At 63.8% G+C, this 103,572-nt stretch carries 99 protein-coding genes (1 of these 99 running past the window's edge); 48 read left to right on the forward strand and 51 right to left on the reverse strand.

The genetic code is table 11. The features are described from left to right. The 5 genes from ACQ4WR_RS22830 to ACQ4WR_RS22850 form a co-directional block, all read right to left on the reverse strand. Positions 1-958 carry the 5' portion of a GMC family oxidoreductase gene (locus ACQ4WR_RS22830; protein WP_102293293.1) on the reverse strand. The gene continues 689 nt to the left of window position 1, outside the view, so only the first 958 of its 1,647 coding nucleotides appear in the window; the start codon lies at positions 956-958; its stop codon lies beyond the left edge, outside the window. A gap of 10 nt (positions 959-968) precedes the next feature. Next, complete coding sequence (locus tag ACQ4WR_RS22835; protein ID WP_436490084.1) at positions 969-1,487, reverse strand: hypothetical protein; 519 nt, start codon at positions 1,485-1,487, stop codon at positions 969-971. 92 nt (positions 1,488-1,579) lie between these two features. After that, the gene (locus ACQ4WR_RS22840; RefSeq protein ID WP_436490085.1) at positions 1,580-2,785 is read right to left on the reverse strand and encodes an MFS transporter; all 1,206 of its coding nucleotides are present in this window, start codon (positions 2,783-2,785) and stop codon (positions 1,580-1,582) included. A gap of 91 nt (positions 2,786-2,876) precedes the next feature. After that, complete coding sequence (locus tag ACQ4WR_RS22845) at positions 2,877-3,779, reverse strand: LysR substrate-binding domain-containing protein (protein ID WP_102296739.1); 903 nt, start codon at positions 3,777-3,779, stop codon at positions 2,877-2,879. Then, positions 3,776-4,549 carry an RNA methyltransferase gene (locus tag ACQ4WR_RS22850; protein WP_436490086.1) on the reverse strand — a complete coding sequence of 258 codons (774 nt, stop codon included), beginning with the start codon at positions 4,547-4,549 and terminating at the stop codon, positions 3,776-3,778. The genes ACQ4WR_RS22845 and ACQ4WR_RS22850 overlap by 4 nt, the downstream gene beginning before the upstream one ends. Before the next feature lie 195 nt (positions 4,550-4,744). Between ACQ4WR_RS22850 and ACQ4WR_RS22855 the strand changes: the two genes are divergently transcribed. Continuing rightward, entirely contained in the window at positions 4,745-5,527 is a 783-nt protein-coding gene (locus ACQ4WR_RS22855; protein ID WP_100876268.1) for an inositol monophosphatase family protein, read from the forward strand. A gap of 53 nt (positions 5,528-5,580) precedes the next feature. Here ACQ4WR_RS22855 and ACQ4WR_RS22860 read toward each other — a convergent pair whose 3' ends face one another. From ACQ4WR_RS22860 to ACQ4WR_RS22875, 4 genes are all read right to left on the reverse strand, one after another. Next, positions 5,581-5,739: a XapX domain-containing protein gene (locus ACQ4WR_RS22860; protein WP_436490087.1), complete on the reverse strand. Its 159-nt coding sequence runs from the start codon at positions 5,737-5,739 to the stop codon at positions 5,581-5,583. Then, the gene (locus ACQ4WR_RS22865; protein ID WP_102296730.1) at positions 5,736-5,933 is read right to left on the reverse strand and encodes a DUF1427 family protein; all 198 of its coding nucleotides are present in this window, start codon (positions 5,931-5,933) and stop codon (positions 5,736-5,738) included. The genes ACQ4WR_RS22860 and ACQ4WR_RS22865 overlap by 4 nt, the downstream gene beginning before the upstream one ends. Positions 5,934-5,947: 14 nt before the next feature. After that, complete coding sequence (locus tag ACQ4WR_RS22870; RefSeq protein WP_436490088.1) at positions 5,948-7,798, reverse strand: amidohydrolase; 1,851 nt, start codon at positions 7,796-7,798, stop codon at positions 5,948-5,950. Between the two features lie 67 nt (positions 7,799-7,865). Next, positions 7,866-8,519: a hydrolase gene (locus ACQ4WR_RS22875; RefSeq protein ID WP_102296726.1), complete on the reverse strand. Its 654-nt coding sequence runs from the start codon at positions 8,517-8,519 to the stop codon at positions 7,866-7,868. A gap of 229 nt (positions 8,520-8,748) precedes the next feature. On the opposite strand from ACQ4WR_RS22875, the gene ACQ4WR_RS22880 reads away from it, so the two are divergent. Together ACQ4WR_RS22880 and ACQ4WR_RS22885 are read left to right on the forward strand one after the other, a co-directional pair. Continuing rightward, positions 8,749-9,009 carry a hypothetical protein gene (locus tag ACQ4WR_RS22880; protein ID WP_436490089.1) on the forward strand — a complete coding sequence of 87 codons (261 nt, stop codon included), beginning with the start codon at positions 8,749-8,751 and terminating at the stop codon, positions 9,007-9,009. Between the two features lie 71 nt (positions 9,010-9,080). Further along, on the forward strand, positions 9,081-10,211 hold the full coding sequence (locus ACQ4WR_RS22885; protein ID WP_436490090.1) for a hypothetical protein: 1,131 nt from the start codon (positions 9,081-9,083) through the stop codon (positions 10,209-10,211). Positions 10,212-10,223: 12 nt separating this feature from the next. Here the strand turns inward: ACQ4WR_RS22885 and ACQ4WR_RS22890 are convergent, their stop codons facing one another. From ACQ4WR_RS22890 to ACQ4WR_RS22905, 4 genes are all read right to left on the reverse strand, one after another. After that, positions 10,224-12,356, reverse strand: coding sequence for a TonB-dependent receptor plug domain-containing protein (locus ACQ4WR_RS22890; RefSeq protein ID WP_436490091.1), 2,133 nt, complete (start codon positions 12,354-12,356; stop codon positions 10,224-10,226). 170 nt (positions 12,357-12,526) lie between these two features. Further along, entirely contained in the window at positions 12,527-14,083 is a 1,557-nt protein-coding gene (locus ACQ4WR_RS22895) for a M56 family metallopeptidase (RefSeq protein WP_436490092.1), read from the reverse strand. A 3-nt stretch (positions 14,084-14,086) separates the two neighbouring features. Further along, on the reverse strand, positions 14,087-14,464 hold the full coding sequence (locus tag ACQ4WR_RS22900; protein ID WP_102299619.1) for a BlaI/MecI/CopY family transcriptional regulator: 378 nt from the start codon (positions 14,462-14,464) through the stop codon (positions 14,087-14,089). Between the two features lie 84 nt (positions 14,465-14,548). Next, positions 14,549-16,291, reverse strand: coding sequence for a methyl-accepting chemotaxis protein (locus ACQ4WR_RS22905; RefSeq protein WP_436490093.1), 1,743 nt, complete (start codon positions 16,289-16,291; stop codon positions 14,549-14,551). Positions 16,292-16,581: 290 nt separating this feature from the next. On the opposite strand from ACQ4WR_RS22905, the gene ACQ4WR_RS22910 reads away from it, so the two are divergent. The 6 genes from ACQ4WR_RS22910 (at position 16,582) to ACQ4WR_RS22935 (ending at position 21,345) form a co-directional block, all read left to right on the forward strand. After that, entirely contained in the window at positions 16,582-17,952 is a 1,371-nt protein-coding gene (locus tag ACQ4WR_RS22910) for a DEAD/DEAH box helicase (protein ID WP_436490095.1), read from the forward strand. Positions 17,953-18,195: 243 nt separating this feature from the next. After that, on the forward strand, positions 18,196-18,972 hold the full coding sequence (otnI, locus tag ACQ4WR_RS22915) for a 2-oxo-tetronate isomerase (protein WP_102299081.1): 777 nt from the start codon (positions 18,196-18,198) through the stop codon (positions 18,970-18,972). 132 nt (positions 18,973-19,104) lie between these two features. After that, positions 19,105-19,905: a hypothetical protein gene (locus ACQ4WR_RS22920; protein WP_436490097.1), complete on the forward strand. Its 801-nt coding sequence runs from the start codon at positions 19,105-19,107 to the stop codon at positions 19,903-19,905. Then, entirely contained in the window at positions 19,890-20,351 is a 462-nt protein-coding gene (locus tag ACQ4WR_RS22925; protein WP_146012555.1) for a hypothetical protein, read from the forward strand. The genes ACQ4WR_RS22920 and ACQ4WR_RS22925 overlap by 16 nt, the downstream gene beginning before the upstream one ends. An 80-nt stretch (positions 20,352-20,431) precedes the next feature. Further along, positions 20,432-20,851, forward strand: coding sequence for a VOC family protein (locus ACQ4WR_RS22930; protein ID WP_436490098.1), 420 nt, complete (start codon positions 20,432-20,434; stop codon positions 20,849-20,851). Between the two features lie 110 nt (positions 20,852-20,961). Beyond that, positions 20,962-21,345 (forward strand): TraR/DksA family transcriptional regulator, encoded by a 384-nt coding sequence (locus ACQ4WR_RS22935; RefSeq protein ID WP_102299086.1) that lies wholly within the window; start codon positions 20,962-20,964, stop codon positions 21,343-21,345. Positions 21,346-21,560: 215 nt separating this feature from the next. On the opposite strand, the gene phbB is transcribed toward ACQ4WR_RS22935, so the two are convergent. After that, positions 21,561-22,307, reverse strand: a complete 747-nt coding sequence (gene phbB, locus ACQ4WR_RS22940) for an acetoacetyl-CoA reductase (RefSeq protein ID WP_436490100.1) — start codon at positions 22,305-22,307, stop codon at positions 21,561-21,563. 166 nt (positions 22,308-22,473) lie between these two features. Here phbB and ACQ4WR_RS22945 point away from each other — a divergent pair, with 166 nt between their 5' ends. Further along, complete coding sequence (locus ACQ4WR_RS22945) at positions 22,474-23,340, forward strand: universal stress protein (protein WP_102299090.1); 867 nt, start codon at positions 22,474-22,476, stop codon at positions 23,338-23,340. Between the two features lie 21 nt (positions 23,341-23,361). On the opposite strand, the gene ACQ4WR_RS22950 is transcribed toward ACQ4WR_RS22945, so the two are convergent. From ACQ4WR_RS22950 to ACQ4WR_RS22965, 4 genes are all read right to left on the reverse strand, one after another. After that, entirely contained in the window at positions 23,362-23,721 is a 360-nt protein-coding gene (locus tag ACQ4WR_RS22950; RefSeq protein ID WP_102299091.1) for a hypothetical protein, read from the reverse strand. A gap of 196 nt (positions 23,722-23,917) precedes the next feature. Next, entirely contained in the window at positions 23,918-24,496 is a 579-nt protein-coding gene (locus ACQ4WR_RS22955) for a hypothetical protein (RefSeq protein ID WP_436490103.1), read from the reverse strand. 188 nt (positions 24,497-24,684) lie between these two features. After that, positions 24,685-25,557 (reverse strand): M90 family metallopeptidase, encoded by an 873-nt coding sequence (locus tag ACQ4WR_RS22960; protein WP_436490105.1) that lies wholly within the window; start codon positions 25,555-25,557, stop codon positions 24,685-24,687. 334 nt (positions 25,558-25,891) lie between these two features. Next, a complete protein-coding gene (locus ACQ4WR_RS22965; protein WP_010396453.1) occupies positions 25,892-26,392 on the reverse strand; it encodes a winged helix-turn-helix domain-containing protein in 501 nt (166 codons plus the stop codon). A gap of 491 nt (positions 26,393-26,883) precedes the next feature. On the opposite strand from ACQ4WR_RS22965, the gene ACQ4WR_RS22970 reads away from it, so the two are divergent. The 9 genes from ACQ4WR_RS22970 to ACQ4WR_RS23010 all read left to right on the forward strand — a co-directional run bounded on the left by ACQ4WR_RS22970 (position 26,884) and on the right by ACQ4WR_RS23010 (position 35,277). Next, a complete protein-coding gene (locus ACQ4WR_RS22970) occupies positions 26,884-27,129 on the forward strand; it encodes a hypothetical protein (protein ID WP_102292598.1) in 246 nt (81 codons plus the stop codon). A 410-nt stretch (positions 27,130-27,539) separates the two neighbouring features. Beyond that, a complete protein-coding gene (locus ACQ4WR_RS22975; protein WP_102292599.1) occupies positions 27,540-28,541 on the forward strand; it encodes an ABC transporter substrate-binding protein in 1,002 nt (333 codons plus the stop codon). A gap of 27 nt (positions 28,542-28,568) precedes the next feature. After that, complete coding sequence (locus tag ACQ4WR_RS22980) at positions 28,569-29,378, forward strand: ABC transporter permease (protein WP_436490107.1); 810 nt, start codon at positions 28,569-28,571, stop codon at positions 29,376-29,378. 11 nt (positions 29,379-29,389) lie between these two features. Next, positions 29,390-30,181: an ABC transporter ATP-binding protein gene (locus ACQ4WR_RS22985; protein WP_436490109.1), complete on the forward strand. Its 792-nt coding sequence runs from the start codon at positions 29,390-29,392 to the stop codon at positions 30,179-30,181. A gap of 276 nt (positions 30,182-30,457) precedes the next feature. Continuing rightward, on the forward strand, positions 30,458-32,305 hold the full coding sequence (locus ACQ4WR_RS22990) for a sensor histidine kinase (RefSeq protein ID WP_436490110.1): 1,848 nt from the start codon (positions 30,458-30,460) through the stop codon (positions 32,303-32,305). A gap of 19 nt (positions 32,306-32,324) precedes the next feature. Further along, positions 32,325-33,671: a sigma-54-dependent transcriptional regulator gene (locus ACQ4WR_RS22995; RefSeq protein ID WP_102292602.1), complete on the forward strand. Its 1,347-nt coding sequence runs from the start codon at positions 32,325-32,327 to the stop codon at positions 33,669-33,671. Between the two features lie 114 nt (positions 33,672-33,785). After that, on the forward strand, positions 33,786-34,283 hold the full coding sequence (locus ACQ4WR_RS23000; RefSeq protein WP_436490113.1) for a hypothetical protein: 498 nt from the start codon (positions 33,786-33,788) through the stop codon (positions 34,281-34,283). A 22-nt stretch (positions 34,284-34,305) separates the two neighbouring features. Then, positions 34,306-34,818: a hypothetical protein gene (locus tag ACQ4WR_RS23005; RefSeq protein WP_436490115.1), complete on the forward strand. Its 513-nt coding sequence runs from the start codon at positions 34,306-34,308 to the stop codon at positions 34,816-34,818. A gap of 114 nt (positions 34,819-34,932) precedes the next feature. Beyond that, the gene (locus tag ACQ4WR_RS23010; protein ID WP_436490117.1) at positions 34,933-35,277 is read left to right on the forward strand and encodes a hypothetical protein; all 345 of its coding nucleotides are present in this window, start codon (positions 34,933-34,935) and stop codon (positions 35,275-35,277) included. 21 nt (positions 35,278-35,298) lie between these two features. On the opposite strand, the gene ACQ4WR_RS23015 is transcribed toward ACQ4WR_RS23010, so the two are convergent. Then, a complete protein-coding gene (locus ACQ4WR_RS23015; RefSeq protein WP_436490119.1) occupies positions 35,299-35,829 on the reverse strand; it encodes a hypothetical protein in 531 nt (176 codons plus the stop codon). A 186-nt stretch (positions 35,830-36,015) separates the two neighbouring features. On the opposite strand from ACQ4WR_RS23015, the gene ACQ4WR_RS23020 reads away from it, so the two are divergent. The 4 genes from ACQ4WR_RS23020 (at position 36,016) to ACQ4WR_RS23035 (ending at position 41,149) form a co-directional block, all read left to right on the forward strand. Next, on the forward strand, positions 36,016-36,696 hold the full coding sequence (locus tag ACQ4WR_RS23020; protein WP_146012230.1) for a hypothetical protein: 681 nt from the start codon (positions 36,016-36,018) through the stop codon (positions 36,694-36,696). A gap of 52 nt (positions 36,697-36,748) precedes the next feature. Next, positions 36,749-36,982: a hypothetical protein gene (locus ACQ4WR_RS23025; RefSeq protein WP_102292608.1), complete on the forward strand. Its 234-nt coding sequence runs from the start codon at positions 36,749-36,751 to the stop codon at positions 36,980-36,982. A 118-nt stretch (positions 36,983-37,100) separates the two neighbouring features. After that, on the forward strand, positions 37,101-39,419 hold the full coding sequence (locus tag ACQ4WR_RS23030) for a T6SS effector phospholipase Tle3 domain-containing protein (RefSeq protein WP_436490122.1): 2,319 nt from the start codon (positions 37,101-37,103) through the stop codon (positions 39,417-39,419). Positions 39,420-39,526: 107 nt separating this feature from the next. Further along, entirely contained in the window at positions 39,527-41,149 is a 1,623-nt protein-coding gene (locus ACQ4WR_RS23035; RefSeq protein WP_436490124.1) for a type VI lipase adapter Tla3 domain-containing protein, read from the forward strand. Here ACQ4WR_RS23035 and pbpC read toward each other — a convergent pair whose 3' ends face one another. After that, positions 41,150-43,246 carry a penicillin-binding protein 1C gene (pbpC, locus tag ACQ4WR_RS23040; RefSeq protein WP_436490185.1) on the reverse strand — a complete coding sequence of 699 codons (2,097 nt, stop codon included), beginning with the start codon at positions 43,244-43,246 and terminating at the stop codon, positions 41,150-41,152. 17 nt (positions 43,247-43,263) lie between these two features. Continuing rightward, on the reverse strand, positions 43,264-48,945 hold the full coding sequence (locus tag ACQ4WR_RS23045; protein ID WP_436490125.1) for an alpha-2-macroglobulin family protein: 5,682 nt from the start codon (positions 48,943-48,945) through the stop codon (positions 43,264-43,266). Positions 48,946-49,524: 579 nt separating this feature from the next. On the opposite strand from ACQ4WR_RS23045, the gene ACQ4WR_RS23050 reads away from it, so the two are divergent. Beyond that, complete coding sequence (locus ACQ4WR_RS23050) at positions 49,525-50,550, forward strand: OmpA family protein (protein ID WP_102292612.1); 1,026 nt, start codon at positions 49,525-49,527, stop codon at positions 50,548-50,550. 77 nt (positions 50,551-50,627) lie between these two features. Further along, on the forward strand, positions 50,628-51,575 hold the full coding sequence (locus ACQ4WR_RS23055) for a YihY/virulence factor BrkB family protein (RefSeq protein ID WP_102292613.1): 948 nt from the start codon (positions 50,628-50,630) through the stop codon (positions 51,573-51,575). 60 nt (positions 51,576-51,635) lie between these two features. Here ACQ4WR_RS23055 and ACQ4WR_RS23060 read toward each other — a convergent pair whose 3' ends face one another. The 3 genes from ACQ4WR_RS23060 to ACQ4WR_RS23070 all read right to left on the reverse strand — a co-directional run bounded on the left by ACQ4WR_RS23060 (position 51,636) and on the right by ACQ4WR_RS23070 (position 53,851). Then, the gene (locus ACQ4WR_RS23060) at positions 51,636-52,829 is read right to left on the reverse strand and encodes an AI-2E family transporter (RefSeq protein ID WP_374755215.1); all 1,194 of its coding nucleotides are present in this window, start codon (positions 52,827-52,829) and stop codon (positions 51,636-51,638) included. A 72-nt stretch (positions 52,830-52,901) separates the two neighbouring features. Beyond that, the gene (locus ACQ4WR_RS23065) at positions 52,902-53,213 is read right to left on the reverse strand and encodes a BON domain-containing protein (RefSeq protein ID WP_046682432.1); all 312 of its coding nucleotides are present in this window, start codon (positions 53,211-53,213) and stop codon (positions 52,902-52,904) included. Positions 53,214-53,296: 83 nt separating this feature from the next. Further along, positions 53,297-53,851, reverse strand: a complete 555-nt coding sequence (locus ACQ4WR_RS23070; protein ID WP_102292615.1) for a hypothetical protein — start codon at positions 53,849-53,851, stop codon at positions 53,297-53,299. A gap of 255 nt (positions 53,852-54,106) precedes the next feature. Here ACQ4WR_RS23070 and ACQ4WR_RS23075 point away from each other — a divergent pair, with 255 nt between their 5' ends. From ACQ4WR_RS23075 to ACQ4WR_RS23085, 3 genes are all read left to right on the forward strand, one after another. Then, positions 54,107-54,550, forward strand: a complete 444-nt coding sequence (locus ACQ4WR_RS23075; RefSeq protein ID WP_102292616.1) for an outer membrane lipoprotein — start codon at positions 54,107-54,109, stop codon at positions 54,548-54,550. A gap of 92 nt (positions 54,551-54,642) precedes the next feature. Further along, on the forward strand, positions 54,643-54,795 hold the full coding sequence (locus ACQ4WR_RS23080) for a DUF3309 family protein (RefSeq protein ID WP_092800820.1): 153 nt from the start codon (positions 54,643-54,645) through the stop codon (positions 54,793-54,795). 49 nt (positions 54,796-54,844) lie between these two features. Further along, positions 54,845-55,153: a hypothetical protein gene (locus ACQ4WR_RS23085; RefSeq protein WP_436490129.1), complete on the forward strand. Its 309-nt coding sequence runs from the start codon at positions 54,845-54,847 to the stop codon at positions 55,151-55,153. A 33-nt stretch (positions 55,154-55,186) separates the two neighbouring features. Here ACQ4WR_RS23085 and ACQ4WR_RS23090 read toward each other — a convergent pair whose 3' ends face one another. The 8 genes from ACQ4WR_RS23090 to ACQ4WR_RS23125 form a co-directional block, all read right to left on the reverse strand. Continuing rightward, complete coding sequence (locus tag ACQ4WR_RS23090) at positions 55,187-56,341, reverse strand: patatin-like phospholipase family protein (RefSeq protein WP_102292618.1); 1,155 nt, start codon at positions 56,339-56,341, stop codon at positions 55,187-55,189. A 91-nt stretch (positions 56,342-56,432) separates the two neighbouring features. Further along, positions 56,433-57,401, reverse strand: a complete 969-nt coding sequence (locus ACQ4WR_RS23095; protein ID WP_436490131.1) for an IS1595 family transposase — start codon at positions 57,399-57,401, stop codon at positions 56,433-56,435. Between the two features lie 133 nt (positions 57,402-57,534). Beyond that, positions 57,535-57,873: a hypothetical protein gene (locus ACQ4WR_RS23100; protein ID WP_102292620.1), complete on the reverse strand. Its 339-nt coding sequence runs from the start codon at positions 57,871-57,873 to the stop codon at positions 57,535-57,537. A gap of 54 nt (positions 57,874-57,927) precedes the next feature. Next, positions 57,928-58,314, reverse strand: coding sequence for a phage holin family protein (locus ACQ4WR_RS23105; protein ID WP_102292621.1), 387 nt, complete (start codon positions 58,312-58,314; stop codon positions 57,928-57,930). A gap of 17 nt (positions 58,315-58,331) precedes the next feature. After that, positions 58,332-58,634 (reverse strand): ElaB/YgaM/YqjD family protein, encoded by a 303-nt coding sequence (locus tag ACQ4WR_RS23110; RefSeq protein WP_035826246.1) that lies wholly within the window; start codon positions 58,632-58,634, stop codon positions 58,332-58,334. Between the two features lie 58 nt (positions 58,635-58,692). After that, on the reverse strand, positions 58,693-59,229 hold the full coding sequence (locus ACQ4WR_RS23115; RefSeq protein WP_102292622.1) for a ferritin-like domain-containing protein: 537 nt from the start codon (positions 59,227-59,229) through the stop codon (positions 58,693-58,695). 144 nt (positions 59,230-59,373) lie between these two features. Continuing rightward, positions 59,374-60,273, reverse strand: a complete 900-nt coding sequence (locus ACQ4WR_RS23120) for an OmpA family protein (RefSeq protein ID WP_436490134.1) — start codon at positions 60,271-60,273, stop codon at positions 59,374-59,376. A 26-nt stretch (positions 60,274-60,299) separates the two neighbouring features. Beyond that, positions 60,300-60,704, reverse strand: a complete 405-nt coding sequence (locus tag ACQ4WR_RS23125) for a DUF4398 domain-containing protein (RefSeq protein WP_102292624.1) — start codon at positions 60,702-60,704, stop codon at positions 60,300-60,302. A 251-nt stretch (positions 60,705-60,955) separates the two neighbouring features. On the opposite strand from ACQ4WR_RS23125, the gene ACQ4WR_RS23130 reads away from it, so the two are divergent. Both ACQ4WR_RS23130 and ACQ4WR_RS23135 read left to right on the forward strand, forming a co-directional pair. Beyond that, positions 60,956-63,004 carry an AsmA family protein gene (locus ACQ4WR_RS23130; protein ID WP_436490136.1) on the forward strand — a complete coding sequence of 683 codons (2,049 nt, stop codon included), beginning with the start codon at positions 60,956-60,958 and terminating at the stop codon, positions 63,002-63,004. Between the two features lie 175 nt (positions 63,005-63,179). After that, entirely contained in the window at positions 63,180-63,398 is a 219-nt protein-coding gene (locus ACQ4WR_RS23135) for a YMGG-like glycine zipper-containing protein (protein WP_102292626.1), read from the forward strand. A gap of 116 nt (positions 63,399-63,514) precedes the next feature. On the opposite strand, the gene ACQ4WR_RS23140 is transcribed toward ACQ4WR_RS23135, so the two are convergent. Continuing rightward, a complete protein-coding gene (locus ACQ4WR_RS23140) occupies positions 63,515-64,267 on the reverse strand; it encodes a Crp/Fnr family transcriptional regulator (protein ID WP_436490187.1) in 753 nt (250 codons plus the stop codon). Between the two features lie 239 nt (positions 64,268-64,506). Here ACQ4WR_RS23140 and ACQ4WR_RS23145 point away from each other — a divergent pair, with 239 nt between their 5' ends. From ACQ4WR_RS23145 to ACQ4WR_RS23160, 4 genes are all read left to right on the forward strand, one after another. After that, complete coding sequence (locus tag ACQ4WR_RS23145; protein ID WP_436490139.1) at positions 64,507-65,178, forward strand: outer membrane lipoprotein; 672 nt, start codon at positions 64,507-64,509, stop codon at positions 65,176-65,178. Positions 65,179-65,340: 162 nt separating this feature from the next. After that, entirely contained in the window at positions 65,341-65,613 is a 273-nt protein-coding gene (locus tag ACQ4WR_RS23150; protein WP_436490141.1) for a hypothetical protein, read from the forward strand. Between the two features lie 174 nt (positions 65,614-65,787). Then, positions 65,788-65,934, forward strand: a complete 147-nt coding sequence (locus ACQ4WR_RS23155; RefSeq protein WP_010396376.1) for a lmo0937 family membrane protein — start codon at positions 65,788-65,790, stop codon at positions 65,932-65,934. A 211-nt stretch (positions 65,935-66,145) separates the two neighbouring features. After that, positions 66,146-66,784, forward strand: coding sequence for a YiaD family glycine zipper/OmpA-like lipoprotein (locus tag ACQ4WR_RS23160; RefSeq protein ID WP_436490189.1), 639 nt, complete (start codon positions 66,146-66,148; stop codon positions 66,782-66,784). Between the two features lie 215 nt (positions 66,785-66,999). Here the strand turns inward: ACQ4WR_RS23160 and ACQ4WR_RS23165 are convergent, their stop codons facing one another. Beyond that, entirely contained in the window at positions 67,000-69,846 is a 2,847-nt protein-coding gene (locus ACQ4WR_RS23165; protein ID WP_436490143.1) for a M16 family metallopeptidase, read from the reverse strand. Between the two features lie 292 nt (positions 69,847-70,138). Between ACQ4WR_RS23165 and ACQ4WR_RS23170 the strand changes: the two genes are divergently transcribed. From ACQ4WR_RS23170 to ACQ4WR_RS23180, 3 genes are all read left to right on the forward strand, one after another. Then, on the forward strand, positions 70,139-70,414 hold the full coding sequence (locus ACQ4WR_RS23170) for a hypothetical protein (protein WP_436490144.1): 276 nt from the start codon (positions 70,139-70,141) through the stop codon (positions 70,412-70,414). Between the two features lie 82 nt (positions 70,415-70,496). Further along, the gene (locus tag ACQ4WR_RS23175) at positions 70,497-72,044 is read left to right on the forward strand and encodes a TerC family protein (RefSeq protein WP_102299695.1); all 1,548 of its coding nucleotides are present in this window, start codon (positions 70,497-70,499) and stop codon (positions 72,042-72,044) included. A gap of 68 nt (positions 72,045-72,112) precedes the next feature. Continuing rightward, positions 72,113-72,691 carry a DUF3617 domain-containing protein gene (locus ACQ4WR_RS23180; protein WP_436490146.1) on the forward strand — a complete coding sequence of 193 codons (579 nt, stop codon included), beginning with the start codon at positions 72,113-72,115 and terminating at the stop codon, positions 72,689-72,691. Between the two features lie 61 nt (positions 72,692-72,752). Here the strand turns inward: ACQ4WR_RS23180 and ACQ4WR_RS23185 are convergent, their stop codons facing one another. Further along, positions 72,753-73,862, reverse strand: coding sequence for a porin (locus ACQ4WR_RS23185; protein WP_436490148.1), 1,110 nt, complete (start codon positions 73,860-73,862; stop codon positions 72,753-72,755). Between the two features lie 321 nt (positions 73,863-74,183). On the opposite strand from ACQ4WR_RS23185, the gene ACQ4WR_RS23190 reads away from it, so the two are divergent. After that, positions 74,184-76,295, forward strand: a complete 2,112-nt coding sequence (locus ACQ4WR_RS23190; protein WP_102299690.1) for a site-specific recombinase — start codon at positions 74,184-74,186, stop codon at positions 76,293-76,295. After that, complete coding sequence (gene cls, locus ACQ4WR_RS23195) at positions 76,292-77,683, forward strand: cardiolipin synthase (protein WP_436490150.1); 1,392 nt, start codon at positions 76,292-76,294, stop codon at positions 77,681-77,683. Before ACQ4WR_RS23190 ends, cls begins: the two co-directional genes overlap by 4 nt. 491 nt (positions 77,684-78,174) lie before the next feature. On the opposite strand, the gene ACQ4WR_RS23200 is transcribed toward cls, so the two are convergent. From ACQ4WR_RS23200 to ACQ4WR_RS23210, 3 genes are read right to left on the reverse strand one after another with little or no spacing between them, the layout of a single operon-like run. Further along, the gene (locus ACQ4WR_RS23200) at positions 78,175-78,993 is read right to left on the reverse strand and encodes a metallophosphoesterase family protein (RefSeq protein ID WP_102294262.1); all 819 of its coding nucleotides are present in this window, start codon (positions 78,991-78,993) and stop codon (positions 78,175-78,177) included. An 8-nt stretch (positions 78,994-79,001) separates the two neighbouring features. Continuing rightward, positions 79,002-79,904, reverse strand: a complete 903-nt coding sequence (locus ACQ4WR_RS23205) for a diacylglycerol/lipid kinase family protein (protein ID WP_102294272.1) — start codon at positions 79,902-79,904, stop codon at positions 79,002-79,004. An 11-nt stretch (positions 79,905-79,915) separates the two neighbouring features. Further along, complete coding sequence (locus ACQ4WR_RS23210; RefSeq protein ID WP_308410584.1) at positions 79,916-80,668, reverse strand: phosphatase PAP2 family protein; 753 nt, start codon at positions 80,666-80,668, stop codon at positions 79,916-79,918. Between the two features lie 146 nt (positions 80,669-80,814). Here ACQ4WR_RS23210 and ACQ4WR_RS23215 point away from each other — a divergent pair, with 146 nt between their 5' ends. Next, positions 80,815-81,039, forward strand: coding sequence for a hypothetical protein (locus ACQ4WR_RS23215; protein WP_010396348.1), 225 nt, complete (start codon positions 80,815-80,817; stop codon positions 81,037-81,039). 225 nt (positions 81,040-81,264) lie between these two features. On the opposite strand, the gene ACQ4WR_RS23220 is transcribed toward ACQ4WR_RS23215, so the two are convergent. The 4 genes from ACQ4WR_RS23220 to ACQ4WR_RS23235 form a co-directional block, all read right to left on the reverse strand. Beyond that, positions 81,265-82,386 (reverse strand): AI-2E family transporter, encoded by a 1,122-nt coding sequence (locus ACQ4WR_RS23220; protein WP_102294261.1) that lies wholly within the window; start codon positions 82,384-82,386, stop codon positions 81,265-81,267. Between the two features lie 95 nt (positions 82,387-82,481). Beyond that, entirely contained in the window at positions 82,482-83,681 is a 1,200-nt protein-coding gene (locus tag ACQ4WR_RS23225; RefSeq protein ID WP_436490152.1) for a DUF1501 domain-containing protein, read from the reverse strand. A gap of 20 nt (positions 83,682-83,701) precedes the next feature. Continuing rightward, on the reverse strand, positions 83,702-85,237 hold the full coding sequence (locus ACQ4WR_RS23230) for a DUF1800 domain-containing protein (RefSeq protein WP_436490154.1): 1,536 nt from the start codon (positions 85,235-85,237) through the stop codon (positions 83,702-83,704). 96 nt (positions 85,238-85,333) lie between these two features. Beyond that, positions 85,334-86,236, reverse strand: coding sequence for a LysR family transcriptional regulator (locus ACQ4WR_RS23235; RefSeq protein ID WP_436490156.1), 903 nt, complete (start codon positions 86,234-86,236; stop codon positions 85,334-85,336). A gap of 179 nt (positions 86,237-86,415) precedes the next feature. Here ACQ4WR_RS23235 and ACQ4WR_RS23240 point away from each other — a divergent pair, with 179 nt between their 5' ends. Next, positions 86,416-87,429: a zinc-binding alcohol dehydrogenase family protein gene (locus tag ACQ4WR_RS23240; RefSeq protein ID WP_436490158.1), complete on the forward strand. Its 1,014-nt coding sequence runs from the start codon at positions 86,416-86,418 to the stop codon at positions 87,427-87,429. Between the two features lie 90 nt (positions 87,430-87,519). Here ACQ4WR_RS23240 and ACQ4WR_RS23245 read toward each other — a convergent pair whose 3' ends face one another. After that, positions 87,520-88,797 (reverse strand): glycerate kinase type-2 family protein, encoded by a 1,278-nt coding sequence (locus ACQ4WR_RS23245; RefSeq protein ID WP_436490160.1) that lies wholly within the window; start codon positions 88,795-88,797, stop codon positions 87,520-87,522. An 88-nt stretch (positions 88,798-88,885) separates the two neighbouring features. Between ACQ4WR_RS23245 and ACQ4WR_RS23250 the strand changes: the two genes are divergently transcribed. Then, a complete protein-coding gene (locus tag ACQ4WR_RS23250; RefSeq protein ID WP_102294255.1) occupies positions 88,886-89,239 on the forward strand; it encodes a YnfA family protein in 354 nt (117 codons plus the stop codon). Positions 89,240-89,264: 25 nt separating this feature from the next. Here ACQ4WR_RS23250 and ACQ4WR_RS23255 read toward each other — a convergent pair whose 3' ends face one another. Both ACQ4WR_RS23255 and ACQ4WR_RS23260 read right to left on the reverse strand, forming a co-directional pair. Further along, positions 89,265-89,666, reverse strand: coding sequence for a tellurite resistance TerB family protein (locus ACQ4WR_RS23255; protein ID WP_436490161.1), 402 nt, complete (start codon positions 89,664-89,666; stop codon positions 89,265-89,267). 64 nt (positions 89,667-89,730) lie between these two features. Then, entirely contained in the window at positions 89,731-90,693 is a 963-nt protein-coding gene (locus ACQ4WR_RS23260; protein ID WP_102294253.1) for a TerC family protein, read from the reverse strand. 160 nt (positions 90,694-90,853) lie between these two features. On the opposite strand from ACQ4WR_RS23260, the gene nhaR reads away from it, so the two are divergent. Next, on the forward strand, positions 90,854-91,753 hold the full coding sequence (gene nhaR, locus ACQ4WR_RS23265; RefSeq protein ID WP_102294252.1) for a transcriptional activator NhaR: 900 nt from the start codon (positions 90,854-90,856) through the stop codon (positions 91,751-91,753). 306 nt (positions 91,754-92,059) lie between these two features. After that, a complete protein-coding gene (locus tag ACQ4WR_RS23270) occupies positions 92,060-93,394 on the forward strand; it encodes a chloride channel protein (RefSeq protein WP_436490162.1) in 1,335 nt (444 codons plus the stop codon). On the opposite strand, the gene ACQ4WR_RS23275 is transcribed toward ACQ4WR_RS23270, so the two are convergent. The 5 genes from ACQ4WR_RS23275 to ACQ4WR_RS23295 form a co-directional block, all read right to left on the reverse strand. Continuing rightward, on the reverse strand, positions 93,384-93,887 hold the full coding sequence (locus ACQ4WR_RS23275; protein WP_436490163.1) for a MarR family winged helix-turn-helix transcriptional regulator: 504 nt from the start codon (positions 93,885-93,887) through the stop codon (positions 93,384-93,386). The genes ACQ4WR_RS23270 and ACQ4WR_RS23275 overlap by 11 nt on opposite strands. An 87-nt stretch (positions 93,888-93,974) precedes the next feature. After that, positions 93,975-95,072, reverse strand: coding sequence for a toxin-antitoxin system YwqK family antitoxin (locus ACQ4WR_RS23280; protein ID WP_436490164.1), 1,098 nt, complete (start codon positions 95,070-95,072; stop codon positions 93,975-93,977). 44 nt (positions 95,073-95,116) lie between these two features. Next, positions 95,117-96,247, reverse strand: a complete 1,131-nt coding sequence (locus ACQ4WR_RS23285; protein WP_436490166.1) for a toxin-antitoxin system YwqK family antitoxin — start codon at positions 96,245-96,247, stop codon at positions 95,117-95,119. Positions 96,248-96,397: 150 nt separating this feature from the next. Beyond that, on the reverse strand, positions 96,398-98,233 hold the full coding sequence (msbA, locus tag ACQ4WR_RS23290; RefSeq protein ID WP_436490167.1) for a lipid A export permease/ATP-binding protein MsbA: 1,836 nt from the start codon (positions 98,231-98,233) through the stop codon (positions 96,398-96,400). 113 nt (positions 98,234-98,346) lie between these two features. Continuing rightward, entirely contained in the window at positions 98,347-98,727 is a 381-nt protein-coding gene (locus ACQ4WR_RS23295) for a hypothetical protein (protein ID WP_436490169.1), read from the reverse strand. A 222-nt stretch (positions 98,728-98,949) separates the two neighbouring features. On the opposite strand from ACQ4WR_RS23295, the gene ACQ4WR_RS23300 reads away from it, so the two are divergent. After that, positions 98,950-100,443, forward strand: coding sequence for a metal-dependent hydrolase family protein (locus tag ACQ4WR_RS23300; protein ID WP_436490170.1), 1,494 nt, complete (start codon positions 98,950-98,952; stop codon positions 100,441-100,443). Between the two features lie 46 nt (positions 100,444-100,489). Next, the gene (locus tag ACQ4WR_RS23305; RefSeq protein WP_102294243.1) at positions 100,490-101,470 is read left to right on the forward strand and encodes a ribonuclease Z; all 981 of its coding nucleotides are present in this window, start codon (positions 100,490-100,492) and stop codon (positions 101,468-101,470) included. On the opposite strand, the gene ACQ4WR_RS23310 is transcribed toward ACQ4WR_RS23305, so the two are convergent. Then, the gene (locus ACQ4WR_RS23310; RefSeq protein ID WP_102294242.1) at positions 101,457-102,113 is read right to left on the reverse strand and encodes a tetratricopeptide repeat protein; all 657 of its coding nucleotides are present in this window, start codon (positions 102,111-102,113) and stop codon (positions 101,457-101,459) included. The two genes, ACQ4WR_RS23305 and ACQ4WR_RS23310, sit on opposite strands and share 14 nt — an antisense overlap. A gap of 163 nt (positions 102,114-102,276) precedes the next feature. On the opposite strand from ACQ4WR_RS23310, the gene ACQ4WR_RS23315 reads away from it, so the two are divergent. Together ACQ4WR_RS23315 and ACQ4WR_RS23320 are read left to right on the forward strand one after the other, a co-directional pair. Continuing rightward, complete coding sequence (locus ACQ4WR_RS23315; protein ID WP_146012358.1) at positions 102,277-102,948, forward strand: XAC2610-related protein; 672 nt, start codon at positions 102,277-102,279, stop codon at positions 102,946-102,948. A gap of 13 nt (positions 102,949-102,961) precedes the next feature. Next, complete coding sequence (locus ACQ4WR_RS23320; protein WP_436490172.1) at positions 102,962-103,459, forward strand: GNAT family N-acetyltransferase; 498 nt, start codon at positions 102,962-102,964, stop codon at positions 103,457-103,459. Positions 103,460-103,572 lie beyond the last annotated feature (113 nt).

Here is a 103,572-nt window from a genome sequence, read left to right on the forward strand (position 1 = left end):
TCTGCGGCGCGCCCGCGTAGGCGTCGACGCGCTGCGCGAACAGGCCGGCCGAGACCAGCGTCGGATGCAAGAAGGTGCGCTGCCCGAGCAAGCCGTGCGGATCGGGCGCTTTCGAGCGCAGCAGCAGCGCCGGCGAGTTGATGGCGCCGCCGGCCAGCACAAAATGTTTGGCGCGCAGCGTCAGGCGCACGCCCGTCGACACCTGCCCGAGCGCGTCCAGCGCCGTGATCTGCAGGCTGTCGATGCGCTCGCCCTTGAAGACAAAGCGCTCGGCGCGCGCATGCGTGAGCAAGCCCGCGCCCAGCGCCAGCGCCGCCGGAATCGTCGTCACCAGCATCGACTGCTTGGCGTTGGTCGGGCAGCCCATGCCGCAATAGCCAAGGTTCCAGCAGCCGTTCACATTGCGCCGGATGGCGGCCGTGGGGATGCCCAGCGCGCTGGCGCCACGGCGCAGCAAATCATTGTTTTCATTCGGCGGCGCGGCCCAGTCGCTCACGTGCAGGCGCCGCTCCATCATGGCGAACCATGGCGCCATGGCCTCCACCGAGTAGCCGGCCAGGCCAAAATGCTTGCGCCAGTAGTCCAGGGTGCCGGGCGGCGTGCGGAAACTCGAGGTCCAGTTGACGGTGGTCGAGCCGCCCACGGTGCGCCCCTGCAAGATGTTGATGGCCTTGTCGCGCGTCTTGCGCGCCGCCGATTCCTGGTACAGGGCGGGATAGGCGTCGGCCTCGCGCATCTTGAAGTCTTGCGAGGACTTCAAGCCGCCCTCCTCGACGATCAGCACTTTCAAGCCGGCCAGCGCGAGGATTTCCGCCGTCACGCCGCCACCGGCGCCGCTGCCGATGATGACGACATCCGCCTCGAAAGTGCGGTCTGCGCCCAGGCTGCCGGCGTCGGTGACGTTCCAGCCTGCGGCCAGGCCGGCGGCAATCGGGTCGGGTATGGGAGAGGTGCTCATGGTGGCCTTGTCAGCTCAGTTCGGGCAGCGGTCCCGGATAGCCGATGGCGGCCCAGTGGGCGGCATCGCCATACCAGGCGCCGAGGATCAGATCATGCAGGGCCAGGTAGGCCGTCTGCAGCGTTGCAAGGCGGTGCGTGCGCCACGACTGCAGGAAGGCGGCCACCTGGGCCGGGTCGGCCCCGGACCAGCCGCCCTGGACACCGGCGACGAAGCGCCGCGCGGGCGCCAGCGCCAGCAAGCCAAACAGATCCTGCACCTCCTGCTGCGCCGCCAGCGGCAAGCCGCGGATGGCCGTGTCGACGCCGACAATGGCGCCGTCGAGCGCCGCGCCGCGCGCCGTGGCTTCTTGCGGCAGGGCGCTGCCCAGCATGGCCGGCACGATGGCCGCCAGTGCCGCGCGCGCTTCGCCATCGAGCACGAAGCGGCCCGGCGGCGCCGGTCCGCGCACCAGACGATAGGCGGCACCGCCGGCGGCCAGCGCACAGGCGCCCAGCACGCCCAGTTTCAGGAACGATCTGCGTCGCATCAGCAAGTCTCCATCGCCATGTCTCCCCTTGTTTTGTCCTGCCTTTTGCCGGCCAGTGTACGCCAAAGGCAGGGGCGCCCCGCGCGCAAAAACTAGAGCGGCGCATCTAGTTTGCGCGACTGGCACCACAGCAGCAGCATGGCCAGCAGCGCCGCCAGCGCCCCGCCGATGGCGATGCTGGGCAGGCCGAAGCTGACGATCAGGGCCGCGCCCAGGGCGCCGCCGGCTGCCGTACCCGCGTTGAAGGCGGCGATGTTCAAGCCCGCCGCCACCGCGTCGCTGCCCGGACAATGCCGCTGCGCCAGGCGCAGCAGCCGCATGGTGGACAAGGTGACGAGGGCGAAGAACAGCAAGCCCAAAGTGCCGCACAGGGCCAGCAGGGCCAGGGGCTGGCCGCGCAGCAGATAAAAACCCGCCAGATTGAGGGCCAGCGCGGCCAGGGCCAGCAAGGTGTCGCGCTGCGCCGTGCAACGGTCGGCGCACCAGCCGCCCAGCAGGTTGCCGCCGATGGCGCACGCGCCAAAGCACAGCATGGCCGCGCCCAGCCCGTCCGCATCAAGCCCGCCCAGTTGCAGCAGGAAGGGCGAGATATACGTGAAAAAGCTGAAGGTGGCCACGCTAACCAGCGCCGCCACGCCGGCCGCCTGCAGCAAGGCGGGCTGCAGGATGGCGCGCAGGCTGGCCAGCGCGGACAGGGACGCGGCCGGCTTGCGCGCGACGGGCATGGCCCACAGCAGGCCGGCGCCGCCGCACAGGGCCAGCGCGCCGATGGCGGCAAACACCCAGCGCCAGGACGACAATGCCCCCAGCCAGGTTCCCAGCGGCACGCCGCCGGCCAGGGCCAGGGTCAGGCCCAGCCAGACGATGGACAGCGCCCTGCCCGCGCGCGAAGGATCAACCAGGCTGGTGGCCGCATGCGACGCGACCGCCATGAACACCCCATGCGCGAGGCCGACGGCAAAGCGCACAAAAAGCAGCGCGCCCAGCGCCGGCGCTGCCGCCATGGCCACGCTGCCGGCCGCCAGCACGAGCATGGTGGCCACCAGCAGCTGGCGTTCGGAGCGGCGCGACAGCACGGCCGTCAGGATGGGCGCGCCGATGGCCGCCCCCAGCGCATACGCGGCAATGGCGCCGCCGGCCGCCGCCACGCTGGCGTGCAGGTCGCGCGCCATGCCCGACAGCAGGCCGGCGGCGATGAATTCGGACAGGCCGAAGGCAAAGCTGCACAGCGACAGCAGGTAGATGGACGGTGGCAGCGCGGCAGCCGAGACAGCAGCGCGTGAATAAACAGTGGACATGGCGCTTCCAGTAGAGTCAAAACGCCATGCTGGCCGCTGGCCCGCCATCTGTAAAATATCTTATTTATCTTGAAATGAGACGCTCAAAGTCTCAATGAGCGGAACAGTGCCGCAACTGCGCCAGCAGACGCTCGCGCACGGGAGAGTCGCGCCGCGGGTCCCAGGCCATGTACAGGTCGAGCTGGCGCAGCGGCTCGGGCGCATCGCCGTGCAGCGGCAGCATGACCACGCCCGCTGGCGCGCTGCCGGCCAGGCTGGCGGGCAGCAGCGCCACGCCAAAGCCGGCCGCCACCAGTCCCAGCACCGTTTGCAGCCGGCGCGCCTGCTGCGCCACCCTGGGCACGAAGCCCGCATGCAGGCACAGGCTGGCCAGCTGGTCGTGGAAGCCCTGGCCCAGCTCGCGTGGCGAAGCGACGAAATCGTCCTGCGCCAGGTGCGCCAGATCCACGCTCGCCTGGTGCGCGCAGGGGTGGCCCGGCGGCAGCGCAAGCATGATGTCTTCGCCGCACAGGCGCTCGAAGCGCAAGCCCGGCGTGCTGCGCCCCGGCGCGCGCAGCAGGGCGATATCGGTCTCGCCCCGCTCCAGCCACTCGACCTGCTGCTGCGTCGACGCTTCGCGCAGGGTGAACTGCACGGCGGGCGAGGCGGCGCGGAATGCGCGCAAGGCGTCCAGCACGTGGGCATACGGCGTGATGTGGATAAAGCTCAGGCGCAAATGGCCTGCTATGCCCTGCGCCACACGGCGCGTGGCCGCCACGCCCTCTTCCAGCGCGGCCAGCACCTGGCGCGCCGTGGCGAGAAAAGCCGTACCGGCTGGCGTCAGGCTGACCTTGCGGTTGGTGCGCTCGAATACGGGATAACCGAGCATCTCCTCCAGCCGCAGAATGGCCTGCGACAGGGGCGGCTGCGCCATGTGCAGCCGTTCGGCGGCGCGGCGGAAATTGAGTTCCTCGGCGACGGCGATGAACTGGCGCAGCAGCCGTGTTTCTATCATGGGCTTTTTTTCGCCGCAGCCAGGATGTGCCGGGAAATGCCGCGCAGGATGTTGACTTCTTCCGTTTCCAGTCCCGTGCGCGAAAACAGGCGTTTCAGGCGCGGCATGAGTTTTTTCGGATTGTCGGCATCGAGGAAATCGATGGCCACCAGCGCCTGCTGCAAATGCTCGTACATGCCGTCGATCTGCGCCAGGCTGGCCGCGTCGCCATGAAAACCAATGGGGCTGGCAGCCGGCGCCTCATCGGCCATTTCCAGGGCCGACATCCTGCATTCATAGGCGACCACCTGCGCCGCCTGCGACAGGTTCAGCGAGGAATAGTCAGGATTGGCGGGAATGTTGATCAGCACATTGCACTGCTCGACGATCTCGTTGGGCAGGCCGAAACGCTCGTTGCCGAAGATGACGGCCGCGTGCAAGTCCGTGCCGGCGGCCAGCTGGCCGGCGATGGCGCGCGGGCTGGTAACGGGCGGCGAGAATTCACGCAAACGGGCCGAGACGGCCGCCGCATAGTTGCAGCCTTCCAGCGCCTCGGCGATGGAGCCGACGATGCGCGCGCCGGCCAGGATATCCTGCGCGCCGCTGGCAAAGGCCACCGCTTCCGCATCCGTCAAGGCATCGGGAAAACGCGGGTTGACCAGCACCAGATCGGAAAAACCCATCGTTTTCATGGCCCGCGCAACGGCGCCAATGTTGCCAGAGCGACTAGTTTCGACAAGAATAAATCGCAGGCGTTTGAAAAGAGACGTGTTGATTTCGGGCAGATTCATTTAAAATAGCGCTATTGCGCGGTATCGATACAGGAAATTTCGGGAAACGGAGTCACACAACGCTGACTCCAGGCCGGGATTTTAACCACTTCGGCACCGCTCCGCTCTTTAATTCATTCTTGCACTCTATCGTACCGGCGCCGCAAGGCGACCTTGGGCGGTCGCGTGCTTTTAACGGAAGCTCACATGCACCCAATGCTCAACACGGCGATCAAAGCCGCCCGCCGCGGCGCCGCCGTCATCAATCGCGCCTCTTTTGACCTCGACCGCGTCGTCGTCACGGAAAAACAACATAACGATTTCGTCACCGACGTCGACCAGGCGGCCGAACAAGCCATCATCGAGGTGCTGTCCAAAGCCTACCCGGACCACGCGTTCCTGGCCGAGGAATCGGGCGCTTCCGCCAACTCGCACGACGAGAATGAATATCAGTGGATCATCGACCCGATCGATGGCACCACCAACTTTATCCACGGTTTCCCGCAATACTGCATCTCGATCGCGCTCGCGCATCGCGGCGTCGTCACGCAAGCCGTCATCTACGACCCGGTCCGCAACGACCTGTTTACGGCCACCAAGGGCGCCGGCGCCTACCTGAACGAAAAGCGCATCCGCGTCACCAAGCTGGACCGCATCTCGAACGCCCTGCTGGGCACCGGCTACGTGGCCGGCAGCGCCCGCGCGCTGGACGAATACCTCAAGATGTACGCGATCATGGGCGAACGCAGCCAGGGCGTACGCCGCGCCGGCTCGGCCGCGCTGGACCTGGCCTACGTCGCTTGCGGCCGCCTGGACGGCTTCTACGAAAAAGGCCTGAAGCCTTGGGACATCGCCGCAGGCGCGCTGATGATCACGGAATCGGGCGGCATCGTCGGTGAATTTTCCGGCGAATCGGAGTACCTGTACAAGGGCGACGTCATCGCCGCCAGCCCGAAGATCTTTGGCCAGATGATTACCCTGCTGACGCCATTTGCATAAGGTTGCACACGCGGCATCCATGAAAAAACCGGCCTTGGCCGGTTTTTTTACATTCAGGGGCTGACCTGCCCCGCCAGCACGAATCCCAGTGTCATGGCCACCACCATCGCCGCGCCCGTGGGCGTGGGTGGCGTGGGCGACGGCAGGTCGAACCAGCGGCACACGACGCCCACCAGCACGCCCAATACCGATCCGGCCAGCATGACGTTCATGGCGCCTCCCGCTTTTCCGCCTGCTCGCGGCGCTGCAGGTACAGGCCCGTGAGCCAGTAGCCGCAGCTGGTCAAAAACACCAGCAGCGCGGCGCCCAGCACGGGCGGCGCCGGCACGGGAATGCGCGCCAGCTGGCACACGAAGCCCACCACAAAGGCCAGCAGCAAACCCAGAATGACTTTCTTGCAGCGCATGGCTCACTCCTTGTCTAGAAAGCGAAGCAGCTGCAACCGAGCGTGCCCCAGAAGCCGGAAAAATCGGAAATCGGCACGGCCGACTTGCGTGCCCGGTCATGCGCATGCGCATGCACGCCGCAGGCGCCCGCGCACTGGTGCGGCATGGCGGCCTGCGCCTGCTTCGCCACGGGCCGGTAATGGCCGGGCACCGTGCGCACGGGCGACCACTCGGGCAGCACGGGAATCGGCGGCGGCGCCAGGGTCGAAAATTGCCCCTGGCCGTAGACGATTTTCCCGCCCACCATGGTCAGCACGGATTCGATGGACTTGATCGCCTCTTCCGGCACGGCGAAATAATCGGCCGACAGGACACTCAAATCGGCCAGCATGCCCGCGCGGATGCGCCCCTTCTTGCCTTGCTCGCTGGAGAACCAGGCGCTGCCCGCCGTCCACAGCTCCAGCGCCGTATCGCGCGACAATCTGCCCGCCGCATCCGTCAGGGCCAGGCCGCCCACGGTGCGCCCCGATACCAGCCAGTACAGCGCCGTCCACGGGTTGTAGCTGGCGACCCGCGTGGCATCCGTGCCGCCGCCCACCGGCACGCCGGCGTCCAGCATGCGCTGCACGGGCGGCGTCGCTTTCGCCGCTTCGGCGCCATAGCGTTCGACGAAATACTCGCCCTGGAAGGCCATGCGGTGCTGGATGGCCAGGCCGCCGCCCAGCGCCTTGACCCGGTCGATATTGCTCGGGCTGATGGTTTCCGCGTGGTCGAACAGCCAGTGCAGGCCGGCGAACGGCGTGTCGCGGTTGACCTTTTCAAACACGTCGAGCATGCGGCTGATCGATTCGTCGTAGGTGGCGTGCAGGCGGAAGGGCCAGCGCTGCTCGACCAGGTGGCGCACGACCTTTTCGAGCTCCTCCTCCATGCCGGCCGCCAGCTCGGGGCGCGGTTCGAGGAAATCCTCGAAGTCGGCGGCGGAAAAGACCAGCATTTCGCCGGCGCCGTTATGCCGGTAAAAATCCGTGCCGTCACCGGGCTTGATCATGCCGGTCCACTTCTGGAAGTCCTGCAGCTCCGCGCCCTTGTTTTGCGTGAACAGGTTGTAGGCGATGCGGATGGTCAGCTGCTCTTTCTGCGCCAGCTCGTCGACGACGGCATAGTCCTCGGGATAATTCTGGAAGCCGCCGCCCGCGTCGATGGCGCTGGTGACGCCAAGGCGGTTCAATTCGCGCATGAACTGGCGCGTGGAGTTCACTTGCAGCTCGCGCGGCAGGCTCGGGCCTTTCGCCAGCGTGGCATACAGGATCATGGCGTTCGGACGGGCGATCAGCAGGCCGGTCGGATTGCCGGCCGCATCGCGCACGATCTCGCCGCCTGGCGGGTTCGGCGTGTTCTTGTCGTAGCCGACGGCGCGCAGGGCGGCGCGGTTGAGCAGCGCGCGGTCGTACAGGTGCAGGATGAAGACGGGCGTGTCGGGCGCGGCCGCGTTGATTTCATCGAGCGTGGGCATGCGTTTTTCGGCGAACTGGAATTCCGTCCAGCCGCCGACCACGCGCACCCATTGCGGGTTCGGCGTGCGCAGCGCCTGTTCTTTCAGCATGCGCAAGGCGTCGGCCAGCGAAGGCACGCCCTCCCAGCGCAGTTCCAGGTTGTAGTTCAAGCCGCCGCGTATCAGGTGCAGATGCGAGTCGTTCAGGCCGGGAATTACCGTGCGGCCACCGAGCTCGATCACCTGCGTGGCCGGGCCGCGATGACGCATCACGTCTTCAAGGTCGCCGACGGCGAGAAATTTGCCATCGGCGATGGCGACGGCGGACGCCAGGGGCTGCGTCTTGTCGACCGTGTGGAAACGGCCATTGAGTAAAATCGTGTCTGCGTGCATGGGAACTCCCGGATCAGGTGAAAACACGGCCCCGCCGGCGGGTGGCGGAGCCGGAGTCAGTGAAAAATCAATGGCCTTCGCTGGCGTTGAACATGGACTTGGCGTAGATCAGGCCCAGGCCATAACCGCCGCCGTGCGCCACGGCCGTCGCCACCGTTTCATTGTAGGTCTCGCCGCGGGCCCAGTCGCGCTGCAGTTCCAGCAGGTATTGCACTGACGTCAGCGGCTGCGCGCCCGCCTGTATCATGCGCTGCATGGCCATCGCATGGGCTTCGTCGGATACGTCGCCGCTGGCGTCGGCGATCACATACACTTCAAAACCCTGCTCCAGCGCCGACAAGGCGGGGCCGACGATGCACACGGATGTCCACAGGCCGGCCAGCACGATCTTGCCCTTGCCGTAGCCATTCACCTTGTCGGCGATGCGCGCATCTTCCCAGGTATTCATGCTGGTGCGGTCGATCGGCGCCTGTTCCGGGAAGACGGACTGGATTTCATCGAAGATCGGGCCGGAAAACGATTTCGCGGCCACCGTCGTCAGGATGGCCGGCACCTTGAATTCCGCAGCCGCCTTGGCCACCAGGGCCGCGTTGTTGCGCAGCAGCGCCAGGTCGATCGAGCGGGTGGCAAACGCCATCTGCGACTGGTGGTCGATCATGATCAGTGTATGGTCGTTCGGGGTCAGCAGTTTTTGGGCGGCTTGGGCGGTGGCGATAGGCATGATGTTTTCCTTAGTGAAAATAATTGAATATAAAAAGTGCGTTCTCTGTACGGCTGCTTTGCTCCTGCCCTTGCCTCACATCGTGTGTGCCGGGCCAGTGCTATGCAGTATGCACGCAGCAAATCGAAAACAAAAACGGAAAGAATGCCAAGCTATATTCGATTTTTTCGATGATATAAAATACGCGTAACAAGTGCCGCGGCAGCGCCCCGCACATCAAGGAGAAAGCATGGGATTTGAATTCAGGATCATGGCCAGCCTGGCGCAGGGACAGCGCCAGCACATCGCGCAGCTGATCGCGGCCCTGCCGCAGGCGCCACGCGCGCCCGGCGCCATGCCCGACACGGATGTGCTGCTGACGGACACCGGCCTGTATGTGTGCCAGTACCTGCGCCCGGAGCCGTGGCATGGCCTGGAAGCCGTGCGCGACTACTTCAAGGCCGCAACCATCGCTCACAGCGTGCATGACGCCGAGGACGAGGCAATGTAACGCACGTGTTACTGGCAAGACGCGAGAATTCTTCGTAAGCTTCAGCTCGAATCGTATCCGGGGAGGTAAGCATGGAATTGACCGTGTCGGGCTTCGACCTGTTCATCGCAGAGACCGCCGCGCTGTCGCTGATCGGCGATGTCGAGGTGGGCGGCAATATGTCTTCCGCCTTTCAGAAGCGCCACAAGATCCGTGAAGCCGACGTGCTCAGCAGGCTGACCGAGTGCGCCGCCACGCCCGCCGGCAGCTATGCGCGCCTTCTGGGCATAGCCTATTTACTGAGCAATGCCAGCGCCGCGTATGCCGAAGTGGGCGCGTTGATGCAGAGCGAGACTTTGAAGACGTGCATGGTCACGCACCATTTCGGCGGCGGCACCCGCACCCTGGAAAAAGCCTGTGTTTCCGAACCGATGAATCTGTGGTTCGGCTGGGCGCTGGAAAATACGCGCAACAATACCGTCACGTTCGATCCGCACGTCGTCGGCCACCTGAAAAGCAAGGCCGGCTTGCTGAAAACGTCGCTGCCGTCGAATATGCTGCGCGATGGCGCGCCCATGGCACAGACACCGGGCCAGCAGACGCTCACATCGATGGGCGCCAGCAACATCTTGCTGCAAGGCGCGCAGCACATTGAGCACGAACCGTCGACGCGGCCACGCAGCCTGACACCGACCAGCGCCGGCCTGCAAAAAATGTTGAAGCACAATGATAATTACTTGCAAGGAATTAAGAACAACACGCCTGTGATGCGCATGTACAACCATCGCATGGCGGGCGACGAAAACCTGCTCAACAACTTGAAGCTGGCCTGCCAGCACATCGACACGCACTATCAGTTTCCGCTCAATTACGAGGCGCTGCTGCGCGACCTCGAACGCAATATGCAGTCGCTGCGCAGCTCCCTGTACTATATGTACAAGCTGGTGGAAGACATGAACAGGCGCGGCAAGCAGCATTACCAGACGCTGCGCGAGCAGCTGAAACTGCGCACCCAGGACGGCATGCCCAACATGGTACAGAGCATGCTCAGCGCCATCAATGCGGCCAGCAATGGCTGGGACACGAACCGCGCAGTCCTGCTGCAAACGCTGGTCGACGCCATCAACAGCATCGATGGCCAGTCGCCCGTGCCCGTGCTGCGGCGCCTCGCCCCCGACAATGGCTTCATGATCAATCCTGATTTCTACATGCTGCTCAGGTAGCAGACGGCGCGGCTACAACGGCCCTTCCAGCATCAGGCGCAGCGTGCGGTACGTGCCCGTATCGACCGTGCGCAGCGTGCTGCCCGCAGCATCCGCATACAGGCTGCGCGTGCGGTAGTCCTGCCGCAGCAGGTTGGCGCCGGACACGCGCAGGCGCAGCTTGTCGCTGAACTTCCACAGCGCATACATATCCAGTTCGCGCCTGGCGCCCTGCCAGGCCAGCAGCTGGCTGGACTCGCGCGAGCGCCCGCCTGCCTGATAGTTCAGGTCGGCGCCCACGCTCAGGGGCAGGCTGGACAGCTGGTAATCGGCCCCCAGGCTGGCGCTCCACGGCAGCTGGCTGTCGAGACGGTTATCGGGGCCGGCGACGGCATCGACGCGCGACCAGTTGCGCGCCACGTTGGCGCGCAGATCCAGCGCGGGGGCGTCCGCCAGCAGCGCCTTCAAGGGCAGCTTGGCTTCCAGCGTGATGCCGCGCACCTGCGCCTTGCCATTATTGACGGGCGTGGCCACCCAGCGCCCGCCCTGCTGGTACAGCCGGTCCAGCATCACGTCGCTGATCTTGCGCACGGTGGCGCTGGCGCCCAGCATGGCGCCCTCGCCCAGGTAATACTCATAGGCGGCGTCCAGGCCCCAAGCCAGTTCCGGACGCAGCGCCGGGTTGCCCTGGTTATCGGGATTCGTGGGGCTGTTGCCGTTATCGACCGTGTACGGGCGCGGGATCAGCTCGAAAATCTGCGGCGCCTTGTAGGTGCGCGTGAGGGCCAGGCGCACCTGGCTCTTGCCGCGCATTTTCCACAGGCTTTGCAGCACGGGACTCCACACCTGCGCGCCCACGTCGAGCGGCTGGCCATCGCCCGTGGCGCTGGCCGTGCGCCAGGCTTCCCAGCGCAGCCCCAGATACAGCGACCAGCGCGGGGAAATGTCCCATTCATCCTGTGCGAACAGGGCCAGGCGGCGCACCGTGGCGGCATAGTCTTCGTCCGCGAGGATGGGCGGCCCGCCCGGCGCCAGTTCGCGTTCGCGGCGAAACTCCGTGCGCCGCCGGTGACCCGCATCCCAGCCCGCGGCCAGCGTGTGATGCTGGCCCAGCGCGCGGCGGTAGGTGCCGCTGGCCTGCACGCCCACTTCGTCCACGCCCGAATCGACCTGCCGCGTCGAGCCCTGCCCCGGCGCCGCGCCCCTGCCAAGGAACAGGTAATCATTGTCGCGGTGGTTGACGCTGGCGCCCAGCTTCACATCCAGGCTGGCGCCTTGCGCGAGCTTGCGCAGCCAGTGCAGGTCGCTGCGCACGGTGCCGCTGTCCTGGTCGAAATTCGCCTGGTTGTCGGGATACGCCGTAGTGCCGCCCAGGTAAGCCGTTTCCAGCGCATGGCGGCGGCTGGCCAGGCGCCGCACGCTGAGCAGGCTTTGCCAGGCCAGGCTGCCCTCGCCCTCCAGCGCCCATTGCAAGCGCGGCGCCAGCTCGATGCCGTCGCTCGTCACGCGTTCCGTGAGCGGCGCATGGCGCAGCAGCGTGGGCCTGCCGCCCGCATCGACTGCGCGGTTCCACTCATCGAGCAGCGCCTGGCGCCCCGTGTGGCTGAGGGTGCCGGCCAGCGCATATGCCAGGCGCCCATCCCTGTCCGACCACTGCACGGTGGCGCTGCCGGCCGGCATGCCATGGCTGCCGGACGCGCCCAGCTTGAACGTGCGCTCGCGCCGCCCGCCCGATTTTTTCAGCACGATATTGATGGAACCGGCAATCGCCTGCGCGGAAAACTCCGCCGTGGCGGCACGCATGATGTCCACGCGCTCGACCAGTTCCGGGTCCAGCGAATCGAGCGAGAAACCCGGTGGCACGGGCACGCCATCGAGCATGATCAAGGTATAGCCCTGGCCCAGGCCGCGCATCTGGATTTGCCCGCCAGCGGCGCCGGGTGCGCCGCCGATGGAAATGCCGGGCTGGCGCTTCAGGGCGTCGGACAGGCTGCGGTCGCCCTGGCGTATGAGTTCGTCGTGGCCGACGGAGAGGGTCGACACCGTATCGTTGCGGCGCTGCTCCAGCTTGCCCGCATTGACCGTCACGGAAGGGAGAACGTCATCAGCACGCACGTGGGCCGGCCATGGCAGCGCAAGGCTGCACAGCAACAAGGTATAGCGCATGGAAAATCCTGAGAGGTTGGTGGTGGCGTCGGCTTGCGCGCTCGCGCGCTGACCCGACCTGCGGGCAGCCAATGCAACGATACTTCAGTAAAACCCGGGAGCATCATGCCGGGGCCGGATCCTCGGGATCCGACCCCGCTTGCTGTTCCTGGGTGAAAAATTCGTCGGCGTCAGCGGCCGAACTGCTCCTTGCGCATGCGCAGGGCGCGCGCGCTGGCGTTGGCGTCCAGGCCGGCCAGCCGGGTTTGCGGATCTTGCAGCTGGCCATGCTGGCGCACCTGGAAGTGCAGGTGCGGCCCCGTGGCGCGGCCCGTGTCGCCGACCGTGCCGATATGCTGGCCGGCCACGACGATGGCGCCATCGGCCAGCGCCACGCTGTCGAGGTGGGCGTACACCGATTGCAGGCCGCCGCCATGGGCAATGTGCACGGCCTTGCCCAGCCACGCGTCCTGCGTCACCGTGGCGATGCCATCTGCCACCGCCTGCACGGGCGTGCCGCGCCGCGCCGCCAGGTCCAGCCCGCGCAAGCCCCGCTGCGTGATGGGACGCACGACGCCAAAGAAGCCCGTGACGCGCATGCTGGCCAGCGGATTGCGCCAGGGTTCCGGTGCCGGCGCCACGGCCGGAACCTGGCCCGGGTTGGCAACGGACGCCGCAGCAGACCAGGCCTGCGCAGGCTGCCATGCCAGTGCCGGCTGCAGCGCCACGCTGGCCGCACCCAGGGTGCACAGGGCCAGGCCCATGCCCAGCCGGGCGCGCCAGTGCATGCTGCCGGCACCGCTGTTACGCATGCGGGCCACGCGCTCGAGCATGCTGTTTGGCTGGCCGCCAAACGCCAGGCCGGCAGGAAAGCGTGTCTGCAAGCCCAGCTGGCGCACCAGCGCGGCCGCATAGTCGCGCCGCTGCTGCTGGGGACGGCCAGCCAGCACGTGGCTGTCGCAGCCCAGTTCCTGCGCCCAGGCCAGCTTGCCAGCCAGCCAGCCGGCCGCCGGGTTGAACCACAGCAGCAGCTGTACGCCGCTGGCCAGCATCTGCAGCACGGGATCGCGGCGGCGCGCATGCGTCAGCTCGTGTTCGATGACCAGTTGCTGCTGCCCGGGCGTGAAGTGGCGCAGATGTGCAGGCAGCAGCAAACGGGGCCGCCACACGCCGACCAGCATGGCCGATATCGGCGCGTCGATTTCCAGCACGGCGATGCGCTGGGCTTGCAACTGGCACAGCTGCGCCGGGGCAAACGCGCCATGCGCGGCCAGGTCCGCCGTCGCCAGCGGCCGCGCCGCCTGCAGCAAGGCGCGCAAGGTGTGGCGGCCGCGCCAGCGGCGCCACGCCAGCATGGCCAGGCCCAGCAGATATATGCCCAGCCAGACGGTGGCCAGCATGCCCAGCCAGGCCGTGGCCGATGGCGCTTCCACCGGCGGCGCAGGCATCAGCTCAGGGATGGCTGCAGTGAGGGACGCGGACGCGGCCAGCGGCAATATTGCGTCGGCTGCGGCCGGCACAGCGGCGGCCAGGCTGATCTCGGGCACCACACTGATCTGCTGGCCGTGCGGCAAGAGCGGCAGCAGGAACACGGCAGCCAGCACCAGCGAGGACGCCAGCCACGCGCTGCGCTGGGCCGCCAGCGCGGGCCAGCGGCGTTGCGCCAGCGGCAGCAAACAGCGCAGCAACAAGCCGGCAAGCAGACAGGCCACTGTTGCCTGCAACACGGTCAGGGCGAACAGGGTCATCGCTTATTCCTTCGCGTCGGCGGGCCAGTCGTGCAGCAGCTGCTCCAGCGCCGCCAGTTCCTGCTGGTCAACCAGCTTGCTGCCCGTAAACATAGTGACCGGCAAGGGACTGTCGATTTCCATCACGCGGCGGCCAAAGTCGTGGGCGAACGCGGCCAAGGTCGCCACCTTGTCCACATGGGCTTCATACACGAGCACGCCGTGTACGCTGCGCTGTAGCAGCATGCCCTTGTCCAGCATGCGCTCGACGGTCTTGCGCGTGGAGGAAAACGACCAGCCCAGCTCTTCCTCCACGCGGGCATGCAGCTCGCGCGCGGACAGCGGCTGCTCCTTCCACAAGGCTTTCAACAAGCTCAATTCGGTGACGGACGGCGTGCTCATGGCGACTCCTTTAGTGACTATTGACACAATTATGCGACAACAGTCACATACATGCAAGCCGTATTTGCGACAGCTGTCGCAGGCCTAGAACTCTTCCCATTCATCCTCGCCCGCGCGCTGTTTTCCGGCCGGCGCTGCTGGCGGCACGTGGCGCGCCACCGCCTTGACGGGCAAGCGGGCCGGAGCGCGTGCCGCCGCGACGCGAGCGGCAGCGCGCACCGGGGGCCGGGGCGCCGGCACTGGCGCGGACACCGGCGCGGGATTGGCCGCGGCCTGCGCCGTCTTGAACACGGCCACGGCGTCGGCCAGGCGCGCCGCCTGCTCCTGCATGGCTTCCGCCGCAGCGGCAGCCTGTTCCACCAGGGACGCGTTCTGCTGCGTCACCTGGTCCATCTGGCTGATGGCCTGGTTGACTTGCTCGATGCCGGCCCGCTGTTCGTCGCTGGCGGCCGAGATATGCCCGACGATGCTGCTGACCTTGTGCACGCTGTCGACGATCTCGTGCATCGTGTGTCCCGCCTCGTCGACCAGGCGCGCGCCGCTTTCCACTTGCGCCACGGAATCGTTGATGAGGGCCTTGATTTCCTTCGCCGCGCCGGCGGAGCGTTGCGCCAGGTTGCGCACCTCGGTGGCGACGACGGCAAAGCCGCGCCCCTGCTCGCCCGCCCTGGCCGCTTCGACGGCCGCGTTGAGGGCCAGGATATTCGTCTGGAAGGCAATGCCGTCGATGACGCCGATGATGTCGACGATCTTGCGCGAGGAATCGTTGATCGAGCCCATGGTCGCCACCACCTGCGCCACCACCGCGCCGCCCTTGCCCGCCACCGTCGATGCGCTTGCCGCCAGGCCATTGGCTTCGTGGGCATTCTGCGCATTCTGCTGGACCGTGCCCGTCAGTTCTTCCATCGACGAGGCCGTCTCTTCCAGCGAACTGGCCTGCTGTTCCGTGCGTGCCGACAAGTCCAGGTTGCCCGAGGCGATCTGGCGCGACGCCGTGGCAATGGTTTGCGTGCCGCCGCGCACTTCGCTGACGATGCGCAGCAGGCTGGCCGTCATCTCCTGCAAGGCCTGCATCAGTTCGCCCGTTTCATCGCGCGAGCGCACGTCCACGCGCACTGTCAGGTCGCCCTGCGCCACTTGCCTGGCCACCTCGATGGCCGAGCGCAGGGGCCGGCTGATATTTCTTGCCAGCCACATGGCCACCAGCGCGGCCAGCACGAGTGTCACCAGGCCGCCACCGAGCAAGACCCAGCGCGTCTGCGCTTGCAGGCTGGCCACGGCCTGCGAACGCTGCGCCAGCAAGTCCGACTCCGCCTGCCCGACGTCCTTGAGCAGCGCGCGCATGGCGTCCATGCCAGCCTTGCCGCGCCCCTGCTTTTCCAGCGCCAGCACCGGCTCGATGGCGGCCGTGCCCTGGGCCACGGCGCGGCGCAGGGCGATCACGGGATCGAGCGCGCCCGCCAGCCAGGCTTTCTGGGCAGCATCGAGTTTCGCCAGGCGCTCCTGCTGCGCCGGATTGTCGCTGGTCAGGGCGCGCGCCTTGTCCAGGTGCTGGCGAAACGCCGCCTTGCCCGCCGCATATGGTTCCAGCGAAGAGTCGGCACCCGTGATCACGTAGCCGCGCTGGCCCGTTTCGATATTGATCAGACTTTCCAGGATGGCGTCATTTTCAGCGAGCACCTGATAGGTGTGCGTATTGATGGCGCTGGCGTCGGCCAGTTTTGAGAAATTCAAGGTGGCAACTGTGACCAGGACGGCCAGCAGCAGGACAATGGCGCCGAAGCCGCCGTACAGGCGGGTGGCGATGCGAAGGTCGGCAATGCGCATGGTATTCCTCCAGGAACAAGAACCCCGGCAGCGCGGCGGTCCCCCGCGCAAGGGGTGCAGGCAGAAATTCTACCCAAAATTGCCGGCAAACAGCGCGCCTTTGCCGCCTTTTTCTTTACTTGTGACATTGCAAACTTGAAACAAAGCAGGCGCTTTTTTGCCAGGCTGTTATACTTCGCGTGTGCGGCACATATGACCAGTCCCCTTGCCGCTGTCTTTCGACCCCTAATCTGATTGCCTGCGACTGGCGCCCCACGATGGCGACAGGCCGATCTCACAATAAAGTTACCATGTCCTTTTCCTCCCTCGGATTGTCCGACGCTATCGTACGTGCCGTTACCGAACACGGCTACACCGTGCCGACCCCGATCCAGTCGCAGGCGATTCCCGCCGTGCTCGCTGGCGGCGACTTGCTGGCCGGCGCACAAACCGGTACCGGCAAGACGGCCGGCTTTACCCTGCCTGTGCTGCACCGCCTGTCGACCGACGCCAACGGCGCTGCCATCACCAGCAACACCTCGACGCGCCCGATCCGCGCCCTGATCCTGGCACCGACGCGCGAACTCGCCGCGCAGGTCGAGGAAAGCGTGCGCGCCTACAGCAAGTACACGAAACTGAACTCCGCCGTGATCTTCGGCGGCGTCGGCATCAACCCGCAAATCAAGCAATTGAAGCATGGCGTCGACATCCTCGTCGCCACGCCAGGCCGCTTGCTGGACCACATGGGCCAGGGCACGGTTGATTTGTCGAAAGTGGAAATCCTGATCCTCGACGAAGCCGACCGCATGCTGGACATGGGCTTCATCCGCGACATCAAGAAAGTGCTGGCCGTGCTGCCGCCGAAACGCCAGAACCTGCTGTTCTCGGCAACGTTCTCGGAAGAGATCAAGGCCCTGGCCGACGGCTTGCTGAACAAGCCTGCCATGATCGAAGTGGCGCGCCGCAATTCGACCGTGGAAGTGATCAAGCAAAAGATCCATCCGGTCGACCGCGACAAGAAGCACCCGATGCTGTCCTACCTGATCAAGTCGAACAACTGGACGCAAGTGCTGGTATTTACCCGCACCAAGCATGGCGCGAATAAACTGGTCGAGCAGCTGGGCGCGGACGGCATTGGCGCGCTGGCCATCCACGGCAACAAGAGCCAGTCGGCGCGCACGCGCGCGCTGTCCGAGTTCAAGGATGGCACCTTGCAAGTGCTGGTCGCCACCGACATCGCCGCGCGCGGTATCGATATCGACCAGTTGCCGCACGTCGTCAACTACGACTTGCCGAACATTCCGGAAGACTATGTGCACCGTATCGGCCGCACGGGCCGTGCCGGCGCCAAGGGCGAAGCCGTGTCGCTGGTCTGCGTGGATGAGCACGAAATGTTGAAAGACATCGAAAAGCTGATCAAGCAAACCCTGCCGCGCGAAGTCATCGAAGGCTTCGAGCCGGACCTGAACGCCCGCGCCCAGCCTGTGCAATTGCGCAGCGGCACCGGTGGTCACCGCAACAACAGCCGCGCGCCAGCCGGCGCCGTGGTGCGCGTGAAAACCGGTGGCGGCGGTGCCAAGCCACGCAGCGCCGGCCCATCGGGCGGCGGTGGCGGCGGCAACCGTTCGGGCAATGCGCCGCGCTCGGCGGCCAACCACCGCTCCGGCGGCCGCGGCCGCTAAAACGCGGCCTGAAAGCTGCTGCGCGGGGCGCTATTGCGTTTGCGTTGCTCGCCGTACCTGAGTACGGCTGCGCTACTCAACGCAATATCACTCCCGCTCGCGACGCTTTCAGGCGGCGTTTGTCTTGATCCAACAGACGACAAAAACCGTTCCAGGACTGGCTCCTGGGACGGTTTTTTCATGCACGCCACCATTTGCCGATTTGGGCTAGGATAGTGTCACCATCCCTTTCGCGCCCAGACCATGCCGAACTTCGCCGCCAACCTCAGCCTGCTGTTTACCGAACTGCCCTTCCTTGACCGTTTTGCCGCCGCGCGCAAGGCGGGGTTCGAGGCTGTTGAATTCCTGTTTCCGTATGCGCTCGAAGCACGCCAGATCGCCGCGCAGCTGGACCAGCATCAATTGCAGCTGGCTCTGTTCAACCTGCCGCCGGGCGACTGGGAGCGGGGTGAACGGGGCATCGCCTGCGATCCGCGGCGGGGCGAGGAATTTCGCACTGGCGTGGCGCTGGCGCTCGAGTATGCGCTGGCGCTGGGGGCCACGCAGCTGCACTGCATGGCGGGCATCGTGCCGGCCGGCATGAGTTTGGAGCGGGCGCGGCAAAGCCTGATCGGCAACCTGCAATTCGCGGCCGACGCCTGCCGCCCACATGGCATCAACGTGCTGATCGAGCCGATCAACCATTACGACATGCCCGGCTACTTCCTCAACCATAGCGAGCAGGCGGCCGATATCATCGCCGACTGCCAGCGCGGCAATATCTTCCTGCAATACGACATTTATCACATGCAGCGCATGGAAGGCGAACTGAGCAACACCATCCGCGCCCTGCTGCCCCTGATCCGCCACATCCAGATCGCCGACACGCCGGGCCGCCACGAGCCGGGCACCGGTGAAATCAATTACCGCCATATCTTCAGGCTGCTCGATCAGGTCGGCTACACGGGCTGGGTCGGCTGCGAATACCGTCCTGCCGGCGATACCGCCGCCGGCCTGGGCTGGCGCGAACAGCTGGCCTGAGCCCCAGCGGGCGCGGCTGCCATGCCTGCCGCGCTCCGCTAATTGCGCGGCGCTTGCGCCCGCACAAGGCGCACGGGGCCGGGCGCAACCACAATACCTTTCCATACAGAACACATCGTATCGCGAGGTGACGTGTCTTCCCTGCCTGCCCGCTATTGCGCCATCGTGCTCCTGCCTGTCTTGCTGCTGTGCGGCTGCGCCAGTTCGCGCACGGACCTGGCGCAAGTGCGCGCGTTGGCCGCCGGCGCCGATGCCTTGAATACCTTCGGCGAACTGTCGCAGCGCCATGTCGACAGCTACCAGCGCGCCCGCCCCTATCTGTCAGCCGCCGAAGACGCGCGCGAGCAGCTGCTCGACGCCCAGCGCCGCGCCGCGCAAGCCGACGTGGCGCGCCTGGCGCAAGCCGTGCGCCTGTACCTGCAGGCGCTGGGCCGGCTGGCACAGGCCGATGCGTATGACATCGCACCCGAGCTGGCCAGCGCCGGCGCCGCCATCCGCGCCTGGCCCGGCAGTGGCATCGACGACCGCCATGTCAGCGCCTACAGCATATTGCTGCAGCAACTGTCGCGCCTGGGCGGCGTGGCCAGCCAGCAGGCGCGCCTGTCCCAGGTGCTGCACGACGGCGATGCGCCGTTGCAAGACTTGCTGGCCGCTCTGGACAGCGTGCTGGCGCTGTACGACAAGAGCGCCGACAACGAACGCGACGTGGTGCTGGGCCTGCTGGAAGTGGAGATCGCGTATGCGGACACGCCGCAACAGCGCCTGCTGGCCGTGCTGGCGAAAAGCCTGCAGCAAAGCAAGAGCGAGGAATACCGGCTGGCCGGCCTGCGCCATACCCTGGCGCGCCGGCACCTGGCGGCGCTGGGACGCGACCATGCGCGCCTGGCCACGGCAGCCTTCACCACCACGGAGGCAGGATGGATGGATCGATAAGCAGCGAACGCCGCGAGGCGGCACTCAGCAACGCCATGCGCGTGGAGCAGCTGGCCGACAGCCTGTCGCAGGCGGCCATCACCCTGCACGGCGCCGTCATGCGCGCCATCCGGCGGCGCGCCAGCCAGGGCGAAAACGGCATCAGCCACAGCCAGGCGCAAGCCGTGTTTGCGCTGGAAGTGGCCTTGCGCCAGCAAGCCAACCAGCTGTATGCGGATGCCGCCGGCCACACGGTGGCGGGCCTGGACACGGCGCAGCGCCAGCTCAGCGGCCTGCTCGACACGGTGCGCCTGAGCATTGCCCGCAACGACGATGTGCGGCACTGGATCAGCCTGGCGACGAGTTTATTGCACCTGGGCAGCGCCGTGCTGGCCGGCCACCCGGAACGCATCCTCAGCACCCTGGGCAAGGTGCGCGAGCGGCTGCAAGAGATGGCGCCAGACTGATTGAAATCAGCCATCGGGCGCCTATACTGGGACGTCCCCGCATGGCAATCGTGCCGGCGGAGCCACCAGAGGAGACCAACATGCGTATCGAACCGTATTTGCAATTCAATGGAAACTGCGCACAGGCATTGGAATACTACCGCCAGCACCTGCATGGCACCGACCTGTGCCTGATGCCGTTTCGCGGCACGCCGGGTCAGGAACAGGTCAAGGAAGACTGGTACGACAAAATCATGCACGGCTCCGTGCAACTGGGCCCCACCATGCTGATGGGCTCGGACGGCGGCTGTTCCGAAGATGGCGCGACGGGCATGCGCGGCAGCTCGGTATGCCTGACCCTGGATACGCCGGAAGAGGCCGAACAAGCGTTCGACGCGCTGGCGCGTGACGGCGCCATCCAGATGCCGCTGCAAGAGACCTTCTGGGCCAAACGCTTCGGCATGCTGAAAGACCAGTTCGGCGTAGCCTGGATGGTCAACTGCCTGAAAGAACCAGCATAGAACTGCCCTGGCCTGCCTGCGCCGCATCAAACGCGGCGCGGGTAGTAACGCAAGCGGAGCGGGCAATCTTGGACTACCATACTGGAAGAGATTCCCGCCAGGTGAAGGCCATGAACGGATTGCCGAATGGATTGCCACAAGACCAGCTACAGCGCCTGCAAGGCGTGCTGGAACAACGCAAACTTGCTCTACTGGAACAGATCGAGAACGAAACAGCGGAAGCCGGCGCGCGCGCCTCGCTGCTCAATGAAATCGAAGCCTCGCCCGCCGACAACGCCAGCGTGCGTACCCTGAACGCGCTCGTCAGCGAAGCGGCCGAACACAACCTGGCGCAGCTGGCCATCACCAAGCATGCGCTGGCCAAGTTTGCCGACGGCAGCTACGGCCTGTGCGACAACTGCGGCGAAGCCATCGGCCTGTCGCGCCTGAACGCCCGCCCCGAAGCGCGCCTGTGCATCGATTGCCAGACGCGCCTGGAAAAAACGCAGCGCTAGGTTTCTCGCCTTAAACAACAAACACAACAAACACAACAAACACAACAAAGACAACAAAGGGCAAGGCATCGCTGCCCTGCCCCTTGCGACTGCCTGTACCAGCTGTATTGCCGTACTGCCATCCGTCCCCCGCCTGCATCGTGCGTGCCGGCTGGGTGGCCGGGTCTCCTCCACTGCCATTGCCCTGCTGCCAGCGGCCTGCGCCGCCAGCGTGTTCAACTCATGTGCTGGCCGCCATTGATGGCGATGTTCGCGCCCGTCACGAATGCCGCCTCGTCCGACGCCAGGTAGGCCACCAGCGCCGCCACCTCGTCCGGTTCGCCCAGGCGGCCCAGGGGGATTTGCGGCAGGATCTTGGTTTCCATGATGTCGGCCGGCACGGCCGTCACCATCTGCGTGCGCAAATAGCCGGGCGAGACGGTATTGACGGTAATGCCGTGGCGCGCCACTTCCAGCGCCAGCGCCTTGCTGAAACCATGCACGCCCGCCTTGGCGGCCGCATAGTTGCACTGGCCAAAGGCGCCCTTCTGGCCATTCACGGACGAGATATTGATGATGCGGCCCCATTTTTTTTCCAGCATGGGTTCGAGCACCTGCTTGCTCATGTTGAACAGGCTGTCGAGATTGGTACGCATGACTTCGGACCAGTGCGGCAATTCCATCTTGCGCATGCTCTGGTCGCGCGTGATGCCAGCGTTGTTGACCAGCACGTCGACCCTGCCGAACTGTGACAGCACGCGGCCGACCGCCTCGCTGCATCCGGCATAGTCCGTCACATCGACGGGCATGGCGTGGAAATAATAGCCTTGGCCATGCTGCTCGTCGAGCCAGTTCTCCACCCGCGTATTGCCCGGCGTATGCGCCGCCACGACCTGCAAGCCCGCCGCATGCAGCCGGCGGCACAAGGCCGTGCCCAGGCCGCCCATGCCGCCCGTGACCAATGCTACTCGTTGTTCGCTCATTGCTGACTCCCCGCTTGTTATGGTTATTCTGCGTGGAATCAAGTGTAGGAGCAGTTTTTAGCGCCAGCCTTGCGCCAGATCAACTGTCCAGCCTGGGGCAGCCGTGCGCGGCGGACAGCGCGGACTGTGCCAGAATAAGACTCACTCCACAGCGAGAGGCACCGCCATGACTTATAAAACCGTGCTGCTGCACGTCGACGACAGCGCCAGCCGCGGCGCCCGCATTGATGCGGCCGCCAGCATTGCCCAGGCCTGCGGCGGCCATCTGACGGGCGTGGCCCTGACGGGCGTGTCGCGCCTGCTGTACCAGAACCAGCCCGACATTGATGCCGATCCGAACCTGGCACTGCATTTGAATTTCCTGCGCGAACGGGCCGCGCGTGCGCTCGACGGCTTTGAACAGCAGGTGCGCGCGGCGGGCGTGGCATCGTTCGAGCAGCGCGTGGTGGACGACGAGGCGGCGGGTGGCATGAGCTTGCTTGCCCGTTATGCGGACCTGGTGGTCATCAGCCAATACAATGCCAAGGATAAATCGCCGTCCGTGATGCGCGACTTCCCCGCTTACGTGCTGCTGCATTCGGGCCGGCCCGTGCTGATCGTGCCGTATGCGCCGCCGTTGCCCCTGCTGGCGCCGCCGGCCGCCGCGCGCAATGTGCTCATTTCCTGGAATGCCAGCAAGGAAGCGAGCCGCGCCGTCAGCGCCGCCCTGCCCCTGCTGCAGCGTGCCGAACATGTCCACGTGGCCATCTTCGATGCCCAGGTGCATGCTGCAGAACATGGCGAACAGCCGGGCGCGGAATTGCTGCAATACCTGGCGCGCCACGGCGTGCAGGCAAAAGTGCATTTGCTCGATGGGGGCGGCGTGCGGCGCGGCGATATCGGCGAAGCGCTGCTGTCGCAGGCGGCCGACCTGTCGGCCGATTTGCTGGTGATGGGAGCGTATGGCCATTCGCGCCTGCGCGAAACCATCCTGGGCGGCGTCACGCGTACGGTACTGCAAAGCATGACGATCCCCGTGCTGATGGCGCACTAAATCGTTTCACGAAAGAGTCCGCTAGCCGCCCTGCCAGGGCTGGCTGCGGATTTTTGCAACCTGGCGCTGCGCCAGCCACTGCCACAATTGCAGCGCGGCATCCTGCGGCAGGGCCGACATGCGGCGCGGACTGGCCAGCGCGATCTCGCAGTCGCGGTCCGACCACTCTTCGAAAGTGACTTCGCCTCCGCTAGCGACTTCAACCTGATACATCAAGCCATCATCGTAGCCAAAGCGCAGCAAGACGGCGGCCGGGCTGCCATCGGGCGCGATAGCGGCGCCCCGGTAGACCTCGGCCAGCGCATCGGCCAGCTGTGTCGGCGAGGGCGCACAGATATCGCGTCCGTCGGCCCGTGTCAGAATGAACCATGCCTGTGTCATGACGCGCCCTCCTATCCATACTCGTTAGCATGCGAGGCAAGTAATACGGGCAGTCACCTGGGTCCATGGTCACGTCGGGCGCACGGGAACTATCCCTGTCGGCATTGTTTAGCAAGAACCACCAATACTAACAAGAATAATACCTAATTTTCGTGCAGCGCGGCATTTATGCATATTGCGGCGGCCGGCACGCGCATCAGGCCACCAGCACGGGGATGCTGAGCGGGTCGAAGTCGTGCCAGTCGCCATTCGCGATCGTGCCTTCGGCCTCTTCGATATGCTCGGCGCCAAGCCGGTGCAAGGCCTCGAGCGCCCGCTCGCGCTCGTGGGCAGCCCCCAGCGCCACGGCGATCAGCATGCCCGGATGGCGGGGCTGGCGGCGATTTTCGCCCTGCGTGTCGCCATCGCCATCCGGGCTTTCTTCCGGCTCGCCGGCGCCCTTCATTTTATTGAAGCTGTAGAGCGAACCCACGTGGGCGCCCACCAGCGCGCCGACCACCGGCCCCAGCGGCCCCGTCGCCACGGTGGTGGCCGCGCCGATGCCGGCACCGACGGCGGCGCCCACGGCCACGCCTTCCGCCACCCCTTCGGGCGTTTCCTTGGCGCCCGGTGACATGTCGCGGTCGCCGCCCAGCGCATGCAAGTCATGCTGGCCCGGCTGGTTGACGAAAAAAGCGCTGATGCGGCTGTCGGGAAAACCCGCCTGGTTCAGCGCGGCGCGCGCGGCGTCAATTTGGTCCTGCAACTGAAAATGGCCTGCGATGATGCGTGACATGATCTGCCCTCCTGGTCGGCTGCTGGCGCACCGCGCGCCACCCGCATAGCGTGCGCTTGCTGCTGGCGAAATACCGTTCGCTTGCGCACACAGCTCACACATCCTCAGGCCGCCACGCCATACGGGCTGCGGCATCGGCCAGGAATTGCCGTATCCGCGCTGCGTAAATCAGGTCAGCGATCTGCGCGCTACCAGTGCGGCGCGTAATTGGGAAATGGCGACGCCATGTGCTCGGGTTCCACGGGCGGCGCCATCCAGTCGCGCGGGTCGACCTTGTAGTACTGCAGGAATTGCGCGTACAGCTCCGCATGGTGCTCGGCCATCTGGTAGGGCTTTTCAAAGAAGGTTTCCGTCGCCACGGCAAAGAATTCGGCGGGATTCGTGGCGCCGTAATGGTCCATCACGCTTTGCTGCTGGACCATGGCGTCGTGGCGCAGATTATCGAAATCGCGCGACAGCACCGTGGCCCAGCTGCGATAGCTGGACACGTTCGGCAAGTACGGCGCGCCATTCGCGGCGCCCGATTCGCTGTCGAGCTGGTGGGCGAATTCATGCAGCACCACGTTGTGGCCATCGGTCCAGTCGGCCGCACCGCGCTGCACGTGGTCCCAGGCCAGCACGACGCGGCCATCGCCCCACGATTCACCCAGCAAACCATTCGCCGATGGCGTCACCACGCCGCCCGGCCCCACTTCATTGCGCGTGACAATGAATTCCGTGGGATACACGAGGATGGTGTCGAGCTCGGGATACACCTGCGTCTGGCGGTTCAGCAGCAGCAGACAAGCCTGGCCGGCGATGGTATAGCGCATCTCGTCCGTGATTTCCAGGCCGCCGCAGCCGACGAATTTCTTCTGGTACAAAAACTGCACCACCAGACGGCGCAGCTGCTCCTGCAGCGAGGCAGGCATGCGGCGGTAGACGGGAATATTTGTTTCCAGCACCGCCAGGCCTTCCGGTGGCAAGGGTTGGTCCAGCGCCCGCTTCAAGCGCCAGCGGGGAAACCATAATGAAAAGACGATGGCGGCCGTGACAAGGGCAATCCATAGCAGCGGGTTCATGCGGCAACCCGTTTCAGGCAGCGCGATGGCGGGAACGATAGCAGGGCGGCGTAGGCAGACAAGGACAAGCTCCTTCAGGTGAACCCGCGCAGTACGGGCAGCAGTCCAGCCCACATGGGGATGCTTGCAGTGTTTTCAATCAGACACCGTGAATCACCGGCCCCAACGCCAAAAGCCGGGTTGCAACCCGGCTTTTCTTACAACATCACACGACTTGGCAAAACCGTCGCGGGCGGCATTGCTTTGCGACCAGGAAGCGCAACCGTATCTCAGAACGGAGTCGCCGAACCGGTCAGCATCGCAGGCGGCAGGCCACGCGAGGTTTGCGCAGGTATTACTCTGCCGCTTTCTGTTGCGGGGCACCAAACAAGGCGGCCACCAGCGGATCGCGCGTCACGGGACCGCGGTTGACGCGGATGGCGTAATGCGTGTCATCGGCCAGGATGTGGAAGTGGCGGCCGCTGCCTGCCATGCTTTGCTCGCGCAGGCCGGGACGGTCCTTGCGCGGTGGCGCGCCTTCGCGTTTTGGCTGGACGATGGCGGCCAGGAAGGCACGCACGCGCTCAGGGTCTGGGGTCAGCTGGTACACTGCCTTGCCAAGGTAGGTGGCGGTGCCTTCGATATAGCGTGCCAGTTCGATCACGCCAGCTTCGCGCAGGTCGCGGATGTATTTGCGGGCACCGGATGGCGAAAACTTGAGGAACCAGGCGATTTCATCGGCCAGCATCTCGTGCAGCGACAGTTCGCCGATCAGCTTTTGCATGTTTTCGATACGGCGCAAGGTAGCGGATGTCGAACGCACGCGCTCGATCGGTGCCATGGAAATGGGATTCATGCGCTCCGGGGGGATCGGGGCCGCACGTTCCACCATTTGCGAGCCTTTTTCGGGGCTACGAAGTTCCTGGTGCGCTGCCTTTAATTCGCTCTTCACGTGAGACTGAGTCATTGCATGCATTTGAATACTCCTTTTAAACGATTGCCGGTAGCCCGGATTGTTAAGTTCTTGGCAATTTTTATGCCAGAAAGCCACAAATCCTAGACGTCTGACCATAGAATGCCCGTCTCGCCTGTCTTGGTCTGTGCGTTAACGAACATTAGAAGCAAGAAAGTGAAAAATATTTCCATGTGGAATTATTTTCTCTTTCTCCCTACTTTCATCGCGCTCGACTTTTCATCCGCTGTCACTTACTTTCACCGCGTTTCACCGCGCTAGGTGAAATAGCGAACAGAAGCGTCAGCACTCTTGCAATAAATTCAAGGCTCCCGCGCGGCACGCGATACCTCGCTTGCCACGCCCGCCGCGACAACCATTGCAAAGGAACCATCATGAAGATCATGAAACTCCCCGCCCTGCTGGCCGCCACCCTGCTCGTCACCCTGTCCGCCTGCAAAAAGCCTGCCGACGCGCCCTTGCCCGAGACCGCGCCCACACCCAGCTCCGCGCCCCAGGTAATGCCGCCACCCGTGACCCCGGCCACGCCGGAAGCGGGCCCGGGCAACGTCACACCGCCAGCGCCGCTCACCGATCCTGCGACGGCCCCCGCACTGCCGCCCGCCACGCCGGCCAAATAAGCGCGACAAAACACATCAGACAGGCGCCCGCGCGGCGCCGCCCCGACTCCACGGGGGAGTTACGCGTTGCCAGCTGGTTTTGCAACGCGTTTTTTTACGATTGGAGTGGGCCAGGCGATTTAGGTTCACCCTCCCCGCCATCCATCCCGCCTGCCGCAAGCCCGCCAGTGCCTGCCGCGTAACCGCCGGCAATGCGGCAAACCGCACGCCGTTTCCCTCTCTCGTGCGGAAAAGCGGAATCACGTAGTTTCCTCATTTCAATAGATTCAAATTAAACCTTTATAAACAATCACTTGCAATAACCGTCAAAATGCGCTCCACTGGCACGGAAGATGCTTTTATATTTTCATAACCGCCACAGAGCGGCGGCAGCACCCCATATAAAACCATCTACCTTTTGGAGACACAGCATGGCTCGCACTTTCCGCATCTCGTCCTTCCTGAATACCAAAGCACTGGCCGTGGCCGTCGCCCTGGCCGCGCAATTCCCGCTGGCCGTCCACGCGGCCGACACCGTGCGCCTGGGCAACCTGAAATTCGCCCATTACGGCGCCGTCGCCTACATGAAGGAAATCGCGCCCAAATACGATTTGAAAATTGAAGAGCGCATCTTCGCCAAGGGCCTCGACATCGTGCCGGCCATGATCGCCGGTGAAATCGATGTGTCCGCCAGCGCGCTGGAAGCGGCCATCACGGGCCGCGCCACCGGCTTGCCCGTCTACCTGGTGGGCGGCTTCGCCAAGGGCGGCGTGCAGATCGTCGGGCGTCCCGACCTGAACATCAAGGGCATCGCCGACCTGAAAGGCAAGAAAGTCGGCGTCACGCGCGGCGGCCCGCAGGAAATCCTGCTGTTTGCCGAACTCACCAAGGCCAAGCTGACCTGGTCCGACAAGCCGGGCAAGGACGTGCAGATCCTGTACATGGGCTACCCGGACTTGAACCAGGCCCTGCTGACCAAGGACATCGACGCCATGAGCCAGTCCGAGCCTTACTCCACGCAAGCCATCCACAAGAAATACGGGTCGGCCATCCTCAAGCCGTATGACACGCCGCTGGGCGAACCCGTGCGCGCGCTCGTGATGACGGAAAAAATGTACAAGGAAAAGCCGGCCGTGGCGCAACGCTTCATGGATTGCTTCGTCGCCGCCACGCGCGCCTTTTTGGCCGATCCGAAACTGGCGGAAAAATACGTGCGCGAATCGATGTTCAAGAACCAGATCACCACCGAGGATTACCGCGATGCCATCGACAACGCCATCTTCACGGAAGACATCACCCAGAGCCACGTGCAGCTGACCACCGACTACATGGTGAAATTCGGCGTGGGCCGCATGGCCAAACCGCCTGCCGCCAAGGACTGGGTCAAGCTGGACCTGCTGGAAAAAGCCAAGAAGTCCTACGCTCCACGCTAATCTGAAAGTATCACGATGAATATTCAAATGATGAAACGCTTCGCGCACGGTGCCGCCGTGCCCGTCGCCGTGCTGCTGCTGTGGCAAGCCATGTCGACATTCGGCTGGATCAATCCGCAGATCCTGCCCTCGCCCGTGGCCGTGCTGGTGAAATGGTATGAATACCTGATGCCGATGGAAGCGTACACGCCGGAAGCGGGCAATTACCTGGTGTGGATGTTCTCCGGCGAACTGCCGCATGACGCCTGGGCCAGCCTGTCGCGCGTGCTGGGCGGCTTCGCCATCGGCGCCGGCCTGGCCTTGCCGCTGGGTTTGCTGATGGGAACCAACAAGACCATCTATAAACTCTTCGACCCGCTGGTGCAGGTGCTGCGCCCGATTCCGCCCATCGCCTACATTCCGCTGGCGATCCTGTGGTTTGGCCTGGGCAACCCGCCCGCCTTCTTCCTGATCAGCATTGGTTCCTTCTTCCCCGTGCTGATGAATACCATCGCCGGCGTGCGCCAGGTCGACGGCATCTATATCCGCGCCGCGCGCAACCTGGGCGCCAGCCAGATGACCATGTTCCGCCGCGTCATCCTGCCGGCCGCCACGCCGTACATCCTGGCCGGCGCGCGCATCGGCATGGGCACGGCCTTCATCGTCGTGATCGTGGCGGAAATGATCGCCGTCAACAGCGGCCTGGGCTTCCGTATCCTGGAAGCGCGCGAATACTTCTGGTCTGACAAGATTATCGCCGGCATGTTTACCATCGGCCTGTTCGGCCTGGCCATCGATATGGCCATGAACGCCCTGAACAATCATTTGCTGCAGTGGCACCGCGGCCTGGAACACTGAGAGGAACGGCCATGACCACGATCAATATCAATGCAGTCAATAAAATCTTCACCACCGGCGGCGCGGACGTCATCGCCCTGAAGGATATCAACCTGGAAATCGCCAGCGGCGAGTTCATCTGCCTGCTGGGACCGTCAGGCTGCGGCAAGTCGACCCTGTTGAACGCCATCGCCGGCTTTTCACAGCCGACCTCGGGCCAGATCCTGGCCGGCGGCAAGCTGATCACCGAGCCCGGCCCCGACCGCGGCATGGTGTTCCAGGAGTACGCGCTGTTCCCATGGATGACCATCGAGGCGAATATCGCCTTCGGCCTGGAAATCGCCGGCAAGACGCCGGCCGAGATCAAGGAACGGGTCGACATGCTGCTGAGCATGCTGGGCTTGACGGAATTCCGAGCCCGCTACCCGAAAGACTTGTCGGGCGGCATGCGCCAGCGCGTGGCGATCGCCCGCGTGCTGGCCCTCGATTCGCCCATCATGCTGATGGATGAACCGTTCGGCGCGCTGGACGCCCTGACGCGCCGCAACCTGCAAGATGAATTGCTGAAAATCTGGAAGGTCTTCGGCACCACCATCGTGTTTGTGACGCACTCGATCGAGGAATCGATCTACCTGGCCGACCGCACCATCGTCATGACCTACCGTCCCGGCACCATCAAGCGCGACGTGGCCATCGACCTGCCCCGCCCACGCGACCCGAGCGACCCCGAGTTCAACCGCCTGAAGCGCATGCTGGGCGAGATGGTGATGGAAGAGCAGCAGCGTCACCACAACGCGGAAACGATGGCAAGTACGGCTGATTAGTGGCTGATTGCGTCTGACCAAACCTGCTGCGCGTCGGTATAGGCTGCCTGTGATGCTCACCGGCTCGGCGCCCCCGTACTTTAGTACGGTTGCGCTTCTCGGCCACCTCTCCCTTCCGCTCGCTACGGTTTTGTCAGACGCCGCAAGTTTGCTTGTGAGCCATTACTTTGGATTCACCCCAGTCGGGGTGAATCACGCCATACACTACAATACCGTCGTAGCAACCCGAGAATTTAACCCGACACACGGAGCACCATGGCATTCGGCAAATGGACCATGAGACCAGCGCTCGGCCCCCTGCTGGCCGTGGGTTCGCTGGCCGTGCTGGCGTGGGCGTCGTATGCCTGGGTCAAGCAGCGCCAGCTTGATGAATTGCACCGCACCCTCGATTCGCGCGCGGAGCTGTATGCGGCGTCCATCGGCGGCGCCCTCAACAAATACGAATTCCTGCCCCTGGCCGTGGCCCAGAGCGATGCCGTGGCGCAACTGCTGGAACAGCCAACGCCAGACAAAGTCGCGCAGATCAATGCCTACCTGATCGACATCAACCAGCGCGCGGGCGCCTTTGCCGTGTACGTGCTCGACGACAAGGGCACGACCCTGGCCTCGAGCAACTGGCAAGACCGCAGCTCGTACGTGGGCGTCAACTACGGCTTCCGTCCGTATTTCAAGAACGCCATCGCGGGCGGCATCGGCCGCTTCTACGGCATCGGCGCCTCGACCTTCGAGGCCGGCTATTTCATTTCGCAGCCCGTGCAGCGCAACGGGCGCATCATCGGCATCGTTGCCGCCAAGGTCAACCTGGACTGGATCGAGCAATCGTGGCGCACGCCCGGGGCGGGCGAACAGATCTGGGTCAAGGATGCGAATGGCGTGCTCATCCTGGCCACCACGCAAGCGTTCAAGTTCAAGACCCTGGCGCCCTTGTCGCCGGCCGCCAAGAAAGACATCAGCGAACAGCGCCAGTTCCTGCAAGAAAACCTGCCCATCCTGCCGCACCAGGTGCGGCGCCAGTTTTCCGATGGCGCCAGCGTGATGACACTGGAGCGCCCGCAGACGGGCGATACGCCGGCCCTGTCCGGCAGCGCCGACTACCTCGCCGTGCACCGCGCGCTGGGCCCGCTGCAATGGCAGATCACCGTGCTGGCCGAACTCGACCAGGTGAACGCGGCGGCGCGCAATGCGGCCATCGCCGCCGCGCTGGGCTGGGCCCTGCTGCTGCTGGCCCTGATGTATGCGCGCCAGCGGCGGCGCCGCATCGACGAGCGCCTGAACGCGCAGCAGACGCTGGCGCGCGCCTATGAACAGCTGGAAATCAAGGTCGAGCAGCGCACGGCCGACCTGGTGCACGCGAACGGCCGCCTGCAGGCGGAAGTGGCGGAACGCGAACGGGCCGAACAGACCTTGCGCTATGCCCAGGCGGAACTGGTGCAAAGCGGCAAGCTGGCGGCCATCGGCCAGATGGCAGCCGGCGTGACGCACGAACTGAACCAGCCGCTGGCCGCCCTGCAAACCTTTTCCGACAATGCCAAGGTATTTTTGGCGCGCGGACGCATCGACGATGCACTGGACAATCTGTCGACCATTTCCGACCTCGTCAAGCGCCTCGGCTATGTCACGTCGCAGCTGAAAGGCTTTGCGCGGCGCAGCGACGATGCCCGCAAACCCGTCAGCGTGCGCCAGGCCTTCGCGCAAACCATGCTGCAAATCCGCACGCGCAAGGGCTCGCAGCGCTTGAGCCTGCATGAAAGCTGGCTGGAAGACGACATCATCGTGCTGTGCAATGCGATTGGCCTGGAACAAGTGTTCAGCAACCTGATCACCAACGCCATGGATGCCGTGCCGGAAGGCGAGCCCGTGCAGATCTGGCTGCAGGTGCGCAGAGAAGGAACACTGGCCATCATCCATATCACCGATAATGGCCCCGGCATCCCGCTCGCTTCGCTCGACAAGATCTTCGACCCCTTCTATACCACCAAGGAACACGGACTGGGCCTGGGCTTGTCGATCAGCGCCGGCATCCTGCGGGCGGCCGGCAGCGCGCTGGCCGTGCGCAACCGCAGCGCCGCGGAAGGGGGCGGCGCGCAATTTACCATCACCCTGAGCTGCGACTCGGGGGAATAGAACAAAGACAGAGGATCGGATGCACGAGAATAATTTTGACGGCATGCAAGTGCTGCTGGTGGAAGACGATGCCGTCGTGCGCAAGGGCGCGCGGCAATCGCTGGAACTGGCGGGCCTGCAGGTGACGGCCGTCGCCACGGCGGAAGAAGCCCTGCCGTGGCTGGTACCGGAATTTGCCGGCATTTTATTGAGCGACATCAAGCTGCCCGGCATGGATGGCTTGAAACTGCTCGATATCGCCGTGGCGCAGGATGCCAGCCTGCCCGTCATCCTCGTCACGGGCCACGGCGACGTGTCGATGGCCGTGGGCGCCATGCGCCGTGGCGCCTACGATTTCATCGAAAAACCGTTTTCCGCCGACCTGCTGGTGGAAGTGTGCCGCCGCGCCCTGGACAAGCGCCATCTGGTGCTGGAAAACATGAAGCTGCGGGCGCAGCTGGAAAACCGCGCCGGCATCGAGGCGCGCATCGTGGGCCGCAGCGCGGCCATGGCCAAGGTGCGCCAGCTGGTGCTGAACCTGGCGCCCAAGTCGGCCGACATCATCATCCTCGGCGAGACGGGCACTGGCAAGGAACTCATCGCGCGCTGCCTGCACGACTTCAGCGAACGGCGCGACCACCCTTTCGTGGCGATTAACTGCGGCGCCCTGCCCGAGTCGATCTTCGAGTCGGAACTGTTCGGCCACGAGGAAGGCGCGTTCACGGGCGCGCAGCGCCAGCGCATCGGCAAGATCGAGTACGCGAACGGCGGCACCCTGTTCCTCGATGAAATCGAAAGCATGCCGCTGGCCCTGCAAGTCAAATTGCTGCGCGTGCTGCAGGAGCGCCAGGTGGAACGGCTGGGTTCGAATAAACTCATTTCCGTGAATTTCCGCGTCATCGCCGCCGCCAAGGAAGACTTGAATGTGCTGGCGGAGCAAGGCAAGTTCCGCCCCGACCTGTATTACCGCCTGAATGTGGCCAGCCTGACCTTGCCTGCGCTGCGCAACCGCCGCGAGGATATCCCCCTGCTGTTCGAGTTTTTCGTGCTGCAGGCAGCCCTGCGCTATGGCCAGCCGGCCGCCCTCGTCAGCGGCGAACTGCTGGCCTCGCTGATGGCGCAGCGCTGGGCCGGCAATGTGCGCGAGCTGCACAACGTGGCCGACCGCTTCGTGCTGGGTCTGCTCGACGATACCCTGAGCCCGGCCGGCTGCCGCGAAGCCTCGCTGGCCGAACAGGTCGACACTTTCGAAATTTCCATCATCGAGGAAGCCTTGCGCCGCCACAATGGCAACGTCATCGACGCGGCCGCCGCGCTGAATATCCCGAAGAAGACCCTGTACGACAAGCTCAAGCGTTTCGACATTTCGACGGAACAATTCCGCTGATGCCTGCATGGCGGCCAGCCATGCACCCACATGCGTGAGCGGCGTACTCCTACTTGCCAGCCTGCCCAAGGGGGCCAGAATGGCTATTCCTCTTCCTCTTCTGAAGGAGTAGCCATGAAAACATCTGCATGCATGCTGGCCACCTTGCTGTTCGCTGGCGCAAGCGCCCTGGCACTGGCGCAATCGACGGGCAATACGGCCACCGGCGCCGGCGGCACGGCGACCCGGCAAGATCAGCAATCAACGCAGGACGGCACGGCAGCGTCCCGCAACAACGACAAGAAACAGCAGAAAAAATCCGCGAAGTCGCGCAACCACGACAAGGCGGTGCAGCCCAGCCGCGGCACCAATTCGGGCGGCGGCGCGCCGGGCAGCGCCGGCCAGTCCGCAGGCAACGCCACGCGCAGCGGAACGCAAGACATGACGGGCAATACGGGCGGCACGGGCACGACAGGCACGTCGGGTACCTCGGGCACTTCCGGCACGACAGGAAACTCGGGCACGTCCGGGACCCCTGGCAATACCGGCAACACGGGTACCCCAGGCAACACCGGCAACACCGGTACCACGGGCAACACGGGCGTGGTGCCGCCGCGCCAGCCCGGCCGCTGAGCGCCGGCCGCCCGGGCCGCGCATGACGGCGCTGCAGGCGGCGCTACTCGTCCATGGCTTGCTGGGCGGCGCCGACGTCATCCTCAACCACGAGCTGCTCGCGCGGCTGCCGTCGCGCCCCGGCGCGGTCGCCGAGCAGCGCCTGCACAGCGCCCGCGAAGCCATCTTCGCCCTGCTGTTCCCGTCGCTCGGCCTGTTCAGCTGGCATGGCTGGCTGGCCTGGTGGCCTGCGGCGCTGCTGCTGGCGGAAATCCTCGTATCGCTGCGCGATGCGGTGGTTGAAGGCGACACGCGCCGCCTGCCCGTGCCCGAACGCATGCTGCACGTTTTGCTGTTCATCAACCTGGGCGTGATCGCCACCCTGCTGCTGCAAGGCATGCCAGGCTGGCGTGCCATGCCGGCAGCCGTAGCACCGCTGCCCGTCGGCGCGGCCGGTGCGTGGCTGGCCGGCATGGGTGCCCTGGCGCTCGCATGGTGCGTGCGCGACGCCCTGAGCGCGCGGCGCCTGCGCCTGCAGGCCGGCAAGCGGGCATGAACAATGGCAATACGCTCACACGCACAGGAGGCATATTCCTACTTGAAGCTGCCATCGGACATGTGACAATCCAGTCTCGACAGCAATACTCGATTCACGCACAGGACAGACATCATGAAAACTCCCGCCCTCCTGCTGGCCGCCACCTTGATGACCGTCGGCGGCGCCTGGGTGCAAGCCCAGTCGACGACGAATGTGAATCAGACGGGCAACCACACCAACAATCCCAACGACCAGGGGCAGAAATCGGACCAGTCCGACAAGCTCGACAATAAAGGCCGCCTGATTCACAACGGCAAGACCGACAAGACGCGCACGGACAAGCGCAGCCGGCGCGGCAAGCCGGCGGCCAATCCCGAGAACAAGCCGCACGGCGGCCAGCCCACCGCACCGCCGGCGGCAACGCCGGCCGCGCCCAGCATCCCCATCGCGCCACCGCCGCCAGTGACGACGCGCTGAGGTTGCACCCCGGCAGCTGCGCTACAGCACATGGCGGTCGAACAGCCGGGTGCCGTAGCGCTCGACAAAGACATAGGTGTTGGCATAGCGGGGACGGCTACCCGCAATGTCCCCGAACTCGACCGTCAAGCTGATGGTCTGTGCATCATGCACGCTCCAATTCCTCAAGCTGCGCGCAATAAAATAATTGTCGCCATCGATACGCGGCGGCCGCAGCAACGTCAGCTCGCCGTTGCGTGTCGTCACCATCCGTAGCGCGTGCGCAGGCTGGCGCACCTGTCCCGTGACCTGGAAAAAAACCACGACAGGATTGATGGCCGCCCTGACCACCGCCATATCGTTCGGGCCGGTGATGGCGGACAAGTCCACGCGCCGCTTGAATGTGCGGCTGGGTGCCTCATCCATAAAGACCAGATCCAGCGCACCTGGCCCCTGTACCGGTACCGGCGCCGGCGCCACGCGCATGGCATAGGGCGCATCTTGCGCCTGCGCGGCTGGCAAGGCGAGCGCGCCGCACAGCATGGGCAGCAATATCGATAGTCGTAAAGTCATGGGCTGAGTCATGGGCTGAGTCATGGGCTAAGTTCTGCAACGATCCATGCCGCGAAACGCGCGGCCCGCTGATGCCAGTCGCAGATGGTCACGATGCCGCCTGCCGCTCAAGCATAAGGCAATCGTGCACCCGTGAATAGTAGCCACACGCTATCATCGCGGCAGGAGAATATAACAAGGATGGTAATGAAAGCAGCATGGCAAGCAATGGCGGCGGCAGGAATGCTGGTGGCCGCAGGCGTACAGGCGGCGCCGACGGTGGGCGAATGCATGGAGCTGACGCCCGGCATCAGGTTCATCAAGAACAATGGCGACGTGCAATTCAACGTCGAAGAAATGTTTGAGGGCAAGAAACTCAAGGGTACGCAGCTGATCCTCGACGGCGGCGTGCTGCTGGCCACGTCCTACCAGGATATCCGCGACGGCCAGGTATTCCTGACGGGCATGGTGCACTACAACGAAGATGGCACGCTACGCAGCAAGAATGTCTACACGCCGCAGTCCGCCATCCCCGCCAACATGCGCGCCGGCCAGGAAGTGCGCGTGAAGTTCGCGGACACACAGACGAGCACCCATTACCCGCTGGCGGGAATGTCCGACAAGATCACCACCTCGACGCGCACGGACGAGCGCAATTTCTCCATCACCTTTCTTGGCTGGGAACGCCTGGAACTGGGCGGACGCCGCTTCCCCGACGCCTGCAAATTCGAACTGCATGACGTGGGAGGCAAGAGCAAGGGGCAGAGCGGCGAATACGTGTGGTACGCGCAAGGTTACGGCGTGATCATGACGGACAAGCTGGACAAGAATGGCGAGGTGCAGCCGGCCTACCGCATCGCGCTGACGAAAATCCTCGACGCACCGTAATTTTGCCAACTTTTGCGCTAGAATCAGCTGAATGCATTCTTGTCAGGAAAATATGTCGCCGATCGAACGCAAATGGTGGTTCATGCTGCCCGTCATGGTACTGAGCGGCATCGCCACCCAGTTTCTCCTCACCAGCGCCGAACTACCGCACGCGCCCTCCTTCGCCGGCAGCCTTATTTTTGGCCTGTGCATTGTCACACTGTACCGCGGCCTGTCGTTCTGCATCTGGATGGGACTGCTGTGGGTCGCACCAGGGCTGGCGGACGGAAAACTGGGCAGGCGCTAAGCTGCAGGCTGCGGCGCCAGCGCGGCGTCGCTATGCGCTCTTCGCAAAGTTTGCGTAGGCGCAACTAATCCGCCCTTGCCCGCCCTACACTGTCCTGTCTGGTCAGCAAGGAGCGGTGATGGCGTATCCAAAACTTCCCTATGCGAATGGACGTGCGCAAGCCTTGCTGCATTGCGAACGCCAGAACGACGCCATCGTACGCATTCGCCCGGAGCTGCCGGGCAATGTCATCGTCATCCATGGCGTGAACGACGTCGGCACCAGTTTCAGTGCCGTGGAAAAAGGCTTGTGCCAGGGACTCGATGCACGCATGTATGGCGGCGGCCATGTGTTCACCCCAGCCGCCTACCGCCTGCCGCAGGCAGCCGACAAGCATGCGCTGATCGCCGACCCGGACGATGTGTATTTCAAGCGCCAGCAGGACGACACGACGTACAGCCCCGTCATCCCGTTTTACTGGGGCTTTCGCGAACGCGGCAACGCCAGCAAAGTCGTCAACGGCCAGAACACGGATCGCTACGGCAACCGCCTCGACAAGGACATGTCGAAGAACGGCGGCCCGTTCGGCAACGCCACCAATACTTTGCCCGACATGTGGAACAAGGGCTTGTACTCGCCGTATGACGTGGGCGGCGACCCCGTGCGTCCGCTGATGACGGCGCCGGGCCGCATGTACATGGTACTGGCCGCCAAGCGCCTGGCCGCCCTCATCGCCATGGTCCGCGATTACGACAGCAACGACGTGGTATCCATCGTCGCGCACAGCCAGGGCTGCCTGATCTCGCTGCTGGCACAAGCCTTTTTGCTCGACGAAGGCAGGCGCCCGGCCGACACCCTGATCCTCACGCATCCACCCTACAGCCTGGTGGAAGACACCACCATGTTTTTTGGCGCGGCGGAATCGAGCCGTATCTTTGGCGGCGGCCGGGATGCGGCGATGGAAGACCAGTACGAAGCCATCGACAACCGCCAGACCCTGCATGCGCGCTTGCAGACGCTGGCGCAGATCGTGCAAGGCGTGGTGGCCAAAAAGCACGCCACGCCCGCCCTGGCGCAAATCAAGGATCACGCCGTCTGCCATGGCATGGCGGGCGCGACATGGCGCGCGGAAGCGGACCGCGACAACCGCGGCAAGGTGTATCTGTACTTCTGCCCCGAAGACATGACGGTAGCGCTGGACAATATGCAGGGCATCGGCTGGCAGGGCATACCCGACCACATCGACGGTCATGGGCTGTCGAAAACCAAGGGCAAGACGGACAAAAGCATCTGGGGTGATGGTCCCACCTGCTGGGAGAAGCAATTCCAGCGCCGCCAGCCGCTGGCGGAACTGGGTAAAGGATTTTATCAGCGCGTATTTACCAACAAGCAACGCCTTGACGGCGCTGGCAAAAACAATGGGGCGGTACTGGTGGGCCAGACGCCTCACGACTTCGCCCTGCGCCTGGAAGGCGAGGACGACCATGCCCACGTGGCCGGGGCTAACCGGGGCCACCGGGGCAACCATGACGAGGCACAATGGCCGCCCGTCAAACCCGGCAAATGGAATATCTTTTCCAGCGCGGCAGGCCAGCGCGAAGGCTTGCGCACGATCAATGGTGAAGCACTGCGCGTACCCAGGGCAGCCGTGCTGGACGGAGGCGAGATACGCCCTGGGCAATTCCCCAGGGATTCCGATCAGGCCAAGCTGCCGCGCGACCAGCAAGGACCGTGCGAGGAAGTCGATCCGATCGACGCGGCCATCGCAGTGACCAGCAAGCAAGGTTTGCGAATGCGCAAACAGGAAATCATCGCCGACCCACGCCCCTTGCAGCAGCGCATCCCCGAATTCGGTGCTGGCATGTTCGGCGCGGGCCAGCGCGAACAGGTGGAAAAGGCCTTGAACCGGGGCAAGGAGGCGGGCGAGCAATGCAGGATCGACCGCGTCTCGCGCCATCCGGGCGGCGGCGACAAGCTGCTTGTGAACCGCGAAGAAACCCCGAACGAGGCGCGCAAGCGCTGGCAGAACGAGGTCAGCCCCAAATCCTTCCACGGGGCCATTATCGGCAACGCAGAGAATCATCGCAACGTGACGGCGTATGACGTGGCCATCGGCAGCGGGAAGGCGAGCAGTGATCCAAGGTTTTATGAATATTTGTGCGCCGTTGCCGACTGGCGATTACAAGGCGATATCCGTAATCCAGTGCGGCCATCCATCCCCCGATGGAATGACTTCCAGAAAAAATTTGCAATCTACCTGGCGGCAGAACCGGCGCAGCGCCAGCTCATTATCAAAGGCAATGCCGACTACTACAGCTCGGGAGTGTTGCCAGCCTTCGTGCCTGCCTTGCAGGCGGGTCTACCATCCACTGTTGTGTGTGAAACAATCAACGGCAGGCGTACCGAATCGGTCGTCACGCCAGTCGTCCACAAGCCAAGCGACGATATCCCAAAATGAAAAGTACATTTCCACGCTTACGATATCCACTCGGTGCCGCCCTCATCGCGTTGGCTCTATTTGGGTCTTTGCTGATCGGTCCGTCACCTTTCTTATTGGAGTCCACGATGCGTAGTAAATTATGGCACCACCTGCAATGGCTGTTGCTGATCCCGCCCATCGTCGCGGCTACATTGCTCGGTTCTCGCTGGCTGCATTCGTCCAAGCCTGTGGCCGTCACACAGCCGCAAGTGCAACAAGCGGCGCCCAGCGAACAGGACAAGCGGGAATATGCGCTGGAAGTCATCGGTCTCGGCGTCACTCTGGACAAGTATCGCCAAGGCAAGCTGTGGGAAGCGCTGCAGCAGGGAAATGCCTATGCCAGCATCCGCGAACAGGACAAGGAAAAATACGCCTGGAACGCCATGCAAAGAGCTGGGATAGCCGGTGGCCGCGGCGGCGACACGCTGGAGAATGGGGCGAGGGATACTCCCATGTATTTCGGCGTCCCCGTTTTCAATGCTGAGCCACCGATCTTCAATTCGCGCATGCTGGACAGCCCCGACTCACCAGCCATAGGCCTGGCCGGTGGCGCCGCTTCATCCGGTCTGCACTGGCATCTGTTCGCCAGTGGTCCACGCCGCCTGAGCGAACATCCGGACCGCATCCTGGAAGAGGTATTTGCGTTTTTCGATGCCCATCCCGACGTGCCTTACATCGTGCTCAATTCCGAAGACAGCATGCCCACGCGCGACCTGTACAGTCCTGACAACTCTCCGCCGCTCACACATGACGGCCGCTACATCCCCGAAATGCCCGACGCCTCCGCTCTGTTCGTGCTGGCCCGGCGCGAGCGCATCGACGCCGTGCGGAAGTTTGCATATGACGATGCGCCGCCCGAGGACAGCGTCGATGACCTCAACACCTACGGCGTGGCGCGGCGCCTGTATCTGGCATATGACAAATTGATGCGGGCCGTGCCCCATCCAGACAAAAAAGAAGACCCGAGTGCATTCACCCAGCGTCAGCCCTCAATCGCCGAATGGCTCCCCGCCGCCGCGCAATTCGCGCAGCGCCCCGACATCCGTGACACTGGCACTTTCAGCATGGTCGACAGGCTCAAGCACAAAACTTATCACCCTCCAAAAGACTGGCAAGCCACGCCGTGGTTTCCCTTGCCGTTCAACAAGGAGCAGCTGGCGCAGCTGGACCGCCTGCCCACCTTCGGCTTTATCCACAGGCCCACGTTTGTCAGGATGAAAGATGAACACGGCAAGCCGCTCACGCGGGGCGACCAGCGCGAGCAAGCCTTGCAGGCGGGCTGGCAGCAAGCCTTGCGCAGCTTGCCGGAAAGCGAGCGGCCCGCCGCTCCGGCGCGCCTGGTGGCGGCCACGGGCGGCAACCAGGCGCAGCTGCTGGCACTGCACAAGACCTTGCTGCGCCATGCGGAAGGCGGCGGCATGGAACTCGACAGTGGCAACACGGCGCAATGGGTCGATACCGACCGGCGCCTGGGCAACACGGGCGCGGCCACGCTGTTCGTGCAAATGGCCATCGGCGTGATGGGCAGCTACCGCGATGGCGGCGTCAGCGCCGTGGTCAACCTGCGCAACCGGGAGGAAGCGACAATTGTGCTGATCAGCCCGCCGTCGGAGGAAAAACGCCGCACGCAAAAGCACCCGCACGGCGGCGATGTGTTGCGGCACTATGTCACGCCGGCCATCGATCCGGCGAATTATCCATCGAACTGATTATTTACCCTGTGCGGCAAACTGCGCCAGCGCATTGCCCCGCACCTGGAACGCCACCTGCGCCACCGTCTTGCCTGCCGCATCGACCAGCGCCAGCGCGTGCTTGCCCGGCACGGGCCGCCAGCTGATGCTCTCTGTTGCCGCGCCCATGTCCTTGCCGTCGAGCACCCAGCGCAAATTACGGCTGCCCTGGGCCTGGAAGAAGACGCGCTGCAAGGCGGGCGGAATGTCCGGGTCGATGGCGAGGATGCTATCTTCGGCCGGGTAGACGATGGCCGGTGGTTTGACGGTGTCGCCCAGCACGGCGATGACGGGGCTTTCCGTGCCGGCAATAAACCATTCTCGGCGCGGCGCTTCCAGCGCGGGCTGGTAAGCCACCATCTGCTGCAGCACGCCGGGCGGCGCTTTCGGCGCATGGCTGGGCACGTTCTTGTGCAGGTAATCCATGACGTCGCGCCAGACGGGGGCAGCGCCCGTCACGCCCGAGACGTCCCACATGGGCTTGCCATCGAAGTTACCCACCCATACGCCCACCGTGTAGCGTTCCGAGTAGCCCATGCACCAGTTGTCGCGCATGTCCTTGCTGGTGCCCGTCTTGACGGCACTCCAGAAATTCGTCCCCAGCTCGTTGCGCAGGCCAAACGTCATGCTGCGCGCGGCGCGGTCGGCCAGGATATCGCCGACGATGAAGGCGGCACCCGGTTCCATCACGCGGCGCTTGTCCTTGCCCGCCTGGCCAGCTTGCAGGCCGGCTGTGCTGTAGCTGCCGCCATTGGCCAGCGCGCGGTAGGCATTGGCCAGTTCCAGCAAGCTTACTTCGGATGAACCGAGCGCCAGCGACGGCCCGTAGTATTCGGCCGCTTCCGTCAGGCTGGACAGGCCCACGTCCTTCAGGCGATTATAAAAACCGTCCTGGCCCGTCAGCAACACCGTGCGCACGGCGGGAATGTTCAGGGAACTGGCCAGGCTGGTGCGGGCGCTGACATGGCCCTTGAAGTTGCGGTCGTAGTTTTGCGGCGCATACATGCCGGACGCCGTGGCGACGTCGAGCGGGGAATCGTCCATGACGGACGCGGCCGTCATCAAGCGGCGCTCGATGGCCAGTTCATACAGGAACGGTTTCAAGGTGGAACCGGCCTGGCGCAGGGCCGTCACGCCATCGACGTGGCTGCCGCCCGCATTGCCCACATAGGCGAGGATTTCACCGCTGCGGTTGTCCAGCACGATGATGGCGCCATCGTTGACATTACGTTCGCGCAAGGACGCCAGTTGCTGGCGCAGATTTTCCTGCGCGAAGCGCTGCAATGGGCCATCGAGCGTGCTGCGGATGGCCACGCCCGACTGCTTGAGCAGCAGCTGCGCCACTTGCGGCGCGGGCGCCAGATCCGCGTACAGGGCCGTGCGCTGCAGGGCCGTCTGCACGCGCTGGCCGATCAGCTGGCAGCTGCTGTCCATGCGCCACTCTTTTGCCAGCGCGCAGGCGCGCCGCGTGACGGTGGCCGGCGGCGCGTTCGGCGCGCGCACCAGGCTGGCCAGGATGATGCCATCCGTCTGGTTCAGGCCGGAAGGCGCCTTGCCGAACAGGCTGTACGAAGCAGAGGCGATGCCCTGCAGTTCGCCGCGGAACGACACGAGGTTCAAGTACGCCTCGAAAATCTGCGCCTTGCTCCAGCTATCCTCGATGGCTTGCGCCGCGCGCATCTGGTCCCATTTCTGGCGCAGGCTGCGTCCGCCCGCCGCCGCTTGCAAGTCCGCATCGAGCTGGCCCGCCAGTTGCATGGTGATGGTGGACGCGCCGCGGGCTTTCCTGGAAAACAGATTGTCCCAGGCCGCCGTGGCCAGCGCGGACACATCCACGCCGCCATGGCGCATGAAGCGCTGGTCTTCCGCCAGCAGCACGGCCTGCTGCACGGCGGGGGAAATATCGGCCAGCGGCACCCAGGGCAAGCGCCGCACTTTCATGTCCACGCGCAGGGATTGCAGCGGCGCACCGCTGCGGTCGAGCAATTGCGCCTCCGAACTGCGGTAGGCGGCCTGCACCTGGGCCGGCGTCAATATCGCTTCAGCGAAGACGGGGCCAGCCAGCAGGCAGCCCATGGCAAAGACAACACGCTTCACTGCGCCACCTTCACGTTGGCGTTCGGCGACTCGCCAAACATTTCAGGCGAATACATGGCCTCGATGCGCGTGGCCGGCAGGCTGAAGTCGCCCGCGTTGTTCAGGCGCACCGTGTACTCCACGCTCCACGCGCCTTTCGGCACGAAGGCGTAGTAGGCGCGGAAGGCATCGAAGGCCCGTTCCTCGAACGTGGGCCAGACCCAGCCCGTGGATTTTTCGCCCGCCGCCAGCAGCTGCGAATCGCGGCCCAGGCCATTGCCCAGCACGCTGGCGCTGGCCGGGATCGGATCATCGACCACCACCCAGCTCATGTCCGCCTGCGCCGACAGATCCAGGCGCACGCGGTAGACGTCGCCGCGCGACCAGGCGCCCGCCGTTTTCTGCTCCACCGGGGTAATGGTTTTCTTGATGGTGTAGCCGCTGGAAACGGGTGCCGTCAGCGGGATGGCCGCCAGGCTTTGCACCGTGGCCCAGGGCTTGCCGGTGCCGCTGTGCGCGATGCCCAGGGTATCCTTGCCCTTGGGCCAGGCTTGCAGCACGGGACCGACTTTCGCCGCGCCATTCCATACGAGCGCCTGCGTATCGCTTCCCAGCTTGACGGCGCTGGCGCCCGTCACGGGAGTCGATTCGAACTTGGCCGAGAATTTACTGATGGCCAGGGTGCCCCAGGCATTGGCCACCGTGGTATCCCAGCGGCCCTTCTTCTGGCGGCCCATGCTGCCGCGCACCAGGCGGCCGATGTCATCCTTCCATGCCGGGTTGTCCAGCACCGCCAGCAGCAGGCGGTTGGCGTTGACGTCGCCGGACACCATCAGCCACCACCAGTTGTCCTTGCGCTCGGTGGAAAAGCCCATGGTCGTGCCCTGGAAGTTCAGGCGCGAACGCAATATCTGCTGCGCCTCGGCCAGCTGCGCATCGCGGCGCGCCAGGCTTGGCGTGCGCTGCAGCAGCAAGCTCCAGTCGATGACGGCCGAGGTGGGCCACAGGTTCGGATTGATGCTGATGCTTTCCAAGGCATCGGGCGGCACCTTGCCGGAACGCGACAAGGCTTCCAGCGCGGCCAGCTTGCGCACGGCCAGGTCGGTCGTGGCCAGCGCCGAACGGCGCACGATGCGGCCCTGCACGAAGGCCGTCAAGGCTTCTTCCATGCGGTTCTTCGTCTGTTCTGGAATCGCATAGCCCGCTTCGGCTGTTGCCGACAGCACATATGCCGTCAGGCTGTCGCTGCCCTGCTCCATGATGGGGAAATATTTCAGCATGCCGTCGCCGTCCAGGTAGGCGGGCAGGCTGGCGGCCAGCTTGTCCCACGCGGCCCGGTCCTGCAGGGCGATGGCTTTCGACGTATTTTGCTCGAAGCAGGTGTACGGGTAGGCGGCCATGTACTCGCGCACGCCGGGCAGTTCGCCGCCCAGCTTTGCCGCGAAACTGGTCTGGATGCCGCCCCGGCCCGGCAAGGCGCCGGCCGGCATCTGCACCGACATATTGATGGGCTTGTCGACTTGCTGCAAGGTGGCCTGGTAGGTGCGCACGGGCGTGGCCTGACCCACCTTTTGCGTGATTTTCAGTGTATCCGTGTGGCTGCCGGCCTTGGCGCCGATCTCCCACACAATCTGTTGCGCGCCGAACGGTACCTGGTAATCCCAGCCCACTTCACGCGCCTCGCCCGCCGCCAGGGTCAAGCTCTGGCGTGGCAAGGCCTTGCCGGCCGCCGTGGCATTCAAGTCCACGCTCAGGGATGCGGCCGAGGTATTGCGTACAGTAAAGCCAGCGCGCAGCTGGTCGCCTTCGCGCACCAGGGTGGGCAAGCCAGACAGCAAGATCAAGTCTTGCGAGCTGCGGATGTCCGTGCTGCCCGTGCCAAACAATTCCTTGCCGGCACTGGCGACGGCCACGATGCGGAAGGCCGTCAGGCTATCGTTGAGCGGTACTTGCACGCTGGCCTCGCCCTTGGCGTCAAGCTTGACGGTGGCTTTCCAGAACAGCAGGGTATCGAACAGTTCGCGGCTGGCGCCCTTGCCGCCGCCTCCGCCGGCCGGAAAGGCCTTGCGGCCGAAGTGGCGCTTGCCGATCACCTGCATCTGCGCCGTCGCCGTTTCCACCTGCAGGCTGCGCTGGGCCATCATGGTATCGAGCAATTTCCAGCTATCGTTGGGCATCAGTTCCAGCAAGCCCGTATCGACGGCCGCCAGCGCCACTTCGGCGCCGGCCGGCAGCGGCTTGCCATCGGCGCGGCGCACGCGCACGGACACTTCCGCCTTGTCGCGCGTTTTATACACTTCCTTGTCGGACACGACCATGACGTTCAGCTCATGCGCCTGCCAACCCACGTTCAGGGGGGCGATACCCATCTTGTAGGCCGGCTTGCCCAGGTCGACCAAGGCCGTCGGCTGCACGCCATCGACCCGCCCGCGCACGACAAACACGGACACGTACACATTCGGCGCGTAGTTCGGTTTGACGGGGATTTTCACCACAGGTTCCCGCCCATTCAGCTGGCGCACATAGGTGTCGAGGATGCCTTCGCGCTCGACCGTGATCAGCGCCGTGCCCGAACGGAAGGGCATGCGCACCTGCAAGCTCGCTTCCTGGCCCGGCTCGTAGCGCTTTTTCTCGGGCAGCACGTCGATGCGGTCATTGTCGCTGACATTGAACCACCAGTCGCCGCTGCCGGCCACCCAGGTTTCGCGGTTGGCGACGGCCGCGTTGCCGGATGCATCCTGGGTGCGGGCGCGCAAAATCAGGTTGCCGCTGGCGGGCGCCTTCACGTCGCACATCAGGAGGCCCTTGCTGTCCGTCTTGCCCGTGCAGGCGGAGCCCAGCTTGACCACTTCGCTGCTGTTTTCATACGCATAGAAGCCGCCGATCAGGCGTCGGCGGTGCGAATAGCTGTTGCGCTGGAAGAAGTCGACGGCCACCGGCGCGTTGGCCACGGGCTTGCCATCGGTGCCCAGCACGGCCACCGTAAACTTGAAGGCGTCCTTGCTCAAGGCCCAGGCGTCGGGCTTGATGCCGATCACATAGTTTGACGGCCACAGCGGGACGCGCGTGGCCACGGAAGCCGTCTCGCCATTCGCATCCTGGAACGCCATTTCCGCCACCAGGTCGCGTGGCGAGGACAGCTGCGGCAGCTGGTCGATGACGATGCGCGCGCCGCCAGCCTTGTCCAGGTTCAGGCTTTGCGTGCGCGCCGCCGTGGCGCCGGCGCCAGCACTGTCGCGCCCGCCGTTGCCTTCATCCTGCCATTCGCCCTCGTCCTCATCGTAGCCGGTGCCCTGTTTCACAAGACCTTCCTTCACGTCGCCATTGCTGAAGCTGTACTCGGGATAGTCGGCAAAACTCACGCTCTTGTCTTGCAACACCGTGCGCAGCTTGACGGGCGCATTGGTGGCGGCGCCGCCGGCCAGGTAGGTGATCTGCGCATCGAGCGCCACCTGTTTCGCCTGCACGGCGGGTGCTTTCGGCCCCTGCAGCACGGCTTTCATGGTCGGCACGCGGAACGCTTCCACGCGGAAACTGCCGGAAGGCCGGCCCGCCATGGTCACGCTGTATTCGCCCTGCTTGGCATCGGCGGGAATGCGCCAGTCGCTTTCCGCCGTGCCGCTGGCCGACCAGCGTAGCGGCAATTGATAGTTCTGGTCGCTGCCCTGATGGGTGATGACAACAGAGGTGGCGCTGCCGGGACCGTTATTCTTGTCGACCAGGCTCATGCCTTGGCCCGTGTGCTTGCGGATGAAATGCTTCATGTGCACGGTTTCGCCGGCGCGCAGCAAGGTGCGGTCGAAAACCGTTGCCAGCAGGGTATTGTCGGCACGCATGTCGCCCGTGGGCAGGTTGAAGCGCCAGGCTTCGATGCCGCCCACCCAGTCCGACAGCGTGAACGTCATGTCGCCGTTGCTGCGCGCACTAATAAAATAGCGGTCATTGTTCTTGCAGCTGGAATTGGCCAGCTCGCCGGGAATCTGCGCCACGCCATCCGCGCCGGTGGCGCCCTGCCACAGCAGCTTGCCGGCGCAGTCGCGCACGGCCACTTGCGCCTTGGCAACGGGCGCGCCCTTGTCCAGGGTGGTCACCCACACGAGCGACGATTGCGCGCCATGCTTGAAGTGGGCCGCCAGGTTGGTCACCAGCGCGGCCGTGCGGATATACGCGGTGGTCGGTTTGCCCAGCAGCACTTGACCCAGGATGGGACTGGCCAGTTCCACCACATAGAAACCAGGTTTCTGCAGCGGGATGCCGATCACTTCAAAGGCTTTCCTGCCATCGGGACGGGGCAGGCTGATGGGGCGCGTACCAGCCGCGCCGGCCAGCACGGATTTGCTCATGTTGCCCGCATACTGGGCGTAGGGCTGCCAGTATTCACCGGCGGCGCCGTCGCCCGCCATGCGCTGCATCCACTCGATGATGAACTTGTCGTCATTGTCGGGCACGCGCAAGGTGGCGCCCGTGGCGGCGCTTTCCGGCGCGGATACTTTGGCGATTTCCTTGCCGGTCAGCACAGGCTCGATATTGCGCACGGTAACGGGCAGCAAGCCGTCGCCCTTCGCTTCGATGATGCCGAACGGGGCCGGGAACTTCAGCAGCGGCGGCTTTTCGCCCGTGCGCACCGTCATGGGGAAGCGCGCGCGGTTGAGCAGGATGCGGCCCGCATCATCTTTCAAGGCGGGCGGCAAGTTCAGCACGAAACTGGCTTGCACGGGGAACGGGCCATTGAAAGTGGCGTCCTGCAGAAATTCCGCCTTTTCCTCCTCTTTCGAGATGCTTGGCGCATACGTCTTGCCGCCGCCCGTCAGCGTCATGGCGCGCACCAGCGACGCTTGCACGGGCGCGGAAAACTGCACGCGCATGGGCAGGAAGGGAATGCACTGCTCCTTCGGATTGCTGCGTTCGCAGCTGAACTTGGCCGTAAAATCGGGCCGCGTCTTGAATTGCAGGGTTTGCGCCTTTTCCGTGGCGATGCCAGTGGCGCTGGCGATGCCCTCGCCCCACACCAGCGACACCTTGGCGTTGGCGGGGAAGCTGCGCTTGCATTGCAGCACGGTGACGGGCAGAGGCGGCGCGCCCTTGCTGGCTACCGGCATGCCCACCTTCCACATCACGCCGCGCTTCTTGAAGTACACGCTCAGGTAGCGGTCGAGAAAGCTCTTGCGCAGGGTCAATACCTGTTCCAGTTCCTTGCCCTTGAGCAGGCGCACGGGAATCTTTTCATTGATGCCGTCGGCGCGGCAATAGGCGTTCGCGGCCACGCTGGCCTCGTTCGGCGCCGCGTCCAGGCCCAGCACGAAGATCTGGTTCTCATCGATGTATGGCTGGCCGTCATAGGGTACGGCCTCGACAATGGCCGGTCCGCCCGTGGAGAAACGGTAGGACGCCGTGCCCTGCAAGGGCTTGCCCGCCAGATCCTTCAGGCCCGGCTTCAGGGTAAAGCTGCACGCAATGCCGGCCGGCAAGTCGCGTTCAAAATCGTAGTTCCAGTTGCGCTCGTCAGCCCAGCGCCCTGCGCCCGCCACCACGGCCGGCTCGGCCTTGCCACAATCGATGGCGAAGGGGGCAGCCAGCGCCATGTCGCCAAACGGCACCATCGGCGTGGCGAACTGGGCACGTACCTGGCGCACGGCCTTGACCGTGCCGCTCGGTGAAAACAGGGCCACGCCGCTCTCCGCCCAGGCCGTGAGCGGCATGGCCGCCGCCAGGGTAAGCAGCAGCGCAATAAGGCCTGGCCGGGTTGCTGACGGGAACTTGCAATTTGCCTTGGGCACGGGGTGACTCCTTCATGAAAAGTGGCGGCACTGGCGGCGGCGCGAAAAAGTTGCCTAGAAGTAGCCCCTAAAGCAAAGGAATGCGACAGAAAGCAACAGAACGCGGCAGGAATACAACGTTAATGTAATATTAGTTATCAAGCTCACCAGTATTGTTAATATACAGTGGCAAGCCCGTAGCAAGTCGTACGATTGCCTCTGGTACCAGCATGATGGCTTTGCCCTTTATGCAAAACAGTCGCTTGAAAGTAGATGAGTTTTTTTCAATGGAATAGTATTTGTCGTGAATCAGCAACACTATTGATATACAACAATGCTTTGTGCGCCAACGCACCGACCAGTTGAACCCGGACTCGTATTCTCTAGTCCAACAGCAGTGCAAATCTCACAATAGTCTCTGTGGGCACATGGAATTGTTGTCTATCTCGAGCAATAGCACGTGTAGCAAGATGTCGCTTTGATGCTGTAGAGAAAATCTCTTATCAACGTTGGGAGTTACTTGTGAATAATCTAAAAAAAATCGCTGTTGCCGCCGCAGTACTGTGCTCCGCCCTCGGTGCACAGGCCCAGGAAATCAACCCGTCCTGGTATATTCAACCTAGCATCAATGCCATGAAGCCCGATTCGGATTTCTCTACCGACAAGACCGGCTATGGTGGTGGTTTGCGTTTCGGTAAGCCAGTGTCGCAAGACTGGGATGTACAGCTGGGCACGACGTATGCCCGCTCGAAGGATGGCGGCCGCCGCTACCAGCAAAATACGCTGGGCGTGGATGGTTTGTACATGTTCAACCGTAACCCTGGCTTCAGCCCCTTCGTGGTGCTTGGCGCCGGCATGCAGCGCGACAAGGACACGGGTCCCCTGGGCGAACGCAGCAAAAGCTCGCCATACGTGAACCTGGGCCTGGGCTTCCAGAGCAAACTCAGCGATCAATGGTCGACGCAAGTCGATGTGCGCAACGTGCATGGCTTCTTGCGCGGCAACACGTTTGACCAAAGCAAATCGAGCAACTGGTATGTCACCGTGGGCCTGAACTACGCGTTCGACAAACCGCCAACACCTGCAGCACCGCCGCCACCGCCGCCAGTGCGTGAAGAAGTGGTCGTGGTCGTGCCGCCGCCACCACCGCCACCACCGCCGCCACGCTTTGAAAAAGTGACGATGTCGGCGACGGAACTGTTCGCGTTCGACAGCGCCAAGCTGGGTCCGACACAGACCAAGCTCGACGAAATCGCCCGCGTGCTGACCGCGGCGCCGGACGTCAACAACGTCGTCATCAGTGGTTATGCCGACCGCATTGGTTCGCCGAAGTACAACCTGAAACTGTCGCAGCAGCGCGCTGACGCCGTCAAGGAGTACCTGGTATCCAAAGGCGTGGCCGCCAACCGCCTGACGGCCGAAGGCAAGGGCTCGACGAATCCTGTCGTCACGTGCGATAACAAGAAACGTGCCGACCTGATCAAGTGCCTGGAACCGAACCGCCGCGTTGAAGTCGAACAAATCACCATCGAACGCCGCGTACAGTAAGCATCACCAGTGGTACGCCGCTAGTGAAAACTAGTTAAAAAAAGGGGCTGCGGCCCCTTTTTTCATTGAAAGCCACCATGAATTTCTCTACCCGCTACCCCAAGCTGGCCAGCCTGGCGCCGTTCAGCAAGCAGATGCGCAGTGTCATCGTCTGCTCCGTCACCGAATGGCTGGAACACCGCGCCTCGAGCAAGGGCGCCGCCCTCGCCTACTACACGCTGTTTTCCATCGCCCCCATCCTCGTGCTGGTGATCGCCATCGCCGGCTTTTTCTATGGCCCGGCGGCCGCGCGCGGCGAGCTGATGGGCCAATTGCAGGGCTTGCTGGGCACGCAGGGCGCCGAAGCCATCCAGCTGGTGCTGGCCGGCGCCAAGAACCATGAGCAGGGCCGCATCGCCACCCTCGTCGCCAGCGCCCTGCTGCTGTTTGGCGCCACCAGTGTGTTTGCCGAACTGAAAGCCAGCCTCGATGAAATCTGGCAAGTGCCGCCCCTGAAGGAAGCGGGCGCCTGGGACATGGTGCGCACGCGCTTGCTGTCCTTCGGCCTGGTGCTGGTACTGGCCTTCCTGCTGATGGTCTCGCTGGTGGTCAACGCGGCCATGGCCATCCTCGCCAATTTCTGGGAAGGCGTGTGGAAAGACACGGCCGTGCTGTTTACCATCCTGTCGAACCTGATCGGCTTTGCCGTCATCGCCAGCCTGTTCGCCGTCATCTATAAAATGCTGCCGCGTGTGCGCCTGTCCTGGCGCGACGTGCTGATCGGCGCCCTGGGCACGGCCTTCATGTTCTCACTAGGCAAATATGCGATTGGCGTGTACATCGGCAATAGCGGCGTGGCCAGCAGCTATGGCGCGGCCGGTTCGCTGGTGGCCCTGCTGCTGTGGGTATATTACTCGGCGCAGATTTTCTTCCTTGGCGCCGAATTCACGCGCCAGTTCGCCTTGCAGCTGGGCAGCATGAAGGACATGCCGAAGACGGAAGACGGCGATGTGCAGGTCAAGATCCTCAAACGCCACCAGTCGTAGCGGCCTGCATCATAAGCAGCAACGGCGCCCGCGGGCGCCGTTTGTGTTTTTGGCGGGCGCTTATTCGCCCAGCAGTTCCGCCACCACTTCCATGCCCTGCACGCGCTCGGCGACGACTTTCACGATGACGATGATGGGCACGCCCAGCAGCAAGCCCCAGACACCCCACAGCCAGCCCCAGAACAGCAGGCTGATGAACACGGCCGTGGGATTCATGCGGGCGATGCGTCCCGTCATCCAGGTGGTGACAAACGTGCCGACCAGGGTGGCGATGGCCATCGACGTGCCCGTCACCAGCAAGACCATTTCCAGCGACTCGAACTGCAGGAACGCCACCAGCCCCGTGGCGATGGTGATCAGGAGCGGGCCGAAATACGGCATGATGTGCAGCAGGCCGGCCACGATGGCCCAGGCGCCCGCGTTTTCAAGGCCGATCAGGCGCAGGGCGATCCACATCAGCAGCGCCAGCAAGCCGTTCGTGACGAGCAGCATGAACATATAGTTCTGGATCGAGGTATTGATATCTTCCAGGATGTGCACGGTGACCTTCTTGCGGCTCAGCGACGGTCCCGTCAGCTTGACGAGCTTGCGCTTGAAGGTGTCGCCCGACAGCAGCAGGAAAAACACGAGGAAGATGACCATGGTGGCCTGGCTGACAAAGCCCACCAGGCCCAGCGAACCGGCCCAGACCCAGTCCATGATCTTGAAATTGGGACCTTCGGACGCCGCCGCGGCACGCCGCGTATTGCGGCGCGCCTCGGCGCCGGCGGCTACCTGCTCGATTTCATTGGCTACCGCCTGCATTTTCTGGAAAGTGCTGTTCTTGCCGCCCGTATTGGCGGCGATCAGGCGCGACAGCTTGTGTGTGGCAGCCGGCAACTCTTCAACGATGGATTCAAATTCACCCTGGACGCGCTCGACGACGACGACGGAGCCAAACAGGATCAGCGCCGTGACGGCCGTGGCGGCAATGGCGCGCGGCAGGCGTATCTTTTCCAGCCAGGCGACGACGGGATTGAGGGTATAGGCAATGAAGATGCCGAAAATAACGGGAATGAGGAATTTCTGCGCCCACTGCAAGGCATAGATGAAACTGACAGTGGCGATGATGCCCAGGGCCAGGCCGCGCGCATTGACATGCAGCGGCAGCCGCAAGGCGGGGTCCAGCGGCTCCGCAGGCGCGCCGGGGGGGAGCGCCGCGGGGTCGGTGGCGGCAGCCAGCTCGGGCGGGGTATCAGAAGGCTGAGTTTGCATAAGAATCCCGCGACGTTTGCTGAAGGGCCACAGCGCCAGCCCGCAGGCCGGCTGCTGTGGCGGGCCCTGCCATTACTTCACGCGGATATCGTTTTTGACCGATTTCACGCCTTTGACGCCGCGGGCAACTTCGCCAGCTTTGGCTGCGTCCGATGGCTGGGCAACGAAGCCGCTCAGCTGTACCACGCCCTTGAAGGTTTCAACGTTGATTTCCGTCGATTTCAGGGTAGGTTCGTTGAAGATGCTGGCTTTCACTTTGGTGGTGATGGCAGCGTCGTCGATGTATTCGCCCGTGCCTTCCTTGGTCGGGGTGGAAGCGCAACCTGCAACGGCGAACAGGGAAGCGACGAAGAGGCCAGTAGCGATCGATTTGGTGAATTTCATGGTTTTTTTCCTTAGGAATGGTCAATCAACGTGCTCACAATGAGCTTCTTATACCAGTGTGTTTACCGGGCGCCTGGAGGTGCTCAGTAGCCAAACTGGGTTTTTGCAGCCTTGACACAGTCGTCCTTGGCTGCGCCGGCTAATGCATCGCACTTTTCTGTGGCGACCTTGTACTCGGCTTTTCTTTTTGCTTCACGCGCATCGCTGCGCGCTTCGATGACTTTCTTGTCGGCCTTGGCATCGGCCAGGGCCGCCACCTTGGTGGACTTGGCCAGCTTGACGCAGACATCCTTGTCGTTGCCCGTCAGCGCATTGCAGCGTGCCAGGTCGACGTCATAGTTGGCATCGGCAATCTTGATGCGCGCCTTGGTGTAGGCCCGCAGGGTATTCGTATATTGCGCTTGAGCCACCGCTTCATCGTAGGTGCGCACGGCCTTTGCTTCGGCGATGCAGACATCCTTCGGGTTGCCCGTGATTTTTTCGCATTCGGCATGCGCCAGCTTGTAGTTCAGGGCTGCCTGCTCATTGGCCGCCTTGTAAGCCGCCTTCGCTTCCGGCGTGGCGGCCACGGCGTGGCCACCCCAGGCGGCGCAGGCCAGGCTGACGATAACGGCGGTGAAGAGCTTGTTCTTGTTCATGTGTTTCTCCCTGGTGGTGACAAGCATGTCTGCTTGGCATGACTACCGTTTTACGTGGATAGTCGACACCCTTCTGTACGCTGCCGTACACAAGCCATTATTTTTGAAGCAAGCGGGCATGCAGGGATAAATAACAACGTTTTTGCCGAAAATCGCGCCGTGCTGGCGGAAAATAAGTGCGTGCGGCAGCGTACAGACCGGGACCGGGGCCATGACTAAGATGGCATCACACCCTCACCACGTCAGGAGAATAAAATGAAAACCCATGCCACCATGGCTGCACTGATGCTTGCCGCCACCGCCGTGCTCAGCGGTTGCGCCACCGGTCCATCCCAGTCACAGTACTATCCCGCCAGCCAGCCTGAGTCCGCCATGTATGGCACCGTCGATTCCATTCAGATAGTCCAGGGCGGTGGACAAACGAGTGGCGCGGGCGCCGTGGTCGGCGGCATCGCCGGCGCCCTGCTGGGCAACACCATCGGTTCGGGCGGTGGCCGCACGGCCGCCACCGTGGCCGGCGCCGTTGCTGGCGGCGTCGTCGGCAACCAGGTGGAGGGACGCAGGCAGCAGGCGCAGGCCTACCAGATCAGCGTGCGCCTGGACAATGGCGAATACCGCACCGTGGTGCAGGACAATGCCGTTGACCTGCGTCCAGGCAACCGCGTGCGCCTGGTCGACGGCCGCGTCTACCGCTATTGATCCCGCGGCGCGGCTTGCCCGCAAGCCTGCGCCGCCGCCTCTGCAATATAAATGCACCATATGCACTGAATGCACCAACACAAGGAGATACCATGGGCACCATCATACTGATCATCTTGATCCTGGCCCTGGTCGGCGTCCTGCCCACCTGGCCGCACAGCCGCAACTGGGGTTACGGCCCCAGCGGCGTGGCAGGCCTGGTCGTAGTGATACTGATCCTGCTGCTACTGACGGGCAGGCTGTAAAAAAAGAAAAGGCGCTACGGCGCCTTTTTCATTTCTAGGAGGAAATATCATGACGCGCTACCCCCTCATCGCATTGACCGCCCTGCTTGCGTGCGGCGTGACGCTGCCCGGCCTGGCCCAGACGGCCACGCCGCAAGCCGGCGACCCGCAACGCTGGTACCAGGAAGACAGCACGGCGCAAGCCCAGCTGCGCACCCTGCGCAAGGAAATCGCTGCCGCCCTGGCCGAGGCCAAAAAAGCCTGCCGTTCGGAACCATCCACCACGCGCGCCACCTGCCTGAAGGACGCGCAAGACACTTACCGACAAGACATGGCGAACGCGGAAAAGCTCCGGGAAACGGCACATCCGGCCCGGTAAGCGGTGTGGCGACGGCATGAGCAGGCAGCGTTGCTAGGCCGCGTCGCGCTGGTAGGGAGGCAACTCATGCACCACCAGCGGCGTGTCTTCCGTGACGAAGGCCAGCCAGCCAGCCGCCTTGATGGCACGCAAGGCGTCCTGGTAGCCCTGCTCCCAGCGCCATTCGATGGAACCCTTGGAGAAATTGATGTCCTTGGCCGCCATGTGCCAGTCGCGCCCCGCGTACGGCAGGCGCACGATGTGCATGGTGCTGTCGCAGCCCAAGGCCACCAGCTCTTCCGTCTGCTGGCGGTTGTGCGCGCTGTCAGGCAGCTTGCCGTACAGTTCGCGCAATTTATGCTGCAGGGTATGCGTATTCACGTAGTCCTCGATATGCCGCTTCGAGCGCGAGGCGAAGGTAACGTCCTTCTGCCGCGTCTGCACTTCATCGAGCGTGGTCGGCTCCGGCCCTTCCGAGCTCCACAAATCGACCATGAAGACCAGCGTATCGACGTGGGGCGTGTCGTCGAGCACGGTTTCCAGCGGCGTATTCGAATACAGGCCGCCATCCCAGTACAGGTCGCCATCGATGCGCACGCCGGCAAAGCCGGGCGGCAAGGCGCCGCTGGCACGGATGTGGTCAGCTGTCAGGGCTTGCTCCTGGCTATCGAAACTGGTGAGGCTGCCGCATTTCACGCGCAAGGCGTTGACCGTCAGGCGCATGCCGCCGGGCGTGTTCAGGTAGTCGAAATCGACCAGTTCCTCGAGCGTGCTGGCCAGTTCGCTCGTATCGTAGAAACTGGCGTCCTCCGGCTTCACTGCGATTCCCGCAGGAAAAAGACTGAATGAGCGCGGTTTGAAGAAACCGGGCACGCCGCGCAGCACGGTATCGAGCGTGGCCAGCCAGATGTTCGAGCGGCGCTGCTGGTCGGAAATCATATTCATGTCAACGCTGTCGCGGTGGGAGACGCGCTGCCAGAACTGTTTCAGGCGCACCAGTCGGTCTTCGTGCTTGTTGCCTGCCAGGATAGCCGCATTGATGGCGCCGATCGAGGTGCCCACCACCCAGTCGGGTGCCAGGCCATGTTCATGCAGCGCATGGTATACGCCCGCCTGGTAGGCGCCCAGTGCGCCGCCGCCCTGCAGCACCAGCACGATGCGCAGGCGCGAAGGATTTAACTGATTGATCGGTGTCTTCGAATTCGTCATCAAGATGGCCCCTCTGTCCGCCGCGCGGGATGCGGCGTGAATCATTGTAAGGGATTGCACCCGCACGTGCCGGACGTTGGGTACCGGCAGGCTATGTCCTCGTCAGGTGTGGGAAATCACCGAGCGTGGCTTTCAGCAATGATTCCGGCGAGCGGATGCGCCTGGCATCGAGTATCCAGCGCCAGCCCAGGTAATGGTGCAGATAGCGCGTCGCCACGCCGTGAAACGGACGCAGCCATTGCCTGAGACGGCTGTGATAGGCGTTGACGTTCTGCACGTGGGCCGCGCCCCGCACGCGCATGCCGGCACGCAGATTGACGGCCTGATGGCTGATGCCCGCCTCGCGGGCAAAAGCGGCATAGGCCGCATGGCCATCCGTAACCAGCAGCACATCCTGGTCCATGACGGGCGGCAAACAGCGATGCAGCTGCGCCTTCGTCAAGGCCCCCTTGCCGGTGACGAAATCGAGGGTTTGTCCCGTGCGGTCGCGCGCCACCAGGATGCAGACGTGTTCATGCGACATGCCGCGCAAGGTCGCGTAGCCTCCGCGGCGGCGTGCCGGACGCGTCATCGTGCGCGCGCCCTTTTGCGATTCCAGCACATACAGTTCGTCGGCCTCGGCAATGCCATGCAGGCAGTGCGGCCGGTCCGTTTTTGCCAGGCTTAAAAACCGGTGGCGCCAGCGAAACGTGGTGTTGCGGTGCAGGCCCAGTCGGCTGGCCGCGCGGCGTACCGAGACGGAGTCGAGCAGGCAGTCGGCATATTCGAGCCATTGCGCCTTGTGGCGCAGGCGCGCCAACGGCGTGCCCGTCAGGGCATTGAAGGTGCGGCCGCAGGGCACGCAACGGTAGCGCTGCAGGCCGTGCGCATGGCCATGCCGGTGCACATGCGCCGAATGGCAGGCTGGGCAGGCCAGGCGCTGGCGCGCCACATCCTCGATCAGGGCAATGGCTGCCTGCTGCGGCGCGTTGCGGCGCAGCAGGGCGATGCCGGCCTGGCGCTGGCGTGCGCTCAGGCAGGAAAACTGCGCGATAAAGATCGTCCATTCGGCTGACAACATGATCGGCTCCCTGCATGGTGAATATGCAGAGTCAGACCACGCGGGCACAGGAAGATTCCGGTATTACCCCTACTTGCCGATGACAGAGCCAAAAAAAACGCCGTCAATGACGGCGTTCCGGGTATTTGCAGGCTCAGCGCTTGCGGCGCAGCCAGCTGGCGGCAGCGGCGGCCACGGCCACGAGGACCAGGGCCGGCTTGACCAGCTTCTTGCGGCCGATAAAGGACAGCGCCGTCAGCACGTAGGGCATGGCGCCTTGCAGGCGCATACCGCCCGGCGCCAGCAAGGACTCGACGCGGTGGCCGGCGAAGCCGACGGCCGTCTCGACGACGCCTTGCAGCATCGATTCGGGACGCAGCGCGTAGCCGACGTTGGCACGCGCATGCACGATGCCGACGCGGTACATTTCGCCCTGGGCAATCAGCAGGCGCTTGCGGGCGTCCTGCTGTGCCAGTTTGTCGTTATCCGACATGAATTCTCCTCGAAAGGCAGTCCGGAACTGGCGGAGCACAGCTCCGCCAGCCGGTTACATCAACATGTCGCGGTCGGCCTTCAGTTCGGCCATGGTGGCCGGCATGGAGAGCTTTCCTTGACGCAGCATGGCCCGCGCATACACGACCAGACCGATGGCCAGCAGCATGAACACGACCGTCATGATCGCCAGGATCTTCCAGCCCAGGCTATCCCAGGCCAGGAAGACGATCAGCACGCTGCCGTAAGCGATGGCAAACAAGCCTGCCACGGTCGCCAGCGCGAAAATGACAATCAGCTGCAACATGTGATTGCGCACTTCCGACAGTTCGATGGTGGCCAGTTCCAGCCGCGACAACATCAGTCCGACGGCGTTTTTGGCCAGGCCGGCGACCGAGCCGATCAATCCCGGCCCCTGGTGAGACGAAGCAGACTTGTCCATATCGCTCCTGTATGGGATTACTTGCGGCCCAGGATGAAGCCGACCAGTACGCCGACGCCAGCGGCGACAGCCACCGTACGCCATGGGTTTTCCTTGACATAGCCGTCAGCCTGGGCAGCCATCTGCTTGGTGGCAACGATGGCCGAAGCTTGCGCCTCGTGCGCCTTGGCCAGCGCGGCGTCCAGGGTCTTCATGCCCTTGACGCGCACTTCGTCGGCTTTTTCGCCCGTCAGCGCGGCGGCGGCGCTGAACAGTGCTTGTGCATCCTTGACCAAGGTTTTGACATCGTTATTGACGGTGGTGATATTGTTTTCCAACATGGTTTAGCTCCTTAGCTGTGGATGAATGTAGTTACTATACCTACTTTACTCAAAAACACTATTCCATTAGATCGCGCATATCATCGGCGTGCTCTTCCTCGACAGCCATGATCTTGATCAGCAAATGCCGTGTTGTCGGGTCGCTGTCGCCCACTTTGATGATCATCTGGCGATACGACTCGATCGCCACGCGCTCGGCGATCAGGTTGGCACGCACCATGCTTTGCACGTCCTCGGAGTCATCATACTCGGCATGGCTGCGCGCAAGCAATGTTGCAGGATTAAAATCTGGCTTGCCGTTCAATTGCACGATGCGCTCGGCCAGCCAGTCCGCGTGCTCCTGTTCCTGCTGCGCATGTTCCAGGAATTCCGCCTTGATGGTGCCGTTGTCGCGTCCGCTCACCGTGTAGTAATGGCGTTTATAGCGGGCGATGCAGACCAGCTCCGTGGCCAGCGCCCCATTCAGCAAGGTAATCAATTCCTGGCGATTGCCCTGGTAGCCGGCCGTGACGGCGCCGTCATCGAGGTTTTTGGCAGCGGCGCGGATGGCCGCCGTGTCGATGCCAGCTGGAATCTCAACAGATGTTTGGGTCATGATGCTTCCTTTCAATACTTGCGTGGGTATCCACCGGTGCACATGCGACCGGTGCTGCCTTGGTACAACACAACAGCCAGGCGCACGCCAGGCTGCGCTTGGGCCAACGGCTGGCCCGACGAGGGGACCAGCGTCAGGGCCAGCTTAGCGGCGGGCGGGAATGGCAGTGTTGTCTTCCGACAGCACAATTTCCACCCGGCGATTCAGCTGGCGGTTTGCCGCGCTGTCATTGCCGGCGGCCGGATAGGCGGCGCCATAGCCTTTCGTGGCAATGCGGTCGCGGCTGATGCCTTGCTCCAGCAACGCATTGCGCACGGATTCGGCGCGGCGCTGCGACAATTCCAGGTTGTGCGCGGAACCGCCCGTGCTATCCGTAAAGCCCTCGATCAGCACGGTACGCTGCGGGTTGTTTTTCAGCACGTCGGCCAGCTTGCGCGCCGTGCTCGTGCCATCGGCCGTCAGGTTCGCCTTGTCCGTGCCAAACAGCACGTCGCCCAGGGTGATCACCATGCCGCGCTCGGTTTTCTTGGCGGCCAGGTCGGCCAGCTGCGCTTCCAGGCCGGCGGCGCGCGCTTGCGCATCGCGGGCCGAGGCTTCTGCCATTTGCGCCTGGGCCTTGGCCGCTTCCGCATCCGCTTGCGCCGCCTGGGCACGCGCCGTGGCCTGGTCAGCCTGCTGCGTACGGGCATCGAGGCGCAACTGGTCGCGCTGCTTGCCGGCATTGGCGATATCGGCTTCAGCCGCCTTCTGCTTGGCGACTTCTTGCGCGGTGGCTATCTTTTGCTTGGCCAGGTAGGCCAGTTTGTCGACTTTTTCGCTGTCTTCCTGGCGCGTGGCGGCCGCGTTCGCCTCTTCCAGCGCAGCGCTCGCTTCACGGAACTCGCGTGGCGCATAGGTCGATACCATCGGATTCGATTGCGCCGCCATGTAGTCGCCGCGCGTCTGGTCGAGCAGGCTGGTGGTGGTCGGTGCGGAGCTGCAGGCTGCGACCAGGGCGGCCATGGCCAGCAGGCCGGGAATGGTGGTGTAGGTGGCTTTTTTCATGATGGAATCCTGTTCTTATTGTTGGTTTATTGTTTCGGGGCTTGCTGGTTGGCACGGTCGAGTTCTTCGCGCATGACACGGATGTTCTCGTTGATTTCATCGGCGGCGGAAGTGGCCTTGGCCGAATTGGCCTTGCTTTGCGCCAGCTTGGCATCGGCTTGCGCCTGGTCGGCCAGGTCGCGCGCCGTTTTGTAGTCGCGGTCCTTCAATGCCTGGTTGGCCATGCGCATTTTTTCGCGGGCCGAACGCATTTCATCGGGTGCCAGGTCGGCGGCGCCGGCGCTGGCCGCGTTATCGACGGCGGCGCGCGAAACGGCCACGTCGGCCGTGGCCGGCGTTTTCAGGCTGGAGCAGCCGGTCATCAGGACAACGGCGGTGACGCAGGCGGCGAATGCGGTCAGGGGAGTGTGGGTGGAATCTCGGTTTGTCATTTTTCTTCTCCTGGAGAATGGGGCTAAGGTAATTCGCGAATAAAACAAATCAGGAACTGCGTTTGATGTATGACGTTATAGGCTCCGGCTCCCCGCATATCCGTTCGGTGCCGCACATAGGGTAGGAAATCGACAATACTGTCCTTGGCAACGTGCGCCAACGCACGTGTCCGCCAGCAAAAGCAGAAACGAACCCGGTTTTCAAGCGATTCCTGTAGCATCGTGTCTACTTGTCCAGAAAGAAATGCCTCATGTCACGTTTTACGTCCCTCTCCCGCCGCCAGAAAATCGCCCTTGCCAGCACCGCCGTACTCATCGCACTGCCCGTAGCGGCCGCCGTTACCCTGCTCAACATGGACTGGAACCGCGCCAAGCCGTGGCTGAATGCGCGCGCCAGCGAAGCGCTGGGACGGCCGTTTGCCATCGCCGGCGACCTGTCGCTGACGTGGCGCCAGCCCGCTGGCGGGCAAACGGGCTGGCGCGGCTATCTGCCCTGGCCGCATTTGCAGGCACAAGATGTGCGCCTGGGCAACCCTGACAACATGGCGGCAGGCGATGGCGAGGCGGCGCAGCTGGCCACGGTCAGCCAGCTGGCGTTCTCGCTCAATCCGCTGGCCTTGCTGGACAGGCAGATCGTCATCCCGCAATTGCGTTTCGACTCGCCGCAGGTGCGCTTGCTGCGCAACAAGGATGGCAAGAACAACTGGACCTTCGAGAAACAGGATCAGCAATCGCCGTGGCAGCTGCAGCTGCAAAGCGTGGTCTTCAGCAAGGGCACGGTGCAGCTGGACGATGCGGTCACGCACACGTCGATGCGCGCCGATGTCGATACGCTGGCGGACGACAAGCGCTATGGCATCGCGTGGAAACTGGCGGGCAAATACCGGGGAGAAACCATCCAGGGCGGCGGCAAGGCGGGCAGCGTGCTGTCGCTGCAGCGCCAGGGCACGCCCTTCCCCATCCAGGCAGACATGCGCGCAGGCGGCAGCAGCGTGGCCATCGAGGGCACGCTGACGCGCCCGACGGACCTGGCCGCGCTCGACGTGCGCCTGAAGATAGCCGGCTCCAGCATGGCCCGCCTGTATCCGCTGACGGGCGTGCTGCTGCCAGAAACGCCGCGCTTCAGCACGGAAGGCCACCTGACGGCAACCCTGGCGCCGGGCGGCGGGGAGTGGGTGTACGAGCAGTTCAGCGGCAAGGTGGGTTCGAGCGACATCAGCGGCAAACTGGCCTTCTCTGCCAGCAAGCCGCGCAAGCGCCTGACGGGTGAAGTCCATTCGCGTTTGCTGCAATTGAGCGATCTGGGCCCGCTGGTGGGCGCCGATTCCAGCGCCAGCAAGAAGGAACGGGGCGTGCCGTCGACGCAGCCGGCCGGACGCGTGCTGCCGGTGGAAACCTTCAAGACGGAACGCTGGACCAGCCTGGACGCCGACGTGCGCTACACGGCCGACAACATCACGCGCGATGCGCAATTGCCGATCAGCAAACTCGACACGCATGTGCTGCTGAGCGATGGCGTGCTGTCCCTGACGCCGCTCAATTTCAATGTGGCGGGCGGCACGCTGATGTCGCAGATCAAGCTCGATGGCAGCGGCAAGGTCATTCCCAATGGCATCGCCGCCGAGCTCAAGGCCAGCGCCCGCCATCTGCGCATCAAGCAACTGTTCCCCCGCCTGCCTGCCCTGCAAGCGAGCGTGGGCGAAATCAATGGCGACGCCTCGCTGTCGGCCACGGGCAATTCCGTCGCCACCCTGCTGGGCAGTTCGAACGGCGAAGTGCGCGCCCTGATCAACCGCGGCAGCATCAGCAAGCTGCTGCTTGAAGAGATGGGCTTGAATATCGGCAGCATCGTGGTGACCAAGCTGGTGGGCGACAAGCAGGTCAAGCTCAATTGCATGGCGGCCGATTTCGTCGTCAGCAAAGGCTTGATGCGCACGCGCCAGTTCCTCGTCGATACGGATGATGCCGTGCTGCATATCGACGGCACGGTGAACCTGGCCAATGAACAGCTGGACCTGACCTTGCAACCGGACAGCAAAGGCTTGCGCATCTTCTCGCTGCGCTCGCCCCTGTATGTGCAGGGCACCTTCAGCAAGCCGGACGTGAGCGTGGACAAGGGCGTGCTGGCCTTGCGCGCGGGCGGCGCGCTGGCGCTGGCCGTGGTGGCGCCGGTGGCGGCACTCTTGCCACTGGTAAACGCCGGCCCCGGCGAACAAAGTGAATGCGCAACGCTGCTGGCCCAGGCCCGCGTCAAGCCGGTGGCCCCGCCGCCGGGCAAGCCGCCGCGCCAGCGTCGCTGAACGGCAAGCCATGGTGTGCATTTACAATTGTTACACTGCTATGTGCGTTGTCGAACAGACCCTGCACTGGCGCAATTCTATGCTGTGACCGTGCCTGAAACACGCGGCGTTACGAACTACCTTCCGGCCCATACCATGCCGGCGCCACGAGGTCCGAATTCATAGGAGAACTGCCATGCAAATCATCAAAAAACTCGCCGCCACCACTTCCGTCGCCGCTCTGCTGCTGAGCCTGACGGCTTGTGCCAATATGTCCAATCAAGACAAGAACACGGCCATCGGCGCCGGCGTCGGCGCCGTTGCCGGCTCCGTGCTGACGGGCGGTAGCGCCGTTGGCGCCGTCGGCGGCGCCGCCGTCGGTGGCGTGATCGGCAACCAGGTCAAGCCGAAGTAAGCAGCAATCCAAAGGCGGGGTGGGTGCGCAGGCGCCCACCCCGCCTTTTTGCGTTTGCGGCATGGCGACAGCTCACTGCGTGGCGCAAGTGCGCGGCGGGAGCAAGCAGGTGAAAATCAGACGAAGACGTTGGCCATGCCGATGGCGCCCGTATCCTTGACCAGCTCATAACAGCGGCAAGAGACGGCTTCCAGGCCGGCCGAATCGAGGATCTCGATATTGCCGCGGCTGTAGGTGATGAGTTTTTGCTGCTGCAAGGCGCTGGCCGCCTTGGTGACGCCGACGCGCCGCACGCCCAGCGTGTGGGCGAGGAATTCATGCGTCAGGTGGAATTTTTCCGACTGCAAGCGGTCGCGCGTGATCAGCAGTGAACGCGCCAGACGCGCCTCGAGCACGTGGAAGCGGCTGCAGACGGCGATCTGGATGGCTTGCGCCAGCAAGGTATCGGTGTAGCGGTACAGCAGGCGCTGCAGTGAATCGAGCTGGGCGAACTCGGCGCAGAAGTCGGCCCGCCCGATGCGGCTGGCCGTACCGGAACGTTGCACGACGGCACGCACTTGCGCCAGGTCATGCCCGAGCGCGACGGAAGCGCCCAGCACGCCTTCACGCCCGACAGATCCCACTTCCAGGGTCATGCGCCCTTCCGCCACGGCCAGCAGCGAAATCAGGCAGTCGCCGGGGAAATAAATATGGGCGATGGGCTGGCCGGGTTCGTACAGCACTTCGCCAACCTCGACCTTGACGGTATCGAACAGGGCCGCCAGGTGGCGCAGGTCGGACTCGGGCAGGCTGGCCAGCAAACGATTGCCGGATGGCACGGCCATGGCTGGCACCAGGCCGGATCGGCCTGCATCGCGGGACAGGTTCATGCTGGCAGTCGTTGGTGGCATTGCGTTTCCTTGGTGTCGTTACAACTCGACATAATTTTTACCTAGCCTACGGTGCCGTCCCCGTCCTGTATGTACGGTGACGCACGGAAGCGAACGACACAGCAACGCACACTGGCATCACGCATTGCGCCATGCCGTCGCTGGCGCGCGGCATATTGATAGCAGCACAAGACGTAGCACCCAGATTTCATTTATTTTAAAAAACCAAGGAGCCTTCCATGACCACCACGACCAAATCCCTTCATCCGCTGGTCCTTGCGGCCGCTGTCGCCGTCCTGCTGTTCTGCGGCGTCGGCACGGCCGCCCTGATGGGCTGGCTGCCTTCCTCGCAAGGCGAAGCGCCTGCCCTGTCGGCCAACGCCTCGGCCGAACAGCTGGCCAGCCTGCAGGCGAACCAGCCGCAAACGGGCATGCCGCCGGCAGGCATGCAGCCGCTGGCCGCCCTGCCGCCGCAGCAACAGGCGCAGCAGCCGGTGCAGCAGCAGCAGCAGCAGCAGCAGCCCGTGCGCCAGCCGCAGCCGGAATATGTGGCGGCGGCGCCCGCCCCCAAGGTGTGCAGCAACTGCGGCGTCGTCGAAGCCATCCATGAAGTCAATACGCGCGCCGAAGGCAGCGGCGTGGGCGCGGCAGGCGGCGCCGTCGTCGGCGGCCTGCTGGGCAACCAGGTAGGCGGCGGCCATGGCCGCCAGCTGGCCACCGTGCTGGGCGCCGTTGGCGGCGCCGTGGCCGGCAACCAGATCGAAGGCAGCGTGCGCGCCACGCGCAGCTACAACATCGTCGTGCGCCTGGACAATGGCAAAACGCGCACCGTGCACCAGAGCGCCGCGCCGAACTGGCGCCAGGGCGACCGCGTGCGCGTCGTCAACGGCGGCTTGCGCGCCATGGGCTAAGAGCGGCGGCGCCTTTACCGGCGCCATCAGTTGCACATTCAACACACGCCCGGCCCGTCCGGGCGTTTTCTTTTTGATAATGTTCGTTGGCGTACAGATGAGCTAGCCAGGAAACGAGATGATGCATTCAGGAAATCATCGGATGTTCATCAAGGAGAGGCTATGGAAAGCGACAAGGCAGGCAGCAACAGGATCTGGCTGGGCTTTATCGGCGGTGGCATGCTGGCCACGGCCCTCGGCTTTTGCGCGCTCGACCTGGCGCCTGCGGCAGGCGGCGCACCCGTGTTCGGCGTCATGCTGCTGCTCACGGGCGGCATGTTCAGCTGCCTGGCGGGGGCCGTCGGCATGGCCGGCATGCTGGCCTGGATACCGGGCATGGCGGGCGACACGGAAGGCCCGGCGGCGCGCATGCCGGGCGGGCGGCACGCTAAATAAGCGTTGTGTACGGCAGCGTACAGATCATTTCAGAAATAAAGTAGACAATAAATCATGGCATCAACGTTGTGCGCAAACCCGGCAACGTGAATGACAAATAACGATGGCAAGGTCCGCGGCTACCGGCTTGCAAGCCTGGACCGCCATCCACACACTACTCTCGGAGGACACATCATGCTCTATACAATCGCAGTAGTACTCATCATTCTCTGGCTGCTGGGTCTGGTTACTTCCTACACCATCGGCGGCTTCATCCACATCCTGCTGGTAGTGGCCGTCATCATGGTGCTGTTGCGCCTGATCAGCGGGCGTGGCCTATAGCCCTGGCCACGCACCTGGCCTGACCAGAGCGGCGCGCGTGCAAACGGGCGCCGCTCTTTTGCCGCCTTGTGCGTACGCTGTGCGCACTGGCAAGCCGGCCCGTTTTGCAGTAACGTGTGCAGGTAGTTCCTGGGTATGTCCCAATAACAAAACAAGGAGAAAATCCATGAAAGCATTCAAGAACGGCGCTGGCGCCAAATCCCTGATCGGCATGCTGGTCCTCGCGATGGCCGCCACCGGCTGCGCTGATATGTCCTCGACACAACGTGGCACGGCCACGGGCGCCGGCGTTGGCGCGGGCCTGGGCGCCCTGATCGGCGGCACCACCGGCGGTGGCGGCGGCGGACGCACTGCGGGCGGCGCGCTGCTGGGCGCGGCGGCCGGTGCGGTAGTCGGCAATATCTGGTCGAACCGCATGGAAAACCAGAAGCGCGCAATGGAACAGGCAACGCAGGGGACGGGCGTGCAAGTGACGCAAACGGCCGACAACCGCCTGAAAATGGAAATTCCAAGCGATATTTCCTTCGATACCAACCGCGCCGACATCAAGGGCAACTTCCGCCCCATTCTCGACCGCTTTGCCGCGACCCTGAATGAAAACCCGAACACCACGGTCAGCATCATCGGCCACACGGACAGCACGGGCAGCGATTCCATCAACGAACCGCTGTCGGTCGAGCGCGCCGCCCACACGCGCGACTACCTGGCCATGCGCGGCGTCTCGCCAACCCGCATCGTCACCGAAGGCCGTGGCGCACGCGAACCGATCGCCTCGAATGCCGATGCATCGGGACGTGCACGCAATCGCCGTGTCGAAATTTACGTCGCCGAAATGGCGCCGCGTGGATAACACCTGAGCAAACCTGCTGCGCGGCGCGCTTTGCGGCCTGCGATGCTCACCGTACTCAAGTACGGTTGCGCTTCTCGGCCGCAATTCGCAGACGCTTGCGAGGTTTGCCCGGGTGTCGTGACTTTTACGTCAACGACACCATCCTGAAATGGAAAAGCCCGCTGGCAAGGTCACTTGCCAGCGGGCTTATTTCGGGCTTATTTATTTACTGCGGCTTACTTCGCCGTCGTTGCCTTGGCGCCGCTGTCACCTTCCTTGGCCACCTTGGCAAAGTCGCCGGCCGTGACGATCGACACGGTGGCAGGCTTCAGGTAGTCGCGCAGGCCCTGGTTGACTTGCGCCAGGGTCAATGCGGCAACCTTGGCTTCCAGGTCCTTGTCGTAGGCCAGGGTGCGGCCTTGCGTCAGGTAGCCGGCCAGGTAGTTGGCCAGACCAGTGTCCTGCGTGCGGGCCACTTCTTCCGCTTGCAGCCAGCCCTTCTTCGCCTCGGTCAGCTCCTCTTGCGTGAAGCCGTCGGCCAGCACCTTGGCGAGTTCCTCGCGCAGCGCCGCTTCCACCTTGGCCGTGTTTTGCGGCGCGCTGATGGCGTAGGCCATCCAGAAACCGGCCGGCTCGCGCGCCGGCACGGTCACTTGCGAACCGACGCCATACGACAGGCCTTCCTTCTGGCGGATGCGGTCGGCCAGGCGGCTGCGCAGGGCGCCGCCACCGAGCATGTGGTTGGCGATGACCAAGGCCGGATAGCCGGCCGCGTCATCCTTCAGGGCCAGCGGCTGGATGGCGAACAGCACGCTGTTGGCCTTGTCCGGCGTTTCCAGGGTGACTTTTTCGCCGCTGACGGGCTTGACGGCGTCGGGAATGCGCACGTACGGCTGTGCCGCCTTCCAGTTGCCGTACAGGCTGGCCACTTGCGCCTTCAACGCGGCAGGGTCGAAATCGCCGACGGCGGCAAAAGTGGCGTTCGCAGCGCCATAATAGGCAGCGTGGAATGCTTTCAGATCCGCCACCTTGACGCTCTTCCAGCCCGCCAGTTCGTCCGGCAGGCTGTTGACATGGCGCACATGGCCTGCCGGCGTGGCGTCGAGCAGGCGGCGGAAGGCGTTCACGGCCAGCGGCTGCGGCTCAGGCAACTCCTGTTCCGCGCGGCCCACGCGTTCGCGCTGCAGTTCCAGGAATTCCGTTTCGCTGAGGGCCGGCTTTTGCAGCACTTGCGCCAGCAGCTCCATGGCGGCAGGCAGGTTCTCGCGTTTGCCAATCAGCACGGCCGTGACGCCCTCGGCACTGCCCGAGACGACCGCTTGCGTGCCCAGCTGGTCGAACTTGTCCTTCACTTCCTGGCGCGACAGTTTATCCGTGCCGCGTGCCAGCAGATTGGCCGTGTAGCTGCCCACCTGCCCCTTGCCGCGCAGGCTCTCTTCGCTGCCAAGCTGCAGTTTCAGCACCACGCTGACGGTGCCGCCCTTGGTTTTCTTCGGCAGCAAGGCGCCCTGCAAGCCATTCGGCAAGGTGAAGCGCTGCGTGCGCGCTTCGATATTGTCGGGGCTGGGGTCGAATGCCTCGCCCTGCGCCACCACGGCGCGGCCCGTGTAGCCGGCCAGCTGCGGCGCCACGTCGGCGTAGGCAGGCACGACGGTGCGATCCGGCGTATCGGTAGGAATGAAGCGGCCCAGCGTGCGGTTCGAGGTCTTCAGGTATTTTTCGGCGGCCGCCTGCACCTGCGCCGTCGTCAGTTTTTCCAGCTGGTCGCGCTGCAGGAAGAACAGGCGCCAGTCGCCCGCCGCCAGGGACTCCGTCAGGGCGATCGTCAGGCTGGCCGTGTTCGAAGTGGCCAGTTCGATCTGCTTGTTCAATTGCTGCTTGACGCGCGCCACTTCCGCATCCGTGACGGGCTGCGACTTCAAGTCTTCCAGCACCTTCAGCATGGCCGTTTGCGCGGCGTCGAGGTTGCCATCGAGCGGCACCAGGGCGCCAAACAGGTTATAGCCCGGCTCCAGGTTGCTCACCGAGTTGTATTCGATCTTGCTGGCCAGCTTGGTTTCCACCAGTGCCTTGTGCAGGCGGCCGGCCGGCGCATCGGTCAGCACGTGGCCCAGCACTTCGATGGCCACGGCGTCGGGATTGCCCGATGGCGCCACGTGGTAGCCGGCGCCGACGAACTGCGTGCCGCCGCTGCGGCGCACCGTCACGGCGCGCTCGCCGTCTTGCACGGGCTCGGCCGTGTAGGTGGGTTCGATCACGCGCGTGGGTTTCGGGATCTTGCCGAACAGCTCATTGATCTGCTTCAAGACCTTGGCTTCATCGAAGCGGCCCGCCACCATCAGCACGGCGTTGTCAGGCTGATAATATTTATGATAAAACGCGCGCAGGCGGGGAATGTTGACTTGCTCGATGTCGGAGCGGGCGCCGATGGTCGACTTGCCGTAGTTGTGCCAATCGTAGGCGACGGCCTGGATGCGCTCGCTGGTCACGCCGATCGGGTTGCTCTCGCCCATCTCGAACTCGTTGCGCACCACGGTCATTTCGCCTTTTTGCGTCTTCGGATTCCACAGGTCGTTCTGGTCGATGGCCGCGTTGACCATGCGGTCCGCTTCCATGGCCAGCATCTGGCGCAGGTTCTCGTCGTTGGCGGGGAAGGTGGCGTAGTAATTGGTACGGTCGTACCAGGTGGTGCCGTTGAAATCGGCGCCCGTGGAATTGAGGATCTCGACCGGGGTTTTCGTGCCCTTCTTGACGCCGAAGTTGGCGCTGGGCTTGAACAGCAGGTGTTCCAGCAAGTGGGCCATGCCCGTTTCGCCATAGTTTTCATGGCGCGAACCGACGAGGTACACGATATTGGTGGTCAGGGTCGGCTTGCTGGCGTCGGGGAACAGCAGCACGCGCAAGCCATTGGCCAGGCGGTACTCGGTGATGCCTTCGACGGACGTGACCTTGACGGCGGCGGCGCGGTTTGGTGCGGCTTTCGCGCTTTTCTGGGTCGGCGCCGCTTCCACGGGGGTGGCGGCAAGGATGAACGAAGGCGACAGAATGCCGGCGGCAAGCAGGAGGGCGGTAATCGGTTTCAAGGCAGAGTCCTGGTAACACTACATGATTAGGCAAGGCGCAAGGTCAGCGCCATGGAATACGTACTCAGCGCAAAAATATTCGCGGAGCCGGCGCTGCGTCTTCGCCGCCACGTGAAATTATTGCTATTTCGTAATTTACGGCATGCCTGCCACTTGCGCAAGCCCTGTCATCAGGCTGTTATGCGGCCGTGTTATACTTCACCGTTCCAGAACTATCTGCCTGTATATGAGACGAGCTCTCGTCCTGCTCTGCCTTTTTGTTTTCATCGCTTTGCCCCAGGCGTTCGCCAGCATGGCTTACGCCAGCCCTTCCCCATTCCAGCATGCAGTCGCGGCCGGCGCTACCGCCACGCCCGGCTTTGTCGCGGACTGTCACGATGCCGGCACGCATGCGGGCGTGCCCGGCGACAGCTGCGGCATCGAAGAATGCGACAACGACCCCATCACGCTGTATCCGACCTCGCGCCAGGCCGTGCCGTTTTACGCCATCATTTGGCAAGCGGGACCGGGCGCACTTTCCGAAGCGGACGTGCGGCTGGCCACACGGCCGCCGCGCGTCCGCCACTGAGACGAACACAGCATCACCTTCACGCCCGGGGCACGCGCCGCCAGGCAAGCTTGATACTTACTGACTTTACAAGGTTACACACATGGAATGGTTATTTGACCCGACAATCTGGGTCGGCCTGCTGACGCTGGTCGTACTGGAAATCGTACTGGGTATCGACAACCTGATTTTCATCGCCATCCTGGCCGAGAAACTGCCGCCGCACCAGCGCGACAAGGCACGCGTGCTGGGCCTGACCCTGGCCCTCGTCATGCGCCTGGGCCTGCTCTCGCTGATTTCCTGGCTGGTCACGCTGACCACGCCATTGTTTTCCATATGGACATTCTCGTTTTCAGGGCGCGACCTGATCTTGCTCCTGGGCGGCCTGTTCCTGCTGTTCAAGGCCACCAGCGAACTGCACGAGCGCCTGGAAGGCGTCACCCACGCGCAGACGGGGCCGAAAGTCTATGCCGGCTTCGGCCTGGTGGTGGCGCAGATCGTCGTGCTGGACGCCGTCTTCTCGCTCGACGCCGTCATCACGGCCGTCGGCATGGTGGAAAACCTGTATGTCATGATGGCAGCCGTCATCATTTCCATCGTCGTCATGATGCTGGCCTCGAAGGTGCTCACGCGTTTCGTCAACGCCCACCCCACCGTCGTGGTGCTGTGCCTGAGCTTCCTGCTGATGATCGGCCTGTCGCTGGTGGCCGAAGGCCTGGGCTTCCACATTCCGAAAGGCTATCTGTATGCGGCCATCGGTTTCTCGATCGTCATCGAGTTTTTCAATCAACTGGCGCGCCGCAACTTCCTCAAGCTGCAATCGAACGCCCCGCTGCGCGACCGCACGGCGCAAGCCGTGCTGAGCCTGCTGGGCGGGCGCAAGGGCCGCGAAGCCGTCGAGGAACATGAAGTCAAGGAAATGCCCGACGTCTCCGCCTTCGGCGTGGAAGAGCGCAACATGGTCAGCGGCGTGCTGACCCTGGCCGAACGTTCGATCCGCTCGGTGATGACGCCGCGCGGCGATGTCTCGTGGGTGAACCTCAACGACAGCAGCGAAAAGATGCTCACCTTGCTGCGCGACACACCGCACAGCATGATTCCTGTCTGCAATGATGACCTCGACAACGTGGTCGGCATCGCGCGCAGCAAGGACCTGATCGAGGACCTGGTATCGCACGGCAAGATCGACCCGGCCAATATGCGCGAAGCCGTCGTCGTGCCGGAAGCGGCCGGCGTGCTGAAAGCCATGGAAACGCTGAAGCGCTCGCGCGGCCAGCTGGTGCTGGTGGTTGACGAGTTCGGCACGGTGCAAGGCGTGCTCACGCCGATCGATATTCTCGAAGCCATCGCCGGCGAATTCCCCGACGAGGACGAGCAGCCGGACGTGGAAGTGCTGGGCCCAGGCCACTGGCGCATCGATGGCGCGACGGACTTGCACTATCTGGAGCAAGTGTTCGAGACGGAAACCCTGGTCAGCGAAGACGGCGAGTACAACTCGCTGGCCGGCTTCCTGCTGGCGCATTTCGAGAACATGCCGGCCGTGGGCGAAGTGCTGGAGCTCGATGGCTTGCGCTATGAAATCATCGAGGCGGACGAGCGCCGCATCGCCTGCGTGGACGTGCGCCGCATCGAGCCCGATCACAGTTTGTAACACAATGGCAAGCGTGCCCCGCTTGCCTTGGCGTATGCTGGTGTCTGCCAATACGGAGACACCAGACAATGAAATTACCGCTGCTACGCATGACCCTGCTGGCCTGCGCCGCGCTCGGCCTCCATACCGGCGCCCAAGCCGCCGCGCCATCGGCCACCATCAAGCCGGGCCTGTGGCAAGTCGACAGCAAGATGGCGTCGCCCGACGCCGCCACCGACAATGCCATGTCCATGGTGCTGCAACAGCTGGGCAACCTTCCTCCCGACCAACGCAAGCAGCTTGAAGCCATGGCCGCCAGCCGCGGCATGGCCATGCCCACCGTTGGCGCCGACGGCGCCGTGCGCGTGACGGCCTGCGTAACGCCGGAAATGGCGGCGCGCAAGCAGATTCCCACGGGCCAGCCCGGCGATTGCAAATCGAAAAACACCGACATCGCGGGCGGCATGCAAGTGTCATTTACTTGCGCCAATCCGAAATCGAGCGGCGAAGGCAAGGTGCTGTTTACGGGCGACCAGGCATTTTCCATGCAGCTGGCGGTGACGACCAGCGCGCGCGGCACGCCGGAACAGGTGAATGTGGCAAGTACAGGCAAGTGGCTGGCGGCAAGCTGCCCTGCCCCGTCAGCCACGGCGGTTCAGAAGCCGTGACGGCAGCCCGGCTTGAACGCCCTGCTGATCCTGCTCCGGCCGTATGGCGGACACGGCGGGATCAGAAGCCGTGACGGAAGCCCAGGTTGAACGCCGCATCGCCGCGGCCGCTGTCGCTGGCATTGCCCACCGTGTAGCGGGCGCCGTTCCTGTTGTGGATTTTCGCGTAGGACGCATAGAAGTCGCTGCGTTTTGACAGCGAATACGTGAGACCGACAGCCACCTGGCTGGCGTCGCGGTTGGCCAGGTCGCGGTCATCCTTGCGCACATACGAGGCCAGCACTTTGAAGCCGCCCACGGGCACGGATAGGCCCAGCAGGGTGTCGCGGCTGTCGGACGACGATTGCGACAGGGCCAGCGAGCTGTAGTCATTGCTGGGGTCCCATGGCGAGCTGCCGTAGCCCTTGTTGGCGCCCAGTGCGACGAAGGCGGTGGCCACTTTCAGGTCGACATTCGCCGCGATCAGGGTGTTGCGCGCCGACATGTCGATGGCAGGCAAGGTGCCACTGGCGAGAATCAGGCTATTCTTGCGCTGGTGCGAAATGCTGACATTCACGGCGCCGGCCGAGTAGCCCAGGGTGGCGCCATACGCGCGGTTGTTGGCGCTGCTGTACGGCGACTCGCCAAAGCTGTAGATGGCGCTGGCCGTCACGCCGCGCAAGGCGGGGGTTTCATATTTGATGGTGTTGTCGTAGCGCTTGACGCTGTAGCCGGCCAGGTTGCTGGCGCTGCCGGCCATGCCGCCCTTGAAGGGGTCGGCCACATCGGTCAGGGTCAGGTATTGCGGATTGTACTGGCGCCCCAGGGTCAATGCACCGAGGCGGCTGTCGAGCCCGACATATGCCTGGCGGCCGAACAGGCGGCCATCCTCGGACTGGCCCGTGTCGTTCTGGATACCCGCTTCCAGGGTAAACACGGCGGAAACGTCGTTGCCCAGGGCCTCGCGGCCCTGCACGCCCAGGCGCGAGCCGGAAGCGACGCCGCCCGACACCTTGGTGTCGGCGCAATTGCCCGTGCAACCGCGTTCGGCGACGATGCCCGCATCGAGCACGCCGTACACGGCAACATTGCCGGATGCCGCGCTGCCAGCGCCATCGGCAGCCTGGGCCGGCGCGTACAGCGCCATCGGCCCCATCCCTATCACAGCAAGCGCAAAAAACGAGGTCTTCATGATAAATATCTCGGTAACGTGAAAAGTAAACTACCCGGTATCGATCAGGACATGCGCTGTGTGTCTGACCTAAGTGTTACCTTATCCTCGATTTTTGTCCAGCAATCTGTGCGTTGTTCCACAGAAACCTCAGCTTAGGCGCCGTCAAGGCGTCGTACACTGACAACACGCAAACAACGAGCATACTGCGGGCTTTTTAGCGCAAAATGACGGCAGAAGCAGGCCCTGCGAACAAGCAACGTTCGGTGGCGAACATTGCACGATCCGGCGCAGGCGGTACACTACTGGTTTTACCGACAGCGGCTCGCCCGTTTTTTCTGCATGCTAGCTATCCTCGAACGCATTGATCCCAACTCCAGCAATATTGACTTGCTGGTGGAATTGTTTAACTCACTGCGTCCCAAGCGCCCCCACGACAGCGCTACCGCGATCGCCAACGTGCGCACCCTGCGCCAGCTTCTCAAAGGTAACCCCGCGCAAGCCCGCGCCCTGCACGAATACGTGCTGCGCGTGCTGTCGGCGCGCCGCCACGCCAGCCTGTACACCGACATCGGCGTGCTGTCGAACAGCGGCTTTTTCACGGAATTGAAACGCCGCATCGCCTACCGCATGCTGCCGCCCGCCCTTGGCGATGAATACCTGAACGACGCGCTCGACCAGGTGCTGTACCTGAATACCGATTACCTGTGGATCAGCAACGTGCCCGCCACGGACTGGCTGGAACTGTTCGACGTGCTCACCAGCGACGACATCGAACTGGCCGTCGGCGACGGCAATATCATGCTGCCAGGCATGCTCGACGCCATCCGCACCCTGTCCTACCGCGTCTGCGCCATGGGGCTGGAGCCGGAACTGACGCGTTTTCACAACGAAATCGAAGTCTTCCACTCGCCGTTCATGGTGCAAAACACGGAAGTGAACGCCTACCTCGATGCGTACACGAACTTGCTGCACGGCGATATCGAGCACATCGAAGATGCGCGCCACCTGCTGGTCATGCTCGACCAGTGCGACGCCGTGATCGCCAAGATCCGCAAGAAGGCGCTGTACCAGGGCACCAGCATTCCCCTCACGTATCTGCTGGTGGCACTGGCGCAAAGCATCGACCGCCTGCGCAAGCTGCTGTTCCTGGTCGACACCAGCGGCGAACTGCCCGCATCAAACAACGTGGACATCGCCGCCATCACGGTCGACGCCACGCAGGATTTGCTGCACCCGCAACCGGTCAGCCGCCGCCGCGCCGGTGCCGTCTCGCTGGCGCTGGAACTGATCGAGGCGCACAACAACAAGTACAAGGTCAGCGACCTGTTTTCCGACAATATCAACTTGCTGGCACGCAATGTGACGGAAAACGCCAGCCGCACGGGCGAGCACTACATCGCTGAAAACCGCCGCGAAATGGGCGCCATGTTCCTCTCGTCGGCCGGCGCCGGCATCATCATCGGTTTCATGGCGCTGTTCAAGATTTTGATGTCCTACCTGCGCTCGGCGCCGCTGGTCGAAGCCTTCATGTTCAGCATGAATTACTCGATCGGCTTCATGTTCATCCACCTGCTGCACTTCACGGTGGCCACCAAGCAGCCGGCCATGACGGCGTCGCGCATCGCGGCCGGCCTGCACAGCAAGGATGGCAGGAATATCGACCTCGACAGCATGGCCGAACTGATCAATAAAGTCTTCCGCACGCAAAACATGGCCGTGCTGGGCAACCTGGCCACCGCCATCCCCACGGCGTGGCTGATCGCGCTCGGCTACAAGGCGATCACCGGCCACAACCTGGTGACGCCCGAGAAAGCCATGCACTTGTTGCACGATATCGATCCCATCGGCAGCCCCGCCATTTTCTACGCCATGATCGCCGGCGTGTGCCTGTTCGTCGCGGGCCTGATTTCCGGCTACTACGACAACCAGGCGCTGTACACGCGCTGGGCGCAGCGCATCGCGCAATTGCGCGGCCTGGGCCGTGTCATCGGCCAGGAGCGCCTGCAGCGCCTGGGCCTGTACCTGGAAAACAATCTGGGCGGCCTGATGGGTAACTTCTATTTCGGTATCCTGCTGGGCTCCATCGGCACCCTGGGTTTCCTGATCGGCTTGCCTATCGATATCCGCCACATCACCTTCTCGGCCGCCAACTTCGCCACGGCGCTGGTAGGACTCGACCACAACATGAGCTGGCAGCTGGCCGTCAAGTCGCTGTCGGGCATCTTCGCCATCGGCACGGCCAACCTGCTGGTCAGCTTCGGCCTGGCCCTGTGGGTGGCGCTGCGCTCGCGCCAGGTCCGCTTCAAGCACGGCATGCAATTGCTGAAGATCCTCGGCAAGCGTTTCCTGAAGGCCCCCATCGTCTTCTTCTTCGGCTCGAAAAACCCGCCGCCATTGGCGCTGGTGGACGAGTCGGCTAACCTGTCACCTACCACCAAGGCTCAAAAATGACCGCCAGGCGCATGCAACCCTGCCTCACCGCCCTACTGCTGTGCTGGACCCTGGCTGCATGCGCTTCGCTGCCCGACGTCAAGAATCTCAATACCACGCTGGAACCCGTGGCCTCGCCCAAGGTCGTCAACGGCAAGGGCGCCGTGCTGAACGTCAACAGCCGGGCCGCCCTGCTCAACAAGCGCTGGGCCAAGTCCGGCATGGACTTGAAAACCCAGGCCGCGCTCGAAGAGGCGGCCACGGGCGTGCCTTTAATCAAGGGCAACAAGGTCACCCTGCTGTTTGACGGTCCGCAAACCATGGCCGCCATGTTCCAGGCCATCAGCGAAGCGAAGAACAGCATCAACCTGGAAACGTATATCTTCGACCAGGACCCGCTGGGCCTCAAATTTGCCGACATGCTGATCGAAAAGCAGCAGGCGGGCGTGACGGTCAACGTCATCTATGACAGCGTGGGTACCATCGGCGTGCCGCAGGCGTTTTTTGACCGCATGCGCGCGGCCGGCATCCACCTGGTGGCATTCAACCCCGTCAACCCGGCCAAGCTGAAGGGCGAAGACTGGAAGATCAACAACCGCGACCACCGCAAGGTGTTGATCGTCGACGGCAAGACGGCGTTTACGGGCGGCATCAATATCAGCGACACCTACGCCAAGAGCTCGCTGTTCCGCTCGAAATCCAAGCCCACCGACAAGAAGGACGTGGGCTGGCGCGATACCCACGTGAAAGTGGAAGGCCCGGCCGTGGCCGCCTTCCAGTGGCTGTTCATCCGCACCTGGGCCCAGCAGGACCAGGCCGACCTGCCCGACGCCAACTACTTCCCCGCCCTGCCCGATGTGGGAGACAAACTCGTGCGCGTGGTGGCCAGCGAACCGGACGGCGGCTTTGAAATCTACAAGGCGTATATCCTGGCCATCCAGGAAGCGAAAAAATCCATCCACATCACCTCGGCCTATTTCGTGCCCGACCAGCAGACGGTCGATGCGCTGGTGGCGGCCGCCAGACGGGGCGTGGACGTGAAAGTGGTGCTGCCCGGCGTGTCCGACAGCGGCCTGGTGTTTCATGCGGGACATGCGCTGTACGACCAGCTGCTGGCCGGCGGCATCCGCATCTATCATTTGAAACTGGCCGTGCTGCACGCCAAGACGGCCGTCATCGACGGCGCCTGGTCGACCGTCGGCTCGACGAATATCGACATGCGCAGCTTCCTGCACAACAGCGAGCTGAACGTGGTGGTGCTGGGCGACAGCTTCGGGCGCGAAATGGAAAATGCCTTCCAGGAAGACTTGCGCGATTCGGAGGAAATCACCAAGGCCAAGTGGGAATCGCGGCCCTGGGCCGACCGCATGAAGGAATGGGCCGCGCGCTTCATGCATTACTGGCTGTAGGTCGGATTAGCGCAGCGTAATCCGACATCCACAGCCATTAGCAAAGCCAACAATATTGTCCGATTACGCGGGACAATGTCCCGCTAATCCGACCTACAGCGGCACACACCGCGCTGGCGCCCGGACGCTTCCGTGCCGACCATTGCAAACTCGGCGCTGGCCTCGTCCCGGGCGCTGGTTGGCGCTGATAGGCGTAGGTCGGATTAGCGCAGCGTAATCCGACATCACCACAGCCATTAGCAAAGCCAACAATAATGTCCGATTACGCGAGACAACGTCCCGCGAATCCGACCTACAGCGGCACACACCTCCCTGGCGCGCGAACGCTTCCGTGCCGATCTTTGCAAACTCGGCGCTGCCCTCGTCCCAGGCGCAGGTTGGCGCTGGTCGGCGTAGGTCGGATTAGCGCAGCGTAATCCGACATCACCACAGCCATTAGCAAAGCCAACAATATTGTCCGACTACGCGGGACAACGTCCCGCGAATCCGACCTACAACGGCCGCAGGCTGGCCCACACGCCGCCCTGGCGCTCGAACGCTTCCGTGCTGACTTTTTCAAAGTCGGCCTTCTCTTCACTCCAGCTGTAGCGCTCGACGCGGATGCAGCTGGGCTCCACTTTCAGTACATTAAAGGAATTCGACTCGCCCCTGCCCCGCGTGGACGTAGCCGTGCCTGCCTGCACCATCAGCGCCGCGTAGCCGGCGATCTTGTAGCGCTCGGCCGTGTTGCCCGCCACGCTGGCATGCAAGTGTCCTGCCAGCAGCAAGTCGACGCCGCACTCGGAAAACATTTGCAGGGCCTGGGGGGCGCGGTCGACCAGGTCGTCCTTGTCGAAGTTCTCGGGCAAGTCGAACGGGTGATGCGTGACGATGATGCGCGTCAGGCCGGGCGGCAAACGGCCCAGGCGTTCACGCAGGAAATCGATCTGCTCGTGGCTGATGCGGCCATCCTTGAAAGTCAGGGAACGGGCCGTGTTGATGCCCAGCACGGCGATTTCTTCATCCACGTATTCGGGCGACAGATCGTCCGTCAGGTAGCGCCGGTATTTCACCAGCGGCGTCAGGAAGCGGGAAAAAACGTTGTAGAGCGGCACGTCATGGTTGCCCGGCACGACGATCTGCGGCCCCGGCAAACTGTCAAGAAACGCCCGCGCCTGCTGGAATTGCACGCTGCGGGCGCGCTGAGTCAGGTCGCCCGAGACCACCACCACATCGGGTTCCAGGCGTTCGACCAGCACGCGCAGGGGAGCCAGTAGGGCCGCATCGACCTTGCCGAAATGCAGGTCAGACAAATGCACGATGGTACGCATGTTTTCTCCTAGGCCGGCGCGGACGCCGGCACGAGCACCTCCAGCGCGGCGGGGCGGATCCGGTAATGCAGCGGTGTATTCATGATGGTCACTTCGCCGTCGGTGGCCACGCGCAGGCGCCTGTGCTTCGTGGCAATTTCCAGGTCGGTGGCCGTCAGCACGTCAAAATCCTTGGCCTGCGACAACTTGCCGAACAGCGCGTGCAGTGCCAGCTTCAGCAGTCCCAGGCGGCCCGGGCGCTGCGCCACATACAGGCTCAGCTGGCCGCCATCGAGCCGCTCGCGCTCGCCGATATTCAAGCCCTCCATCAGGTATTCATTGTTGCCGATAAAGACGAACGGCGTGCGCCGCGCATGCACGGCATCGTTGAGTTTCAATTGCACGCTGAGAAAGGGATAGCGGCGCAGCGCGGCCACCAGGGCCCAGCTGAAGGCCAGCCACTTGCCCCGCCCCAGGCGGCGCTGCTGCTTTTCGCGGTCGCGCACGATATCGGGATACAGGCCCAGGCTGGAATTATTCAGGAAGATGCGGCCATTCACCTCGCCCACGTCGACCTGGTGCGGCACGCCCTGCGCCACATTGGCAATGGCCGCATCGAGTTCCAGCGGAATATTCAGATCCTTGGCGAAATGATTCAAGGTACCCAAAGGCAACACACCGAACGGCGTGCCGCTGCCCACGACGACGGAGGCGACGGCGTTGATGGTGCCATCGCCGCCGCCGGCGACGACGATGGGCGCGCCATCGCCCAGCGCCTGCTCGGCCGTGGCGATCATCTCGGCGCCGCTTTGCGCCAGAGTGATGGCGGCGTCGAGGCCGACGGCGGCAAATTTGGCTTCCAGTTGCCGCGCCCAGTCGGGTGCGTAGCCGCAGCCGGCGCCCCCGTTGATGATGACTGCAATCTTGCTCAGGACAGTTTCCCCTATTTGGTTTGCCGGATATGCCGGCGGCGGCGCAGGGTCGACACGCCGGCGATACAGATGGCCAGCCAGCCATAGCTTTCCGCCATCGCCGCCAGCACATCGCTCAGGTAATGCGCCCCCAGGTAAATACGGCTGAAGCCCACCAGGGCGGCCATCAGGAATGCCGCCAGCGCGATGGCGATGCGCTTGCCCCAGGCGCCCGGCGCCGTCTGGCAAATCAGGTAGGCGGCCAGCAAACCGTACAGGGCCGTCGAGGTGGCCGTATGCCCACTGGGAAAGCTGTACGTGCTGAGGGCCGTCTGCAGGATGGGCTCGTCAAAACTGGGGCGCGCACGCGCAAATACATACTTTAGCAGCAGGTTGAGGAACATGACGCCCGGCATGGTGATCACCAGGGTAAACAGCCAGTAAGTGGCGCCCTTGCGGTACCAGTACCAGCCCAGCAGGGCCGCCAGCGTAATGGCGCCGATCACGCCATGCATATGCGTGATCACCAGCAGGCAGCGCGTGATCCACGGCACCGCATGCTGGTTGAACCACTGCGCCACCTGCAGGTCGATCACCGTGATCCGGGCCATGCCCATGACGGCTTCGGCGATTTCGTGGAAGACCACGATGGCGACCAGCATCAGGGCCACGCCCACCGTCATGTGCAGCCCCAGTTCGCCTTCGGGCGACAGGCGCGCCTCGACGAAGCGGCGCAGTTTCGTGGTCCAGCCCGTGGTCATGCCCATGTCATTCTTGTGTTGCAAACTGCTTACTCCTCAAGTTCGGTGCAGTGATCAAAAAAACCACACCAGCAAAAAAATACTGTTTATTCATACAGTAGCTGTGTTTTCATACAGTAGTTATGCTATTCTGATGACTCGTTCAACACATCTCCCTCAAAGGAATTGTCATGGCAACATTGAATAGCGGTTTTGGCTCACGGTTTGGCCTGGAATACGCCCCAAGCTCTTTCCTCGTCCGCATGGGCAAGCGCGAAATCCTCGTCTGCCGCGACTTCCGCAAGCGCTACTACACCGTCAATCCCTTGATTGAGTGCGGTACGGGCATCGAGCCGGGCTATGTTGAAGTGCTGCTGATGCGCCGCTGGTTGTTGATCTTATCTAAAGCGCATTAAATACGCCTTAAAAATCTGCTGCGCGGCGCGATTTTCGGCCTGCGAGGCGCGCTGTACCAAAGTACAGCTGCGCTTCTTGGCCAGCGGGGGCGCCAAGCCTCGTTGCCGCTCGCTACGATTTTTCTCGGCGTATTCCGGGGCTTTCAACAGCCTTGCTTGAAAGCTCCGCCCGGCCACGCCGGGAGCGCGCCAGTACCGGCCAGCAGCACGCTGGCCGACCCCTCATTACTGTGTGCGTTCCGGTGCGGCCGGGCTGGCAGGTGTGGCGCCGCGATTGCTAGCTGCTGTCGCTGGCGGTGCGCTGTCAAACACATTCGCTTCGTACCACAGTGTTACGAACAGCACCATCACGACGGGGCCGATGAACAGGCCCACGAGTCCCAGGGTTTCCACGCCGCCCAGAATGCCGAACAGCACTGCCAGGAAAGGCAGGCGGGTGGCATTGCCGATCATGCCGGGCCGCACGAAATGGTCGGCCACGAACAGCACCACGGTGCCCCACACGGCCACGCCGATGGCGGCGCCCACCTTGGCCTGGAACAGCAGCACGGCGGCCGCGCACAGATAGGCCAGCGGCGCGCCGAACGGGATGATGGCCAGGATGCCAGTGGCAAATGCCCACAGGGCCGGTGACGGCAGACCGGCGAGCGCGTAGGCAATGCCGATCAGCACGCCCTCGGCCAGCCCCACCAGCACCAGGCCGTTGACGGTGGCGCGGATGGCCGTGGGAATCTTTTGCGCATAGCGTCCCCACCGTTCCGGGCGCAGGAAATGGCTGCCGATGGCGGTGATCTGGCGCGTCAGCGCTTCGCCATCCTTGTAAAAGAAAAACAGGCACAAAAACGCCAGGCCGAAATCGACCAGGCGGTGGAAGACATCGGCGCCGAGGATTTTAAGCATGTCGCGCGCGGAATGAAAGCCGCCCACGGCGCTGCCCGCAAAGAAGTGGCCCAGGCCATGGGGCTGGCTCAGGGTGGCTTGCCACCAGTCGCCGATGGCATTGCCGGCCAGGGGAATTTGCGCCACCCAGCCCGGCACGGGCAAGCCATTGCTATTTGCATTGACGACGAAATTGGCCAGCATCGGCACTTCGCGCGCCGCCTGCGCCACGCCCAGCAGCACGGGAATGATGAAGATGCAGGCAAACGCCAGGGTCAGCACGGCAGCCGCAATGATGGGGCGCTGGCCCAGCGCCGCGCGCACGCGCAGATACAGGGGCCAGGTGGCCACGCACAGGATGCCGGCCCAGACCAGGGGCAGGAAAAAGCGCTGCATGACGAAACCCGTCAGGGCAATCAGGGCCAGGGAAAAGCCTGCGCTGAGAATATCGCGCTGGGTATCGCTCATACCGCTCCATTCATGCCCGCACCAGGGAAAGTGGCGGGCGTGGCTATGCGCCAGTTGCGCAGCCGTAGCGTAACACGGCACTTGCCGGGGCGGCCTTACACCAGGCCAAGCTCCACCGGCGCCACGCCGGCAAACACCTGATCCAGCTGCGCCGTACTCAAGCCAAAGGTGCGGCGCAGCAAGCCGCCCAGCACGGCGCGGTATTCATTGAGCACCGGCATGTCGCGGTTCTGGAACAGGGTCGCTTGCCCGATCGCCACTTGCTCTCCGGCCACTTGCTTGCCCTGGATACCACCGCCCAGCACCCAGAACACGCTGCCGTGGCCATGGTCCGTGCCGCGGTTGCCGTTTTCGCGGAAGGTGCGGCCAAATTCGCTGACGACGACGACCAGCGTCTTGCGCCAGGCGCTGCCCATTTCCTGCGAAAACGCGGACAAGCCCCGCCCCAGTTCGTCGAAGCGCCCCGCCAGGTAGCCGTTGGCGCCGCCCTGCCCCACGTGGGTATCCCAGCCGCCAACGTCGACAAAGCCGATGTTGTATTTGTCCTTCATCAAGCGGGCGATGCGCTGCGCCTCCAGTTCAAAGCCGCGGGTAGAGATGGCGTTGCGGTTGGCCGCCAGCATTTCTCCCGTCAGTTCCTTCGTCACATCGTCGCGCACGACAAAACCGGCGGCCACCGGCTGCTGCAAGGGCGTGCCCCGGTACATGGCGGCGATGATCTGGCTTTGACGCGCATCAATGCCCGCCTTGCCCACCGAGCGCAGCGCCATGTTCGGCACTTGCACGCCGCCCTGGAAGATCAGCGGCAGCTGGTCCGTGAAGGCGATGGCCGGATTGAGCGGATTGGCCTTGCTGCTGTTCAAGGTCTGGACCAGGCGGTTCAAAAAGCCAGAACGGAAATCGCGGCGCTTGCCCAGTTCCTGGCCCAGCTCGATCGTATCCTGCGTCTCGAAATGGCTGCGCGTCACATCCGTCGTGCCGGCAAACGGGATAAACGCCGCCTCGCCGCTGTTGAACATGGGATAGATGGTCTCGCGCAAGGCCGGATGCAGCGCCCAGTCCCCATTCAGGGCCAGCGCGCCGTTTTCCATGCCCGGCTTCGCGATGGCGATATTCGGCCGCGCCGCATAATAGAAATCGCTGCCGACAGGCACCAGCAAGTTGTTCGCGTCATAGCCGCCGCGCAGGAAGACGAACAGCAGCTTCGCGTCCGTGGCGGGCGCGGCCAGCAGGCTGCCCGCGTGGGTCAGCAAGGGCGCGGCGGCCAGGGCTTTCAACAGGTCACGACGGTGCATGGCAGTCCTCCGGTGTCTACTTAACGGTGCATCATTTCTGGCGACGAAAGAAAAAACGTGTTCCATTCCTGCGGCGAGGCGGCCTGCTCCAGGGCCTGGCGCGTGGCCGGACTCAAGGTGGCTTGCAGCGACTGGTAATACAGGGCGCTGGCCAGTTGCGGGAACGCCACTTTTTCCTGCGGCTGCGGGCCATCCGTCTTGAACAGGCCGGCGCTGCCCGAACCGATGGTGCGGGCGATATCGAAGCGCGTCGTCATCTGGCCGGGGCTGGCCCAGGACGCATCCGTCAGCGGGTAGCCGTCCGGCGTCTGGCGGCCGTACAAAGGCTGGCCCATGCGCGAAAGCCAGCTCAGCATGGGGCCCGCGTTGAGGATGGGCTTGTCGTCATAGCTGAGCCGCACGGCCGATACCACATAATGCATGGGGTCCTTGAATTTCTTGCCCAGCGACTGCTTGAATTCCTCACTGTCAAACATGGTGTGCAGCACGTCGGCGATCATGCCGTCGCTGTGCTCGAAGGTGGCCGCCATGCGCGCCACCAGCGCTTCGGGCGGATTGTCGCCGACGAAATACTGGGCCAGCTTGCCGCTGATAAATTTCGCGGTGGCGCGACTGCGGCTCAGGCGGTCCAGCGCTTCATCGAGCTCGGCCAGGCCCCGGCCCTTCACCGGGTGTCCGAGGAACTGCTTGTCGCCATAATCGTGGCGGTTCGGATTGAACTCGAACAGGCCACGGCGCACGTATTGGCCTTGCAGCGCCGGCTTCACCTTCGGCGTCTCGGCGCCCAGGTTCACGCCCACGCCCGTCAGGATGCGCGCCAACTCCTGCACGTCCATCTGGCTGTAGCCGCCATTCACGCCCAGCGTGTGCAGCTCCATCAGCTCGCGCGCATAGTTTTCATTGATGCGTTTGGCGGCGTTGGCTTCATTGTCCAGGTAGCGCAGCATGGCCGGATGGTGCACGGTGGCGCCCAGCAAGTCGCGGAATTTCCCCAGGGCGTGCGGCGCGATGGCGGTCGCCTCGTAATCGCCGACCATGGCGCGCAAGTTGTGCTTGCCCTGGTGCACGCTGAAATGGTTGAGCCAGAACCAGCTCAGCTGCTGCTGCAGCTGGTTCGGCGAATACACGTCAAGCAGCAGCGAGCGCGTGGCCGCTTCGCGCGCCAGGCGGTTGAGTCCCTGCTGATAGTCTTTTTGCGCCAGTTTCTTGGCCTCGTCGTCCATGACGGCGGCGGACGCTTTGCGCTTTTGCTCCATGGACAGCACCAGCTGGTCGAGCGGCACCTGGCTGATGCTCATGGCGTCGATCTGCGCCTGGATGGCGGGCGGCAAGCGGGCTGGACCTGGATGCAATTGCGCCTGCAGGTAGCGCTGCCAGCCTTCCTCTTGCACCTGGCGCGCGCTGCCGGCGTTCACGCCCCAGCTGACCCGCTCGAGCATGGCGAGCGCCTGTGCGGGATGGTCGGCGTGAACGGGCTGTTGCGTCGCTGGTCCGGCACAGCCGGCCAGGCACAGTGCGGCAAGCACGACGGCGGGTAGCAAGCGTTTCGGCAACATGGCGCTCCTTCAGGCGGTTTTCAGCAAAATGCAAGAGTACGCCCAGCTTGAGCCGCGCATGATTGCCATTTGCAACGAGTTGTAATGAAGAATGCTTTATGCCAGGGCCGCACACTGTTCCCGCAGGAAATCTCGCAGCTGCAGCACCAGCGGCGTCACTTGCGCCCGGTGCGTGCATACCAGGTGCAAGGGCGTGGCCTCGCCCGCCACCTCGGGCAGCAGCAGTTGCAAACGGCCGGCGGCCACATCGCCAGCCACATCGAGCCGCGACTTATACGCGATGCCCAGGCCCGCCACGGCCCAGCGCCGCACCAGCTCGGCATCGTCGGCGCTGCGGTTGCCGCTCACCTGCAGCGTCACCTGCTCGCGCTGCGGCAGGCGGTAAAACGTCCAGCGGTCGTGCAAGCCATCTTCCAGCGCGAAGCGCAAACAATTGTGCTGCGCCAGCTCTTCCAGCGCCAGCAGGGGGCCGTGCGCGCGCAGATATTCCGGCGAAGCCACCAGTACGCGGTCATTCGCGGGGGCGATGGGCATGGCGATCAGCGAGGAGTCGTCCTGCTGGCCGTAGCGCAGGGCCACGTCGACTTGCTGGCGTACCATGTCGGCCACCCGGTCGCTGACGCTGAGCTGGTAGCGCAGCTTCGGGTGGCGCTGCTGGAAGGCGTCGAGCCAGCCCAGCATCAGATTGCGGCCCAGATCGGAAGGCATGGCAATTTTCAAGGTTCCGCCGAAACTGTCCTTGCTAGCCAGCAGTGCGTCACGGCCCGCGCGCAGCAGGCGCAAGGCTTCGCGCGCGTGTTCGAGATATTGCGTGCCTTCCGGCGTCAGGCTCAGCGAACGGGTGGTACGGGCCAGCAGGCGCAAGCCCAATTCCCCTTCCAGACGCTTGACGGCGGCGCTGGCCAGCGCGGGCGAAATGCCGAGCTCGCGCGCGGCTGACGACAGGCTGCCCCGGTCGGCCGTGCATACGAATACCTGCAAGTCATCGAGTCGCAGCAATTTTCAGCATTCCTTTGAAAGTGTTTCGGTACGCGCCCACTTTTACCCAGGCGTGAAAGTGGCCATGATACGTCATCAGGCCTGCATGGCCACGCTAACAATGCTGTCGGATTACGCGCGATACCACCGCGCTGATCCGACCCGCGCCGACTCCGTTACTGTTTTATCAAAGGAAACACATGAAAGCCATCGCCTACCGCCACAGCCTGCCCATTACCGATGCCGACGCCCTGCTCGACATCGAACTGCCCGTGCCCGTCGCCACGGGGCGCGACTTGCTTGTCGCCGTGCACGCCATCTCCGTCAACCCCGTCGACACCAAGGTGCGCAAGAACCGCGCGCCGAAGGACGGCCAGCCGGAAGTGCTGGGCTGGGATGCGGCCGGCGTCGTCACCGCCGTCGGCGCCGACGTGAGCCTGTTCCAGGTGGGCGACAAGGTCTGGTACGCGGGCGCCATCAACCGCCCCGGCAGCAACAGCCAGTTCCAGCTGGTTGACGAGCGCATCGTCGGCCACATGCCGGCCAGCCTGGATTTCGCGCCCGCCGCCGCCCTGCCTTTGACGGCCATCACGGCCTGGGAATTGTTGTTCGACCGCCTGCAGATCAGCCGCGACAGGAGTCTCACGGGCAAGTCCCTGCTGGTGATCGGCGCGGCCGGCGGCGTCGGTTCCGTGCTGCTGCAACTGGCGCGGCAGTTGACGGGCGTAACCATCATCGGCACGGCCTCGCGTCCGGAAACGGCGGCCTGGGTGCGGGAACTGGGTGCCCACCACGTGATCGACCACAGCTTGCCGCTGGCTGCGGAAATCACGCGCCTGGGCTTGCCGCCTGTCGATTATGTGATCAGCCTGAACCAGACCGACAGGCATTTCGAACAGATCGTCGAACTCATCGCGCCACAGGGCAAGTTTGCCCTGATCGACGATCCCGAGCAGATCGACGTGCGCAAGTTCAAGGGCAAGAGCGTGTCCCTGCACTGGGAACTGATGTTTACCCGCTCGCTGTTCCAGACGGCCGACATGGTCAAGCAGCATGAATTGCTCGACGAACTGGCGCAGCTGGTGGACGCTGGCGTCATCAAGACCACCCTGGCCGAGCGCTTCGGCACCATCAACGCACAAAATCTGAAGCGCGCGCATGCCCTGCTGGAAAGCAATACGGCCAAAGGCAAGATCGTGCTGGAAGGGTTTTAAGCGAGCAATATCCGCCCCAACGGCAAGTAGCGGGGTCGGCCCCTGAGGGTCCGACCCAGAACTTGCTATCGACTTGAAAAGTGCAGCTGATTACCGTGGTGCCGTAATCAAAATAGCCCGGAAATCATTGACGTTGGTCAATGTCGGACCGGTGATCACGCTATCGCCCAGCGCCTGGAAGAAGCCGTGGCCATCGTTGTTGTCCAGGCTGTCGCGCGGCTTGATGCCCTGCGCCCAGGCGCGCTGCAGGGTGTCGGGCGCCAGATACGCTCCCGCGATCTCTTCCTGGCCATCGACGCCGTCCGTGTCGCCGGCCAGCGCATGGATACCCGCCTCGCCTTGCAAGGCGAGGCCCAGCGCCAGCAGGAATTCCACATTGCGCCCGCCGCGCCCGTTGCCGCGCACCGTCACCGTCGTTTCGCCGCCCGACAGCAGCACGCAGGGAGCGGGAAATGGCTGTCCGCGCATGGCCGTTTGCAGCGCGATGCCGGCCATGACCGTGCCCACATCGCGCGCTTCGCCCTCCAGGCTGTCGCCTAATATATAGGGCGTGACGCCGGCCGCGCGCGCCACGGCGGCGGCCGCTTCCAGTGCCAGTTGCGGCGTGGCCACCAGGGTCGTCTGCGTGCGCGCCAGGCGCGGGTCACCCGGTTTCACGGATTCGCCGCGCCCGCTTTCCAGCGTCTTGCGTATGCTGTCCGGCAAGGCGATGCCATAGCGGCGCACGATGGCCAGCGCATCGTCGCACGTCGTCGCATCCGCCACCGTGGGGCCGGAGGCGATGTCGCCCAGCTTGTCCCCGGGCACGTCCGAGATCGCCAAGGTCACCACCTGGGCCGGATGGCAGGCGGCCGCCAATCTACCGCCCTTGATGGCGGACAAATGGCGGCGCACGCAGTTCATTTCGCCGATGGTGGCGCCGGACGCCAGCAGCGCGCGGTTCAAGGCTTGCTTGTCTTCCAGGCTGATGCCGTCCAGGGGCAAGGCCAGCAGGGACGAGCCGCCGCCCGATATCAGGCACAGCACGGTGTCATCTGCCCGCAAGTTGCCCACCAGTTCCAGCATGCGCCGCGCCGCGTCCATGCCGGCCTGGTCGGGCACGGGGTGCGACGCTTCGGCGATCTCGATGCGTGCGCACGGCACGCCGTAGCCGTAGCGCGTGACGACCAGGCCCGACAACGGCCCCGGCCAGTGCTGCTCCACGGCTTGCGCCATGGCCGCCGAGGCCTTGCCGGCGCCGATGACGATCAGGCGGCCTGCCGGCACGGGCGGCAGATGGGGCGGCACGCAGTGCGCCGGTTGCGCCGCGGCGATGGCGGCGTTAAACATGGCTTGCAGCAAGGTGCGCGGTGCTGGGGTGGTCGTCATTGTGTCTCCTCCGGGATCCGGACTCGATCATAGCAGTGCCCGCGGCCCGGCAGCTACAATGGCGGCTTGACTATCTGACAGGAATACAATGAACGACGCCATCGAATGGACCGGCCTGGCCCGCACTTTCGGCCTCTTTACCGTCACGGCCGTGGCCGAACTGCTGGGCTGCTACCTGCCCATGCTGTGGCTGAGCAACAAGGGCAGCGCCTGGCTGCTGTTGCCTGCCGCCCTCAGCCTCCTGGTCTTCGTGTGGCTGCTGACCTTGCATCCAGCCGCCAGCGGCCGGGTGTACGCCACGTATGGCGCCATCTATATCGCCACGGCCCTGGGATGGCTGTGGCTGGTCGATGGCATCACGCCCGCCTGGACCGATATCGCCGGCGTGGGCCTGGCTCTGGCGGGCGCCGCCGTGATTGCCATGGGGCACAAGGCGGCGTAAGCAGGCTCACGCCGCCTCAGCCGACTTACGCCGCGTGCTGGCGGAAGTTCGTTTCCGCCGACCACACGGCGCTGGCACGCGCCAGCAGGACGGCTTCGCCATCGGCCAGCCAGTCGTCCGCGTCGGCGATCTTCCACATGGCTTGCAGCAGCTTGCGGCGCAGGTCCGGGTCGCTGATTTCATCGAGCAGGCTGTCGATGACGCCGTTGCTCAGTTGCACGGCGCCATGCACCGTCGAGGTCAGCATGTCATCGCACAGGTTTTGCAGCAGCAATTGAAAGGCGCCCGGCTCCAGCTCGATATGCTCGAGGATCTTGCTGCTGTGCATGGCTTGCAGTTCGGCGCTGGCCAGGTTGCCATCGACAATCATCATCAGGGCCAGGATACGTCCCGCTGCCTGGGGACTGTTGACTTCATACGTACGCATAGTTTTTCTTTCGCTTATCAGTTTAAAAACGCGCCCCGCCATTGCAGGGCGCGCGGTACGGCATTTACTTCTTGTCGCTACGGGTGATGAACACGCTGGCCACGCAGCTGGACACGATCAGCACCGCCACCACCAGCAAGGACGCTTCCACCGGCACGTGGTACCACGGCATGATCAGCATCTTTGCGCCGATGAACACCAGCACCATCGCCAGGCCATACTTGAGCATATGGAAACGGTCAGCCACATCCACCAGCAGGAAATACAGGGCGCGCAATCCCATGATGGCGAACAGGTTCGACGTGAAGACGATGAACGGGTCCGTCGTGATGGCAAAGATCGCCGGGATCGAATCGACCGCGAATACCAGGTCCGTCACTTCGATCAAAATCAGCACCAGGAACAGCGGCGTGACATAGCGCAAGCCATTCTTGGCGACGAAGAAACGCTCGCCGTGGTCGCCGTCCGCCACCCGCAAGTGACGGCGGGCAAAGCGCAGCACCGGGTTGTTCGCCACGTCCGGCTCGGCATCGGCCGCCACCAGCATGCGCATGCCGGTAATCAACAGGAATGCGCCAAACAGGTACAGCACCCAGCTGAACTCGCTCACCACCCAGGCACCGGCCATGATCATCACGGCACGCATCACGATCGCGCCCAGCACGCCGTAAATCAGCACGCGGCGCTGATACTGGATCGGCACCTGGAAGGCGCTGAAGATCAGCAGGAAGACGAACACGTTATCGACCGACAGCGCTTTTTCGATCAGGTAGCCGGAAAAGAATTCCAGCGCCTTCTGGTTGGCGATCTCGGGTCCGGCCGTGCCGTTCAGATACCACCACAGGCCGCCGTTGAACAGCAGGGCCAGGCTGACCCACACCAGCGACCAGGTCGCCGCTTCCTTGACGCCCACCTTGTGCGCCTTGTTGCCGCCGAAGACGAACAGGTCGAGCGCCAGCATGAACAGGACGAATACGATAAAGCCGGCCCACATGGGTGCCGTTGCAATGCTTTCCAGGCCGTTCATCGGCGGCCTCCGTCAGTGTTGATGTCTACCTTGCAGCACATGGTGTTCTCCTCGCATGAATAACAAGCAGCCATCATATGCCTAATTAAAACATCGAACAAATCGAATATAATTAACACATACATCGAATAATTCGATGTATTAACAAACAGGATCAATGATGTCCACGCTTAACTTCAAACACTTGCGCTATTTCTGGATGGTGGCCAAGACGGGCAGCATCGCCCGCGCGGCCGAGCAGCTGCACCTGACGCCGCAATCGATCTCCGGCCAGCTGGGCGACTTTGCCGACAGCCTGGGCGTGGAGCTGTTCCGCCGCAGCGGGCGCAACCTGGAGTTGACGGACACGGGCCGGCGCATCCTCAGCCATGCGGAAGAGATTTTCAGCGCCGGCGATGAATTGCTGGAAATCGTGCGCGACCAGTCGCGCACCACGACGACGACCTTCCGCGTCGGCTGCGCCGATTCCGTGTCGAAACTGATCGCCTGCCGCCTGGTGGAACCGGCGCTGAGCCTGGCCGAACCGCTGCGCATGATTTGCCGCGAGGGACGCCTGGCCAGCCTGCTGGCGGACCTGGCCGTGCACCGGCTCGACCTGATCATCGCCGACCGCCCCATGCCGGCCCACCTGAGCGTGCGCGGTTTTAACCATTTGCTTGGCGAGAGCGGCATGACCCTGTTCGGCACCAGGGCGCTGGCCGCCACCCTGCAGGGCGATTTCCCCCAGTGCCTGGACCGCGCCCCGCTGCTGCTGCCCGGCGAGGATTTCGCCATTTACGGCCGCCTGCTGCAATGGCTCGGCGAAAACAATCTGCACCCGCGCATCGTCGGCGAATTCGACGACAGCGCCATGATGAAGGCCTTCGGCCAGTCCGGCGCCGGCCTGTTCTTTGCGCCCACCGTCATCGCGCCCCAGGTCTGCGAACAGCACGGCGTGGTGGCGTTGGGAAGGGTCGACAACCTGGTCGAGCAAGTCTATGCCATCACCACCGAGCGGCGCCTCAGCCATCCGGCCACCGTCGCCATCAGCCAGAGCGCGCGGCGCGAACTGTTCGTATAGGCACCCGCCGCCCGCCTTGCCGCTGCGTGCTGACGACGAGCTTGCCTGGCTGCCCGCCCCGCTCCAGCAGCGCATGCGCGCACCGCATGCTGGCGCCACTCGGCAGCACCAGGCTGCCCCGTGGCTGGCGGTCGCCGGGCCGCAGCTGGCGCCGACAGTGCGGGCGCTGGTCGATTTCCTGGCTGGCGCGGGTCTGCTGTCGTCAATTGCCCACAAATAAGGCAGAGCAAAAACATTCGAGCAAATATATCGCTATAATGGCAAGTCTCCCCGACGCCCTGCGGGCCCCTTCCTGGACTTGCCGCAATGAAGCACTTGCACGACATCCCCTCTGCCTTCAAGCATGAATTTGCCAACCCGCGCCTGTGGTGGTCGCGCGCCGTCGTCGTCGGCATGGCGGCCATCGCCGGCCTCGTCGTCGTCGGCTTCACATGGCTGGCGGAAGAGGCGCTCGATCTTTTCCTGTTTTTTAACGGCAAGGCCTGGTGGTTCGCCCTGCTGTGGACACCCGTTTGCGCCGCCGTGCTGGTCTGGCTGACGCGCCGCTACGCCATGGGCGCGGCCGGTTCCGGCATCCCGCAAGTGATGGCGACCCTGGACCCGGCCGTCGCGCCCGAGCAGCGTTCACTGTTTGTCTCGCTGAAACTCAGCGCCGCGAAGATCCTGCTGACGGCGGGCGGCTTACTGGGGGGCTTGTCCCTGGGGCGCGAAGGCCCTTCCGTGCAAATCGCCGCCGGCGTCATGCTGGCCGCGCGCCGCTGGCTGCCGCGCCACTCGCAAGTGAGCGCCCATTCGCTGCTGGTGGCCGGCGGCGCGGCCGGCATCGCGGCCGCCTTCAACACGCCGCTGGCCGGCGTCATGTTCGCCATCGAGGAACTGTCGCGCTCGCCGGAGCAGCGCAACAGCGGCCTGATCGTCGCTGGCATCGTGCTGGCCGGCATGATGGCCGTCTCCATCCACGGCAACGCCACGCACTTCGGCATCATCCACCCTGGCCCCATCGGCCTGGCGCTGGCCCTGCCCGGCTTGCTGGTAACCTTGGTCGCCGGCGTGGCGGGCGGCCTGTTCGCGCGCCTGCTGCTGGCCTCCGCGCGCGGCAATCCGCTGGGCAAGCTGTCCGCGTGGAGAACTGGCCGTCCCGTGCTGTTCGCCGCCGTCTGCGGATTATTGGTGGCGGCGATCGGCATCGCCAGCCATGGCGCCACCTTCGGCAGCGGCACCGTGGCCACGCGCGCCATGCTGGAAGGTTCGGCCGACGTGGCGCCCGCCTTCGTCGCATTCAAGTATGTGGCCACCTGGCTGACCGTCTGGTCGGGCGTGCCTGCAGGCATTTTCGCCCCCTCGCTGGCCATCGGCGCCGGCATCGGCCACGATATCGCCGTGCTGCTGCACTATCCGCACGCGCCCGCGCTGATCGCGCTGGGCATGGTGGGCTTCCTGGCGGCCGCCACGCAGGCGCCGCTGACGGCGTTTATCATTGTCATGGAAATGGTCGACGGCCACGGCATGGTGCTCAGCCTGATGGCCTGCGCCGTGGTGGCCAGCACCGTGTCGCGCGTGCTGAGCGAACCGCTGTACGGGGCGCTGGCGCAATTGCAGCTGCAGCGCCTGCCGCAAACGGAGCGCGGCACTACATCGTAAAGGGAAACGGCTGCATGCCGGCCTGGCGGTCGTCGGGCGCGACCACGGCCAGCAAGGCGCTCAAGCCCTGGTTCAGGTGCGCCAGGCTGGCGGCGTCCAGCTGGCTCAGCGCACTGGGCAGCAAGCCGCGTGCCGGCTGGGGCGCGCTGGCGATCACCACCTGGCCTTGCTGCGTCAGGGTCAGGGTCACCACGCGCTGGTCGGGCTGGTCGCGCGCCTTGCGCACATAGGCTTTCTTGACCAGCGCATCGACCAGGTTGCTGGCCGTGGTCTGGTGGATGGACATCCTGGCGGCCAGTTCACCCATGCGCAGGCCCGGGCGTTCGAGCAATTCCTGCATCACCCACAATTGCGCGCCCGACACGCCGCACTGCTTCTCGATCTGCGCCGAATGCCGCTGCGCCGCGCGCATGACCACGCGCATGTTTTGCAAGGCCATGCCCTGCGCCTTGGCCACCGTCGCCAGGTCCACCACTTCCGCTTCCACCACCATTGCCTCCAGTTATCCGCTCCGGCTTCGCGCCTGCTGGCGGGCCGGAATCCGTACATGATACCTGCAATGAAGGGCGCCCCCTACCGCCTATTGACCGGCGGGTGCTTGCGCTCCGGCCTGCCAAGCCTTCTGCCACAGCTGTTTGCCCCGCTTATCCCAGCGGCGCTCGATGCCCTGCTTCTTGCCATGCTCATACGGCACAATCTGCAGCAGACTGCCGTCGCTCGCCCACACTTGCAGCAAGCCATGGCGCTGGCCATCGCGCATCGGGATGACCTTGGCACGCACGCCATTGTCATACCATTCCGTGACATCGCCCTGCTCGCGCCCCTGCGCGTCCTGCTGCCAGGCGATCGACGGCTTGCCATTGCGGCTCCACTTCTGCATGCTCAGCAGCTTGCCCTTGCGGTACAGCGCCTTTTGCGCCAGCTGGCCATTGTCATGGCTTTCAAACGACCAGCCATCGGGTTCGCCATCCACCCAGACCTTGCGCGCGAGCACCTTGCCATCCTCGGCAAGCGTGAGGAATTCGCCATCCTGCTTGTCATTCCTAAAGTGACTGCGCTGGAACAGCTTGCCATCGGCGTAAAACACTTCCTGCAAGCCATGCATCTTGCCGCCTTTCAGGAAGGCGCGGCTGCTCATCCTGCCATTCGGCCCGTACGACACGTACTCGCCATCGGCCATCTGCTTGCCGTGGTAACTGATGCGGTTCATCAGCTGGCCATTTTCATGGTAATTCTCGGAGATGCTGTCGCGCCCGTTCGCCAGCAAGGTCACGCGCTGCTTGACCTGTCCGTTTGCATAGAATGAGGTGCTGCCCGTCAGCACATTGCCCTGGGCATCGAGCCGCTCGTCGCGGGCCAGCTGTCCACTCGGGTAATACCACTTGCGCAGGTGGCGGAAACTGGCCTGGCTCAGATCGGGGCCGCTGGCATAGGTTTCCAGCGCCACCGTGCCCGGCGCGTCGGGGAACTCCAGCAGCACATGCCAGGCCCCCAGCGCCTCGTCGCGTACGGGCGCCGTGCGCAGCGCATACGCGGCGTGGCGCGCATCGCTCGCCGCATAGTTTTCGTCCAGATAGACGCTGTTGTCCTGCGTCTGCTGTTGCGTCTGTGCCGGAGCCGGCTCCTGCGCCGCCAGCGGCAGCGCCGTCATGAGCGCAGCCAGCAGCACCAGGCGCATGCCGCGTCGATATGGCAGGCTGGTCCCTGTATGGATGCGCGCCACTATTGCGCCGCCACCGGTTGGCCATCGTGCCAGGCCTGCTCCAGCACCAGCTTGCCATCCTTGTCCCACTGCCGCTCGATGCCGTGCTTCTTGCCGTGTTCATACGGCACGATTTGCCGCGGGCTGCCATCGCTATGCCAGGTGCGCAGCAAGCCGTGGCGCTGGCCTTCGACAAACGGCGTCACGCTGGCGCGCACGCCGTTGGCATGCCAGTCAGTCGTGTCGCCATGGTCGCGCCCCTGCGCGTCTTTCTGCCAGGCAAACACGGGCCGGCCATTCGGACCCCACGTTTGCAAGCTGAGCACGGCGCCTTTCTGGTACAGCGTCTTGTTCGACATGACGCCATTGCCATGGCTTTCAAACGACCAGCCGTCAGGCTGGCCGTGCACCCACACAGTCTTGGCCAGCACCTTGCCGTCCTCGGCATACGTGACAAACTCGCCCTCGCGCGTGCCATCGACAAACTGTCCCCGTTGGAACAACTTGCCATCGGCATAAAACGATTCCTGCACGCCATCCATCTGGCCATTGCGGCGATACGAGCGGTTGCTGACGGCCCCGTTCGCGCCATACGACACGTGCTCGCCATCGGCCATCTCGTCGCCGTGGTACAAGGTGCGGTTCATCAGCTGGCCGTTCTTGTGATACGTTTCCGAGATGCTGTCGCGCCCGTTCGGCAGCGGCGTGACCTTCTGCTGGATCTGGCCATTCTCGAAGTACACGCAGCCGCCCAGCAGCTCCTCGCCCTGGGCATTGAAGTAGGTTTCGCGCAGCAGTTGGCCATTTTCGTAGTAATACTTGCGAAAGCGCACGAACCTGATCTGGCTCAGGTCCAGGTCCGTGGCATAGGTTTCAAAGGCCAGCACGCCCGGCGTATCGGGAAATTCGAGCCGCACATGCCAGGCGCCCAGCGCCTCGTCGCGCTCCGGCGGCGTGCGCAGTGCATACACGGCGCGGCGCTGATTGCTTGGCATGAAATTTTCATCCAGATACATGGTCTTGTCCTCTTCCTGTGCTTGATCGCCTGCGCTTGCCGGCATTGGGCCCTGGGCCCGCGCCGCCAGCGGCAGGGCCGCGCTCATGCCCAGCGCGGCGGCCAGCAGCCAGCGCATCGTGTGTTGATTTTTCATGTTGTTCCATTGTTCATGTTGCTTTGCGGCCACCATCATAAAGGCAAGCGCCGTGCGCCACGAGCACGATTGCCGCAAAAAAAGCCGGGACCCGACCTGCTGGTCCGGTCCCGGCCCGGGGACATGCGCTGGCGCGGCAGGGGCCGCTCGTCAGCCCACGCTATCCTTGTGCGGCGACAACTGGCTCGCATGCAGGCGCGCATACGCGCCCCCCTGCTGCAGCAAGGCAGCGTGGCTGCCCGATTCCACCAGGCGGCCGCCCTGCATGACAACGATGCGGTCGGCGCTTTCAATGGTGGACAGGCGGTGGGCGATGACGATGGTGGTGCGGTTGCGCATCAGCACTTCCAGCGCCGCCTGCACCGAGCGCTCCGACTCCGTGTCCAGCGCACTGGTCGCTTCATCGAGCAGCAGGATGGGCGCATCCTTGTACAGCGCGCGCGCGATGGCCAGGCGCTGGCGTTGCCCGCCCGACAGACGCGAACCATTCTGCCCCGCCTGGGTCGCGTAGCCTTGCGGCATCTGCATGATGAAATCGTGGGCGTAGGCGGCGCGCGCCGACGCCTCGATGCGCGCCTGGTCCGGCGCCGGGTCGCCGTAGGCGATGTTCGCCGCCATCGTGTCATTGAACAGGATCACGTCCTGGCTGACGAGGGCGAACTGGCGCCGCAGGGCCAGCAAGGCATAGTCGCGCACGTCGACGCCGTCGAGCAGGATCTGGCCGCCGCTGACGTCATAGAAGCGCGGAAGCAAGCCCAGCAAGGTGGTCTTGCCGCCGCCGGAGCCGCCCACCAGGGCCACCGTCTCGCCGGCGCGGATGTCGAGCGAGATATTGCTCAAGGCCGTGGGCGCATCGGGATCGTCAGTGTTATAGCGGAAACTCACGTTTTGCAAGGACAGATTGCCCTCGACGGTGGCCGGCGCGAGCGTGCCCGGGTCCGGTTCCAGTGGCGTATCGATCAGGCTGAAAACGGACTCTGCCGCCGCCAGGCCCCGCTGCAGCGGTTCATTGATCTTGGTCAGGTTCTTGATCGGCGACTGCATGGCCATCAGCGCGCCCATGAAGGCAACGAAGGCGCCCGGCGTGATGGCGCCGCTTTGCGCGCGCAGCATGGCAAAATAAATCACCGATGCCAGGGTAATGCCCACCAACATCATGATGAAGCCGGAATTCATGGCCGAGGTGGCAGCATGCTTGACGGCCAGCTGGCGGTTGCGCTTGACCACGTCGACGAAGCGCGCCTGTTCGTAATCCTGGCCGCCGAAGATTTTCACCACGCGCTGGCCGCCGATGCTTTCATCGAGCACGGACGTCAGCTCGCCCACGGCTTGCTGCGAACTCTTGCTCAGGTGGCGCATGCGGCGTCCCGCCAGGGTCACGACGATGGCCACGATGGGCATCGATGCCATGCAGAACAGGGCCAGCTTCACGTCGATGCTGAACAGCAGGATCAAATAGCCGATGGTGGCGACGGAATCGCGCACCATTACGTTGAGCACGTTCAAGCCCGCCTGCGATACCTGGCTGGCATCGAAGGCCACACGCGACTGCGTCAGGCTGGTGGTGGTGGTGTCGAAGAAACGGCTGGGCAGGCGCATGATGGTGGCGAACATCTGTTCGCGCAGGTCGGCCTGCACCCGGCTCGATAGCCATACGGAACCATAATCGCCGGAGAAACTGGACAACATGCGCAGCGCGGCCAGGCCCAGGATGGTGGCGGGTATCACCCACAAGTCCACCTGGCCCGCCTGGGCCGGCAGGAAACGGTCGACCCAGCCCTGCAGCACGCCCATCACGCCGGAGGTGGGCGCGACCTGCGCGCTGGCCGTGTCGCGCATGGCGTCGACAACGTTTTGCAACTGGCGGATTAACAACACATCGGTGGCGGACGCCACGCCCACCGCCAGCAAGGTGGCGGCAACGATGGCGCCATAGCGGCGGAACTGGCCGGCCAGGCGGAAGAACAGGAGGCGACTTTGCTGCATGCAGGTGAGAAAAGTTAGGGTAAAGCGTGATTCTAACCGCTGCAACACTTACTTATAAGAAAGTCTCACCCTGCCGGGGAAAAGCCGGCAAGGAAGCTGCACAAAAAGCAAAATTATACTTTCGCCACTTTCCAGGCCTGCGTGCCAGCCTTGCAAACTTTCAGTTTCAAGGTCTGCTCCTGGCCCTTGGCGCTCAGGGCCACTTGCACCTTGCGGCAGGTTTGCGCATCGGTCTTTTCCGTATCGCTGGCAGTGATCTCGGCATTGATGCGCACGGAATTGCGCAAGCCTTCATTACTCCATTGCACGGCCTCGCCATCCTTCTTGTCATTGAGCACGTCGGTGACGGCCTTCACGAAGACGGGCTTGTCATTCTTGTTCAGGTAAGCCATTGGCGTATCGGCCAGGAAACCGAGGCCGACGGCGGAAGCGGAAGCGCTGCAGGCAGCCAGCGCGAAGGTGGCAACGATTTTCTTGTAGTGTGTACGCATCATGTCCTGCCCCTTAAAGTGAATTCGATATTACTTGCAGTATCTGCTCCGATAGTACGCTTGATATTACTCCGGACAATACTGTTAACACCGGCATTCTATATTTGTTTTTGTAAAGCAAGTGCACACTTGACTTGCCCCGGCTTCAGGCATTCAATGAACATTGTTTCCGATTATTAACTTTGCGCGTAGTAAATGGCGCGGCAACGATGAAAGGATGGCGCGATGGCACTGGCTCAGGAACAGCATCTGGCGGACACCTGGCAGACGGGCGGCTTGAAGCCGCGCGCCTGCGATTGCGGCGGCACGGTCTTCACCATCCTGCACCAGCGGGTGATGGCGGACATGCGGCGCCGGCAGTTTCTCGGCGGCGCGGCCGCCATGCTGGCGCCCTTCATTGGACTGTCCACCAGCAACGCCATCGCTCAGCAGCCGCAAGCGCCGCAGCGCCCCGTGCTGCTGACCAATCTGCGCCTGTTCGACGGCACGGGCAAGCCGCCCCGCGCCGGCATCCACGTGCTGGTGACGGGGCCGCTGATCACCGCCCTGCTGCCGGCGGGCGAAAAAGTGGAGGGTGCCCGCGTCATCGATTGCCAGGGCAAGCTGGTGATGCCGGGCCTCATCGACGCGCACTGGCATACCATGCTGGCGGCCATCAACCAGGTGACGGCCATGACGTCAGACGTCGGCTATCTGTACCTGGTGGCGGCGCAGGAAGCGCAGCGCACCCTGTTGCGGGGATTTACCGCCGTGCGCGATCCTGGCGGCCCCGCCTTTGCCTTGAAACGCGCCATCGATGAAGGCATCGTCGATGGGCCGCGCATCTTTCCCTCTGGCGCGATGATTTCCCAGACCTCGGGCCATGGCGACTTCCGCCTGCGCTCGGAGATTCCCCGCGCTGCCAACGCGCCGCTGGGCCTGGCGGAAACGGCGGGCATGGCGATGATTGCCGATGGCGAAGCGGAAGTGCTGCGCCGCGCGCGCGAGCAACTGATGCTGGGCGCGACGCAAATCAAGATGATGGCCGGCGGTGGCGTGGCCTCGATGTACGATCCGCTCGACAGTACCCAGTATTCGGAGCGCGAACTGCGCGCCGGCGTGGAAGCGGCCGCCGACTGGGGCACCTATGTGATGACCCACGTGTACACGCCGAAAGGAATCCAGCGGGCCATCCGCGCGGGCGTGAAAAGCATCGAGCACGGCCAGCTGGCGGACGACGAATCCGTGCGCATGATGCGCGATACGGGCACGTGGTGGAGCCTGCAGCCGTTCCTGCAAGACGCCGATGCGAATGTCTACCCGGATGCGGCGCGCAAGGCCAGCCAGGCCATTGTTTCGGAAGGCACGGTGAAGGCGTATGCGCTGGCGCAAAAGTACGGCATCCGCACGGGCTGGGGCACGGACATCCTGTTCAACGCCAAAAACACGCCAACGCAGGGACGCCAGCTGGCCAAGCTCACGCGCTTTTACGACCCGCTGACCTTGCTGGCGCAGGCGACAGGACAAAATGGCGACCTGCTGGCCCTGTCCGGCCAGCGCTCGCCCTACCCTGGCGCCCTGGGCAGGCTGGCCGCGGGTGCATGGGCCGACTTGCTGGTGGCCGATGGCGACCCGGCGAAGAACCTCGATTTCCTGGCCCAGCCGGAAGAAAAGCTGCTGCTGATCATGAAGAACGGCCGCATCTACAAGGACAAATTGAGCGCGCCACTGGCAGGCTGAAGGCGGGCGCGTTGGCAACCACGCTGGCTTGCCGCATAATGCGCCCATGTTCAAACTGACCTTCCTTGGCACCTCTTCCGGCGTGCCCACGCGCTACCGCAACGTCACGTCGCTGGCCCTGCACACCACGCACAACCGCGACTGGTGGATGATCGATTGCGGCGAAGCCACGCAGCACCGGCTGCAGCGCCTGCCGCTGTCCGTGCATGACCTGGTGGGCATCTGCATCACCCATGTGCATGGCGACCACAGTTACGGTCTGCCGGGCTTGCTTGCCAGCGCCTCCATGACAGGCCGCACGAAGCCCTTGCTGCTGATCGCCCCGGCCGCCATCAAGGCCTGGATCGACGCCACCTTGCTGCATACGGAACTGTTCCTGACGTATCCGCTGATCCATATCGACGTGGACAGCGCGCCGGTCGTGCACCAGGAAGCGGGCTTGACCATCTCGCGCCACGCCCTGTCGCACCGCGCGCCCAGCGTCGCGTACCGTTTCGCGTTGGAAACGCAAAAAAGGAAGATGGACAAGGCAGCCCTGCTGGCGGCAGGCGTGCCGCCCGGTCCCGCCTGGGGCGTATTGCAGGCGGGACAGGATGCCGTCCTCGACGACGGGACGGTCTTGTCCGCCGCCACATTCCGCCAGACCGAAACGCAGCGTGCCACGGTGGTGATCGGCGGCGACAACGACACGCCGGCGCTACTGGCCGATGCCTGTGCCGATGCGCAACTGCTCGTGCATGAAGCCACCTATACGGAAGCCATGCTGCAAAAAGTGGGGCCCGGCCCCACGCACAGCTCGGTGCAGCGCGTGGCGCAGTTCGCCGAATCGGCGCGCCTGCCCAATCTGATCCTCACCCACTTCAGCGCCCGCTATCACAATGCGCAAGGCATGGCCGAGCTGGAAGCGGAAGCGCGCCTGCATTACTCGGGTCAGCTGTTCCTGGCACGCGACTTCGACAGCTACGAACTCGATGCGGCCGGCGTATTGAGCAAGCTGCCGGCCAAATCGCCCGTCAGTGCGGATTGACGCCAAACTGCGCCGCATACTCGGCGGCCAGCGCGCGCGCCGCCTGCTGCTGTGATGGCGTAAGGATTTCCAGCAACTGGTCGCGGTTCTTGATCGATTGCGCGCTGCCCGCCTCGGCCGGCATGGCGATCCACGCATACGCCTGCACATAATCGAGTTCCACGCCCTGGCCTTGCGCGTACAGCAAGCCGTATTCGTTCTGCGCCGACAGGGAGCCGGCCTCGGCGGCCTGCTTGTACCAGAAAGCCGCCTCGGCAAAGTCCTGCGCCACATCCACGCCCTTGCGGTACGCCTGGGCCAGGTTGAATTGCGACTGGCCATCACCCGCCTCGGCCGCCTGGCGTCCATACACGAGCGACTGCGCCATGTCTTGCGCGACGCCATCGCCGCTCGCATACATCAGCGCCAGATTCGCCAGTGACGGCGGAAAGCCCGCTTGCGCGGCGGCCGTGAACAGTTCCACCGCTTTCGACACGTCTTGCGTCACGCCATGGCCCTGGTAATACAGGCTGGCCAATAAATGCTGGCCGGCCGGATCGCCGGTACGCGCGGCGGCCTCGAATTGCTTGTATGCCTCCGCGTGATTACCGTCGTTATACGCGAGGATGCCCGCTTCATTAAAAGATTCAGGAGAGGATGTCATAGAATTCCTTATTCGGGGATTTTTGGAATTGTACACAGCACTGTTCCGCGCGGAATGCACGATAGGGAATGGTGCAGGACATTGCCCAAATCATGCGTTATGATCGCGCACTAGCTGATGCAATCGGAGCATTTTGCTCCAGTGCCCGCCCAAGAATATCGCCATGAAATTGATTACCCTGCTTTTATCCCTGCTGTTATCCCTGGTTTTCACCTCCGCGTATGGCGGCACGCTGCACCTGGATAAAGCCGTGACAGGCAAGGTGTCGCAGGCCGCCGAACTGCGTTATGCGAATCACGATGAAACACAGACCTACCAGCTGAAAATCGGCAAGCAGTGGGTTAATGGCAATTGCAGCAGCAGCGGCACGGGCAATTTGCACGCGCTGCTGGCCGACATGAATTTCGACGGCCACGCCGACCTGTGGATCACCGGCTACACGGATAGCCAGGGGCGCGTCCGCTGCTCCGACGTGTGGCTGTGGGATGCATCAGGGAAAAACTACAGTTTCAACAAGCCATTATCAGCCATTCCGAATCTGAATATCGGCATGGCAGATCAACGCATCGAAGGCGGCATCGCCAATTGCGGCTGTGCGGCGCAGTGCTTTTATGAAGACAGTTACGCGTGGCGGGCAAAGCAATTAATCACCATCGCCCGGCGCGAACAGGATTGCGAGCGCTATCGGGAATACCGCTTGAATGCACAAAACGACTTGATCATCGTCAAGGATGAAATTATCGATAGCGCCAAACCCGACCAGCAGGCAATCGAGAATACCAAAATAATTGACTGGCAGCGCCATGCAAAGATCATGCGCAAACAGTGGGAATGATATGCATCCCGCCATGGACACGACACCACAGAGTAAATACATGACGACACAGCCAACATCCATCACTTTCCATGCCGCCAGAGCGGAAGACACGGCCGCCTTTATCGAATTGCGCGGCAAGACCCGGCAAAACGCCATTACCGAGGAACGCCTGGCGGCGGTGGGCATCACCGCGGCATCCTGGGCGGAAATGATGCGCTCGGGCAGCCTGCCTGGCCACGTCTGCCATCGCGATGGTCAATTGGCCGGCTATTGCTTCGGCGAGCGCGACACGGGAGAGATCATCGTGCTGGCCCTGCTGCCGGAAGTCGAAGGCATGGGTATCGGCAAGACCTTGCTGGCACTGGTCATGGCGGACCTGCGCGCGCAAGGCCACGCGCGGCTGTTCCTCGGCTGCTCCAGCGACCCCGCCTCGCGCTCGTACGGCTTTTACCGCCACCTGGGCTGGACTTCCACCGGGGAAACGGACAAGTATGGCGATGAAGTACTGGAGTGCCGATTAACGGCCTAGGTGTGATGTTTCAATAGGTTGTTGTGGTTCATTCGGATTGGATTTGAGACACTGGAAATCGCCAAACCCCCAGTTCTCAAGGAAACCAACCGAATGAACATCCATAAGAATGC

It is taken from the genome of Janthinobacterium amylolyticum (genome assembly GCF_051380655.1).
GTDB lineage: Bacteria > Pseudomonadota > Gammaproteobacteria > Burkholderiales > Burkholderiaceae_D > Janthinobacterium.

Bases quoted from the DNA above. Each gene is read 5' to 3' on its own strand.
- ACQ4WR_RS22985 (WP_436490109.1), top strand. From the start codon at position 29,390: ATGACCACGATCAATATCAATGCAGTCAATAAAATCTTCACCACCGGC.
- ACQ4WR_RS23140 (WP_436490187.1), bottom strand. From the start codon at position 64,267: ATGAACCTGTCCCGCGATGCAGGCCGATCCGGCCTGGTGCCAGCCATG.
- ACQ4WR_RS23305 (WP_102294243.1), top strand. From the start codon at position 100,490: ATGTTCAAACTGACCTTCCTTGGCACCTCTTCCGGCGTGCCCACGCGC.
- ACQ4WR_RS23175 (WP_102299695.1), top strand. From the start codon at position 70,497: ATGGAATGGTTATTTGACCCGACAATCTGGGTCGGCCTGCTGACGCTG.
- ACQ4WR_RS22950 (WP_102299091.1), bottom strand. From the start codon at position 23,721: ATGACACAGGCATGGTTCATTCTGACACGGGCCGACGGACGCGATATC.
- ACQ4WR_RS22890 (WP_436490091.1), bottom strand. From the start codon at position 12,356: ATGCGCTATACCTTGTTGCTGTGCAGCCTTGCGCTGCCATGGCCGGCC.
- ACQ4WR_RS22870 (WP_436490088.1), bottom strand. From the start codon at position 7,798: ATGCACGCAGACACGATTTTACTCAATGGCCGTTTCCACACGGTCGAC.
- ACQ4WR_RS23150 (WP_436490141.1), top strand. From the start codon at position 65,341: ATGGAAAGCGACAAGGCAGGCAGCAACAGGATCTGGCTGGGCTTTATC.
- ACQ4WR_RS23095 (WP_436490131.1), bottom strand. From the start codon at position 57,401: ATGTTGTCAGCCGAATGGACGATCTTTATCGCGCAGTTTTCCTGCCTG.
- ACQ4WR_RS23130 (WP_436490136.1), top strand. From the start codon at position 60,956: ATGTCACGTTTTACGTCCCTCTCCCGCCGCCAGAAAATCGCCCTTGCC.
- ACQ4WR_RS23260 (WP_102294253.1), bottom strand. From the start codon at position 90,693: ATGAACGGCCTGGAAAGCATTGCAACGGCACCCATGTGGGCCGGCTTT.
- ACQ4WR_RS23090 (WP_102292618.1), bottom strand. From the start codon at position 56,341: ATGACGAATTCGAAGACACCGATCAATCAGTTAAATCCTTCGCGCCTG.
- ACQ4WR_RS22850 (WP_436490086.1), bottom strand. From the start codon at position 4,549: ATGAATCTGCCCGAAATCAACACGTCTCTTTTCAAACGCCTGCGATTT.
- ACQ4WR_RS23160 (WP_436490189.1), top strand. From the start codon at position 66,146: ATGCTGGTCCTCGCGATGGCCGCCACCGGCTGCGCTGATATGTCCTCG.
- ACQ4WR_RS23145 (WP_436490139.1), top strand. From the start codon at position 64,507: ATGACCACCACGACCAAATCCCTTCATCCGCTGGTCCTTGCGGCCGCT.
- msbA (WP_436490167.1), bottom strand. From the start codon at position 98,233: ATGCAGCAAAGTCGCCTCCTGTTCTTCCGCCTGGCCGGCCAGTTCCGC.
- ACQ4WR_RS22840 (WP_436490085.1), bottom strand. From the start codon at position 2,785: ATGTCCACTGTTTATTCACGCGCTGCTGTCTCGGCTGCCGCGCTGCCA.
- ACQ4WR_RS22875 (WP_102296726.1), bottom strand. From the start codon at position 8,519: ATGCCTATCGCCACCGCCCAAGCCGCCCAAAAACTGCTGACCCCGAAC.
- ACQ4WR_RS23215 (WP_010396348.1), top strand. From the start codon at position 80,815: ATGGCAACATTGAATAGCGGTTTTGGCTCACGGTTTGGCCTGGAATAC.
- ACQ4WR_RS23125 (WP_102292624.1), bottom strand. From the start codon at position 60,704: ATGACAAACCGAGATTCCACCCACACTCCCCTGACCGCATTCGCCGCC.
- ACQ4WR_RS23020 (WP_146012230.1), top strand. From the start codon at position 36,016: ATGAAAGCAGCATGGCAAGCAATGGCGGCGGCAGGAATGCTGGTGGCC.
- ACQ4WR_RS22860 (WP_436490087.1), bottom strand. From the start codon at position 5,739: ATGAACGTCATGCTGGCCGGATCGGTATTGGGCGTGCTGGTGGGCGTC.
- ACQ4WR_RS23110 (WP_035826246.1), bottom strand. From the start codon at position 58,634: ATGTTGGAAAACAATATCACCACCGTCAATAACGATGTCAAAACCTTG.
- ACQ4WR_RS22865 (WP_102296730.1), bottom strand. From the start codon at position 5,933: ATGCGCTGCAAGAAAGTCATTCTGGGTTTGCTGCTGGCCTTTGTGGTG.
- ACQ4WR_RS23220 (WP_102294261.1), bottom strand. From the start codon at position 82,386: ATGAGCGATACCCAGCGCGATATTCTCAGCGCAGGCTTTTCCCTGGCC.
- ACQ4WR_RS22945 (WP_102299090.1), top strand. From the start codon at position 22,474: ATGACTTATAAAACCGTGCTGCTGCACGTCGACGACAGCGCCAGCCGC.
- ACQ4WR_RS23075 (WP_102292616.1), top strand. From the start codon at position 54,107: ATGAAAACCCATGCCACCATGGCTGCACTGATGCTTGCCGCCACCGCC.
- ACQ4WR_RS23275 (WP_436490163.1), bottom strand. From the start codon at position 93,887: ATGGTGGTGGAAGCGGAAGTGGTGGACCTGGCGACGGTGGCCAAGGCG.
- ACQ4WR_RS22900 (WP_102299619.1), bottom strand. From the start codon at position 14,464: ATGAGCACGCCGTCCGTCACCGAATTGAGCTTGTTGAAAGCCTTGTGG.
- ACQ4WR_RS23030 (WP_436490122.1), top strand. From the start codon at position 37,101: ATGGCGTATCCAAAACTTCCCTATGCGAATGGACGTGCGCAAGCCTTG.
- otnI (WP_102299081.1), top strand. From the start codon at position 18,196: ATGCCGAACTTCGCCGCCAACCTCAGCCTGCTGTTTACCGAACTGCCC.
- ACQ4WR_RS22965 (WP_010396453.1), bottom strand. From the start codon at position 26,392: ATGAATCCCATTTCCATGGCACCGATCGAGCGCGTGCGTTCGACATCC.
- ACQ4WR_RS22970 (WP_102292598.1), top strand. From the start codon at position 26,884: ATGAAGATCATGAAACTCCCCGCCCTGCTGGCCGCCACCCTGCTCGTC.
- ACQ4WR_RS23255 (WP_436490161.1), bottom strand. From the start codon at position 89,666: ATGCGTACGTATGAAGTCAACAGTCCCCAGGCAGCGGGACGTATCCTG.
- ACQ4WR_RS22990 (WP_436490110.1), top strand. From the start codon at position 30,458: ATGAGACCAGCGCTCGGCCCCCTGCTGGCCGTGGGTTCGCTGGCCGTG.
- ACQ4WR_RS22935 (WP_102299086.1), top strand. From the start codon at position 20,962: ATGAACGGATTGCCGAATGGATTGCCACAAGACCAGCTACAGCGCCTG.
- ACQ4WR_RS22975 (WP_102292599.1), top strand. From the start codon at position 27,540: ATGGCTCGCACTTTCCGCATCTCGTCCTTCCTGAATACCAAAGCACTG.
- ACQ4WR_RS23135 (WP_102292626.1), top strand. From the start codon at position 63,180: ATGCAAATCATCAAAAAACTCGCCGCCACCACTTCCGTCGCCGCTCTG.
- ACQ4WR_RS23100 (WP_102292620.1), bottom strand. From the start codon at position 57,873: ATGTCGGATAACGACAAACTGGCACAGCAGGACGCCCGCAAGCGCCTG.
- ACQ4WR_RS22930 (WP_436490098.1), top strand. From the start codon at position 20,432: ATGCGTATCGAACCGTATTTGCAATTCAATGGAAACTGCGCACAGGCA.
- ACQ4WR_RS23300 (WP_436490170.1), top strand. From the start codon at position 98,950: ATGGCACTGGCTCAGGAACAGCATCTGGCGGACACCTGGCAGACGGGC.
- ACQ4WR_RS23230 (WP_436490154.1), bottom strand. From the start codon at position 85,237: ATGTTGCCGAAACGCTTGCTACCCGCCGTCGTGCTTGCCGCACTGTGC.
- ACQ4WR_RS23070 (WP_102292615.1), bottom strand. From the start codon at position 53,851: ATGAACAAGAACAAGCTCTTCACCGCCGTTATCGTCAGCCTGGCCTGC.
- ACQ4WR_RS23005 (WP_436490115.1), top strand. From the start codon at position 34,306: ATGACGGCGCTGCAGGCGGCGCTACTCGTCCATGGCTTGCTGGGCGGC.
- ACQ4WR_RS22960 (WP_436490105.1), bottom strand. From the start codon at position 25,557: ATGAACCCGCTGCTATGGATTGCCCTTGTCACGGCCGCCATCGTCTTT.
- nhaR (WP_102294252.1), top strand. From the start codon at position 90,854: ATGTCCACGCTTAACTTCAAACACTTGCGCTATTTCTGGATGGTGGCC.
- ACQ4WR_RS23280 (WP_436490164.1), bottom strand. From the start codon at position 95,072: ATGCGCCTGGTGCTGCTGGCTGCGCTCATGACGGCGCTGCCGCTGGCG.
- ACQ4WR_RS23085 (WP_436490129.1), top strand. From the start codon at position 54,845: ATGACGCGCTACCCCCTCATCGCATTGACCGCCCTGCTTGCGTGCGGC.
- ACQ4WR_RS23240 (WP_436490158.1), top strand. From the start codon at position 86,416: ATGAAAGCCATCGCCTACCGCCACAGCCTGCCCATTACCGATGCCGAC.
- pbpC (WP_436490185.1), bottom strand. From the start codon at position 43,246: ATGGGCTGCCTGCTGGCTGGCCCCGTCTTCGCTGAAGCGATATTGACG.
- ACQ4WR_RS23120 (WP_436490134.1), bottom strand. From the start codon at position 60,273: ATGAAAAAAGCCACCTACACCACCATTCCCGGCCTGCTGGCCATGGCC.
- ACQ4WR_RS23190 (WP_102299690.1), top strand. From the start codon at position 74,184: ATGCTAGCTATCCTCGAACGCATTGATCCCAACTCCAGCAATATTGAC.
- ACQ4WR_RS22880 (WP_436490089.1), top strand. From the start codon at position 8,749: ATGGGATTTGAATTCAGGATCATGGCCAGCCTGGCGCAGGGACAGCGC.
- ACQ4WR_RS23245 (WP_436490160.1), bottom strand. From the start codon at position 88,797: ATGACGACCACCCCAGCACCGCGCACCTTGCTGCAAGCCATGTTTAAC.
- ACQ4WR_RS22895 (WP_436490092.1), bottom strand. From the start codon at position 14,083: ATGACCCTGTTCGCCCTGACCGTGTTGCAGGCAACAGTGGCCTGTCTG.
- ACQ4WR_RS22845 (WP_102296739.1), bottom strand. From the start codon at position 3,779: ATGATAGAAACACGGCTGCTGCGCCAGTTCATCGCCGTCGCCGAGGAA.
- ACQ4WR_RS23295 (WP_436490169.1), bottom strand. From the start codon at position 98,727: ATGATGCGTACACACTACAAGAAAATCGTTGCCACCTTCGCGCTGGCT.
- ACQ4WR_RS22835 (WP_436490084.1), bottom strand. From the start codon at position 1,487: ATGCGACGCAGATCGTTCCTGAAACTGGGCGTGCTGGGCGCCTGTGCG.
- ACQ4WR_RS22925 (WP_146012555.1), top strand. From the start codon at position 19,890: ATGGATGGATCGATAAGCAGCGAACGCCGCGAGGCGGCACTCAGCAAC.
- cls (WP_436490150.1), top strand. From the start codon at position 76,292: ATGACCGCCAGGCGCATGCAACCCTGCCTCACCGCCCTACTGCTGTGC.
- ACQ4WR_RS23105 (WP_102292621.1), bottom strand. From the start codon at position 58,314: ATGGACAAGTCTGCTTCGTCTCACCAGGGGCCGGGATTGATCGGCTCG.
- ACQ4WR_RS22980 (WP_436490107.1), top strand. From the start codon at position 28,569: ATGATGAAACGCTTCGCGCACGGTGCCGCCGTGCCCGTCGCCGTGCTG.
- ACQ4WR_RS23180 (WP_436490146.1), top strand. From the start codon at position 72,113: ATGAAATTACCGCTGCTACGCATGACCCTGCTGGCCTGCGCCGCGCTC.
- ACQ4WR_RS23285 (WP_436490166.1), bottom strand. From the start codon at position 96,247: ATGAAAAATCAACACACGATGCGCTGGCTGCTGGCCGCCGCGCTGGGC.
- ACQ4WR_RS23170 (WP_436490144.1), top strand. From the start codon at position 70,139: ATGGCTTACGCCAGCCCTTCCCCATTCCAGCATGCAGTCGCGGCCGGC.
- ACQ4WR_RS23225 (WP_436490152.1), bottom strand. From the start codon at position 83,681: ATGCACCGTCGTGACCTGTTGAAAGCCCTGGCCGCCGCGCCCTTGCTG.
- ACQ4WR_RS22995 (WP_102292602.1), top strand. From the start codon at position 32,325: ATGCACGAGAATAATTTTGACGGCATGCAAGTGCTGCTGGTGGAAGAC.
- phbB (WP_436490100.1), bottom strand. From the start codon at position 22,307: ATGAGCGAACAACGAGTAGCATTGGTCACGGGCGGCATGGGCGGCCTG.
- ACQ4WR_RS22955 (WP_436490103.1), bottom strand. From the start codon at position 24,496: ATGTCACGCATCATCGCAGGCCATTTTCAGTTGCAGGACCAAATTGAC.
- ACQ4WR_RS23035 (WP_436490124.1), top strand. From the start codon at position 39,527: ATGCGTAGTAAATTATGGCACCACCTGCAATGGCTGTTGCTGATCCCG.
- ACQ4WR_RS23200 (WP_102294262.1), bottom strand. From the start codon at position 78,993: ATGCGTACCATCGTGCATTTGTCTGACCTGCATTTCGGCAAGGTCGAT.
- ACQ4WR_RS22885 (WP_436490090.1), top strand. From the start codon at position 9,081: ATGGAATTGACCGTGTCGGGCTTCGACCTGTTCATCGCAGAGACCGCC.
- ACQ4WR_RS23000 (WP_436490113.1), top strand. From the start codon at position 33,786: ATGAAAACATCTGCATGCATGCTGGCCACCTTGCTGTTCGCTGGCGCA.
- ACQ4WR_RS23320 (WP_436490172.1), top strand. From the start codon at position 102,962: ATGGACACGACACCACAGAGTAAATACATGACGACACAGCCAACATCC.
- ACQ4WR_RS23010 (WP_436490117.1), top strand. From the start codon at position 34,933: ATGAAAACTCCCGCCCTCCTGCTGGCCGCCACCTTGATGACCGTCGGC.
- ACQ4WR_RS23315 (WP_146012358.1), top strand. From the start codon at position 102,277: ATGAAATTGATTACCCTGCTTTTATCCCTGCTGTTATCCCTGGTTTTC.
- ACQ4WR_RS23025 (WP_102292608.1), top strand. From the start codon at position 36,749: ATGTCGCCGATCGAACGCAAATGGTGGTTCATGCTGCCCGTCATGGTA.
- ACQ4WR_RS23185 (WP_436490148.1), bottom strand. From the start codon at position 73,862: ATGAAGACCTCGTTTTTTGCGCTTGCTGTGATAGGGATGGGGCCGATG.
- ACQ4WR_RS23055 (WP_102292613.1), top strand. From the start codon at position 50,628: ATGAATTTCTCTACCCGCTACCCCAAGCTGGCCAGCCTGGCGCCGTTC.
- ACQ4WR_RS23155 (WP_010396376.1), top strand. From the start codon at position 65,788: ATGCTCTATACAATCGCAGTAGTACTCATCATTCTCTGGCTGCTGGGT.
- ACQ4WR_RS23250 (WP_102294255.1), top strand. From the start codon at position 88,886: ATGAACGACGCCATCGAATGGACCGGCCTGGCCCGCACTTTCGGCCTC.
- ACQ4WR_RS22855 (WP_100876268.1), top strand. From the start codon at position 4,745: ATGCTCAACACGGCGATCAAAGCCGCCCGCCGCGGCGCCGCCGTCATC.
- ACQ4WR_RS22905 (WP_436490093.1), bottom strand. From the start codon at position 16,291: ATGCGCATTGCCGACCTTCGCATCGCCACCCGCCTGTACGGCGGCTTC.
- ACQ4WR_RS23015 (WP_436490119.1), bottom strand. From the start codon at position 35,829: ATGACTTTACGACTATCGATATTGCTGCCCATGCTGTGCGGCGCGCTC.
- ACQ4WR_RS23045 (WP_436490125.1), bottom strand. From the start codon at position 48,945: ATGCCGCTCACGGCCTGGGCGGAGAGCGGCGTGGCCCTGTTTTCACCG.
- ACQ4WR_RS23060 (WP_374755215.1), bottom strand. From the start codon at position 52,829: ATGCAAACTCAGCCTTCTGATACCCCGCCCGAGCTGGCTGCCGCCACC.
- ACQ4WR_RS23065 (WP_046682432.1), bottom strand. From the start codon at position 53,213: ATGAAATTCACCAAATCGATCGCTACTGGCCTCTTCGTCGCTTCCCTG.
- ACQ4WR_RS23310 (WP_102294242.1), bottom strand. From the start codon at position 102,113: ATGACATCCTCTCCTGAATCTTTTAATGAAGCGGGCATCCTCGCGTAT.
- ACQ4WR_RS23115 (WP_102292622.1), bottom strand. From the start codon at position 59,229: ATGACCCAAACATCTGTTGAGATTCCAGCTGGCATCGACACGGCGGCC.
- ACQ4WR_RS22910 (WP_436490095.1), top strand. From the start codon at position 16,582: ATGTCCTTTTCCTCCCTCGGATTGTCCGACGCTATCGTACGTGCCGTT.
- ACQ4WR_RS23270 (WP_436490162.1), top strand. From the start codon at position 92,060: ATGAAGCACTTGCACGACATCCCCTCTGCCTTCAAGCATGAATTTGCC.
- ACQ4WR_RS23080 (WP_092800820.1), top strand. From the start codon at position 54,643: ATGGGCACCATCATACTGATCATCTTGATCCTGGCCCTGGTCGGCGTC.